We start from the raw sequence: 109,115 nt of genomic DNA on the forward strand, positions 1-109,115 counted from the left end.
GGATGATCCCGTAGGCGGCGACGTTCGCGCGGAACTGACTGTTGGACACGCCGCAGTAGAAAGCGGCCTCATCCACCGTGAGCCAATCCTTGCCGGATAGGTTTAGATCTTCAGCTGCACCCATCGCGCTCTCCTTCGTTCTCGGGGTGGCGGGTCATGGCTTCCCGACGGCGCTTCACGATATGGCCCGTCTCGCGTAGATCAATCTCGACAGCGCCGGCAGCTACCGCCTTGGCTCGCGCAGACAGCGCGATGTCGTAGTGCTCCTGTACCGTGCCGGCCTTCTGAATCCACTTGCGCGCCACGCCGATCCTGTCTGCCATGGCGTCCAACTCCTGTCGCGTGTCTGCCAGCATGTGGCACATGATCATCCTGCCGAAGGGAGCGCGCATGTTGTCCACGTAGACCGCCATCACCCTTCACCCGCCACTTCGCCTGCCGGGGCGGCTGCCCTGGCCCTGTACTTGTCGATCGCCTCGCGCAGTGACCGGCCGTTGCAGCCCTTGCCCCATATCATCTGGACAGGCAGGTAACGCTCGCGGTTGGTGACTCCGCTGTACGTGCGCTCCAGCCAATCAAGACGAGCGGAATCCTCGCTGGCCTGCTCCACAGCGGCGCGGGCGTAGGCGCGCATTGCTTCGTCGGTGTGGCTGTAGATGAGTTCGCCAGTCTCTGGGTGCAAGCCTTGGCATACGGGAGCCGGCAACTCCGGCAGCGCGGTCTTGGGGGTCATGCTTCCTCCGAGACCGGCGCCGGACCATTTGCCATCTTCTTCAAGATCGCGATGGTCTTTTCGTGGCTCTTTATCTTTTTCTCGATAAGCGACTTCACCGCATCTTGCGCATCGGGCTCAGTCAGAAACGCGTCTTTCCCGATTGAGAATGAATTGAAGAACCGATCATAGACACGAGTCTTACTGTCTTCGTATCGGGTCAACTGTTTCTTGATAATCCGGCCACCTTTCGCGGCGGCGTACTTCGTGATGTACGCAGTCACTGTCTCTTCCGTGCTCATCACCAGTCACCTCGATTGGTCAGGAACGGGATATCGTCGTCGGAAAAATCATCCATCGGCGCCGGCTGCTGAGTGGCCGGGGCAGGGCGCTGACGCTGGGGCGCGCCGCCGCGCGCACCGCTGGAGCTGGTATTGCCCTGCTGTCCGTCTCGTTTCTCGCCCAGCAGCGTCACGTCGCGCACATCCAGGGTCACGTAGGTCTTGCCGTCGTGTTCCCGCGTGCCAAGCTCGCCAGTGACGCCCAGACGGTCGCCCTTGAGGATCATCGAGGCCAGCTTCTCGCCGCGCTCGCCCCACAGCGAGCAGTCAATCCAGATCGTTTGCTTGTTGTCGCCGAAGCCCTTGTCCACTGCCAGCGCCCAGCCGGTGACGGCCTTACCAGCCTGCGTGTAGCGGGTAACAGCATCGCGGCCGATCCGGCCAATCGCGTTGAAACAGTTCATGCAGCATTCCTCAAATTGATCTTGTTCATTTCGAGCAAGTCGTCCTCGATAAACTCGGCGGCGTGCTTGCTGGTGTAGGTGCCGACAAGGAAGGAGTCGGGAAGTCGTTTGTAGGCCGAGTGGGTTGGCGTGATATACACGTCGCCGCCCATGTCCAAATGGACCTCGACGGAACTGCGCGCTTGCCTGGAACGTCGGCGCACTTCCTCGGCGATCACTTCGATGTCGTCTCGGTGCACGTTGTGATACGAAAGAGCGGTGGTTCTCATCCTGCAATCGCCTCCAGGCGCGCGGCCTTATTTTTGTTCCCGAAATTTGGTGATGGACCGACCGGAGTTAAAAGCGCTCTATTCATTGGCCACCCTCGTTCCTGTATCCGCTTGACGATTGCCCGATATGGCAATCCGTGGTCTCGGCAGTACTCCTTTAGAGTCCTTCCATCAGGAGCGCGAATGCAGTTCCGCCTGTTTCTGTTCTGCTCCTCCCTAGTCGACCAACGACAGTTCTCAGGGCAGTAGTCGCCGTCGTTATTGATCCGATCCAGCATCCCGCCTGGAGGGCGTGGGGCCATATCGTCAATAAACGCTTGGACCGAGGCTTTCCATCTATCGCAAACGTTTATTCCTCTGCCGCCGTAGTTTTTGTAAGCCCTATCTGCCGGGTTCAGGCAACGGCTAAGCATTGCGCCGCGCACATACACTAATTTCATGCGTTCACTACTCATGCCGCCTGCCGCTCCGAAAGCAGTGAAACCTCTTCGGAAACCCTGCTTTCCAGCAGACAGATGCGCTCCGCCATCTGCTGCTTTTCGGATTCGGTAACGGTTGCCGGGATAACGATGCCGCCGGCTGCCGGGTGGTAGACAACGAAGTCCAGCCATTCCAGTTCGCCAACCCACATAGCCCAGCGTGATTGCCAGCGGTACTCTGCTGGGATCTTCCGAGTACGGTTCACTTCCATCCATGCGCGATGGAGTGGGCTCTTAGCCTCGATGCCTCCAGCCTGATCGACCAATCCATCCGGAGACCATCCGACGTTCGGGATCGAGCAATGTTCCACGAAGCCGACTTGCTCCACGGCAACGCATTTATCAAATGCGTACCAGTCTCGGGCTTCCGGCTCCAACTCGTTGCCACGTTCCATTGCCGCGGATTTGAACCCTCCGGAGATAGGGCCGTATACACGCTCCCATGCCACGTCCTTAACAAGGTCAGCCAGACCTTTTGTTTCAAGGCCGCCCATGATCGTTGCAGCCTTGCTAGCGCTCCACTTCCCAGCTCGGATGGCATGCCATTCGTCAGTTCCCTGCGAAATGTCACGGTGGATGATCGGTCCAGTCATGCCTTGAACTCCTTAGCCTTGGCGGCCCACAGGGCGCGGATCTGCTTCATGGCTGGGGCAGGGATTCCCTGCTTGCCCTTTAGGTCGTCGCCGATGCGATCCAGTTCGATCTTGTCCGCAGCGCCCTTGATGGCGTCGGCCCAGTTACTGATGTCGAACGCACTGACCGAAGCGAACGCGTCGTCGTCCTCGCCGTGGCTGGTCAGGTTGAGCAGGGCGCCAGCTGTGTACCGCTTGCCGTAGCTCACGCTCGACGCGACCGCCTGGACCGCGTTCTTGTTGCCGCTGGGGTCAGCCGGCAGCTTGATCGTGGTCTGTTCCTTGTGCCCGCTGCGGTGGGTCAGGACGCCGCTGACGGCGATGCCGTCGGTGAAGTCCGTGCGAAAGGACAGTGCGAACCCGTACTCGGTCAGGATCGGCTTGATCGCCGCGTTGATGTCCTCCCACAGGGCGAACTTGTAGCGTCCGGCCGCGTCTCCACGCTCGCCGATGCTGGGCAGGCGTGACTGCATGTCGGCCAGGGCCGAAGCGAACTCTGCCTCGGCGCGCTTGGACTCGACGCGCTCGTACATCAGCATCAGGCGTTCCATCTTGTCCACGTCGGTCTGCGGATCAGCGGCTGCCCTGGCGATGACGGCAAGGAGTGTTGCGCCTTCGGCTTGGATGGCCGGCAGCTTGCGCGGGTCTTCTGCGGGTGATGCGACAACTGCGTTCATGTGACTCCTTGCCGGCATCCCGGCGTGTGTGAATAGTTGCCAGCATTGGGGAACCCGGCTGGCGCGGGTGGGGATAGATGCCGGATTGGGGAAGCCGTCCGGCGCGGCGGGGAATCAGTCAGCGACCATTCGCGCCTGTTCGGCAAACGGGTCGTATTCGCGGGCGATGCGGAATTCGTAGATGCCTTCGGGCAGCTCGAACTTCTCGTGAGGCGTCGCCGCATCCTGCTCAAGTTCAGCCGGCGCACTCAGACATGCATAGATGATCCGCATTCCATCGGCCACTGCATCGTCGTCACGTTCCATCACGTCGCCGCCAGTCAGCACGTGGTGATGTCCGCTTTCGGAGTGGCTGATGATGTAGCCATGAGCATTGCGTTCGACTGGCTTGGTTTTCAAGTTGATGGGCAATGCGTCAATCTTGATGATCGTGATTTCGCCCTGGGCGCCAATGATCTCTTTCATGTTTATTCCTTGGTAATGATTAGGTGCGGCGCGGTGGTGCGACGAACTCAGACTGCGGGTCGCCGATCCGCCAAGCCTGTGCAGCAATTGCCGTGTCGATGGGAAGGCTGTCGATGTCCGACACGCGCGGAACTCCTTCGCAGATGATTCCATTGCGTGGGCACATCGCTTTCAGAAAGCGCCCTGGCTCACGTAGGCCGGGCAACGTCAGTTCAATGAGCTGACCAATCGTCTCGTTCCCACTGTCATCGATAACCTTGGCATCTAGTACGTCCAGCATCTTCGGCCAGCCAATCAGGCTTGCGCCTACAGCCCGCTGCTCGACGTTCTCGACGCGAAGCACCTCCGATGGATCAAGATTTACTGTGTCTTCAACCCAGTTCGCCGGCACGCGTGTGCCACGAACTGCGTATAGCGAATACCCATCTCGGTAGCGGAGTGCTGGACCAACGTTCGAATGCAATCTGTTCCGCTCATCGCGAGCAATGACACTTGGCCTGCCGGTCAGTACGCAGAATTCATTGAACGGATACCACCACCCAATCGAGCGGCATACAGCAAGATGGTCATCAAGCGCGTCGTTTAGCGCCGGGCGATAGATGGCACCAACACGACGCCCCCCATCCAGCCATCCCCACAACCCGAAGTCTTGAGAACCCCAGAACCAAGTGCCCATGTAATTGATTTTCTGGCCCCTGAGCTGGCCCCAGAGCTGGTCCCTGAGCTGGTCCCTGAGCTGGTCCCTGAGCTGGTCCCTGAGCTGGTCCCCCGAGCTGGTCCCTGAGCTGGTCCCTGAGCTGGCCCCCGAGCTGGCCCCAGAGCTGGTCCCTGAGCTGGTCCCTGAGCTGGTCCCCGAGCTGGTCCCTGAGCTGGCCCCCGAGCTGGTCCCTGAGCTGGTCCCTGAGCTGGCCCCCGAGCTGGCCCCAGAGCTGGTCCCTGAGCTGGTCCCCGAGCTGGTCCCTGAGCTGGCCCCCGAGCTGGTCCCTGAGCTGGTCCCTGAGCTGGCCCCCGAGCTGGCCCCAGAGCTGGTCCCTGAGCTGGTCCCCGAGCTGGTCCCTGAGCTGGCCCCCGAGCTGGTCCCTGAGCTGGTCCCTGAGCTGGCCCCCGAGCTGGCCCCAGAGCTGGTCCCTGAGCTGGTCCCTGAGCTGGTCCCCGAGCTGGTCCCCGAGCTGGTCCCAGAGCTGGTCCCTCGACAACTTCTCCGCACTCGGGAACACGCGGCAGTACAGATCGATATACAGCTCGGCTGCGAGCGGAGAATCTACGGCGCACGAAGTAGGGCGGCTTTTTGCCGATTCGCTCATACATGCGGGTGATCGCCGCTTGCGCGGTATCGAAGTCCGTAGGCTCAGTGGACAAGCCCGCAGCCAGGTGTTCGCGGGAAGCCGCCTGGATGATGTCCTCTCGTTCCGGGGTAAGTTCAATCTTGGTCTTACTCATTACGCTCTCCCTCGCTAAACATCCCTTCCACGGCTTCCTGCCGCGCTTCGTCTAGGGGCTGGGGTGGGGTGATCGGCGGGATGCCTTGCTGCATCGCGGCTATGAATGGGTCGGAGTGGGTCATTTCGTAGCCCTCCACTTCCACGGAAAGTTGTTCGGCTGCCACTCACTCATCACGCTCTCCTTGTTCTTCCAACGGCTCCGGCTTCGGGATATCTCCGAACACGCGCTGGAACTGGGGCTCCACGTAATCGCGGAAGTAGGTGTCGGGGTCGGGGAGGGTCATGCTGCAACCTTCGAGCTGCTGCTGATGAGATCTTTGAGCGTGGTTCGCCACATCTTCCCGGCAGGCAGTCCAAGCGCTTTGGCCAGCTCAGCCATTGCTTCAAGCTTCGTGGCGCCGAAGCCCACCGGATGCTCTTGCATGTTGGTGAAGTTCACCCAATGCGCACACCAAGCGTTGCCATCGAGCTCAAGCACAACACCGATTCGGTCTGCGTACCTCTCTGCATCCGCATCGTCGCAGCCCCACTTGTTTGCCAGCGCTTCAACACGATCACGATGCGCACCGAGCGCAAGCGCCTCAACCAGAATGTTCCAGGCTCCCTCGCGGTTCCCGGGATCCATCGGCCACATGCAACGGGCGAAATCGGAATCGCGGATGTCGCAAGCCGAGTCAGGGTTCGGCTTGTAGATCAAGTCGCCGTTTTCATGCAGGTAATACCAACCTTGGATGCTCATTTCTCATTCCTTGCAATGAAGTTGTGTGGTTGCGGGGCCACGAGGCCATCGCGATGGATTTCAGCGATTCGATGCGGCACGGCGTAGCAAGCCAGGGCAGCAGTCAGCGCCCAGGCGATCTGCGTGAATCGGCGGAGGGTCACAGCAGCTCATCCTTTGGCTGCTTGATCAGGCCGATCTTCACCAGCAGTTCCTCTGCGTTGCCAGGCATGTCATCGGGGGCTACGGCCACCGTGAACTCTGTGTTGGCGATAAGCGCCACCGCTGCAGCCACTGAGAACGGCGCCTCCGTGTCCAGCGCCACGCGCTCCCCGTACTGACCACCGATGGCCGCCGCGAGGTCTTCCCAGGATTCCAGCCGGACCTGATGGCAGCACAGGGCGATGCGCAGAAGATCACCCTTCCCGAGTGTGTAGCCGCGCGCCTGATACTTCATGACCCGAAGCAGAGAGCCGAATGGGAAGCGCGTGCCGCTATGAAATTTCAGGTAGCGCTGACTGGCGTGCTTGAGAAAGTCAGGGTGGAATACGAAGGCATCGGCATCGATGTCATAGGCGCCCATGCACACAGTGAAGTCGAACGCATCGAAAACGGCGGCTGCCGACTCGAAGAAGTCGAAGTGCATCAGCTGGATAGTGTCGTCCCCGCGCTTGAAAGTGACCGCGCGATCAGTAGCAAATACACACCACAGCCTACTTTCGTAGGCCAGACGAATGGCCGCTATGAACGCCTCGCGGGTCTTGAAGTACAGGTCAACGTCATTGATCGGCTGGCCGGTGAAGACGCTGGTGAGCGCACCGCCAGCAATGAAAGCATTGGCTGGCAGGAAGTCAGCGGCCGCCTGCTTGATCTTGTTCAACTCTCCGGTATGGCTGCTCATCTCTCATTCCTTGCAATGAAGTTGTGTGGCTGTTGGTGTGTGAGTCCGTCGCGCTGAATCTCGATCACGCGGTGGGGCACGGCGTAGCAGGCGAGGGCGAGGACGGCCCAGGTCGCGATGCGCGTCGTGCTGCGGAGCTGGCGGGCGGTCATGCGACGCTCCAAAGCAGCACGCCGAACACGATGCCGACGCAGAAGAAAACAACGCCATTGGCCCAATATTCGGTTCGGGTGTATCCGCCACGGTGAGCGCTCATGCGGCCACCGCCTGGCGCAACGGTTCGGCGCCATAGGCATCGGCAAGCCGGGTCGCAGCGGTGAACATGTCGCACTTCAAGTCATCCATGCGGCATTCCACAGCCTCATAAACGAACATGCCGATCCGCGTCCTCATCGTCAGCGCGAACTTGTCGTTGTCACCGGTAGCGAGCGAGGCGGCCATGGATGCCATCTCTTCTTCCGTCAGCTCGCCCATCGCTTCGGAAAGCACAGTCGGGCAGCCCTTCAATGCCTCGATGTACGGACCGGCCATCTCTTCGTCGCGCTCGCTGGCTTCCTCGGCCTTGCCGCAGGAGTAGCAGCCGCACTGGCGGTGGTAGGTGTGGGCCATGTCAGGCCTCCACCGGCTTGCCGCTGCGGAGGACATACCAGACGTTCGGCTTGATGCCGTCCGTCCCAGCGATGCCAGCCCACACCGCAATGATGTTGTAGTCGTCGTCACGCTCAACGAGGAACAGCGCGTTGCCATCGGCGCCTGAGACCTTGCCGGCGTAGCCCGTAGCCGACGCAGCGCCCTGGTCGCCCGTAGCCGATGCAGCGCCCTGGTCGCCCGTAGCCGATGCAGCGCCCCGGGTGCCCGTAGCCGATGCAGCGCCCCGGGTGCCCGTAGCCGATGCAGCGCCCCGGGTGCCCGTAGCCGACGCAGCGCCCTGGTCGCCCGTAGCCGACGCAGCGCCCTGGTCGCCCGTAGCCGATGCAGCGCCCTGGTAGCCCGTAGCCGACGCAGCGCCCTGGTCGCCCGTAGCCGATGCAGCGCCCCGGGTGCCCGTAGCCGACGCAGCGCCCTGGTCGCCCGTAGCCGATGCAGCGCCCTGGTAGCCCGTAGCCGACGCAGCGCCCTGGTCGCCCGTAGCCGACGCAGCGCCCTGGTCGCCCGTAGCCGATGCAGCGCCCCGGGTGCCCGTAGCCGACGCAGCGCCCTGGTCGCCCGTAGCCGATGCAGCGCCCTGGTAGCCCGTAGCCGACGCAGCGCCCTGGTCGCCCGTAGCCGATGCAGCGCCCCGGGTGCCCGTAGCCGACGCAGCGCCCTGGTCGCCCGTAGCCGATGCAGCGCCCTGGTAGCCCGTAGCCGACGCAGCGCCCTGGTAGCCCGTAGCCGACGCAGCGCCCTGGTCGCCCGTAGCCGATGCAGCGCCCCGGGTGCCCGTAGCCGACGCAGCGCCCTGGTCGCCCGTAGCCGATGCAGCGCCCTGGTAGCCCGTAGCCGACGCAGCGCCCTGGTCGCCCGTAGCCGATGCAGCGCCCCGGGTGCCCGTAGCCGACGCAGCGCCCTGGTCGCCCGTAGCCGATGCAGCGCCCTGGTAGCCCGTAGCCGACGCAGCGCCCTGGTAGCCCGTAGCCGATGCAGCGCCCTGGGTGCCCGTAGCCTGCTCGCCTTCCGGCTTCGCTCGGCTGGTGGTGTATTCGATTGCGGCTTTAACCAAGCCGGGGATTCCGATCTCCAGCCCGACCTTGATCTTTGTGCTGGCTACCTTGGAGTCATCGGAGTGACGGGCGAGGGTGCCGGACTGCTCGACCAAGAAGTAGCGGGAGCCATCGCCGGGGGGGTAGTAGCCCAGCACGTCCAGCGGGTACTCGCAGGCGTGGAAGCCGGACTTGCAGGCCTCAGCCTTGTCCTCGGTGTAGGTCTGGCCTGCGACGTACTGGAAGTCGCGGCACTTCAGGTTCTTGTCGAAGCCCTTGAAGGTCTGGATGACCTCTGCAGCGTCCTTGGGCGCTTCCTTCTTCTTGCGAGTTGCCATGTTCCCCGTCCTGCAGATGGCCCGGGTGGGCCGACGGGGATAACTATAAACGTAACGTTTGCGATAAGTCAAACGAAACGTTTGCAAAATTCAATGAATCCTCCCTATCGAAACGGGGGGATTGATTGATGGGATTGGATGTGGCTGCGGTCCCAACCCATGCGGTTGGGTTGTAACGCCTGCGAAACGCCTACATCTAGGGTTCCACGCGCACGCGACATGGCCGGCCGACTTCAGATCCGCCGTAAAAGTCCGATAAATAGGAAGCTGCGTACACGCTCACCGTGTACAAGTGACGATGTTTCACGCGTATTTCTGTGTATCATTGACTGCATGATCTAGGAGGCATAAGGCCACTGATCCATGGCCGCCTAGGAACGCACCTATAGGCGGCTTTGTCGTCAATAGGGGGAGTGCATGGCAGCAGAGATGAGCGACCAGGAAGTTGTGAGCCAAATTTGGCTACACGTAGTACGAGTGGTGAACAAGCTCGTTGAAACACACGACACATACGGGTTTGGTAAGTTCTCAGAACAAATGAACCCTAGGCTTGATGTTGTTGTCAAAGCCTTCAACGTAGCCGATGCGCTTCTTAAGACTTTGACCGAAAGTGGTCAGCTTGATCCAGACGAATACCGCCAAGCGATCGACAGCCGGCAGTGCATCTATCACACGAAGCGACTGTCGCTTGCTTTAGAGTCTGACGATGAAGATGAATACAAGCGTTTGATCGACTTGCTTACAAAGCAAGCGACCATATAACGATGATGGAAGTTGAGATGGAGATGACAATGAACGCAGCAGCCCTGAACTTTGACCTGTATGCCATGACGAAGCCGAAGACGCGTCAGGATGCAATGCTTGTGGCGCGCGAAATCATCGACCAGCTCACCTTGATCGAAGAGTGCATCGATAGGGCGATTGCTGGATGTGAGGCTTCGCGCCTGGCAGATCTCGCACGCTGATCTGCCTGTTGAAGCTCAAAAAAACCCCGCTCCGGCGGGGTTTTTTGTGCCTACTACTCAGGCCAGAAGTCAGACCTGGACGGCGGCGGATCTCCCTTGATTAGGGCGCGCGTTTGAGCGTGGAAGTAGTTGTGCCCACGCCAATGGCCTTCCAGTTGAGTGTGAAGGTAGTTCACCTCCTTTTTTAGGCTCTCAAGCTTTTTGTTGGTGTCCTTGGTCACCGAGAGCAGGCGCAAAAAAGCTGCAACTACTAAGAAGCTCAGTGCATATATCTGCCATCCGGCCATGTCGCGCTCTCCCTAGTTGAATCGATCAATTCGGTTGCGAAGATAGACCTTGCCCCCAACCAAAGTCCCGTGGGGCAGGGCAAAGGCCGGGTAAAGGGCAGCGTTCGCGCTCACAACGTACACGGCATCACCGCGGTCCTGAAGCCCTTTGACCTGTTGTCCATTACCGGTGTTGATCAGGTAGATCCCGTCGCCGTCGAACGACGTCACCCCCGTGTCCACGATCAGTGACTCACCTGGCTGGATGATCGGCAGCATGGAGTCGCCACGGCCGGTGACCAGCACGAGGCGCCCGGGTGTCGGCACGAAACCCACGACCGACCGTATATAGGCCGGAGTGAAATCCATCGACTTGATGACCTCCGGGTAGTCGTCATTGATCCTTGCATCGCCCATGCCTGCTTCTCCGTCCAGCTGTCGGATGCGAACGTAGCCCGAGCCGGTCTCAGTCGCAGAGATCGGTGAGACATGATTAGGCTGGGCGATCTTTGTCTGGACATCATCTGACGCGTCCGCAGATACCTGCCCGCGCTTACGCCAGCCGTTGAACGTCTGAGTAGTGACTCCGAAGGTGCGCGCAGCATCTGCGGGGCGTATGCCGTTGCGTGCAATCCACGCCTCGACTTCATCAAAAGGGACTCTAGCCATGCAAACAGATTGTTTGCATTTCGGGTGCGCGCGTCCACAAACGTAACGTTTGACAATGAGCAAACGTTGCGTTTACAGTGGGCGCATGGACGCAATCAAACGAGCTATCGAATCTGTGGGTAACGCATCTGAGCTGGCTCGCCGGCTTGGTGTTGTGCCTATGACCATCACCCAGTGGAAGCGCCGGAAGCAGATTCCCGCCGAGCGCTGCCTGGAGGTCGAGGCCATCACGGGCATCTCCCGCCACGACCTGCGCCCCGACGTCTTCGGCCCAGCCCCCGCCAAGAAGCCCAAGCCCGCCCAGAGCGAGGCGGCCTAATGCGCCCCTCACTTCCCCAGCAGCCTGTAGTGGCACACGCCGTCGATCCATCTGATCGCGAACACCTTGCTGCACAGCCAGACGAGCGTGGTCACGTTCGCGGGCGTCGAATTTCGTAAGCAATCCATTGGGCCTGTCCTTCGGGGTAGGCCTTTCATTTGGCCCAAACACCAACCGTCAACACGAGACATGACCACTCAACACGCATTACCGCTCATTGGCCAAGTGCCTGCAATTACGCGGGTTCCGGCGCATTTGATCAGCCTGTGCCGATGCTCCGGTGATGCCGTTCTGCTGGCGATCCGTGTCGGCAAGAAGTCACAGCGCCAGGTCGCCAACGACATCGGCATGGAGCCGGCGCAGCTGTCCCGGATCATCTCGGGCAACGCGCACATGCCGGCCGACATCGCCCTGTCCTTCGCCAGCGCCGTCAAGAACTGGGGATGGCACCAATGGGTGGCCCACTCCTGCGGCATGGACTTGGTGCCGCGCACCGAATCAACGGAGGAACGCATGTTCCGCCTGGAAACCGAGAACGCCGAACTTCGACTGAGGGCTGTCGCATGACCCAGAACGAATACAACCAGACCCTGCAGCAGATGCAGCGCGAAGCAGAGCAAGCCGCCAAGGGGCTGCCGCCGCGGTCGAACGTCGTGGAGCTGTCCAAGTTCCGCGGGGACAAGTTCATCCGCAAGTACTGCACCCCGATGCCAACTGGCCCGGAGGCCGCATGAACATCGAACAGATCGAGTACGTCCAGCCGCTGCTGAGCTACGAGTTGGACCACATCCGTGACCAGATCGCATGGAGCCGTCGCCGCCGTAACGAAATGGAAGCCAAGCAGCGTGAGGCCGTGAAGCGTCGCGAGGCGCAGAAGCGGGTTGCTGAGTACGCGGCGGTGCAGGGGATGAGTGCATGAGCAAGCCCACGCCCAAGCCGCACCCCTGGCGCGTCCATTCGCCCGGATGGCTGGCCAACGACCGCAACCGCAACGAGAAGACCGTGCCGGCGCATGCCAGGCCGGTGAGGAAAGGCTGATGAACCATCTTCCTGCACGTTCAACGGATCCGGAAACCAGCTTCGAAGCTGCCGAGCACATGGTGAAGTCTGGCAAGGCTGCCCAGCAGCAGGCCACCACCGTCTCCGCCGTCACTGCCAATCCTGGCATGACCAGCCACGAGCTGGCGCGTCACTGCGTGCTTGACCGATACCAGCTGGCACGCCGTCTGCCTGAGGTGGAGTCCGCTGGCCGCGTGATCCGTGGCGAAGCGCGCAAGTGCCTGGTTACCGGGCACAGGGCCGCTACGTGGTGGCCGGCCGCCTGATATGTCCGACACCTACACCAAGCTGTTCTCATCCATCACCGAATCGACCGTGTGGGGTGAACCCTACGCGACCCGGATCGTGTGGGTGACGATGCTGGCGATGGCGGACGCATCGGGCGACGTCTATGGCGCCATCCCTGGCTTGGCGCGTCGGGCCAATGTCACTCTGGAAGAGGTCGAGACGGCACTGCAGTCCTTCATGTCGCCGGATCCGTACAGCCGGACGAAGGACGACGACGGCCGCCGAATCGTTGAGATCGCTGGCGGCTGGCGGCTGATCAATCACGCCAAGTACGGCTCTGTCCGCAACGAGGAAGAGCGCCAAGCCTACAAGCGGGAATGGGACCGGCAAAACAGGCCGAGTGGTCACAAGAGGACTGCGCAGTCCGACAACAGTCCGACACAGTCCGACAGTAGTCCGACAAAACCCGACAGTCCGACCCCATTAACACCAACACCATCACTACAAGAAGAGCAGAAGCAAGAGCGTGTGCAGCCTGCGGCCGCACCGTCGCGCTTCGCTGAGTTCTGGGCGGTCTACCCGAATCCGAAGGCCAAGAAGGTCGCGAAGGCGATTTGGGACAAACGCAAGCTCGATTCGCGATGTGACGAACTGATCGCCCATGTCCGCTTGATGGTCGAGTCAGACGACGACTGGCGCCGCGGCTATGTGCCGATGGGTTCCACCTACCTCAACCAAGACAGGTGGGAGGACGTGCCCAAGCAGCAGCCGAGAGCTGGTCCAGCTACCGGGCAGCCGCTGGGGAAGCAGATGCAGGGCGTGATGACACTTGAGGGAATGATCCGTGAACGAATGGCTGGAAATCGAAATTCTGAGGGGGTTGCAGCGACTGGCCTGCTTGTCACTGGACCGGACACCCGCAGCTGAAATGCTGCCGGGAACGGCAAATGCCTGGACCGATGCGATCACTGACGGCAAGGCATGGGATGAGGGCCTTGACGCACCTCGCTTCCGCAAAGCGTTCGTCACCCTGTCGAAGATTGTCCGTCGCTGGCCTGCGCCTGCTGAGTTCCTGGAGGCGATGCCGCCGCGCGAGCAGCTGGCGCTGACCAAGCAGACGATCAAGGCCGATCCGGTGCGTGCCGAGCGGGCAATGGCTGAGATTGCGCGGACCTTGCGGCGAGTCCCAGGAGCGGGGCAGCCGATTGGTGGCGGCAGGGCCCCAGACATGGGCGGTGACCGATGAACACCGAAACCGTCTGGCGCCTCCTGCAGGAGGGCTTCAACGCCGCCGAGATTGCTGCCGCTGCCCACGTCGATGAAGACGTAGCCCGATCCATGGCCGACGAAGCCATGGGGCGCACGCGCGGGGCAACCATCCGCCACCTGGACCGGCTGACCCTTCGGAAGGTGCAGGAGTTGGCCGCATGAAAACACTCGCCGAGCAGGCACAGCGGGACATGCAGGAGGTGGGGGCGTGAGTCGGGTCGAAGTAATCGGGAGCGCAACCCTTTACCTGGGGGATTGCCGTGAAATTCTCCCAACACTACCCAAAGTCGATGCATGCATAACAGATCCGCCGTATGGGATCGGGGAGTCGGCCGGGAAGGCAAAAACGCGAACCGGCCCGGGCGGGATAGGGGGGGGGCGCTACGTGCGTGATTACGGTGACGATGGGTGGGACGACCGCCCTATTGACGATGACTTGATCCGCGCTGTCCGCGAGGCCGGGAAGTGGGCCGTGATCTTTGGCGGGAACTATTACGCCATGCCACCGGCGCGGTGCTGGCTGGTATGGGACAAGGAAAACGGCGACAACGATTTCGCCGACTGTGAGCTGGCGTGGACGAACCTGCCAAAGGCTGTTCGCCTGAAGCGTTACCTGTGGAACGGGATGCTGCGCGCGAACAAAGAGCTGCGCGGCGACCATCCGACGCAGAAGCCAATCGGTGTCATGGAGTGGGCAATCGGGCACGTCCCCGCGCCTAACCGGCTGATCCTCGACCCCTTCATGGGCAGCGGCACCACGGGCGTCGCTTGCATGAACCTGCAGCGCTCCTTCATCGGCATCGAAAGGGAGGTCAAGTACTTTGATATTGCGTGCAGGCGGATAGACGACGCACAACGTCAGTCCCGGTTGTTTGGGGGTGTGGCATGAGGGCCGTATCCCATTTGCTCCCATGTGTGAACGCGATGGCAGTTCGCGCAGAGAAGACGCAGGTTGCCAGCGTTCGCGGCCCAGTCCTTGAATCGGTAATTCCAGGCTGCGGGCCTCCCGGTTTTTCCGGCCCTGTCGATGTGGTCTATGTCGAGAACCCGGAAGTCAGGCTCTCCGCACTTCACGCAAGCGCCGCCGAGGCTTTCGATAAGAGCCATCTTCCGCTGCCAGTTTCGCGGATGTTTGTGCGCTCGGAATCCGTTGGCATTCCAGTGGTCGCGGCGGCAGTCGTCAGAGCAATAGCGGTGCTGGCATTCCTTTCCGCATCGCTCGCACGAGGCCGTGCGCTTCCATCGCGCGGCGAGATAGCAGTCCCTCCCGCAGTATTTCGCGGTGCCGTTTTTGATGCGGTAGGGGTGCGCAAGGAACGAAGTGGCGCAATGGGCGCAGCGGACTTCAACGCGGCTCTTTTTCATGTCGCGATTATAACACGCACAAACGAACCCAAGTATTTCGACATCGCCTGCCGCCGCATCGAGGACGCGCAGCGCCAGGGGAGGTTAATTGCATGACCACCCGCGACCTCCGCAAGCCAGACCCGAACCCAGGCTACCAGCGCAGCCCGACGACGGTCCGCCGAGACCGCAGCGGACAGGAAGTAATCCAGCGTGACGGGATGCTGCTGAAGGAACTGTACGACGACTACAAGCGGGCCGGTCTGAGCTGGCCGGGGGAGAGGAAGTGACTGCCATCCGAAATGAAGTCGAGCTTCAGCGCTACGTGGCCTATCTGCGCCAGCAGGCGCTGCCCTTGGAAGTCAGCAGCGGTCCGCTGAAGAGCGGTCGTACCAGCCAGCAGAACCGCTACCTGTTCGGCGTCTGCTACCCACCGATTGCCGAGGCGATGGGCTACGACGTTGATGACGTGCACGAGTACATGCTCGGCCGGCACTTCGGCTGGGTGGATAAGCCAGTGCCCAAGACGCCGCGGAATCCAGATGGCATCGAGTCCAAGCCGTTCCGGACGACCACAACCGACGAGAACGGGAAGCGGAAGCTGCTTCCGAAGGCCGACTTCGCCAAGTTCGTGGACACCGTGCACCGCATAGCCTCCCATGCCGGCGTGTTCATCGCCGAGGCGTGGATCGAGGAAGAAGCCAACAGGAGGGCAGCATGAGCCGCCGAGGCAAAGCCCCGACCTTGGCTGAGGGCCGCCGCATCGCCGAGTGCAAGGAAGGCGTCTGCATCCCATGCCTGATCTGGAAGGAGAGCGGCAAGGCGCCGGCCAACTTCTGGCCCCAGATCGGCGGGGACTACCACCACACCAAGAGCGGCAACATCCGGCGCGGACATCGGTTCGGGTTCTGCAACTGCGGCTGGCACCACCGTGGGCTGCTGGATTTCGCGTGCACCCACGACGAGATGCGCCAGCACTATGGGCCAAGCCTGATGGACGGGTCGCGCCTGTTTCACGAGACCTACGGCTCCGATGACGAGCTGATCGCGCGCCAGGACAGTCTGATCGGGTGGAGGGATGCGGCTTGAACGAACTCATCCTCCCCTGGCCAAGCAAGGATCTATCGCCAAACGCACGGGTTCACTGGGGGCAGAAGGCCAAGGCAGCAGCAGATGCGCGTGCACTGGCAAAGCTCGCTGCATGGGCAAGCGGCTGGACGCCTGCCATCAGGTTTCCCGAGGGCAGGCTGCATCTGTGGGTCGATTTCTACCCGCCGACGAGGCGTCTCCCTGACGACGACAACATGCTGAGCCGGTGCAAGGCATATCGCGACGGAATCGCTGATGCGCTGGGAATCGATGACAAGCGGTTCGTCAGCCATCCCTACGTCAAGAGTGAGCCGAGGAAGGGCGGTCAGGTCGTCGTGCGGATCACGGGTGGGCCAGATGCAGCTTAGAAACTGGCCCAGCCCGAGCATCTACGAGCCATTGCCATGGCCGGTAGAGGTTGAGGACGGACTGATGTTCTCAGAGCACAGCCAGGCACTGGAATGCGCCAATCGAGTGCGAAGCAATGGCCACGGCTGCACGGTTTGGACTTTCCCGGGCAATCGGGGCGTGTACGTGGAGATCCGGCATGCCTCTTGAATCGATGGACCACGACCGCCTGCTGATGATGGCCCGGCTCACCCAGATGGACGCCGACGCCCATCAGCAGCGCTACAGCCACAACGCACGCGGGCATCCGGGAAAGAAGCGGGCCGCACAGCTACAGGCCGAGGCGTCAGTGCTGAGGCGAGAGATCAAGCGAAGGAAACGAGAGGGGAAGGGAAATGGCTGAGATCGACACCGCGACCGAAACGGCGCGCATGCTGCTTGAGCGGTGGGGGGCTGAATTCGCTCTGCACCGCGACTGCGAGTACCTGGGCCATGCCTCACGGAACATGCTGCAGGTGCTGATCGACCACAAGGGCGAGATGCCCGGCCGGGTCACTGGCTTCAAGCCGCTTGAGTGCGACGCGGAGGCGCTGATGGTTGAACAGCTGGTGACGGCCGTGGCCAGGTCTAACAAGCCGATGGCGATCTGCCTTCGGGCCTATTACTGCGGGAGCGGGCGCCGAAAGGTTGAGCGGTACGAGACAGCCCTGATGCTATTGGCCAATGCTGGACAACCAATGGTGAAAGTGCCGGCGTACATGGACCTGGCGCGCCGGGGACTGGACAGAATTGCCGGCATGATCACGATTGCCGCCAGAGTTCCTGAAAGGATGGCCCAGGCCGCTTGACAGGTTCGACCTGCGGGCCTAAATTTATGGCACGTTGGCAGAGTTGCCGGCGCCGAAGGCTCACCCTAACCGGTGGGCCTTTCCCGTTTCTGGCTCTGTCGCTCCCCTCGTCAGTGCCGATGCCCAGGCCGGCTCCCCTCCGGCGCTGGGCGCCCTCTTCGCCCGTCACCCAGTCCGGACCAACTCTCGCGCCAAGCCGGCAGCGGGGACGGGCAATCATCGTTTGGAGTCTCCATGACCTCTGTGGCTGTCACTGCATCGCTGTGCCGGAAGTTCGAGGGATGCAAGCTCACGGCATACCCGGATCCGGCTACTGGCGGCGCGCCGTGGACTATCGGATGGGGAGCAACCGGATCCGGCATCGGCCCTGGCGTCATCTGGACCCAGGCTCAGGCCGACAACCGGCTGGAGCAGGACGTGCAGAAGTTCGTGGACAGCGTCCGGCATATGCTGACAAAGCCCGCGAATGACAACCAGCTCGGGGCCATGGCCTCGCTTGCGTACAACATCGGGCTGTCTCGCTTCTCAGGTTCGACGTTGCTGCGCCTTTTTAACGAAGGCAAGCCGGAAGCGGCTGCCAAGCAGTTCGACGTGTGGACCATGGCCGCTGGTAAGCGCATGCAGGGCCTGGTTAACCGAAGGGCTGCAGAGCGGGCCGTGTTCGAGGCGAAGCCCTAATGGACGACCCAAGCACGGCGCCCTGGTGGGCAGCTGGCGGCGCCTTCGCGTTGTGGGCTACCCGTGAAATATGGGGCGTAGTCGCGTCTCGCAAGAAAGACAGAACCGAGACCGACGCGAACATCGACTTACTCAATGGCCTGGTGCAGCGGGTGCAATCGCTTGAGGCATCGCAGGCCGCAATGGGGACCCAGCTTGCGGAAGAGATGAAGCAGCGCATGGCGGCCCAAGAAGAGGCGCACCGGCTCCGTTTGCGTGTGATGACGCTTGAGTCTGCGATGCGCTCCATCGGCGCTGTGATCCCGCAGGAGCCGGCATGATCCGCATCCTCGCCTCAATCGTCGTCGCGCTTGCCCTCCTGCTTGGCTACGCAATGTGGGCAAAGTCTCACGCGCAGGCTGAGGCCGAGAAGGCTGTGGCGGCCCAAGACCTGGCCGAAAGCACCCTGGCAGCAGTCGAGCGCGCCAGGAAATCCGAGCAGGCCAAGGCTAAGCAGCTAGAAACCATCGCAGCGCAGTACGAACAGGACAAGGCAGATGCACAAGACAAGGCTTCGACCGTTGCTGCCGGTGTTGCTGACGGGACTTTGCAGTTGCGCATGGAGTGGGCAGGTTGCGAAACCCAACGTCTGTCCGACGCTGCCGCCAGCGCCAGCCAGTCTGATGGTGGAGCCGGCGACCGAGCAGCAAGTGCGGGCCGAATTATTCGAGCAGCCGCAGCAGCAGACGCCCAAGTCCGTGGACTCCAAGCCGTAGTGAAGGCGGATCGGCAGTGATCTTCGACTTGCGTGGCGGACATCTTGGCGATGTCATGCTTGCGATGCCGGCGATGCGTGTGGGCGATGGTGTGATCGTTGCGGAACAGCACAGAATCCCCGGCCTGGATGTGACGTGGCTCGATGCTGGCAAAGGTGTTCAGTCGCGCCATGCCCCTGGGCTGCACATGACGAAGGCATGGACCCTAGCAGTAGGCAGGGAGCCGATTAAGCATCGGCTGCTGCCTCGCGAACGGAAATTACTGCTGGTCATCGCCCCTGATGTCGATGCGAAAGAGAGGCAGTGGGACAAGTGGGGCGCACTCCGCAATGCACTGCCCGGTGCGGTGTGGATCACAGGCCGCGTAAGCAGGCGCATGTGGATGTGGGTACTCAACGCAGCGCATACCGTGATCTGCCCAGATACGGGAACTGCGCACATGGCTGATGCATTGGGGGCGCGTGTGATCGGGCTCTACGGGCGGACATTCCAGCAGTACGCCCCGACATGGGATTCGTCTCACTGCATCGCCCGAGATCGTGTTACTGACATTTGCGTCGAAGACGTACTAGAGAGGCTGCATGTCTAATCTGCTCAGTACGCCGGGGCTATGGACGGACTACGCCGGGGCAACGCCGCCGAGTTATTGGACGGGAAGCGCGTACAGCTTCGTAACGACTGAGGCTGGTGGCGCGTATCACTTCCAGCTGGCCCTGGCGGGGAGCCCAGACAGCTCAGACACGTTTGAGGCGACGGTCATATGGGATTTGCCGGATGTGTACGAGGGAACCTACGGGTGGTTCCTCAACTATGTGTCTAACGGAGCTGTCGTAGAGAGCCTGACTCTCTCGCCAGCCACTGGATCGGCAACGCTGAACATCACGGCGGTCGCCGGGTACTTCGTCCTAGCGCATTACGCGGACGGAACATTCGCGTCGGATGTCCAATACACATCGTCATTCCTGACGATCACGCCGGCTGCGGATGTGGTCGCGCCGCCCCCGACTGGTGGGCGCCACATCCCCCAGCAGAAAACGCTCTACCTGGCTGAAGGCGAGACACGGATTGTCGAGCAGAAGTGGGCAGGAGAGTGCGAAGAGCGCAATACGGACGTTGCATCTTCGGAATGGTCCGCCACGGATGGCGGGCTGCTTACCGGCGCGTCGCTTTCAGGGACGAAGGCGACCGTCATCTATTCGCCGGCAGGGCATCGCGCCGTGCTGACAAATACAGTCGTCCTGGACAATGGGGAGACCCTGAAGGCCTGGCGATGGGTCGAGGTTGAGCGTCATGGATGAGCAAGGGGCCAAGGAAGGCCCACGGCCCGGGCGACCGAGCGTCTACAGCGATGAGCTGCTGGAGCGCATCTGTGACGAGCTTTCAAAAGGGACGCCTCTAACTCAGATTTGCCGGAACCTGTCTGGTGATGGGGTCGCGCTCGCTACTCGCACCGTTCGTGACTGGTGTGGAGAGCGGGGTGAGGACGACAAGCTGACTGAGCGGGCCGCGCACGTTTCCGCCTGCATCGCGCGCGCGAGGGAATTGGGCGAAGAGGCGCTGGCCGAAGAATGCCTAGAGATCGCCGACGACTCCCGAAACGATTGGATGGAGCGAGCAGCGGAGAAGGGTGATGAGGTCGCGCTTCAGTTCAATGGAGAACACGTCCAGCGCTCGAAGCTGCGTATCGACACCCGCCTGAAGCTCCTGGCGAAGTTCAACCCGAAGCGCTGGGGTGACAAGTCTGCTGTTGAGCTGACTGGCGCCAATGGTGGGCCGGTCGCGACAGTGACGCGGATTGAGCTGGTGGACTTGAGTGGCGACGGCACAGATAGCGCTGCCGCCTAAGCTCCGTCCGGTATTCTCTGGCCGGGCTGACGTACGGGGTGCATACGGCGGGCGTGGATCTGGAAAGACCCGCAGCTTCGCAAAGATGGCCGCGGTCCGGGGCTACATGCATGGCATGCAGGGCACGTCGGGGCAGCTGCTTTGCGCTCGGCAGTTCATGAACTCACTGGCCGATTCGTCGCTGGAAGAGATCAAGCGAGCAATTGAAGATGAGCCGTTCCTCGCGGCGTACTACGAGATCGGCGAGACCTTCATTCGCAGCCGTGACCGGCGCATCTGGTTTGCGTTCGCCGGACTGGATCGGAACATCGGGTCAATCAAGTCCAAGGGCCGCATCTTGTTGTGCTGGGTCGATGAGGCCGAGCCGGTGCCGGATGAATCCTGGTCGATCCTGATCCCGACGCTCCGCGAAGAAGGCGAGAGTTGGAACGCTGAGCTTTGGGTAACGTGGAACCCAGGGCGCAAGACTGCACCGGTGGAATCGCGGTTCCGTAGTTCCACTGACGCGTTAGTGAAGGTTGTCGAGCTGAACTGGCGGGATAACCCCAAGTTCCCAGGGAAGCTGGAGCGTGAGCGGCAGCGCGACAAGGCGGATCGCCCGGACCAGTACGACCACATTTGGGAGGGCGGCTACAAAACGGCGTTGACGGGCGCTTACTACGCCGAGGCGCTACTGAAGGCAAAGCAGGACGCGCGCATTGGCAGGCTGTCTGCGGATCCTCTGATGACGCTGCGCTCCTGGTGGGACATCGGCGGCACAGGTGCCAAGGCAGACGCCTGCGCGATCTGGGTGGGGCAGTACATCGGGCATGAGGTCCGTGTGCTGGACTACTACGAGAAGCGCGGGCAACCGCTGGCGGCTCACATTGAGTGGCTGCGGGATAACGGATACAGCAAGGCCATGTGCGTTCTGCCGCATGACGGGGCTGCGCACGACAAGGTCTACCAGGTGAGCTACGAAAGCTCGTTGAGGGCGGCTGGTTTCGATGTACGGGTCATTCCGAACATGGGTGCGGGCGCTGCGAGCAGGCGAGTGGAAGCAGCCCGGCGCCTGTTTCCGTCGATCTGGTTCAACGAGGACAAGACATCGGGTGGGCGCGATGCGCTCGGCTGGTATCACGCAAAGACTGACGAGAAGCGCGGCATTGACCTTGGGCCGGAACACGACTGGGCGAGCCATGGCGCTGACGCCTTCGGGTTGATGGCTATTGATCACACCGACTGGTCGCCCGCGCCAGCCGTGACATTCGACGTGTCCGACTTCGCGTCGGAGTACGCATAAGGATCAAGGATGGATGACAGCAATGCTGCCAAGGATGGCGGCAACCTAGACATGCAACTGATGCGCGAACGGTACGAGTCCGCGACGGATGCCGAGGGCGACAATCGAGACAAGGCGCTATCTGACCTGCGGTTTGTGTCCGTGCCTGGCGAGGCGTGGGACGAGCATCAGCGCAAGCAACGCCGTGGTCGCCCGTGCTACGAGATGCCGATCCTGCGCAGCCATTGGCGCCAGGTCGTCAACGATCAGAAGAAGGCGCGGCCGGGCATCAAGGTTCGGGCGCAGCGTGACGCCGAGGCCAAGGACGCAGACCTGCGCGCTGGGCTGATCCGCAATATCGAGGCCATCTCGAACGCTGAGAACGCATACGACGGCGCATTCGAGCTACTGACCGCTGGCGGGTTCGGCGCCTGGCGCGTCAAGACTGAATACAGCGATGACGACGCATGGGAGCTTGATCTACAGATTTCCCCCATCGCTGACGCCATCGCTACCGTCTGGCTGGATCCTTCCCACAAGGACCCGACTGGCGCGGATGCCGAGTGGTGCTTTGTCGAAGAGTTTGTGTCGAAGGAAGAGTTCAAGCGTCGCTGGCCCAATGCGCGCGAGCTGGATTTCGAGTCAGCCGGCAGCCAAGGATGCGCGGGATGGTTTGCAAACGACGGCATCCGCATCGCCGAGTATTACCGCGTCGAGCGCTACAAGCGCCAGATTTGCCTGTTGACTGACGGCCGCAGCGTCGATTACGACGAAGTGAAAGACGCGCTGGATGAGATGGCTCAGAGCGGCATCACGATCCAGACAGATGCGTCCGGCAAGCCAATGATCAGGCAGGCCGAAGGCAAGCGCGTCGTGATGTCCATCGTGTCCGGCGTCGATGAGCTTGAAGGGCCGTATGAGACGGTATTCACTCGCATCCCGATCATTACGGTCTATGCAAACCGCAAGCTGATCGAGGGCAAGTGGCACTGGTGCGGCATGGTCCGTTTCAGTCGAGACCCGCAGAAGCTGGTGAACTACAACTTCACCACGGCTCAGGAGCTGCTGGCAAAGCAGCCCAAGGCGCCGTATCTAGTTACGCCGAAGATGCTGGAAGGTGCTGGCGTCAAAAAGATGTGGGACAAGTCCAACGCGATGGACGCGCCCTACTTGCCGTACACGCCAGACCCGGCTGCCCCCAATAGTGCTCCAACGCGGCAGCCCGGGCCTGAGATGCCCGCCGCGTTCACTGCGATGTCGCAGATGGCCGTGGACATGCTCAAGGCATCGGACGGCATCTATGACGCAAGCGTGGGCGCGCGATCCAACGAGACCAGCGGAAGGGCGATCCTGGCGCGGCAGCAGGAAGGCGATACCGCGACGTTCGACTATCAGGATGCACTCAATAAGGGGATTCAGGCGACCGGCCGGATTCTCGGTGATGCGTTGCCGAAGGTGTACGACACGCCGCGCCAGGTCCGCATCATGGGGCGAGACGGCAGCGATCAGTTCGTGCAGCTTTATGAAGAGGTGCGTGATCAGCAGACAGGCCGAGTGATCAAGGTCAATGACTTGTCAAAGGGCAAGTACGACTACGCCGTTACGACTGGGCCGAGCTATGACACGCAGCGCATGGAGTTTGTCGATGCGCTTGTGCAGCTTGGGCAGGGGAATCCGATGGTGGCCCAGTCCGTGCCTGATCTGATCGTGGGATCCATGGACTTCCCGAAGGCCGACGAAGCGGCCGAGCGGCTCAAGCTGCTGCTGCCGGCGCCGGTGCAACAGGCATTGGCCCAGAAAGACCAATCCCCAGCTGTCGTGCAGCTTCAGAGCCAAATGCAGCAGATGCAGCAGCAGGCCCAGCAGCAGCTGTCCGAGCTTCAGCAGCAGCTGCAGCAGGCGCAGGCCAAGGCAAGTAGCAAGGTGGCGGAAGAGCTGAAGGTTGCCATTGCCCAAGAGCAGCTGCGCATCGACTGGTACGAAGCTGAAACGGCACGGCTTGCGGTGTTCCAGAAAGATGCGGCGGCCGCCGCCCAGGTAAATCGTGATGCGGCGGCGCTGCTGGACCAGCAGATCCAGGCCGAGGCGGGGCGGCAGCACGACATCGGGATGGCTCACCTGGCGCAGCAACAAGTGCAGGACAACAGCGGCGAAGGCCAGGCCGAAACCGTTTAACCGCACCGGACGGTATCCGGGCTATTCGTCAAGGATGACGCGCAATGAGTGATTTGGAGAACGCCCAGACGGGCGCAGAGGTCGTGCCTGCTGAAAACACCGAAGCGGTGGAGCGGCAGCAGGTAGAAGGTTCGGAAGCGACCGCCGAGCAGGTTGAGCAACCCCAGGCGCAAGAGCAGCCCCGAGATGAAAAGGGCCGCTATGTGCCTCAGGAGCGGCTCAACGAAGTAACGAAGGCAAGGCGTACCGCCGAGCGGGAACGGGATGCGTACAGGGCTGAGCTGGAGCAAGTCCGCCAGCAGCGCCCAGTGCCTCCGCCGCAAGCCGATGCGCCACCTGCGCTGGAATCATTCGACTTTGACATGCAGAAGTGGCAGCAGGCCACGGCGAAGTATTACGCCGACGCAGCAGCCAAGGGCATGGACAGTCGATACCGCGAGGAAGAGCAGCAGCGAAGCAGGCAGGAATCCGTCAAACAGTTCGAGCGCAAGGCCAAGGAATTCATGGCCTCAGCCCCGGACTATGAGGATCGGGTTCAGGAGCTGGACGGAGCTATCCAGTTCGCCCCGGAAGTGATCGACGTGATCGCAACAAGCGACCACGGTCCGGCGCTGGCTTATCACCTTGCGACCCATCTTGATGAGGCAGACCGCATCTCGCGGTTGAGTCCGCATCTCGCCGCACTCCAGCTCGGTCGCCTCGAAGCGCAGATCAGCGCGCCGAAACAAAAACCCGTCACGCAAGCCCCTCCGCCGACGCCTTCATTGTCGGGTGGAAGTGCCGCGCCCCGAGGGATTCGGGAAGGCATGACCTACGAGCAATACAAGGCCGCACGGATGGGCGGCAAGTAACCAATCTCACCTAACTGCAAGGACGCAGACAAATGGCAAACACTCTCATCACTCCGGACATCATCGCGAAAGAGGCGCTGATGCAGCTGGAAAACAACCTCGTCATGGGCAAGCTGGTCCATCGTGAGTACCGCTCCGAGTTCAAGGGCGGCCAGGGCGATTCGATCAGTATCCGTAAGCCGGTCAAGTTCGTCGCATCCGATGGCGCCACCCGCGTCAATCAGGACGTTCAGGAGGCAAAGACCACATTCACCATCGACAAGCGCAAGCACGTCTCGTGGAAGTTCAGCACCGAAGATCTGACCCTGAGTGTCGAGCAGTATTCGGAGCGCTACATCCGCCCCGCGATGATCGCCCTGTCGAATCAGGTCGATTCGGACCTGACCGCGCTGTACAAGGGCATTTTCCAGAACGTAGGCACCGCTGGAACCGCGCCCAGTACCTTCATCAACTTCGGTGAAGCGTCCATGCGCCTGGATAACTCGGCCGTCCCGACCGAAGACCGGCGACTGGTCCTGAACCCGCGTGCCCATCTGTATGCGGCCGACCTGTTGAAGGGTTTGTACAACCCCGAACTGGTCAAGGGCGCGGTGCGTGGCATCTCCGTTGGCCCGCTGGCCGGCTTTGAGACGTACATGGACCAGAACGTTAAGAAGCACACTGCGGGAACATGGTCCGCCGCTGGCGGTGCGGTGAATGGTGCAAGTCAGAACGTCACCTATGCCAATGCCGTCAACACCTACGGCAGCACTTCGCAGACGCTGGTGGTCGATGGCCTGAGTACCAATACTGTGCTGGCTGGTGACAAGTTCACCATTGCGGGCGTGTATGCGGTCAATCCGGTGAGCAAGGAGACGCTGGACTTCCTTCAGGAGTTCGTCGTTCTGACCGACGCTACCGTAGCCACTGGCGCAGCTTCGCTGACCATCTCTCCGGCCATCATCATTGACGGCGCGTTCCAGACCGTCAGCGCTGCACCGGCAGATAACGCGGTCATCACGGTCTCGGCCTCGTATGCCGCCAATCTGGCATTCCACAAGAATGCCTTTGGCTTGGTCACCGTGCCACTGGCCCTGCCGGATGGTGCTGCGTTCAAGGCTCGGGAGTCGGCCAACGGCTATTCGGTTCGTGTCGTGAAGGACTACGACATTGACTCCGATGATGACGTGATCCGCCTGGACATCATGTATGGCGTGAAGACGTTGTACCCGGAGCTGGCCTGCGTGCTGAAGGGCTGATGCACAAGGAGGCCGGGGAAGCTCGGCCTCCTTCTCTTTAGAGGGGTCACGGATGACCATTACCGCAACTAGCCTTGTCAGGCGCTCCCTGCGGCTGATCGGCGCGCTGGATGCCAGCGAGAGCCCGACAGCAGAGGACATGACAGACGCAATTGACACGCTGCAGGCGTTGTTTGCAGAACTGCGTGGCTCGGACATCATGATCCCCGATTACGCAGTGGATGGCCCGGATGACGAGCTGAGCATCGACCTGGCGGATCGTGAGGCCATCGCGGCCCAACTAGCATTGCGCTTGGCGCCCGAGTATGGGCTGAGCTTGTCTGCTGAGGCTGCAGCTGCTGCGCGTGAGTCATGGACGCGCTTCATGCATCGCTACTTCCAGGCTGGAAAGACTGACTTCAGCGAGCTACCGATTGCCGCTGGGCGGTGCCGCTGATGCCCGCCAGCCAATTCCCCATCGTTGACGGCTTTTACAGCGTCGCGCCGTGGTCGGCTGAGGATACGGTCAACTGGCTTCCGGTCCCGGCTGAAAGCGCGGGCGCACGGACACAGTTCAAGCTGCGCACGCCGCCAGGACTGAAGCTGTTTGCAACGATTGATAGTGGCCCGATCCGTGGATGGGTGAACGTCAATGGCACGGCCTATGTCGTGAGCAATCGGTCGCTGTACAAGATGGCATCGGACGGCACGGCTACGAAGCTGGGCACGGTTCCAGGGACCGGGCTGGTGTCGATGACTTATGGCCTGGCCGACACCGGCTATCAAGTCGTCGTGGTCAATGGAACGGTTGGCTACCTGTACGACTCGGGGGCCAAGACGTTCAAGCGCATTTCGGACTCGGCGTTTCCGGGCGGGTCGGTGATCGACTACATCAACGGCTATTTCATAGGGATTGAGCCGTCCAAGCGCTACTTCTTCATCTCCACCGCTGGCGATGCTGCGACGTATGACAGCACCGACCGATTCCAGGCCGAAGGCGCACCAGATCGTTTGGTGACGCTGAAGGTGTTCAACAACGAGGTGTGGCTATTCGGCCAGCGCACTATCGAAGTGTGGGGCGCAACTGGCGATAGCACTGCCAAGTTCGCCAGGCAGAACAACACGGTGCTTGACGTTGGCTGCGCATCGGCCAATGGCGTGGCGAAGGTCGATAACGGCATCTTCTGGCTGGGGGATGACGGATCGATCTACCGGAACAACGGCTATGGCCAGCAGCGCATCTCCAATGACGGCATTGAACAGGCCATCTCCGGGTGTGCATGGTCTAGCGCGGTAGCATTCTCATGGTCCAGCAAGGGCCATAAGGTCGTCTACTGGTCATTTCCCGATGGGCAGACCTTCGGCTATGACTGCTGGACGCAGAAGTGGCATCGCCGGCAGACCTTCGGGCTTGAACGCTGGCGTATTCAAAACTCGCTCTACTGGAACGGCCAGTGGCTTGTGGGCGACATCACCAGCGGCAACATCTACACGCTGGATTGGGACACCTACAGCGAGAACGGCAAGCCGCTGATCAGTTCGCGCACGAGCGGCGTGATCCAGGCCGATGGCGACTACCTCACCGTTGATGGGGTCGAGCTGTACTTCGACACCGGCCACGCCGGATCCACTGTTGCCCAGTGGCTGGCTACGGAATCCGGCGATTGGCTGGTCACCGAAGACGGTGATTACCTGCTGGTGAGTGGCAGTGACACGGCTGAGGCCACGGTGCAGCTGTCCTACTCGGACGACTGGGGCCGCAACTTCACCAACATCCGGTACGCCGACCTAGGCGCCATCGGCGAATACAGAAAGCGCGTGCGCTTCCACAGGATGGGCCGAACGCGCGGCCGGATCTATCGCATCCAAGTGTCCAGCCCCTGCCAGCACGACTTGCTTGGCGGCACGATCAACATTACGAGGTGAGTCATGGCTGATGCCATTGCAATCAGCGCGCTGACCAGTGTCAGCGGCCTGGACGGGACTGAATACTTTCCGGTGGTCAAGGATTCGGTGACGCAGAAGGCGACGCCCGCGCAGATCGTGGAGCTTTTCACTGTTCCCGCGCTCTACAAGACGATCACGGCTGCGGCAGCTACCACGCGCACCGCATCCAATGACGATGCCTGGAAGTACATCCGCTTCACCGCGACCCTGGCGAAGACCTACGATTTCCTGGAAACAGCGTCGCTGACGGCTGGCTATGAGTGGGAGGTCAAGAACGCTTCGACCAACTCAACCCTGACCATCGCCAGCAGCGACAGCAGCGTGACCATCAACAGGCCGGACGGAAAAGCCGCCATCGTGCCGATTGGTGGGCACATCTGGGTCAAGGTGATCAGCACCACCCAGATCGACATTTACGGCGACCTACAGGACAGCGTCGCATGAGTGGCGATCTAGCCCAGCTCACCAGCCTGGAATCGGTCCTGGCACTTCAGGACCGGATGCTGTCGCTCCCGCAGATCGAATGCCCGCTTCAGCACTACTACGCATGGGGCCAGTACGGGCGCGAGATGCGGATGCAGGCCGGCGATTTGATCGTGGGAAAGGCTCATCGCTATTCCACCCTGAACATCCTGCTGGAAGGCCAGATCGGCATCGGTATGCCGGGCCAGGAGCCTGCCCTGATGCAGGCCCCGTGTGTGTTTGTGTCTGAGCCTGAGTGTAAGAAAGTGATGATCGCCGTCACCGACGTGCGCTTCATGACGGTGCACCCGACCAAGCTGACTGACCCGGCTGAGATCGAAGCCAAATTCATCATCAACGAGCATCTGACGCCGGGAGTGTAGGCATGACCTTTATCGCAGTTGGTATTGGCGCGGCCGTTGCAGTCGGCAGTGCCGCATACGCCGGGCAGCAGCAGAAGAAAGCGCAATCGCAGGCCTTGGCCGCGCAGGAGAACGCCTACGGGCAACAGCAGTCACTCCTGTCGCCGTACAGCGACGCAGGCAAGACCGCGCTTACCCAGTTGGCCGCACTCAACGCCGGTAACTACTCCGGGGTTTGAAAGTAGCCCCGACTATCAGTTCGCCAAGCGAGAGATGGCCGATGCAGTGAACACGCGTGCAGCTGCGAACGGCCAGCTCTACAGCGGCGCCACCAGCGTGGACATGGCCCGCAAGATCAGTGGACTGGCCTCGCAGAACCTGGGCAACTACCGCAGCAGCTTGATGAGTCTTGCAGGACAGGGCCAGTCGGCTGCCGGCGCATCGGCGGGCTATGCAGGCCAGATGGGGCAGGCGCAGGCCAACTCGGCACTCGCTCGTGGTGAAACCAACGCGCAGATGGCCGGCGCAGTCGGCGGCGCGCTGTCCAATCTCGGCGGGGCGCTGTCTACGAAGTTCGCTCCTGCGTCCACCACAACTGGGACGGGCACCAATTTCGGCCAATTCGCCCCGAACCAGACGGGCAACTGGTCTGGCGCCAGCTCCAGCCTGCTTCCATCGCAGAACTATTACGGCTTCAGGAGCTACTTCTGATGGCAACCAATCTCATGGACCTGTACAAGTTCACGCAGGATCAGGGCGCGCTAGGCCAGCAGCAGGCTCGTGACAGCGCGGTGCGCGGCCTTGCCCCCAAGATCATCCAGGGCGACCCGCAGGCGTACGCACAGGCCGCTGCGATTGATCCCCAAGCTGCCGACCAGTACCAGAGTGCCGGTGACAACCAACTGCGCAAGCTGCAGGGCTACATCACCTACATGGACAAGGTGCGCGCGACGGGAAATCCGGCAGCGATCAATGCAGGCCTGCGCGCTGGTGGCCCGTTGATCAGCCAGCTCAGCGGAAAGCCTGCCCCTACCGAGTGGACGCCCGACATGGACGCCGGGTGGGAGGAAATGAAGGCCAGGGTGGCGACGCTGGGCAACCGCGGCGCGGTAAAGGACGAGTCCTACACACTATCCCCGGGCTCCAAGCGATTCGACGCATCCGGCAACGTGCTGGCTGAAGTCCCGATGGCGCCTGGCAATGCCCAGTTCGTGAAAGTGCCGGACGGGAATGGCGGGTTCCGCCAGATGATCTTCGATCCGCGCACGCAATCGTTGAGTGAGCCGAGTTATAGCGGGACGCCGGGCGTACAGCAGGGTGGGGGCGGGCAGCCCTATACGCTGGGCAGTGACCTATCGCCCGAGCAGATCGCTGCCGCCCAGGCTGACGCTCAATCAGGCGCAACGGGCGACTCCTATGTCCAGCTCCCGTCACGCGAGGCTGGCGGCATGGGGTATACGGCCCCGAAGCCGGACGCCAGTCAGACGATCACTCCCTACCAGCAGGCGCTGCTAGCGGGGAAGGCGAGGGACGACGCGCGCGCCGATGCTCAGTTCGCCTATCAGCAGCGAAAGGATGCGGAGAAAGCTTCTTCGGCGACCGAGAAGCCGATGCCTATCGGGGCTCAAAAATTGGCCTTCGACCTTCAGGGCGCTGTAGACGGTGCCAATAACATCGTGTCAGACATGCAGACCCATCTGGATGCGCTGAATGACGGGACGCTCGATCTTTCGCCAGCTTCGGTATTCGCGGCCAAAGCAAGGAATGCATCGGGGTTCACCGACGATAAGTCCCGTGCATACGCAGCTTGGGATTCCGACCGCCAGCGCCTGATCAATGACTCCTTGCGGTTGAACAAGGGTGTTCAGACCGAAGGCGACGCAGCGCGTGCCATCAAGGAATTGCAGGCGGCGTCTGACACAGCGTCCGCGAAAGCGGCGTTCACCAAGCTGGTCAACATCAACAAGCGCGCTGCCCAGCAGCAGCAAACGAAACTGAGTCACCTGTACTCGCAATATGGGTTGGATGCGAATGGCGACCGGGCCGGCGGGGCCGTTTCAACACAGCCCCAGCGCACTCCAGTCCGAACCGGCACATTGAACGGGCGCAAAGTCGTCCAGTACAGCGACGGGACTAGCGACTATGCCGATTGATCAATCCCAGCTTGCTAACGTCAAATGGGATGACGAGCCGGCCATGACGACAGCCGGTTCAATGCCTCAAGGCCTTATTGAGCCTGGAAACATTGATCTCTCGAAGCGTCCCGTCGTCAAGAATGCGGATGGCACGATCTCTACGGTCCGTAGCATCTCAGCAAACTTTGATGGTAGAGAAGTCCTCATTCCAACCGTGAGTGACGACGGCCGGGTCATGAGCAATGACGAGGCTATTGATGTCTACCGGAGAACCGGGCGGAATCTCGGAGCCTTCGACAGCCCAGAAAACGCAACGGCCTATGCGCAGGCCCTGCATGACCAACAGGCTGGCATGTACGGTGAGCAGAAGCCGCTCGAAATCGACATTGTTGGCGGGATGCCCGAGAGCCAGGCCGAAAAACCAATCGACCTATCCCAGGTCGTTTGGGACGATGCGCCAGCTCCTGCGGCCAACGATTCCGCTTTTGCCAAGATGATCAGCGGGGATAGATCGCCAACGCCCCTGACGGCCGGCGAGGGGCTTGGGGCAGGCTTGCGTTCCGTGATCCAGGCGGGCGGTGGGCTGATCGGCGCGATTGGCGGCGATGCAGTGAATCACTACCTCATTCCTGGCGATCAGCCGAGTTACCGGGAGGCCGCTTCCGCTTTGGCGGACCGGCTTGACCTACCGAGGCCCCGAACGGCCACCGAGCGTGTTCTTGGCGACGTGGGCGAGGCGCTGACTGGCACGGGCCTGACGATGGGCATCGGCAGTGGCATTGGTGCGCTATCCAGCCTTGGCCGTGCCGGCGCCGTCCCCGCGACAAACCGTCTGGCTGATTTGCTGACTGCGCAGCCGGTGCAGCAGGCCATTGCTTCTGCAACTGGCGCCGCCGCGTCCGGGACAACGCGCGAAGCTGGTGGAGGCCAGGGTGCACAGCTCCTGGCTGGGCTGGCTGGCGGCCTTGGTCCTAGCGCGGCGACCGCTACGGGCGCAGCAGCGCTTAGGGGCGCCGTGCGCGGAACCTCAGGGCAGGGCATGCGAAACACGCTATCCGACTTCGCGACGCTTGGGGCAACGCCGTCCACTGGGCAGGCTTCAGGTCGAGGCTGGGTTCAGGGCTTGGAAGGACTTCTTTCCAAGGGTCCAACCAGTAGCGGCGTCATGGGTCGGTTCGCCCAGCGGCAGTCTGAGCAGATAGGACAGGGTTTGAACGGAACTGCCAACAGCCTTGCCCGAAATGCCAGTGGTGAGCGTGCAGGCCGCGCTATCCAGCGCGGGATCCATGGCCCAGATGGGTTCACTGAAGGCTACAAGGCAACACAATCTGAGTTGTTTAACAAACTGGATGATCTTATCCCGGCTCATACCGGAATTCTGACGAGCAACACTAGGAAGGCAATTGCTGAATTGAATGCCCCAATCCCTGGGGCTCCTAACACCTCAAAGTTCTTCCAGAATTCGAAGGTCTCAGGTATCGGAAGCGCACTAGAAAAAGATCTAGCCATCCCGACTGATGCCCAAATGTCGATGGAGGATGCCTTAGCGCGCCTGGACCGTGTATATGCATCGCGGGACGCAGCGACTCAAGATGCGGGCCGCTTCTCTGCTTTTGCCAATGACCAAGCCAATGCCGCCAATCGCTATTACCCGGTTGAAGGGGCGCCGCGCGTTCCAGGCCGCTATACGCCAGCCGCACAGCAGGCAAATGAAGGTGTAGTGGCGGCCGGCGAAGCAACGGATATAGCTCGTGGGCGGGTGGCTCAGGCTCGCGAGATCGAAGAAACTCTAGGAGATCTTCAGGCTGCCGCAGATGCGGCCAACGGACGGCTTCCCTACGAGGCAATCAAGAAATTGAGGACGCTTGTTGGTCAACAGCTTGATGATGCCGGAATAATGAGCGACTTCCCACGGTCCAAGTTCAAGGCCCTGTATGGGGCATTGTCAAAGGATCTTGAAGGGGCGGCAATGGATGCAGGCCCAGCAGCCACACGGGCATTCCGGAGAGCGAACAATTACACCCGCGCTGGCATGGACAGGGTGGAGCAGCTTTCTCGCGTGATAGACAAGAATGGTGGGCCGGAGCAGGTTTTTCAGGCCGCCATGTCCGGCACCCGAGACGGAGGAACGACACTTAGAGCTGTCATGCAGTCTCTGCCTCAGGATGGGCAGAAGGCAGTCACGGCGGCGGTAATAAAGCGCATGGGTATGGCTACGCCGGGCGCGCAAGATGCTGCTGGCGATGTGTTCAGCGCAGGCACATTCCTAACTAACTGGAACCGCGTAAGCCCCGAAGCCAAGCGCGCACTGTTTGACCGCTACGGTTCGGGCTTCAGCCAGTCAATGGACCGAATCGCAAAGGTGGCTGACAACATCAAAACGGGGTCCAAGGTATATGCCAACCCTTCAGGGAGTGCGGATAAGAACGCCGCCTATGCGTATTGGTCAGTGCTACTGACTGCGCTTGGCACGGGTCACTTGAAAACTGCGGCGGGGATTGCAGCTAGTGGGGCTATGGCGAATGGAGCCGCTCGCGTACTAACAAGTCCGCGCGCAGTTAAGTGGCTCGCTGACTCCACGAAACTCCCACTAGGAGCTTTCATTTCAAACCTGCGAGATATGGGTGTCGCTGCCAATAGGGCAGGTGACGCCGACATGCAGGAGTTGCATTCGCTACTCGAACAGGCCGTAAATGATCAGGCCAATGGCGCCCAGGAACAGAATAGGTAGTCCAATAAAGGCGGCCGGGACCCAGATGTCATCCCACCAATTGGACGCCACTTCTTTCTCATGCTCGCGCTGCATCCAATCCTTCGGCCTACCGCCAAGGTTTGAAAGGTCGTAGTCGGGCTTCTGGGATTTCTTCGGATCGGCCATAGGCCGGCAATGTATCAAAAAGCGAAAGCCCCGGCGCTGGCAGGCGAACCGGGGCTTTCTTGTATCCACCCGTGGGACCAGCACGAGGGAACCGTGACCAAGAATACACCCAAGACACAGGTCGGATTGACAGGAAACATGACCAGAAAAGGGGCTGACCGCGTCGGTCTTGTGCTGGCCCTGGCGGCTTTGATATTCGCAGCTTGCGCGGGCGCCGCACTGATCGCTGCAACGCTTCAGTAACACCACGGCAAGAACACCCTCAATACCCCGCTCATGCGGGGTTTTTTCGTTTCAGGAGCCCCCATGAGCGGAACTCGCTTTTACGACCCCGCGCCGGTCATGTTCGGTGCCGATGGCACTGAGATTGCCAACGGCGGCCTTCTCTACTTCTACGAGCTGGGCACCACCACCGAGAAAGCCACCTATAGCGACAGCGACCTGACCACGGCCAACACCAACCCGGTCGTGCTGGATTCGGCGGGCCGGGCTGAGGTGAACATTTGGCTGGATGGCACCTACACGGTGAAGTTCACCGATGCGGATGGGAACGCCGTCTGGACGCGCACAGTCGGCGCGGATGAGAGCGACAGTGACGACATTCCGACGCTGGTGTCCGGCCAGTTCCTGACCAACGACGGAACCTCGCTCAAGTGGTCAGACATCACCCAGGTGCCAGACCCGACTGACCTGACCGACTACGTTCTGAAGTCGGACGGCACCCAGGCCTACTGGGCTGAGAGTGATTCAACCGATGCGGATGTGGATTATTCGTCCACGACCATCCGTGTCGGCGGCATGTTGATCCTGATGGGCAGCAGCTCAATCGGCACCGGTGCCAATGTCCCTACCAAGAACATCGACTTCCCGCTGACCTTCGACTCGGCACCCAAGGTCTATGTGACGATGACACAGAACGGGGTCAACTCGACTGGCTATAGCGCGATTCCAAGCGTGAGTGCCGTGACGGCGACGTATTTCACGATCACCGCTGATTCCAATCGGGGCGTTTCGATTGCCAACGCCCTGACGTTTGACTACCTCGCCATCGGCCCCTACACAGCGGAGTAATTGGTGGCGATCATCCAACCTAGCGGCACCGCGCCAATTGCCGGTGGAACCCCGGCATCGCCGCAATATCAGGCGTTCTTCCGCACGATTGTTGCGGCGGTCAAGGCGCTGCAGGACTCGACCGGCAGCAGTTCTGATCTGTCCAATATCACGATCTCTGGCGGGAATTCTGTTTCCGTCAGTGGGTCGCTGTCCGATGGCGCAGTGACAATCAAGCTGTCCGGCGACATCAGCAGCCCCGGCTACACCTGGTACTACGGCACCGATGCAACTGGCGCGAAGGGTTGGTACAGCCTCTATAACGCCTTCGATGCCGGGACGGGTCTGGTCAAGCTGCTGGATGGCGTGGCGATCTTGGGCGAGCTGGACAGCACGGATGACCTGCCGGCCACGGGCGTGTCGGGCACAGGCTACCTGATCGACAGCAGCTACTACGCATGGACCGATGACAGCGAGTGGGACCTGCTGGACGTGACCGGCGTAGTCGGCTATCGGCTCGATGATCTGGACGACACCGGCACGGGCGCGGCGCTGGTCAAGATCACTCGCGACGCCTATGGCCGCGTGGAGGGCACTGAGGCGGCGACAACGGATGACCTGACGGAAGGAACTAGCCGTCTCTACTTCACTTCAGCCCGGGTCTATACGGCGGTCAAGGCACAGCTGGTTGCCGGCGACAACGTAACGCTGACCGTAGACGACGCGGCGCGCACGATCACCATCGCCGCGACTAGTAGCGGGACCATCGCCGCTTTCAATGTCCTCGGCGTTCTTGACTCGACCGGCGATCTGCCGGCGACGGCGACCACGGGCGACGCCTATGTAATCGACGGCAATATCTGGGTCTATTCGTCGGACGGGGTTTGGGAAGATGCTGGCGCTTTCGTTGGGCCGCAGGGTGAAACGGGCGCCACTGGCGCTACCGGCGAGACAGGGGCCACTGGTCCGCAAGGTGAGACTGGACCCCAAGGCGAGCAAGGCGCCCAGGGTGAACAAGGGCCTCAGGGCGAGCAGGGCATCCAAGGAGAGGCTGGCCCCCAGGGTGAAGCGGGGCTGCAGGGCGAGCAAGGAGAAAAGGGCGATACCGGCGACACCGGCCCCGCAGGTGCTGATGGCCTCGGCGTCCCCGCTGGCGGTGCCGCTGGACAGGTGCTGACCAAAGTCTCCGCTACCGACAACGACACCGAATGGTCAGACCCGGCCGGCGGAGGCGCTTGGGGCGAGATCACCGGCACGCTTGCTGATCAAACCGACCTGCAAGCCGCCTTGGATGAAAAGGCCAGCACGTCTGACCTCGCAACGGTGGCAACCTCGGGCAGCTACAACGACCTTGCCGACACGCCGACACTAGGCACGGCTGCTGCCACTGATTCCAGCGAATACGCCACCGCAGCACAGGGCGCGCTCGCTGATACGGCGCTGCAGTCCATTGTGGCCGGAGATAACGTCACGGTAGACGCGACCGATCCACTGAATCCGATTGTCAACGCGACGGGCGTGACCTTCTCCGTCACCCTTGGCGAAGCCATCGCATCTGGTGCGCTGGCCTATATCGCAAGCGATAGTCTGGCCTACAAAGCCGACGACGCCAGCTCCGACACTGCAGCCGCGTTCTTCATCATCACGGGCGGTGCATCAGGCGCAGGCACAACGGCGACGAATACCGGCGTTCTGACGACCACAGGACTGACCGCAGGGACGACATACGTCCTCGGCACAAGCGGTGCGATTGTGACCCTTGCCAGTGCCAGCTCGGCAAGTGGATCACTCCTGCAAATCGTCGGCGCCGCGATCTCGACAGCCGAGCTGGCGATCTCGATCCAGCCCGCAATTTTGAGGGGATGAAATGACGACTTATGCAGGCACTTGGCTGCCTATTGCGACAACTCAGGCCACGGCATGGGATGCGATTTCGGCTATTGGTGCAGCCTTCGATGCTGTCGGATTCGGATTGACAAGCGACACCGGGCAGATCACGAGCGCGGCGAGCATCACCATTCCTACGACTGCGTCGGCGCTCGCGGCCCCGACCGCTCTTGGCTACCAGATGAGGCGGCTCGTATCGTCCCATGGGTTTGGGACGATCTATGTCCGGCTAGATTTCTTCGTATACCCGTCAACCTCAAACACTGCTTCGACTTATCGGCTGTTGCTCCGATATACCATTGGCACTGGAACTAACGGGGCTGGCGTTCTTTCTGGAACCTATACTCCGTCATATACGAACTACTTCAATTACCTTTACATGGCGGCCAGCTCGATATCGCTGACCGCAACTCGCCCGTTCTACGTTTCTAGTGACGGGGAGAATTACGTCTCGTTCTGCAACGATCCTGTGCTGTCAAGCGGAGCATCGGGTGATGCGCAGTCGTTCGTTGTTGAGCGGACAAGAGATCCGGGAACTGGCACATACACGTCTGCCGGGTTCGAGATAATCAGCCCGGGTAATTATGCAGTTGCGGCAGCAGCTTCCGATAGCGGGTACTACTGTGGGGCAGCAATTTCGGTTGCCAACTCGACGGTTCTTATGATCACTGACATTCCGGCTCAGTGCCCAGGATACAACCTCCGTAGTACCAGTGCCGCGACAGTGTACGCTTACCCGATTTCGTCCTTCTACCCGGACCCCTACGGCCCGATAACGGGCGCAGTCGCCGTCATGAGTTCCGTCGCTACGCCCGGGCTCACGATTACCACCAACATGTACGGAAGCGATGTTACGTACATCATTGCAGCATCGTGTCGCGGGTCGATTCTTGGGGGCGGATACTACACCAGCACCTTTGCAAAAATTGCCTTCAGGTACGATTAGATGGCGACGACGGTCAATAACAAATCTTCTGGGTTTCCGTGGTTTTTCTACGCAGCGGTTTCGTTCGCTACACCTGCGCCTTCGGCGATGCGTGGAGCCTTGACCGCAAACTACTACGGCGTATCAATCGGCGGCGGGGCGACAGCCGAGACTGAAGCCGAGTTCGTCATCCTCAACGAAGACGAAGTGTCGCTGACGGAGGTGGCGTGATGGCTTCTCCGCTCAAGACCCGCAAGGGTGTCCTTTCATCTTCTGGATCAGGCGATGCTGGCAAGGTGCCATTGCTTGGAAGCGATGGCACCCTAGATGCTTCATTCCTAGGCGGCTTCGGACTTGCCGAGAGCGGCTCGACGACGGCGGTGAGCGGCGGCGGGCACACGGCGACGACGTCGGTCACGTATACGGGCACGTACAGCAATCCGCCCTTCGTCATCGTCATGCCCCTTGTCAGTGAGGCGGTCTCGGGCGGCGGGTTCCTGCCGGCGTATTCGTTTCCCTCGCAGACAAGTACAGGCTTCACAATCAAGTTCGACATCAACGAAGGCAGCTCGTCGGTCGGAGCTATTGTGGACATTCCGTTCCGATGGATTGCCCTGTCGGAATAGTCCTACCCCGAGCCGCGCCGGCCGCTGATAGGACCATGTTGTGGGTTCGCGCAAAATGGTATCGCCCTCCCGGCAGCACGCCTGCGCACCGGCAACGGATGCCGCTCATGCACTGAAGCAGGCGCCCCCTTGAGCAAGGAGCTAGCTGGGCCGGGAGGGCATCTCCCCACCTGAGACGCCGCCCCGGTAGCCTGCCGCCATGACCCTACCCAAAGGCTTCCGCTGGGAATACCGCTGGCAGTACAGCAAGGTCGAGGACGGGCTGTTCCTGGACAGCCAAGTCGTGGCGATGCTGCTGGACAAGGTTGGAGGCGGGTGGTTTGCCCGGCTTGATTGCCAGAAGGGGATTGACGACCCGCTGGTGACGCGCCCATGCGCGAGCTTTGATTCTGGCAAGGCGGGCTGTGAGGCCTGGGTCATTCGGCACGAGGCCAGGCTGCGTGCCGAGGTCGCCGAGAAGATCGCCAGCAGGCCGAAGCCGACGTGGTCTACAAAGGGGTAACCCGCGCCTGACTAATAAAGTCCAGCAGCGTCCTGTCGTCCCAAACGTTCATCGCCAGATTGGCGATTTGGCAGACCAACCTCACGTTTTCCAGGCTGTAGCCCTTCGAGTCGTCCAGTCTGTCCATGCTGGGAGCAAGAGGCGAGCGGCCTGCGGCGTGTCGATCAAGCGCAAATGGGACATTGGTCACCTCACAGGCTCGAGCTGACCGATTTAGCAGGGTCCAAATATCTTCGTCGGAGATCGTGCACGAGAGCCCCTTGCGAGCAGCGTTCTTTCTTGCTGAGCACAGCATCCGCTTGAGGTACACCATTAGCGGATCAGCGCGGCGCAGCTTCAATTCCGCCCTTTGGCTCTCTGCACGTTCCTTACGTCGCCACCACGCCGCCATTCCGGGCCCGACGTGTCGCCTGGCATAGGAGGGGTCTAGCCATTTGTCATCGCCGGTCTCCCGGTAAAGAAACTGGACAGCTGTCTCGTTTTCTGCCGCCATCTTCCACCTTCTATGTCTAATTTGGTCGCAACTCAGTCACACCATCAGCCAAGAGCATTGATGCATATAGCCTGACAATCCCCCTCCTAAGGGGAAGGCCAGTGGTTCGAATCCACTCGGGGTCACCAGTGCGTCACGTGCCGGTTCGTGGCAGTCGCGCTACATTTCTTGTCAGTGCAGAAGCGCTGCTGCATTCAGGTTGATTGGAACACGCTGTTGTCAGTCATCTAGCAAGGAGAGGCGCTCCATGAAATCGAAATCTGCATCCATTGTTTTTTGCGTCATGGCATTGGGCCTGGCATCGCCGGTCTTCGCCCAGCAGTACGACGACCGTCAGGATGGCCAGGGCCAGCAGGATCGCGGGCGCGACGGCGATCACCGCGACTCACAGCATGGCGATGACCGTCGTGGCGACAACCGTGGCGGTGATCGGGTCAGTGACAACCGCGGCGGCGATGACCGACGAGGTGATGATCGCGGTGGTCCCAGGCAGTGGAACCGGGGAGATCACTACGACGGCAATCGTCAGTTTGTCGATGACTGGCGCGGCCGCGGATTGCGTGAGCCGCCACGGGGCCATCGCTGGGTCCGTGACGAGCATGGCGACTACATCCTGGTCGCGTTGGCCAGTGGCCTGATCACCGACCTGCTGCTCAACGCACACGGACGTTGAGGTTGCATAGGCTGCACCTGAAAAGCCCCGCCCAGGCGGGGCTTTTTCGTGGCCCTGGTCGCAGGCCTATCGAGCACCGGGCCAAGACCCTTTCCGGCGTTTGCAACGGGTGGTGCGCGGCACCGGGTGGTCGCGGGTGTGCCTGTGTCGAAGTTGCTCGTGAAACGATCAAATGCCTGGTTTCACAGCGCTTGACAGCGCTTCACGCATGGGTTTCATTAGCCGCCCATGACGCACCTGCCCACCACCGCCAGCCACCTTGCCGCATCCCTTGCGGCGCTCGGCACGCGTGTGACCGGCACCACGACCATTACCACCACCACCCGGGGTTTCCGGGTGTGGATGGCCGTGCCAGCGTAAGTTTTCCGCTACCACCGCCCCGCACCCGGATCAGGATGCGGGAGCCCCACATCCTGATGCGCGCGAGGCCTCTTTCAACCCTGAGGTCCCCATGTCGTCGCCTGCCGCACCTGTCGCCAACTCCCCAACGCTGAAAACCGTCGCGCACAAGTTCGGCGGCACTTCCGTGGCCGATGCCACCCGTTACCGCCACGTGGCCGATCTGCTGCTGGCGCGCGACGAGGACGAGCAGATCACCGTGGTCTCGGCGATGAAGGGCGTCACTGATGCATTGATCGACCTGGCGACGCGGTCGGCCGACAACCAGGCCGACTGGCGCGAACGCTGGCACGAGCTGCGTGCGCGGCATCGTGGCGCCGCCGTGTCGCTGCTGGGCGAGGATTCCGGCCCGACCGTGGAATGGCTGGACGGCCAGTTCGACACGCTGGCCGAAGTGATGCAGGCGCTCGCGGTGATCGGTGGATTGCCTGCCGAAGTGCTGGAGCGCGTGCAGGGCCTGGGCGAGGTGTATTCGGCGCGCCTGCTTGGCGACCACCTGCGTAGCCGCGGTGAAGATTGCGCGGTGCTGGACGCGCGCGACGTGCTGGTGGTGGACCGCAACGACCTGGGCGTAGACGTGGACTGGGAGGTCAGCGCGCAGCGCCTGGCCGAGTGGCGCGCGGCCAATCCCGCCAAACGCGTGGTGGTGACCGGCTTCGTTGCCCGCGACCGCGCCAACCGCATCACCACCCTGGGCCGCAACGGCAGCGACTACACCGGCGCGATCTTCGCCGCCTTGTTCAACGCGGTGGAACTGCACATCTGGACCGACGTGGACGGCGTGCTGTCGGCCGATCCGCGGGTGGTGCCCGAAGCGGTCCAGCTGGAATCGCTGAGCTACGACGAAGCCTGCGAACTGGCTTACTTCGGCGCCAAGGTCGTGCATCCGCAGACCATGTCGCCGGCGATCGAACGCGGCTTGCCGATCATCATCCGCAACACCTTCCAGCCCGAGCATCCGGGCACGCGCATCACTGCGCGCAAGGATGCGGCCGGCCCGGTCAAGGGCCTGACCCTGTCGCCCGACCTGGCCGTGGTGAACCTGGAAGGCACCGGCCTGATCGGTGTGCCGGGCACGGCCGAGCGCGTGTTCTCCGCGCTGCGCGAAGCACGCGTGTCGGTGGTGATGATTTCGCAGGGTTCGTCGGAACACTCGATCTGCTGCGTGGTGAAGTCCATCGACGCCACGCGTGCACGGACCGCGCTGCTGACCGCGTTCGCGCATGAACTGTCCATCGCCCAGATCCAGCGCGTGCAGCTCACCGATGGCGTCAGCGTGCTGGCCGCGGTCGGTGACGGCATGGCCGGCATGCCGGGCGTGGCCGCGCGCCTGTTCGAATCGCTGGGCCGCGCCCGGGTCAACATCCTGGCCATCGCGCAGGGTTCGTCGGAGCGCAACATCTCGGTGGCCATTTCCAGCAGCGACGCGACCAAGGCACTGCGCGCCGCGCATGCCGGTTTCTGGCTGTCGCCGCAGACCTTCGCGGTCGGCGTGATCGGCCCGGGCAATGTCGGTCGCGCGCTGCTGGAACAGCTGGCTGCCGCGCAGCCGCAGTTGCTGGGCAAGGCCAACGTCGACCTGCGCCTGCGCGCGGTCGCATCGAGCAAGCGCATGCTGCTGGCCGATCGCAGTATCGAAGGCGACTGGAAGGTACCGTTCGAGCAATCCAGCCAGGCGCTGGACCTGGATCAGTTCACCGATCACCTGCTGGCCTCGCACCTGCCGCATACCGTGATCGTCGACTGCTCGGCCAGCCCGGCCGTGGCGGATCGTTACGCGCAGTGGCTGGCCGCTGGCATCCATGTGGTCACGCCGAACAAGCAGGCTGGCGCCGGTCCGCTGGCGCGCTATCAGGCCATCACCGAAGCGGCGGCCGCCAGCGGCGCGCGCTTCCGCTACGAAGCGACCGTGGGCGCCGGCCTGCCGGTGATCACCACGTTGCGCGATATCGTCGACACCGGCGATGTGGTCAACAGCATCGAAGGCATCTTCTCCGGCACCCTGGCCTGGCTGTTCAACAAATTCGACGGCAGCGTGCCGTTCTCCGAGTTGGTGGCGCAGGCGCGCAGCATGGGCTACACCGAACCCGACCCGCGCGATGACCTGTCCGGCACCGATGTCGCCCGCAAGCTGGTAATCCTGGCCCGCGATGCCGGCCGCGCGATGTCGCTGGAAGACGTGCAGGTGGAAAGCCTGGTGCCCGAATCCCTGCGCCAGGCCAGCGTCGAGGATTTCATGGCGCGCCTGGGCGAGGTCGATGCCGCGTTCGCCAAGCGCCTGGCCGATGCCAAGGCGTCCGGCAACGTGCTGCGCTACGTGGCCCGCCTGCACGAAGGCGGCGCCAGCGTCGGCCTGGTGGAACTGCCGGCCAACCATGCGTTCGCCAACCTGCGCCTGACCGACAACATCGTGCAGTTCAATACGCGCCGCTACAGCGACAACCCGATGATCGTGCAGGGGCCTGGTGCAGGTCCGGAAGTCACCGCGGCGGGTGTGTTCGCCGACGTGCTGCGCGTGGCGGCCGGGCAGGGGGCGCGCCTGTGAGGCTGGAAGCACGTGCATTTTCGCCGGCTTCGGTCGGCAACGTCGGCGTGGGTTTTGACATCCTGGGCCACGTGATCGAGGGCCCGGGCGACACCGTCACCGTACGTCGCATCGATGAGCCCACCGTGCGCATCGCCGCGATCCGTGGCGCCACGGTCGACCTGCCGTTGGATGCGCCGTCCAACACGGCCGGCGCCGCGCTGATCGCGATGCGTGAAGCACTGGCGCTGCCATTCGGATTCGAGATGGAGATCGACAAGGGCATTCCGCTGGGCTCGGGCATGGGCGGGTCGGCGGCCTCGTGCGTGGCCGCGCTAGTGGCGGCCAACGCGGTGCTGGATGCGCCGCTGAGTCGCGAGGCGCTGTATCCGTTTTCGCTGGTCGGCGAGGCGGTCGCCAGTGGCGGCAAGCACGGCGACAACCTCGGTCCGATGCTGCTCGGTGGGCTGGTCCTGGCCACGGCCGAACACCTGGTCAGCGTGCCCGTGCCCGAAGGCTGGCACAGCTTACTGGTGCATCCCGAGGCGATCCTGGAAACCCGTCGCGCGCGCGCCGCACTGCAGGGTGCGTACGCGCTGAAAGACTTCGTGCATCAGAGTGCCAACCTGGCGCTGGTGCTGGCCGGCTGCCATGCCGGTGACGCTGCGCTGGTGCGGGCCGGGTTGAAAGACGTGCTGGTCGAGCCGCGTCGTTCGCCGTTGATCGTCGGCTTCGATGCGGCCAAGGCCGCGATGCTGGAGGGCGGCGCGATGGGCGCCAGCATTTCCGGCGCGGGGCCAAGCATTTTCGGTTGGTTCGAGGAGCGTGCTTCGGCAGAAGCCGCTGCATCGGCGGTGCAGGCGGCATTCGCCGCGGCCGGCTTCGAATCGCAGGCCTGGGTATCGCGGATCGGTGCGCCGGGCGCGCAGCTGCTGTGATGCCGGCTTCTGCCCTTGTAGAGCGGAGCTTGTATCAATCCCCTTTTGGGGACTCCGCTGCCCTTCATCCAGATCGCGGGGACGTCCCCAGCGGAGCGCGCTCCGCTCTACGATTGCCTTTTGTTCCCATCGTCGCCAGAAGCCCCAGCGGAGCAAGCTCCGCGCGATGGGCGGTGCGCGCGATTGATTGACCTCGGAATCCATCCATGAACTTCATCTCCACCCGTAACGCTTCCCCCGCTGCCAACCTGAGCGATGCCATCGCCGCCGGCCTGGCGCCCGATGGCGGCCTGTACGTGCCGCAAGCCATGCCGGCCGCACGCGACCTGCAGCCCGGCGACACGCTCGCGCAGACCGCGACCACGCTGCTGCAGCCGTTCTTCGCCGGCGATGGGCTGGAAGGGCAGCTCGCCGCGATCTGCGAAACCGCCTTCGATTTCCCCGCGCCACTGCTGCCGCTGGCCACGCCCGGCGACCACGTGCTGGAGCTGTTCCATGGCCCCACCGCGGCGTTCAAGGATTTCGGCGCGCGTTTCCTGGCGCAGTGCCTGATCCGCCTGCGCGGCGCCGATGCAAAGCCGCTGACGATCCTGGTCGCGACCTCCGGCGATACCGGCGCGGCCGTGGCCGCAGCCTTCCACCAGCAGCCGGGCCTGCGCGTGGTGGTGCTGTATCCGGACGGCCGCGTGTCGCCGCGCCAGGCGCACCAGCTTGGCTGCTTCGGCGACAACATCACCGCGCTGCGCGTGGCAGGATCGTTCGATGACTGCCAGGCGCTGGTCAAGCGCGCGCTCAACGATGCCGCATTGCAGGCGCGTGCACCGCTGAGTTCGGCCAACAGCATCAGCCTCGGCCGCCTGCTGCCGCAGATGAGCTATTACGCGCACGCTGCGCTGCGTCACCGCGCCGAGACCGGCAACGCACTGAATTTCGTCATCCCCACCGGCAACCTGGGCAATGCGATGGCCGCGATCATCGCCCGCGCGCTGGGCGTGCCGCTGGGCCGGATCGTGCTGGCGACCAATGCCAACCGCGTGCTGCCGGATTACTTCGCCGGCAACGACTACGCGCCCCAGCCCAGCGTGGCGACCATCGCCAATGCGATGGACGTGGGTGCGCCGAGCAACTTCGAACGCCTGCGCTGGCTGTACCAGGGTGACGACGCCGCGCTGCGGGCGGCGTTCACCTCGGCCAGCGTGGACGACGATGCGATCCGCCTGCTGATTGCACGCCGGTATCGCCACTTCGGCGAGGTGTTCTGCCCGCACACGGCCACCGCACTCAAGGTGCTGGAAGACCTGCGCAACGAGGGCGCTGCCGGCGACTGGGCGGTGGCGGCCACCGCGCACCCGGCCAAGTTCGAAAGTGTGGTCGAGCCGCTGGTCGGTGCCGTAGCCGTGCCGCCCGCGTTGAACGACCTGCTGCAACGCCCGGCCCATGCCGAACCGATCCCCCCGGAGTACGACGCACTGGTCGGCCACATCGTCGGCTGAGTGGTCCGAGGCAGGCGCTTCGCGGAGTACGCAGGCGCCTTGGCAGGCGGGAAACGGGGTCTGCTCTATCATCGCGACCTGCGCGAGTCCCGCGCTTTTGCCATGACCTCGCCGTGCCCTTGAAGAATCGCCTGACTGCCGGATTCCGGCCTTATCTGCTCGCGCTGCTTCTCCTGCTGCAGCTGGGCGTCGTGGCCGTGGCCCAGACCCCCGCACCTGCGCCCGGTTCGGATGCGGCCATCGATGCGATCGAAGGGGCGCTGGACAAGCTGCAGGACCAGAAAGACGCCGCCGAGACGCCCGATGTCCTGCGCACGCTGGGCGACCAGGTGGCCGATCAGCAGCGCCAGGCCGATGCCCAGGCTGTCGCACTGCAGCCGCAGCTGGACCAGATCGACGAACGCCTGAAACAGCTGGGCGAAGTGACCCCCGGCAGCAAGGAGCCGGCGGATATCGCTGCCGAGCGCAAACAGCTGCAATCCAGTCATGACCGCCTGGACGGTGCGATCAAGCGCGCCAGGCTGCTATCGGTGGAAGCGCAGCAGCTGGCCGCGGAGATCGAAAAGATGCGCGCCCAACGGCAGGCCGAGCAATTGTTCGCGCGCGTCGAGTCGCCGCTGTCGGTGACGCTGTGGAAGCAGATGGGCCAGGCGCTGCCGGACGACCTGCAGCGTGCGCGTGCGTTGGGCGATGACCTTCGGCACAGCGTCGGCGATGCGGTCGCAACCCACGGCCGCGCGGCGCCGCTGGCCGGTGCGATCATCGCCATCCTGATCCTGTTGCCCGGCGCGCTGGGACTGCGCTGGTTTGGCCAGCGCTACGTGATCCAGCGCGCCCCCGGCAGTCGGTTGCGGCGGTCGGCGCTGGCGGTGTGGATCCTGACGGTGGGCACGATCATGCCGACGCTGGCGGCGTGGGTGCTGGTCGAATCGTTGCGTGGCATCGACGCGATTCCCGCCGACCTCAGCGCGCTTGCGGACGGGGTCGTGCGGGTGACGTTCTTCGCGGCCTTCGTCGGAGCAGTCAGCGTGGCGCTGCTGTTGCCCAGGCAGCCGTCCTGGCGCCTGCTGCCGTTCGACGATGCCACCGCGGTCAAGCTCGGTCGCTATGCCTGGCTGACCTCGATCGTGGTCTGGTTGAGCGGCCTGCTGACCGAGATCAACCGCACCGCGCGCACGACCACGGTGACCACCGTGGTGGTGGATGGCGTGATCGCGCTGGTGTTCGTGGCACTGGTCATCGCCATACTGGTCAGCCTGTTGCGTATCCATCGCGGCCCGGTTGAAAGTGAGCTGGCAGAAGGAGGGCGTGCAGCGGCATCCGTGCCGGTCGAGGCGCCGCTCCGTTCCGGTGTGGTGGTGCTGATCTCGCTGCTGGCACAGCTCGTGGTGGCTGCAGCACTGGTGGGCGCGCTGCTGGGCTATGTGAACTTCGCGCGTTTCGCCACCAGCCAGATCATCTGGGCGGTGGTGGTCTGCGGTGCCGGTGGCGCATTGATGATGTTCGTCGACGACGTGTCGCAGTGGCTGTTCAAGCCGGACAGTCGCTTCGGCAGGGCGACCAATGCCGCGCTGGGCCTGCGTGCCAGCCACATGGAACAGGCCGCGGTGCTGCTGTCGGCGGTGCTGCGCCTGTGGCTGGCGGTGGTGGTGATCGGTGCGCTGCTGATGCCTTACGGGGCCAACCTCTCGGGCGTCACCGGCTGGATCGACCAGGCGAGGCAGGCCTGGAAGATCGCAGGCGTGCCGGTGGAGCCGGTCGGCGTCTTCAAGGCGATCGTGGTGGTGGTCATCGGGATGAGCCTGGTCAAGGCCTCCCAGCGCTGGCTGACCAAGACCTACCTGCCGCGCACCGAGCTGGACATCAGCACCCGGGCCTCGATCGCGGCGGTGATGCGTTACCTGGGCATCCTGGTGGTCGGCCTGTGGGCGCTGGTGCCGCTGGGATTCGACCTGGCCAAGCTGGCACTGGTGGCCAGTGCACTGTCCGTGGGCATCGGCTTCGGCCTGCAGGCGATCACCCAGAATTTCATCTCGGGCCTGATCCTGATGGCCGAGCGCCCGGTCAAGATTGGCGACTGGGTCCGCATCGGCGATGCCGAGGGCGATATCCGCCGCATCAACGTGCGCTCCACCGAAATCCAGGTCAGCGACAAATCGACCCTGATCGTTCCGAACTCGGAACTGATCACCAAGACCATCCGCAACATGACCATGGCCAGCCCGCTGGGCCGGGTGCAGTTGCAGTTCCATGTGCCACTGGGAACCGACGTGGCACGGGTGCGCGAACTGCTGCTGGCGCTGTACGCCGCGCATGAAGGCGTGCTGACCGATCCGGCGCCGTCGGTCTACATCGACTCGATCGCCAACGGCATGGTGGCGATCAACAGCTACGCCTACGTGCAGAGCCCGCGCCTGGTCTATGCCACGCGCAGCGAGCTGTTCTTCCGCCTGCTCACGGCGCTGGATGACCAGCACATCGCGCTGGCCACGCCGCAGGACGTACGCATCATCGGTGCCGTGGCCGACAGGCCGGGGCCAGCTTCCGACGACACGCCTGGGCTACATCGGGACGTCGACCCGGCATGAGCCGGGCCGATGCCTGAAGGCGCGGCTCAGTTGTTCAGCAGGGTCAGTCCCAGGATCGTGCCCAGCACCGCACCCAGCATCACGTAGCTGCCATTGCTTTCGCGGGTGCCGTAGCGATAACGGTTGTAATAGCCGTCTTCATAGCCGCGGCGGAAGCCTTCGCGGAAGTAGTGGTTGTAGGTGCCCTGGCTGACGTAATAGCCGTAATAACCATAGTTGGCGTCCTGGTAGGCGTACGGCGTGTCGTAGCTGAAACCCCAGCCGTCCTGGCGGTCGGCGCGGCCGGCTTCGAAGCCTTCGTTGTAGCCATAGTTCACCGCCTGGCGCAGCAGGTCGGCGCCATAGCGGTTGGTTTCGTAGAACACGCCGCCCCAGCCATAGCGATAGCTCGCCGGCGTGGAGTAGTAGGGGTCGCGGTTGTAGTCGTAGCCGCGTGCCTGCCAGCGTGCCTGCTGCGCATAGAAGCGGCGGTAGTAATCCTGTTGGTAGCGGTACTGGGCGTGGCGGCGCTGGCGCTCCAGGTCGCGCGTGCGCTGTTCGGCCAGACGACGGCGTTCGTCCTGACTGCGACGATATTGATCGGCACGCTGGCGTTCGTCGCGGATGCGTCGCTCCTGCTGGTCGCGGCTCAGGCGCTGCAGTTGTTCGTTGCGGCGGTCGTCGCGATCGTTACGGTCGGCAGTGGGGCGACGCGGGGTATCGCGCGGCACGGGATCGCCCATGCCCGGAGGCAGCGGTCCTTCGTTGCGCGATGGCGCGCGGCGGTCCTGGCCCGGTTGCTGGGAAGCATTGCGCTGTTCCAGGCGCTGGCGCTGGGCATCGTTGTCACGGCGCAGCTGCAATTCGCGCAGGCGCTGCTGGTCAGCGCGATCGTCGTCCTGCCTGCGTTGCTGCTGCCCGGCCAGTTGCTGTTGGCGCTGGGCCTGCTCGCGGCCTGCATCGCGCTGCTGCTGATCGCGACGCTGTTGCAGGATCTGGTTGCGTTGGTCGGCCTGGCGGCGCTGCTCCTGTTCGGCTGTCTGCTGGCGTTGCGCCTGTTGCTGTTGATTGCGCTCGCGCAGCTGGCGCAACTGGTCCCCGCGTTGCTGTTCGCGCTGGTCGGCTTGCTGGCGTTGCTGTTCCGCGCGCTGCTGGGCTTGGGCACGCTGATCGTTCTGGCGCTCCTGCTGTTGCTGGCGCTGTTGCTGCTGCGCGCGCATGGCATCGGCACGCTGGTTGTTGCGCTGCTCGGCCTGCTGGCGTTGCTGGTCTGCGCGTTGTTGCGCCTGCGCTTTCTGTTCGTTCTGGCGGTCCTGTTGCTGGGCGCGGTTGTCGTTCTGCTTCTGGCGCGCCTGTTCGGCGCGCTCGCGCATCATCGCGCCGCGTCCTTCGGGTTTGTCCTGTGCCTGCAGTGATGCGACGCTGCCGAGCAGCAGCACGCCGGCGAGGGTAGTGGTGAGCGCGCGGGGCGCCAATGAGCGGAGCGGGTGCATCGTCGTCGTCCTGGTCGACCATCGACCCCTGTTGAATGTGTCCATTTATTGCAGGTTTGCATGAATGCCGCATGAGAAAAAATCGCACGGGCAGGCGGTATTCCGGGGTTCCAGCGTCGGAAACGGTTACAACGCACAAGGCCAGCTAAATGCGCGGTGGGAACGGCGAAGGCGGCCGCGGTGTAGGCTGCAGCCGCACCCAGGAATGCCCCCATGCACGCTGCCATCCTCCGTCTTCCCGAAGCCCAGCGCGCCGCGCTGGAAGCCGCTTACGCAACGCCGCCGCGGGCGTACCACAATTTCCAGCACGTGCTGGAAGTGCTGCGCCACTACGACACCGTGGCCGACGGACCGGGCTGGTACCAGCCGCGCGAGGTGCAGCTGGCCGTGCTCTACCACGATGCGATCTACGAAGCCGGGCGGGGCGACAACGAAGCGCGTTCGGCACGGCTGGCGCAGGAACAGATCGCACACTGGTCGCCGGAGATGGGCATCGACGCGGCGCGCGTGGTGCAGTTGATCGAACTGACCGCCCGCCATGGCAGCCTGGCGCCGGCCGATGTCGATGCCGAAGCGGCGTTGTTCCTCGATTGCGACATGGCGATCCTGGCCGCCTCACCCGAGGCCTTTGATGCCTACGACCGTGGCATCGCGCAGGAATACGGAGCGGTGGTGCCGGGCTGGATCTTCCGGCGCAAGCGGCGGGAGTTCCTCAAGGGGCTGCTGGCACGCGAGCGGATCTACCTGAGCGATTTCTTCCATGCACGGCTGGATGCGGCGGCGCGGGCGAACCTGCGACGGGTCACGCGCGGCGGGCTGCCGTCCTGACCCTTTGCGGCGGTGAACGCGCGGCGCCCGTCGCTGTGCAAATGCGTATTCCGGGTGCTGGTGATCGTGGGCCCGTATCGGTTTTCCTTGTCGCTGCAAGGCTTGCGGCGGATGGGCTGAACGCTGTCATCCAGGTTAAGCGGATGCGTCACCGGGCTTGAACACTGGCATGGCCAAGATACGCCCACGTCCGCTCCCGCCGGGGCTGAAGTTGAACTTCCTTCCGGCCCGTGCGGACGACCAATCCGGCCTTGAAACGCTTGCGTTACCGGCCTTGCAGCCAGGCCGTCGCGCCCTTCGCGGCGCGGCGGCCGCTCGCAAAACATGCGGTCAGCAGATAGCCCCCGGTCGGGGCTTCCCAGTCCAGCATCTCGCCGGCACAGAACACGCCCGGCAACACGTCCAGCATCAGCGATACGTCCAATGCCTCCAGGCGGATGCCACCGGCGCTGCTGATGGTTTCGGCGACGGGGCGTGCGCGCTGCAGGGTCAGCGGCAGGCGATGAATTGCATTGGCCAGCTGCGCAGGATCGTTGCGTGCGGCGGTCTCGGTGACTTCGAACACCAGCGCCGCCTTGGCGCCTTCGATGCCTGCGGCGCGGCGCAGGTGCTCGCCGACCGAGCGGCCCTTGCGCGGGCGTGACAGGTCGGTCAGCAAGCGGTCCAGGTCGCGGCCGGGTGCCAGATCGAGTTCCAGCCGCGCGCTGCCGTCGCGTTCGATGGCCTCGCGCAGGTCCGGGGCGATGGCGTAGATCACGCTGCCTTCGATCCCGGATTCGGTCAGCACGCATTCGCCCTGCTGGGCGTGCGCGTTGCCTTGACGCATCGCGCCAGTGCGCGATCACCGGTTTGAGCGGCGCACCGGCGTGTTTGGCCATGTGTGCGCTGAAGGCGATGTCGAAGCCGCAGTTGGCTGGTTTCAGCGGCGCGACCTCCGCGCCGCGCGCGGCCAGCCACGGCTGCCAGGCGCCATCGGATCCGAGCTGCGGCCAGCTTGCGCCACCCAGGGCAAGCACGGTTGCATCGGCATTGATGTTGACCGGGCCTTCGGGCGTGTCGAAGTGCAATGCGCCTGCATCGTCCCAGCCGGTCCAGCGGTGCTGCACATGGAAGCGCACGCCTTGTTCCTTGAGCCTGCGCACCCAGCCGCGCAGCAGCGGCGCGGCTTTCAGGTCGGTCGGGAACACCCGGCCTGAGCTGCCGACGAAGGTCTCCACGCCCAGGCCCGCGGCCCACACGCGCAGTGCCTCGGCATCGAAATCGTCCAGCCAGGCGCCGACTTCGGCGGCGCGTTCGCGGTAGCGCGCATCGAAGGCCGGACGCGTTTCGGAGTGGGTCAGGTTCATGCCGCCCTTGCCGGCGATCAGGAACTTGCGCCCGACCGAGCCTTTGGCCTCGTATAGATCGACGGACAGGCCGGCGGCGATGGCGGTTTCAGCGGCCATCAGGCCAGCGGGGCCGCCACCGATGATGGCCAGGGTGTGGGTGTGTTGGGGTGCTGCGGACATCTCGCCATTATGAAGCCCCCGTGCGCATGACCGATGGCAGACCCCGCCGCGGCGGCATGCCGCTATCGTACGAGGCTGTCTTTTCCAAGAAATCGGGGAAACCTTGATGCGTGTGATGCCGATCCTTGCCGGGACGCTGCTCTCGGCCGGCCTGCTGGGTGCCGCGCCCGACGTGCAGGCGCTGAGCGTCGAACCGCCACCGGCGCAGTTGCAGGATTTCGACGCCTACGTCGACCAGGCACGCGAGACCTTCGATGTGCCGGGCATCGCCGTGGCCATCGTCAAGGACGGGCAGGTCGTGCTGGAGCGCGGCTACGGCGTGCGCGAACTCGGCAAGCCGGAGAAGGTGGATGCGAAAACGCTGTTCGCCATCGCGTCCAACACCAAGGCGTTCACCTCGGCCTCGATCGCGATGCTGGCCGACGAGGGCAAGCTGAGCCTGGACGACCGCGTGATCGACCACCTGCCGTGGTTCCGCATGTCCGATGCGAACATCACCCACGAGATGCGCATCCGCGACCTGCTGGCCCATCGCAGCGGCCTGTCGCTGGGCGCCGGTGACCTGCTGTACTGGCCCACGACCACCTATACCAACAAGGAGGTGGCCGAGCGCTTGAAGGACGTGCCGATCAAGGGCGGTTTCCGCTACCAGTACGCCTACGACAACATCCTGTTCGGCGTGGCCCAGCTGGTGGTCGAACAGGCCTCGGGCATGCCGTACAAGCAGTTCCTGCAGCAGCGTTTCTTCAAGCCGCTGGGCATGGACGACACGGTCTACAACAGCGATGACCTGAAAGCCGGCGACGACGTGGCGACCGGCCACGCCAAGGCCGATTTCAAGGATCTGCAGCCCGCACCGCGCATGACCTGGTCGAACGTCGGCGGCGCCGGCGGCATCTATTCCAGCGTCCACGACCTGTCCAAGTGGGTGATCGCCCAGCTCAACGGCGGCGTGATCTCCGGTGAGGGCGAGGGCGCCAAGCGCTTGTTCAGCGCCAAGCGCCAGGCCGACATGTGGACGATGCTCACGCCGATTCCGGTCAATGAACCTTCGGTGCCGGAGCTGGCCGCGACCAAGCCCAATTACTTCGGCTACGGCGAAGGCTGGATGCTGTCCGATTACCGCGGCCGCAAGCTGGTCTGGCATACGGGCGGCTGGCCGGGGATGGTCTCGCGCATCACCCTGGTGCCGCAGGAAAAGCTCGGCATCATCGTGCTGACCAACCAGGAAGTGGGCGCGGCTTTCAACGCCGTGACCCTGCGCGCGCTGGATGCGTACCTGGACGCGCCCAAGACCGACTGGAATGCGGCCTACGCCAAGGCCGTGGCCAAGTCGCAGGGCGATGCGGACGAAGGCTGGAAGAAGCACCAGGCTGCGCGCGATGCCAAGTCCAAACCGTCGCTGCCGCTGGCCAAGTATGCGCAGACCTACCGCGACGCCTGGTACGGCGACATCGTCGTTGCCCAAGAGAACGGCAAGCTGGTGATCCGCTTCTCCAAGACCCCGCAGCTGGTCGGTGACCTGACCCCGTGGCAGCACGACACCTTCGTGGTGCGCTGGCGCGAGCGCTGGCTCAACGCCGATGCGTTCCTGAGCTTCGACCTGGATGCCGACGGCAAGATCACCGGCGCCGGCATCAAGCCGATCTCGCCGCTGACCGATTTCAGCTTCGACTTCCAGGATCTGGTGCTCAAGCCGGTGGAAGCCGACTGAAACGCCCTACGGCGCGTGGAGGACCTTTCCGGCCGTCGGGGAAGGGGCCTGCGTTCCGGCACCACGCGCCGCCGCGATCTGAAGCAAAAACATCCTGACCTGGTCGGCGTATGCCGCCTCGGTCAGCAAGCGCCGGATCTCTTCCGGCGCTTGGCCGAGCAGCGGGATCCGCAGGAACGGATGCTCAAGAAAGCAGCTGCTCACCGTCGACAGGACACGGCGGAGCGATGCCAGCATGTCGTCCCCGCGATGGGACGCGTGCGCCAGGGCGATCGGCTTGTGGACGATCTCCTGCCTGGACACCAGCCAGTCGATCAAGTTCTTCAGGCCGCCAGGAATCGCGCGCACGTATTCCGGGCTGGAGATGACCACGGCGTCGGACCAGGTGATCTGTGCGGCGATCTCGAGGATCGCCGGGGGTGTCATCGACCCCTCGGCATCAGGCGAGAACACGGGCAGCGCATCAACCCGGTCGAACACACGGATGTCGAACCCGGCAGGGGCGATCTCCTGCATGGCGAGCAGCAGCGCGGTGTTCGTCGACTGCCTGCGGGGACTGCCCGAGATGGCGAGGAGTTTCATCTGGCGTTCCGTGTGACGCGGGGCATCACGCGATGCCTCAAGGTGCCTTGACGTCCAGCAGCTCCACGTCGAACACCAGCGAGGCGCCCGGCGGGATCACGCCACCGGCGCCGGCATCGCCGTAGCCCATGTCGGCCGGAATCAGCAGGGTGCGCTTGCCGCCGACCTTCATGCCGGCCACGCCCTGGTCCCAGCCCTTGATGACGGTGCCGCCGCCGAGCGGGAAGCTGAAGGGTTCGCCACGGTCGACCGAGCTGTCGAATTTCTCGCCGTGCTTGTCGGGCTTGGTGTCGTCGTAGATCCAGCCGGTGTAGTGCACGGTGACATTGCTGCCGGCAGTGGCCACGGCGCCGGTGCCGGGCGTGGTGTCGTTGACCTGCAGCGTGGCGACGCTGCCGTGCAGTTCGACCGGCGGCTTGGCCGGGGTGCAGGCCGCCAGCGCAAGCGCCAGTGCGAAGGGAGTCCACAGGCGCATCGCGCGCTCCTTGTTCGAGGTTGGAAGCGCGACACGGTAGCAGGCCGCTATCCTGTGCACATGGCCAAGCTCCTGCTCAATCTGCGCAATGTTCCCGACGACGAAGCCGACGAGGTCCGTGCGTGGCTGGTGCGCGAACGCATCGCCTTCTACGAAACCACGCCGAGCAGCTGGGGGATTTCCCACGGGGGCCTCTGGCTGGAAGACGACGCCGAACTGCCGCGCGCCAAGGCGTTGATGGCCGATTACCAGCAGGCCCGCGGCGAGCAGGCCCGCGCGGCGGCCGAACAGGCACGCCGCGACGGACAAGCCGACACCTTTGCCGATCAGCTGCGCCGACGACCGCTGTATGTGGTCGGCGTGCTGCTGGTGATCCTGGTGATCGTGGTGGTGACCCTGGCGCTGCCGTGGTGGCTGCTGGGCTGAGCGGGCTTTGTAGGAGCGCCCGAATCTTCGCCACTCCCGCCGCCAGGCCGCGTCCGGATTGGATTCGGCCGTCGTCCTCCGGACTGCGCGACTGAAGGCCCGGGGGGCGCCGCGCTGACCAGGGCGACGGCCTCCGATATGGGCGAGCAGCTAAAATGCGCGCCATGGTCCTGAATATCGCCGCTTACCACTTCGTCGCCATCGACGATCCCCGCGCCCTGGCCGACGCGCTCCATGCGCGTGCCGAGGCGGCTGGCCTGCTGGGCACGCTGCTGGTCGCGCCGGAGGGGCTGAACCTGTTCCTGGCCGGCGTGCCGGCCGCGCTGCGTGGCTTCCTGGACCAGGTCCGGACCGATCCACGCTTTGCCACGCTGCTGGTCAAGGAAAGTTTCAGCGAGACGCTGCCGTTCGCCCGGCTCAAGGCCAAGGTCAAGCCGGAGATCATTACCTTCCGCCACGACGGCACCGCGCCGGTCGGGCGCGAACGGGCACCGGCGGTGTCGCCGCAGGCCCTGGCCCGCTGGCTGGACCAGGGCCATGACGACGCGGGCAAGCCGGTCGTCCTGCTGGACACCCGCAACGAAGAGGAGTTCGGCCACGGCAGCTTCGCCGGTGCGCTGACCCTGCCGATCACCGACTTCACCGAGCTGCCCGACGCGCTGGCCCCGCACCGCGAGGCGCTGGCCGAAGCGACGGTGGTGAGCTTCTGCACCGGCGGCGTGCGTTGCGAGAAAGCCGCGCTGTGGATGCACGACACCGGCATGACCAACGTGCTGCAGCTGGAAGGCGGGATCCTGGGTTATTTCGAGCAGGTCGGCGGCCGTCATTACGATGGCGCGTGCTTCGTGTTCGACCAACGCGTGGCGCTCAAGCCCGACCTGTCACCGGTCGCGTCCGCGGACTGACGCGAAACCCGCGCGCTAGTTGGCGCGAAGCACGCGGTCGCGGCCTTCGCGCTTGGCCCGCAGCAATGCATGGTCGGCACGGCGGATCGCATCCTCCAGGCTTTCCTGGATGCGCACCTGGCACACGCCGGCACTGAAGGTGATCGGTCGTGGCGCCGGGACGGTCCGGACCGCTTCACACAGATCCTGAACTAGCTGCACCGCGGTCTGCTCGTTGGCGCCCGGCATCAACACCACGAATTCCTCGCCACCCAGGCGTCCGACGATGTCCTGGCGGCGACCGTGCCGACGCATCATGTCGGCGACCGAAGCCAGCGCGACATCACCGGCGGCATGGCCGAAGTCGTCGTTGATGCGCTTGAAGTGGTCCAGGTCCAGGTAGGCCAGCGCCAGCGGCTTGCGTGCCGCCCGGGTCAGGGTGAACACCTCGCGGGCGCTGCGGAACCAGCCTTCGCGGTTGAGCAGGCCGGTCAGCATGTCCAGCTCGACGCGCAGTTCCAGCTGGTTGCGCAGTTCGAACAGCTCCAGCGCGATCTGCAGCCGCTGGCGCCGCATGAACAGCCCCGCACAGACGCCCAGCACCACCGCGCCCAGCGAGGTCGTCCAGATTCCCGGCGGTGCCTGCTGCCAGGCCAGTAACCCGGCCAGCGGCAGGGTCAGCGCCGCGGCGATCAGCGCCGCGTCGCAGAGACGAACGCTCAGCGACAGCACCTGCACCGCCGCCAGCATCAGCACGACATGGACGAGGCTCATGCGTGCGGGCTCGACCTGCACGCTGAGGACCGTGCCGATGCTGATCGCGGCGAGGCCGATGATCGCCAGCAGGGTCGGAATATCCCCGTTGAACCAGCGGCGGCGAATGGCCACGCCCAGGCTCACCGTCAGCGCCGACAGCGCCAGTCGATAGGGCAGGCTCGTGATCGCCAGGTGCAGGTCCTGGGTCAGGTCGCGCAGGCCGCCGATCAGGAACAGCAGCGGCATGGACAGGAACAGGATCGCCACGTAGCGATGCGACTGCTCGCGTTGCTGCGCAATCAGCGCCCGACGCTGTTCCGGTGCCAGGTCATCGACCCGGCCGTTGAGCCAACCCATTCCATGTCGCCCCTGATTCGACATGTGCACGATATCCAAAAATAACTGTGACGTGGTGCAAATCAGGGGCCGGTTATCATCGGCCTGGCCCCCCTTGTCGGTAACCGACGATGCTGACCGTCCACCATCTGAACAACTCGCGCTCGCAGCGGGTGCTGTGGCTGCTCGAAGAACTGGGCCTGGACTACACGGTGGTGAACTACCAGCGCGATCCCCGGACGCTGCTGGCTCCGCCGGAATTGAAGAAGATCCATCCACTGGGCAAGTCGCCGCTGGTCGAGGATGACGGCCGCCTGCTGGCCGAATCCGGCGCGATCATCGAATACCTGGTCGACACCTACGATGCGGCCCGCAGCCTGGCGCCCACGCCCGGCACCGATGCCCACCTGCGCTACCGCTACTGGCTGCATTACGCCGAGGGGTCGCTGATGCCGCCGCTGCTGGTCACGCTGGTGTTCAACCGCATCCGCAGCGCGCCGATGCCGTTCTTCGCCAGGCCCATCGCCCGTGGCATCGCCGACAAGGCGCTGGCCGGTTTCGCGCGGCCGCAGGTGAAGCTGCACCTGGACTACCTGGAAGCCGAACTGGGCCGCAGCCAGTGGTTTGCCGGACAGGATTTTTCAGTGCCGCCGACATCCAGATGAGCTTCCCGCTGGAAGCGGCGCAGGCGCGGTTCGGCTTCGACGGCCATCCGCTGCTGGCCCGGTTCATCGAACGCATCCACGCCCGACCGGCCTACCAGCGCGCGCTGGCCAAGGGTGGCCCGTACGACCTGCTGAGCTGAATACAGCGTCGCACTGGCAGGGGTGGAAGCACGCGTCGATCGCCCGCATCTTTGGGCCATGAGTACATCGATCCCGACGATTCCCTATTCCGTGCTGGACCTGGCGCCCGTGTGCGAAGGCAGCACCCCGGCCCAGGCCTTCGCCAACACGCTGGACCTGGCGCGCAACGCCGAACGCTTCGGCTATCACCGCTACTGGCTGGCCGAGCACCACAACATGCCGGGCATCGCCAGCGCCGCCACCGCGGTCCTGATCGGGCACGTGGCCGGTGGCACTTCGACCATCCGGGTCGGCTCGGGCGGGGTGATGCTGCCCAACCACGCGCCGCTGCAGGTGGCCGAACAGTTCGGCACGCTGGCCTCGCTGTACCCGAACCGCATCGACCTGGGGCTGGGCCGCGCGCCCGGGACCGACCAGCCCACTGCGCGCGCACTGCGCCGCTATTTCGACGGGGCCGACCAGTTCCCGGCCGACGTGACCGAGCTGCTGCGCTATTTCGCCCCGGCCCAGCCGGGTCAGCTGGTTCAGGCCGTGCCGGGTGCGGGCATCGACGTGCCGGTATGGCTGCTGGGCTCCAGCCTGTTCAGCGCGACCCTGGCCGCGCAGCTGGGGCTGCCGTTCGCGTTTGCCTCGCATTTCGCGCCCGATGCGATGGACCAGGCGTTGGCGGTGTATCACCGCGACTTCCGCGCCTCGCGCCATCTGCAGCAGCCGTACGCGATCCTGGCCCTGAACGTGATCGCCGCCGACACGGACGAGGAGGCCAAGCGCCTGTTCACCACCGCCCAGCAGAGTTTCGTCAACCTGCGCCGTGGCCGTCCGGGCCTGATCCCGGCGCCGATCGATGACATCGAGGACTTCTGGCAGCCGCATGAAAAGCTCGGCGTGCAGAACGCGCTGGCCTGCAGCGTGGTGGGTTCGCCGGCCACCGTACGCGCCGGCATCGCGGCCTTCATCGACCGCCATCGCCCGGACGAGATCATGATCGCGGCCAACATCTACGACCACGCCGCGCGGGTGAAGTCCTACCGCATTGCTTCCGAGGTGATGGCTTCGGCGCAGGCGGCCTGAACCGATCGCGGGACCGACGGGGCGCGAAGCGGTTAACCTAACGCCATCACGCAGTCGGTCTCATGTCATGTCGATCACCTCCAAGCAGCGCCGCGATGCGCGCAAACGCCGCGAAGAACGGGCCCGCAACCAGGCCGAAGCGGCCGCCGGCCCGGCGTCCCCGATCGAACCGCATGCCGAACTCCGTGACGCCCAGAAGCAGCTGCTGGCCGGCATCGTCCGCCGCGATGGCCAATGGGTGCTGGGCATGAACGGCCGCATCGCCGGTGAATCGGACAGCGCGGCCAACGTGCTGGCCCTGATCCTGCGCGCGGCCGAGCTGCACGACCGCGCCGGCACCAACGTGCGCCTGGTCTATTCCGACGACCTCAAGCACGCCGCCCAGGCCGAGGCGGCCGCGCAGGGCATGACCTTCGAGCAGTTCCAGCAACAGTTCACCGCCAGGCTGCAGGACGGCGAGCGCGCCGAGTCGCACTGAGGTGACGGTCCCGGCCATGGCCGGCCCGCGCGTGGTCGTGCGTCGCCTGTGCCGCAGCGATGCCGCCGCGCTGCTGGTCGCGCATCGTGCCAGCACGGCGCTGCATCATCCCTGGGTGTCGCCCTGCCTGGAGCAGGCGGGCTTCGATGCCTGGTTCGCCAGGACCCTGGGCCAGGACTACGTCAGCCTGATCGCGTTTGAAGCTGTCGGCCATCGGGTCGCAGGTGTTTTCAACTGCAGCCAGATCAGCCGCGGCAACCTGCAGAGCGCCTACCTCGGTTATTACGCCTGCGCGCCCTTTGCCGGCACCGGCCTGATGGGCGAAGCGATGCCGCAGGTGCTGGCGCATCTGTTCGACGTCGTCGGCCTGCATCGCATCGAAGCCAATATCCAGCCCGACAACCAGCGCTCCATTGCCCTGGCGCGCGGTGCCGGCTTCCGCCTGGAAGGCTATTCACCGCGCTATCTGAAGATCGACGGCCACTGGCGCGACCACGAACGCTGGGCGCTGCTGGCCGACGAGGTGGGCGTCAGCGCTCCGCCGTGATGCCGTCTGCCGCGGGCACCTGCCAGCCGCAGGTCTTGCCTTCGTTCTGCTGCTTGAGCCAGGCCTGCAGCGGCTGGAAATATTCCAGCATCGGGGCTGCGTCCATCCGGTCGCTGCCGGTGAGCGATTTCAGCGTGTCCTGCCACGGCTGGCTGCTGCCCTTGCCCAGCATTGCCCAGAACTTCTGCCCGGCGACCTTGTTGCCGTAGAAGCTGCACTGGTTGAGCGGGCCGGTGTAGCCGGAGGCATCGCACAGCGCCTTGTAGAACTGGAACTGCAGGATGTCGGCCATGAAATAGCGCATGTACGGCGTGTTGGCCGGCACGTGGTACTTGGCGGCGGCGTCGAAGTATTCCTCGCCACGCGGCGTGGCCGGCGCCACGCCCTGGTACTGCGCCTTGAGCTGCCACCACGCGGCGTTGTAGTGATCGGGCTTGATCGAACCATCGAACACGCCCCAGCGCCAGCGGTCGATCATCAGGCCGAACGGCAGGAACGCGACCTTGGCCAGGGCCATGCGCATCTGTGCGTTGACCAGGGCTTCCTCGCTTTCTGCCTGTGCCTTCACCAGGCCGATCGACGCCAGGTACTTGGGTGTCATCGCCAGCACGATGGTGTCGCCGATGGCCTCGTGGAAGCCGTCGTTGGCTCCGCCCTGGAACACCGGCGGCTGGCTGTTGTAGGCCAGGTCGTAATACAGGTGGCCCAGCTCGTGATAGACCGTGGTGAAGCTTTCCTCGTCCGGCTTGATGCACATCTTGGTGCGCACGTCGCCGGCCATGTCCAGGTCCCAGGCGCTGGCGTGGCAGACCACGTCGCGGTCGCGCGGCTTGATGAACTGCGCTTTCTGCCAGTAGCTTTTGGGCAGCGGTGGCATGCCGAGCGAGGTATAGAAATCCTGTGCGCGCGCGGCCATCGCCTTGGCGCTGGCAAGGTCCGCGGCGTGGCGCAGGTCGGCAACGCGGGCGATGGCCTCGTCATACGCGCGGCGGCTCATGCGCGCGCGTTCGTCATCATCTGGCGCGTGGCCCAGGGCCTGCAGCTGCGCGGCGTAGTTGGCATCGCGCGCGCCTTCGAACGGGTCGTCCAGGTCCAGCCCGGCGTCCTTGAGCGTCTTCTCGAACTGGCCGTCGTCCTGCGCCTGCAGCGCGCCGGTGATGTCCAGTCCGCCGGCCTGCGGATACGGTTGCAGGATGTCCCACAGGTTGCTCCAGTCCTGCTGCCACATGTTGCCGAGCAGGTGTGCCGGCAGCAGACCGCCATCGACCTGGCCGCGCATCCCGTAACGCGCTTCCAGCTTGCTGCGGGTGTAGCAGTGCAGCTGTTCGTACAGCGGCTTGACCTGGCCCCACAGGCGGTCGGTTTCGGCGCCGATCTCGCCCGGCGCCATGTCGTAGCCGCTGCGCCACAGCTCGCCGGCATCGGCAAAGCCCATGTCGTGCGCGCCTTCATTCGCCAGCTGGACGAACTGGGTGTAGCTGTCGCGCATCGGTGGCGCAATCGAATGCCAGCCCTGCCAGGCATCGAGCTGGGTGTCGTAGTCGCGGCTGTGTGCGAGCACCTCTTCCAGTGCGCCCAGCTGGCGGCAATTGCGGGCCTGCCCTTCGCCGGTGCAATAGCGGCCGTTGCCATACGTGCCTTCCAGCTGCGCGGCGATCCGGGTCAGTTCGGCCAGCTTGGTCGGGTCCTGCGGCGCCGGCATGGCGGTCATCAGCTTGAGCAGGCCGATCGCACGCGCGGTCTGTGGCGGCATCTGCTTGCCTTCGAAGCGGCGCGACTGGGTGATCCAGGCGTTGAGCTGGGTCAGGGCGCGTTCGTTGGCCTTGGCCGCCACGCGCTGGCTGTCATCGTTGATGTAGGTGGACGAGAGCCATTGCGCGGAGTTCACTTCCGGCGATTGTTCGCGCAGCTGCGCGTTGACCCGTTCGATGAAGGCCTCGGGCGTTTCGTCCTTCGGTGCCTGGGCCACGCCGTCCCTGGGCGTGTCGTCATCGGAGCCGCAACCGGATAGGGCAAAAAATGAGAGGCCCGCGGCGATGGCGAACACAAGATGACGTGGCTTCACGAGCGCTTCCCTGGCGATAGGCAGCCCGCAGGCTAGAGAAGCCGCCGTCGCCTCGCAAGGGTCGCGGGCCCGCATGGGGTTTGAACTTTGGGCGCATGGATAGCGACGCAGCCGCGAGCTGCGCTTCATCCCGCATGCCTTTCGCGCGACAACGCACCGGAGCGCGGGCGGGGCGGACGCTTCCGCCGAAGCGCGTTGTTCCTACGCCGGCAACGCAGCCCGGATGCGCTCGCGCAGGCGCTGGGCACGACGGCGGATCTTGCGCCTGGCCAGTGCGTTGAACCAGCGCGACAGCGGCACGATTTCCTTGCCGGACACGACCGACTTGGCGTCCACGCAGACCAGGCGTACGCCTTCGCCGTGCGGCAGCACCAGCAGGTTGCCTGCGTTGAGGTCGAACAGCGGGATGCGATGACGCAGCAGCCATTGCTCGAATGCGGTGACCGCCGCGCACAGCACCTCGGCCGGATACTGCGGGTGGTCGAACAGCAGCGCGTACAGGCTGGGCGCGGGTGCGCCATCGGCCAGGGTCACGCGTTCGCAGCACAGCGCCTGGCCATACACCGTGCGGAAGATGCCGAGCACCGTCGCCAGGTGGGCCTGCAGGTCCTCGGGCGGAAGCCTTGCGGACAGCTGCATCCAGGCCCGCAGCTCTGCATGGTTTTCATCGCGCTGGGGTTTGCGCACCGCCCGCCATCGCTGCACGCGCTGGCGCAGGCCCACGCGTGTGCGCTGGCTGGTGGGCAGCATGAATTTCAGGCATTGCCGGGTATCACGACGATCGACCACGCACACGCGATTGGCGCCGCGGCCAATCACGGTCATGTGGTTCCAGTCGTCGCCAGGCCGTGGGCCGGGAGTGTTGCTCATGCGCGTCCCCTCACGCGGTGTGCTGCCGGAAATGCGACAGCGTCAGTGCGGCAGGCCGCGTTCGGCCAGCCAGCTGCGCGCATCGTCCGCATCCTGGGCCATCCAGGCTTCGGTGGAGCCCATCCGGAACGAATAACCCCAGGCATCCATGTCGGCCATCAGCCGGGCGCGGCCCACGCCGGGCAGCTCGTCGGCCAGCACCACCTGCAGGTAGCAGGTGGCGTCTTCCTCGATGTCCGAATCGGTGGCATCGGTGTGGACCAGGGCGCGTTTTTCCGGCGTCAGCACGATCAGGTGGCAGGCTTCGTGCAGCATCGAATGCACCGGCGTATCGCTGCGCACATAGACGTTGTGGGCGATGACGCCGGCTTCCGGATCACCCCAGAAGCTGCCGGGAATCGGCACGCCATCGGGGACGCGATGCAGCGCCAGGTCAAAGCGCGCCAGTAGCGCCTCCATCACGCCGAAGTCCATATCGCGCACGCACAGCACGGTCTGCGCTGCGGCATCGCTGCCGGGCAGCGGCGGAGTGAATTCGACGAGGGACGAGGTGGTCTGCGTGGACATGGCGTGCGGGACTGCGATGACGGTCAGGTGCCGGCGCGGGCGTGGCGCCCGCGCCGGAGGGATCAGGCTTTGCCGTCGGGCAGGGCCACGGAGATGTCCAGCACGTCGTGGTCGCCTTCCTTGAGCAGGTCAACCTTCACCGCGTCCACGTCGATGTTGACGTACTTCTTGATCACTTCCAGCAGCTCGCGCTGCAGCAGTGGCAGGTAGTCCGGCGCGCCGCGCTGGTTGCGTTCCTGCGCGATGATGATCTGCAGGCGGTTCTTGGCGGTCTCGGCGGTGTTCTTCTTGGCCTTGAGGAAATCGAACATACCCATGCTCAACCTCCGAATAGCTTGCTGAAGAAGCCTTTCTTTTCAAGCGAGGTGAAGCGCATCGGACGGTCTTCGCCCAGCAGGCGCGCCACGGCGTCATCGTAGGCCTGGCCGGCCGGCGACTCCAGGTCAAGAATCACCGGTTCGCCCTTGTTGGAGGCGTTGAGCACGTCGCCGGACTCGGGAATCACACCAAGCGTCTTCAGGCCAAGGACTTCCTCGACGTCCTTGATGGAGAGCATCTCGCCGGTTTCCACGCGGCCCGGGTTGTAGCGGGTCAGCAGCAGGTTCGGGACCAGCGTCTTGCCTTCTTCGGCGCGGCGGGTCTTGGAGTCCAGCAGGCCCAGGATGCGGTCGGAGTCGCGCACCGAGGACACTTCCGGGTTGACCACCACGACCGCCTTGTCGGCGTAGTACATGGCCAGGAACGCGCCCTTCTCGATACCGGCCGGGGAGTCGCAGACGACGAAGTCGAAGCCATCGGCGTCCAGGTCCTTGAGGACCTTCTCCACGCCTTCCTTGGTCAGCGCGTCCTTGTCGCGGGTCTGCGAGGCGGCCAGCACGAACAGCGTGTCGAAGCGCTTGTCCTTGATCAGTGCCTGCTTCAGCGTGGCTTCGCCCTGGGTGACGTTGATGAAGTCGTACACCACGCGGCGCTCGCAGCCCATGATCAGGTCGAGGTTGCGCAGGCCGACGTCGAAGTCGATGACGGCGACTTTCTTGCCGCGACGTGCCAGGCCGCAGGCAATGCTGGCGCTGGTGGTGGTCTTGCCTACGCCGCCCTTGCCGGACGTGACGACGATGATCTCAGCCAATGGTGTTCTCCGAAAAAAGGGTCCGATGGATTGCGGTGTTGCGTCGCGATGCGGTCGGGGGCCTGCATCGCGGGTGCCACGCAGGTCAGTCCTGCGCGGCGATGTTCAATTGCCCGTCTTCAAGCCAGACCTGGACCGCCTTGCCGTGCAGCGCACGCGGCACATCGTCCAGCACCTTGTAATGCCCTGCCACGGCGACCAGCTCGGCATGGAAGGCGCTGCAGAAGATCCGCGCGTCCTCGTTGCCCTGGGCGCCAGCCAATGCACGTCCACGCAGCGGGCCGTAGATGTGGATGGAGCCGTCCGAGATGACTTCCGCACCGGCGCCGACCGAGGTCAGTACGGTCAGGTCGCGCTGCTCGGCATACAACTGCTGGCCCGAGCGCACGGTGGCCTTCTGGATCATGCCGGGCTGGACGTTGGTTTTTGGTTGTGCCGGTTCCGGTGCGGCGGCCACCGGTGGTGGTGCGGCCGGCACGGGCGCCGGTTCGCTGCGTTCGTACTGGGCACGGAACTTGGCCAGCAGTGGCAGGCCGAGCTGCTCGGACAGGGTTTCGATCTCCGAGGTGCCGTAGGCCAGCGCCACCGGCAGCACGCCGGCATCGCGCAGGCCTTCCAGCAGGGCGCGGGCGCTGGCTACATCGGGGGTATGCACCAGGCCGCCGAAGTCGATGATGACCGCGGCCCGGCCAAACAGCTTGGGTGCGCGCTCGACGCGCTCGCGCATCTCGCGGACCAGCGCTTCGACATCCAGGGTGCGGACACGCAGGTTGGCGACGCCGACCTGGCCGATCTTGAGTTCGCCGGCCTGTTCGTAGCTGGGGACAGGGGAAGGTGTGCTCATGTGCCGGTCGGCCTCTGGATGCCGGCCGGCGTGTAATGGCGTGTGCGCGTCCACGGGGTTTCCGGCAGCTCGCCGCGGTAGGTTTCCAGCACCCACGGGTAGCTGCACAGTTCCTTCATCAGCATGCTGGCGCGGACCTGCACGCCGGGCATGACGTGTTGGCCGATTTCGCGGAAGCCGAAGCTGCCATGGAACAACAGCGCCGGGTCGGCGCCATGGTCCAGGAACACCTCGCAGGCCAGCTGCGGGTAGCGCAGTTCGGCGTAGCTCTGCACATCGGCATAGAACGCACGACCCACGCCGCCGCCGCGGCGGCGACTGGCCACCACGATGCGGTCGATATAGAAGAATTCGGGGTAACGCTCCTGGAACCAGGCGTAGTTGCTGCTGTCATGGCCCACGCCGGAGCCGAAACCGACCAGGAAGCCGGCCAGGTTGCCGTCGCGCTCGGCGACGCGGAAATATTCGGCACGCTCAAAGAAATCGTGCACGCGGGCGCTGTCCAGCGGCAGGATCGCCAGGCCAGCGTTGTTGTTCAGGGCCAGGACGGAATCCAGCTCGTGCTCACGCACGTCGCGGATGACGATCGACATCGGGTTTGCTCCATAAAACTGCGCCCCTACAACGTTGGGGCCTGCCCGATTATCGCATGGGCAGCCCCGCCTGCGGGCGCCCATGCCGCCCGGTGTCGACAACGCGGGCATGACTTCAGGCTCAGGTCGCGCCGCCGCGGTGGGCCGTAAGATGCGCCATGTTCGGACGAATCGCCCATACCCGCCTGCTGCGTGCCGCTGGGCTCTATACGTGGGCGCTGGTGGGCATTCCCATCGTCCTGAACGTGTGGTTCCTGCCGCCGTCGCGCGGCGCCGAGGGGGCCGGCCTGAACGTGCCGATGTCGTTGGGCGCCTACCTGGCGTTCGGCATCTGCTACTGGCTGGCCACGCGCACCCTGCACGAACGCCCGCCGCAGCACCCGAGCCTGGGCAGCGTGGCGTTGCTGCTGGTGATGATCTCCTCGGCGGTGGCGGTGGGCTTCTACACCCAGACCGGATTGGGTGCGCTGTTGCTGGTGGTGGTGGCCGGGGTGCTGCCGTGGATGCTGGAACTGCGCTGGGCGGTGCTGTGGCTGATGTTCGCCCATGTGCCGCTGGTGCCCTCGTTCATGGCGCGCGATGACTTCAACCTGTGGGAGTCGGTGTTCCAGTCGTCCTTCTACGTGGGATTTGCCGCGTTCGTGCTGGTCACCGCCTACGTCGCCCGCCAGCAGGCGCAGGCGCGCGAGGAGCAGCGCCGGCTGAACGCGGAACTGCGCGCCACCCGCGTGCTGCTGACCGAAAGCGCCCGGGTCAACGAGCGCACCCGCATTTCCCGCGAATTGCACGATCTGCTGGGCCATCACCTGACCGCGTTGAGCCTGAATCTGGAAGTGGCCGGGCATGTCACCGAAGGCCGCGCCCAGGAGCACGTCCGCCAGGCCCACACCCTGGCACGCCTGCTGCTGACTGACGTGCGCGAGGCGGTCAGCCAGCTGCGCGAATCGGGCTCCATCGACCTGGCCGCGGCCCTGCGGCCGCTGGCCGAACACGTGCCGTCGCTGGATATCCACCTGGACCTGCACGAACCGCTGACCCTGGAAGACCCCGGGCGCGCCCACGTGCTGCTGCGCTGCGCCCAGGAAATCATCACCAATGCCGTGCGCCATGCCGGTGCCCGCAACCTCTGGATCAGCTGCCGCCGCGAAGGCGCCGACCTGCTGATGGAGGCCCGCGACGACGGCCGTGGCGTGGGCGAGCTGGTCGCCGGCAACGGCCTGCGCGGCATGCGTGAACGCCTGCGCCAATATGGCGGGCAGATGCAGCTGGAAGCGGGCGAAGACAGTGGTTTCCGCCTGAACCTGCGGTTGCCCGCCGCCAGTGATGATCCCTTGCTGTCCAGTTCGGCGACGCCGGCTGCCGTCACACCTTCTCCTGGAGAAACCGCATGATCCGCGTCTGCCTGGTCGACGACCAGAACCTTGTCCGACAGGGCATCCGCTCGCTACTGGCGCTGGATGATGGCATCGAGGTGGTGGGCGAGGCCGCCGACGGCCGTCAGGCCGTGGAGCTGGTCCCGCAGCTCAGGCCCGACGTGGTGCTGATGGACATGCGCATGCCGGTGATGTCCGGCCTGGAAGCGCTGCAGGCCCTGGCCAAAGCCGACCAGCTGCCACCGAGCATCATCCTGACCACCTTCGACGATGACCAGCTGGTGCTGGCCGGGCTGAAGGCTGGCGCCAAGGGCTACCTGCTGAAGGACGTGTCGCTGGAGCAGCTGGTGGGCGCGATCCGCACCGTGGCCGGCGGTGGTTCGCTGGTCCAGCCGGCGGTGACCCAGCGCCTGCTGTCGGGCCTGGAGCACATGCGCAACGAATTCGTCAGCCTGGATCGCCCCGATCCACTGACCGATCGCGAGACCGAGATCCTGCGGCTGATGGCGTCGGGCTTCTCCAACAAGGAAATCGCCAATTCGCTCGGCGTGGCCGAAGGCACCATCAAGAACCACGTGTCCAACATCCTGTCCAAGCTCGGCGTGCGTGATCGCACCCGGGCCGTACTCAAGGCCTTCGAGCTGCAGCTGGTCTGAAGGCAGGATGCCCGGCCCGTCGCAGCGCGGCGGGCGTTCGGGTGCGCGAGGCAATGCTTTGCAAGCTGCGCCCCTTCACCCTGTCCAGACTTGGCGTGCGTGACCGCGCCCGGGTGGTGCGCAAGGCCTTCGAGCTGCAGCTGGCCTGATGACGCGCGTCGGGCGCTGAGGGCAGTGGAACCGCATTGGTCTGTTAAGACTTCGTTTGATGGGGTGGAAGGCAGCACTTCATGCGCAGTTTTCGGCTGACCTCGCTGATGCAAGCCTGCTACGATTGGGAACTTGCTCATCCTTAACCTTGGCCTATCACCGGCCCCCGGAGACCGCTGAATGACCCGTTTGCTCGAGTTCCTGATCGCCCTGGCGCTGGTATTGGCGCTGTTTCTGATCATCGGCGTGGTCCTGCCGTCGCATCGGCACCTCGAAGGAAGCGTGGAAAGCAACCGCAAGATGACCATCGTGTACGACACGGTGAGCAACGTGCGTCGCCTGAAGGACTGGAGCGTGATGCTGCCAGGTGATCCGGCGTTGCTGACCTATTCCGGCGGTGCCGACGGCAATACCGGCAAGGGCGCCAAGGTCGACTTCACCTCGCCCGTGGTCACTGCCTGGAAGAAGGGCAGCTGGGAAATCACCGACGCCCAGGCGCCGGGGACTTCCGGCAACACCGGCAAGGTGGTCTATGCCATCACTGATGACGCCCCGGGCGGCAACAAGGTCAGCGAGATCACGCTGGCCCCGACCGGCAAGGGCGGCCGCAACGTGCGTGTCACCCAGAGCTATGACGTGGACTATGGCTGGAACATCTACGGCCGTTTCCTGGGCATGTACGTCAAGAGCCAGATCGGCGACGGCATGGACGCGAGCCTGGCCAAGCTGGGCACCAACCTGGCCACCATCCCGAACTTCGACTACCGCGTGGAAGGCAGCAAGCTGACCGACCTGAAGATTTCCGACGTGCCGTCGGAAAACCTGCTGGTCGTCGGCGCCGGCAGCATCGCGCGCAGCAATGACGCGATCAAGAAGTCCATCCTCGCAAACCAGGAGTGGATCAAGCGGGTGATGGAGTCCAACGACCTGGAGCCGGCCGGCCCGTTCCGCATCGTCACCACCGAGCTGGCGTCGCAGACCTACACCTTCGATCTGGTCCAGCCGGTCCGCAAGAAGGGCACCGGTCCCAAGACCGAAGTAGCGAAGTCCGACGACAAGGGCGAGGACAAGGCTGACGCGACTGCCGCCGCCGAACCAGCACCGGAAGCGGCGCCGGCCACCGACGCGGCCGAGCTGCAGGTCAAGGTGGCAGGCACCCCGGTGACCTACCTGCATACCGAAGCCCACAAGGCTGCCACGGCCAAGTACACCGGTTACATGTCCGAGCTGGACGTGGCCCGCAACGGCCTGCGCGCCTGGGCGCTGACCAATGGTCATGCCATGAACGACCGTCCGTACGAATCCTGGAACAGCGGCGTGGACAAGTCGTTCACCGACGAAAGCTCCACCTACGACATCTTCTGGGCGATCAAGTACTGATCGGCCGCGCCCACCACAGGGCGAGCAGCTGATGCATCCGCGCCGCGCCTTCGCATCCCGAAGGCGCGGCGTTTTTCTTTCCGGACCCGTGCACATGCGTGCCGAGGCAATGCGGGGTTGGACCTGATGATCGAAAGACGCCACGACATCGTTTCCCCCTTGGCCGCCATTGGCGCGGTGCTGTGCGCTGCGTCGATTGGGCTGGCCGCTTACGCGGCGCATGGCGTGAGCGATCCCAAGGCGCAGGCTTCGCTGCAGAGCGCCTGCCTGTACGCCTTCGGCCACGGCATCGCGCTGACGGCGCTAGCCCCGCGCGCGCGCCAGGCGCTGGCGCAGTGGGCGCTGCGGCTGTTGCTGGTCGGGACGCTGTTGTTCTCTGGCAGCATCGCGTTGCACGTGCTGGCCGGCATCGTCAGTGGCGTGGCGCCGGCCGGTGGCGTTGCGATGATCCTGGCCTGGCTGTTGTGGGCCGTCAGCGCGCTACGTCGCTAGGAGGCGCACAGCATGCCCAGGCACGCACGTGGATTCGATACCCAGGCTGCCTGGGACCACCTGGCCCGGCGTGACCGCAAGCTGGGGACGTGGATGAAGCGCATCGGTGTGATCGAGCCCGAGCCGCGCTGGCGCAAGACCTTCGATCCGGTCGATGCGCTGGCCCGCGCGATCCTGTTCCAGCAGCTCTCGGGCAAAGCGGCCTCGACGATCGTGGGACGCGTGGAAACCGCCATCGGCAGCACGCGACTGCACTTCGACACGTTGGGCCGGGTGGACGATGCGACGCTGCGCAGTTGCGGAGTGTCCGGGAACAAGACGCTGGCGCTGCGCGACCTGGCCGCGCGCGAGCAGCGCGGCGAGATCCCCTCGCTGCGGCAGATGGCCACCCTGCACCACGACGAGATTGTCGCGGCACTCACCCCGGTCCGCGGCATCGGGCGCTGGACGGTGGAGATGATGCTGATGTTCCGCCTGGGCAGGCCGGACATCCTGCCCATCGACGACCTGGGCATCCGCAAGGGTGCCGGGCTGGTGGACAGACTGGAAGCCATGCCCGCGCCGAAGGAACTGGCGGCACGCGGCGAGCGCTGGGGGCCGTTCCGCACCTACGCCAGCCTGTACCTGTGGCGCATCGCCGACTTCGACAGCCAGGCTGTCGCGCCGACCAACCGTTCGCAGGACTGACGCGCCGGCGTCAGTTGACCGGTTTGGGGCGCCGTTCGGAGAACTCGGTTTCCACCAGTTCCAGCCATGCGTCCACGCGGTAGTCCTCTTCCGGGGCGATCTTCATCAGGCCATTGAGCACCTGCTTGGCCTCGGCCAGCTCGCCCAGCTGGTAGTGCGCCTTGGCCAGTGCCCAGTGCGCTTCGGGCCGGCGTGGTTCCAGCGTGACCCATTCGGTCGCGGCGAATTTGGCGGCCTTGCTCTGGCCCGAGGCCAGCAGGTCTTCCAGTTCGATTTCCTTGAGGTCACCGCGGCGGCTGCTGCGGCTTTCGCGCATGACCCCGACAACGTTGACGACCAGGATCACGAAGCAGATCGACATGACCAGGATCCCGGCGCTGATGAAGACCAGCAGCCAGGTGATGCCCTGGAGCGCATCGAGAAGGGAGTGTGTGGATTCCAAAAAAGCGCCTCTTGCGGGACTGCGGGCGCGGTGGAGCGCACGACGGGGCGCAGATGGTACGCCTGCCGGGCGCCGGTGGATGAAGATCGGGAGGTCTTGCGCCGTTCAGCTGTGCCGGATGGGCGTCGTGCCTGGGGCCGCATGCCGCCAGTGCCAGGGCTCGTAGACGATCCCGTGCGGGTTATCGCGCGGGTAGCTCATGTGGAAATCGAACCGGCCGGCGTTGCCCGTGAGCCAGGCAAATGCCCTGGTGGTTTCGAACGATTCCTCGGCCGGTGGTTCGCCGGGGGTGCCGATGTCCAGTGCGTTGCCGCCGTGGTGTTCGCTGTAGCCCGGCGCGGCGTTGACGGTGAGGATCTGCTCCACGGTCTGTCCGCGGGCCAGTTTCCGTTCGAAGATGCCCAGCTGGTAAGCGTGGCTGCGATAGCCGGAGACGGCGTCGAGCGTGATGTGGGCGGCGGCGGCGGCGGCGTGCATGGCCTGCCAGGCCCGTCCGGCCGCATCGGTCAGCCACAAGGCGCGGCGATAGCGGTCGAAGCCGGCCAAGGTGAGCGCGGCGGGTTCGGCGACGAGCTCCAGTCCGGTGTGTCGCGCGTAATCGTCCGCATCCAGGCCCAGCACGTTCAATCGTCGACGCAGTCCGCGCAGGGGCAGGGTTCCGGCCAGGTCCGCATCGATGGGAGCAGTCCGGGTTTCAGCGTCTTCCAGCCGGTCCAGTGCTTCGTCGATGCCGTGGCTGCGGCTCCAGCCAGGCAGCAGGCCAACCAGGCCTTCGGGAACCACGGCAGCCAGATAGCGACCATCGTCCTTGCGGCGCAGCACGCGGCTGGCGCGTGCGAGCACGCGGGCATCGTGATTGCTGCGCGCACGCAATAACGAGGCGGGCCACAGCTCGATATGGTCTGTATTGAGCAGCGTGTTGGCGACGGGCAGCGTGGGGCGGACAGGCATGGCCGGCACTTTATCGGGGGTGCGCGTGCGCGGCCAGTTCACGCAGCTGGCGCAACAGGCCATTGGGGTCGTGCACGTCCAGCAGCAGGCCATGGCCGGCGGTGCTGGGCAGCCACAGCACCAGGCGGCTGTCGGCGGTGGCGACGAAGGCCTTGCGCCGCTCGCGCAACCGGTACCAGCCGCTGCGGAAGCCGGGCAGGGCGTAGCCGCGAACCTTGAGCAGCGGGCGCAACTCGGTGTGTTCGGCCAGGTCGACTACGCGGGCCTGGTCCAGCTGCAACTGGGCGATCGCCACCTGGGTGCGGAAGAAGGTCGAACGCACCTCGATGCCCTGCGCGTCCACCCGCAGCGACTGCCGACGCAGGCAGAAGGCCAGCGCCGCCCACAGCAGCAGGGTCAGCGCCGCGACCGAGGCCAGTGTCAGCGCGGCCGTCGATGCCAGGCTGTCACCGACCAATGGCTGCGCATCGTGGCTCAGCGGCGCCAGCCCCAGTGACAGTGCACTGATCATCAGTGGCAGGCCCACCACCAGCACGAACAGCCACAGCCGCGCGCTGCCTGGCGTCGGCGTCAGCGCGACAACGGTCTGGCCCATGACGTGAGGATGGCGTGTGTTGTTCATTGCGGCATGCCCAAGCCGAAAAGCGGTACCGCCACGTGCAGGACGAGATCGGCACAGAAGTGGCCGAGCATGGCCATCTCCAATCCCCGTTTCCAGTACAGCCAACCAAATGCCAGCCCGGCGATACCGTTCAGTAGCAGCGTTCGTGTAACCACGCTGGCATCCAGGCCCCAGAGGTGCGCGGCCGCGGGCAGGTGGCCGGCACCGAACAGCAGCGCGGCGATCATCGCGGCAATCCAGTACGTCCCGGTTGTGGGAGGGACGCGACGCACGCGCGCCACGGCCCACACCAGCAGCGTCATTAGGAATAGCCGGAGTTGCAGTTCTTCGGCGATGCCGCCGTACAGCGATGCGAGCAATCCGTTCAATGCCGAAACATGCGCGCTGGCTGCCACTGGCGGATTGAGCATCGGTGGGAGCAGGGGATCGAGTAGCACTGACAGGGTGAGGACTACCAATCCGGTCGCGCCGCCCAGGAGCGCGCTTCGGCCCGGTCGCAGTCGTGACCAATCGGGCCGCGCACGACCGATAAGCCAGGCCTGCAGGACCGGGCTTCCCAGGTCGACGCGATGACCCATGCGCAGCCCAAGCCAGGCGAGCAGCCCCAGCAGCACCAGCGCCTGCATGGACTGGATCGCCACCAGGGCGGCAAAGGGAATGGGGAGCTGCGCGAAGCGTCCGGGCATCAGCTGGGCGAGGTAGGGCATGAGCGCTGCGGCTGACACTGCAGCCAGCACGCCCCAGACCGCGGCGACTCTGAAATCGCCCAGCGCGGAGGTCGGGTGCGGCGATGCAAGTGGGGTGGGGACTGGGTCCATCATCATGTGCTCCGGATTCCAGGGTCGGGCAGAATCGGACTCATTGCGGACGCTTGAAGACCAGCATCACCGACAGGGTCGGTGCCGGCACGATCACGTTGACCAGCTCCCAGCCCAGGTTGCCGTGCTTGGTGAGTTCTTCCTGGATCAGTTCGGTCTTCAGTCCGCCCATCAGGCTGGGTTTCACTTCCACGGTCTGGTAGCTCCAGCGACGATCGGTACTCATGACGCGTCCTCCTGTGCTTCGGGTGATTGGGGTCTCGGCAGCCTTCCCGCCTTGCGCAGGGCGTCGCGCAGCAGGTATTCGATCTGCGCGTTGAGCGAGCGCAGGTCGTCGTCCGCCCATTTCTGGGCGGCGCCGAGGACCTCGGCACTGATGCGCAGCGGATAGGCCTTTTTCTCTGCCATGCGGTCGGTGGCTTGCCTGCTTTGGTGGGGGGAGGTCCGCACCTGAAGGTGCATGACGGGTGACGCGCGACGCTTGGTTGAATGGCCCGCACAAGGAGGTGCGGGCTTTTGCGAAGGGGAGCGCGACTAGTAAAGGCTGCCGGCGTTGACGATCGGCTGGGTGCCGCGATCGCCGCACAACACCACCAGCAGGTTGCTGACCATGGCGGCGCGACGCTCTTCGTCCAGCTTGACCGTGCCGTTCTTCTCCAGCTCGCTCAGGGCCATTTCGACCATGCCCACCGCGCCGGCGACGATCCGCGTGCGCGCGGCGATGACGGCATTGGCCTGCTGGCGCTGGAGCATGGCCTGGGCGATTTCCGGTGCGTAGGCCAGGTGGCTGATGCGCGCTTCGATCACGTCCACGCCGGCCTGGGTCAGGCGCTCGTCCAGGTGGCGCTTGAGCTGCTCGCTGATTTCGGCCGGATGGCTGCGCAGCGAGATCTGGTCTTCCTCGTGCTGGTCGTACGGATGGCTGGTGGCCATGGCGCGCAGTGCGGCCTCGGACTGGATGTGGACGAAGCTCTCGTAGTCGTCCACGTTGTAGACCGCCTCGGAGGCATCGTTGACCTGCCAGACGATGACCGCGGCGATCTCGATCGGGCTGCCGTCCAGTTCGTTGACCTTGAGCCGGCCGCTTTCGAAATTGCGCACCCGCAGGGACACCTTTTTCTTGGTGTAAAAGGGGTTGTTCCAGCGTAGACCGTTGGACTTGTCGGTACCTACGTACTTGCCGAACAGGCTCAGCACCGCGGCCTGGTTGGGTTGCACCGTGTACAGGCCGATCACGCAGAAAAACACCGCGACCGCCAGCGCGATGCCGGCCACCACGCGTAGCAGCGAGCTCACACCGCTGTCCGGATCCGCGCCCAGGCCGCTGATGAACAGCCACACTGCCACGGCCGACACGGCGATCAGGAACAACAGGAAGGGAATGCCGGGCAGGGAACGGACGGGTTGCTCTTTCATGGCGGTGTCCTCAATGGTTGGAATGAACGATATCAAATTGATATCAGTCTGCAAACGGCATTGCAGCACGGCCATCCGGGCCAGGGGCACTCGCTAGAATGGCCGCCCCCTTTCAGCCCGGAAACACCGCCATGACCACGCTCGGCACGCCGCGCTCGCCCCATGCCACCCGCGTCCTGCTGCTGGGTTCGGGAGAACTGGGCAAGGAAGTGGCCATCGAGCTGCAGCGTTTCGGGGTGGAAGTCATCGCCGCCGACCGCTATGCCGACGCGCCGGCCATGCAGGTCGCGCACCGCAGCCATGTGCTGGACATGCTCGACCCGGCCGCGCTGCGCGCGCTGATCGCCGCCGAGCAACCGCACCTGGTGGTGCCGGAAATCGAGGCGATCCACACCGAAACCCTGGTCGCGCTGGAGGCCGACGGCCTGGCCGTGATCCCGACGGCCCGCGCCGCGCGCCTGACCATGGACCGCGAAGGCATCCGCCGCCTGGCCGCCGAGACGCTGGGCCTGCCGACCTCGCCGTATCGCTTCGTCGATACGGAAGGCGAATACCGCGATGCGGTGGCCGCGATCGGCCTGCCGTGCGTGGTCAAGCCGGTGATGTCGTCCTCGGGCAAGGGCCAGAGCACGTTGCGCGCGGAAGCCGACATCGGCCCGGCCTGGGATTACGCCCAGACCGGCGGCCGTGCCGGTGCGGGGCGCTGCATCGTGGAAGGTTTCATCGACTTCGATTACGAGATCACCCTGCTGACCGTTCGCCACGCTGGCGGCACCAGCTTCTGCGATCCCATCGGCCACTGGCAGAAGGACGGCGATTACCGCGAAAGCTGGCAGCCGCAACCGATGACGCCGGCTGCGCTGGCGCGTGCGCAGCAGATTTCCAAGGCGGTCACCGACGACCTGGGCGGGCGCGGCCTGTTCGGCGTCGAGCTGTTCGTGAAGGGCGACCAGGTGTGGTTTTCCGAAGTCTCGCCACGCCCGCACGACACCGGGCTGGTCACCCTGGTGTCGCAGGAGCTGAGCGAGTTCGCCCTGCATGCGCGCGCGATCCTGGGCTTGCCGGTCGGTGCCGGCGATGGCGAGGTGGTGAAGCAGGCTGGCCCATCGGCGTCATGCGCGATGCTGGCCCAGGGTCATGGCGTGCCGGTGTTCGCCAACGTCGAAGCCGCACTCGTTGCGCCGGACACCGCGCTGCGCCTGTTCGGCAAGCCGCGCGTGGAAGGCCAGCGCCGCGTCGGCGTCACCCTGGCCCGCGGCAGTGACGTCGACGACGCACGTGCCAAGGCGCGCGACGCCGCCGCGGCGATCCAGATCAGCCTGGAATAGATGGCAGGCGTCCGCCTGTCTGTAGGGCGAAGCTTGCGCCGTCGGGGCCTTTCTTACGAGCCGAACGAAAGGCAACGTGTCGCCCGGGTAAGGCCTTAGGCCGCACCCGGGGCGGCATGTCCGCTAGATCCCTTCGGATGCGCTTCGCTTATCCTGGCTACAACCGATTCCACGTCAGAACCGCAGGTCTGCCCAGACCAGGTGATGGTCGCTGCCATCGGCGATCTTCGCGTGTGGATCGGTCGAGGCTGGCCAGAAGATGCCGCCACCCAGGTATTCGAATCCACTGGACGGCAACACGTAGTCCAGTCGCATCGCGCCGGCCTTCGGGCCGAAGTCGCCGGTCACTTGTTCGGGTGAACCTTTGCGCTTGAGGCCTTTGGCGGCATAGGCGCGCGCGGTTTCGGCACCGCCGGCGCTGGTCGGGGCGGGGTGGCGCAGCACGCGCGGGTGCTCCATCAGCTCGACGATGGCGTCGTGGTGGCCGTCGCCATCGATGGGGTCGTTGTTGAGATCGCCGGCGATCACGAATTTCCCGTCCGCTGCCAGTCCGCCGCAGTGGCCGGCGTCATCGCACAGCCAGGACGCGTCGCTGGCGTTGTCCAGGTAGTGCTGCCACAGGCGGATTTCCTGCGCGTTGCGATTGCCGTTGCGGTCTTCCGGGCCATCGAAGACCGGCGGCGTGGGATGCGACACCAGGAAATGCACGGTGCCACCTGGCGCCTGCACCGGCACGTCCCAATGCGACTTGGACGACAGCCGCAGCTGCGACCAGGCGGTATCCGAGTACCACGGCTTGCCGGTGCGCGGATCGATCGGGTTCCGTGCGCCGGGCACGGTCGACCACTTCAGCAGGCGAAAAGTACGCACCGCGCGCTCATCGATGGGGTACTTCGACAGCACCAGCATCCCGTACTGGCCCGGGTGCAGGCCGTAGCCCCAGGCGTCGTTGCCGCCCTCGCGCGCGCCGCCGCCGATGCGGCCGTTGTTGTCCAGGTCCAGGCCGCTGGGCACGCCGGTGTTGACCGCGGCCAGGTAGCGGTACGGATAGTGCAACGCTTCACCGCCGCCGGGCTGTGGGGTTTCCAGGTATCGATGCTGGAACAGGTCCGCGGCGCGATGGGCGTCGTCGTAGTCGAATTCGTTGAGCAGGATCAGGTCCGGGCGGACGTCCTGCAACACCGCGGCGATCTTGCGTGCGTGCGCGCTATCGCCTTCCAGCTCGGCGATCAGGCCGCCGGCCTGGTCCGAATAAAGCGAGGTGTTGTAGGTCGCCACGCGCAAGGGTGCGGTGGCGCTGGGCGCAGGCGAGGTACTGCAGGAGGAAAGGGTGGAGGTGGCCATCAGGCACAGCAGGGCAAGGGCGTATCGCATGACGCGATTCTAGGCTGCGCCGATGACAGCGCAGCAACGCACCTATTCCACGACGTCCTCGATGGGCGACCAGCGACGCCCGTCGAAGGCTTCAAGCGGCGCGAACCGGCGCTTGTAGTCCATCTTGCGATGGCCGTTGATCCAGTAACCCAGGTACAGGGACTGGCGCTGGTCGCGCCTGGCCCATTCCAGTTGGCGCAGGATCGCCAGCGTGCCCAGGCTGCGCGCGCCCATGTCCGGTTCGAAGAAGGTGTAGACCGCCGAAAGGGCATTGGGCACCACGTCGGTGACGGCGACCGCGATCAGGCGACCGTCTTCGCGCAGTTCCAGGAAGCGGCTCTCCGACCAGCGCCCGATCAGGAACTGCTCGAATTCGTTGGCGCCGTGGTCGTCCATGCCGCCGCCGATGTGGCGGCTGGTCAGGTAGCGCTGGTACAGCGCCAGGTGTTCCTCACTGCGTTGTGCAGGGGCCACGCGTGCCTCGACGTGGGCATTGCGCGCTGCGCAGCGGCGCTGGCTGCGATCAGGTTTGAAGCGGTTCACCGGCAGGCGCACCGGCACGCAGGCGCGACAGCCCTGGCAGTGCGGCCGGTACACCAGGTCGCCGGAACGCCGGAAGCCCCACGACAACGCGGTCGGGTAGAACATAGGCAGGCGCGGATCGCGCGGATCCAGCACCAGGTCGCGCGCGCTGCGCTCAGGCCAGTAGCCGCAGGGATGTTCGCCGGTGTGGAACAGGCGGACGTCCTCGCGGATCGGTAGCGCATCGGTGCCCATTCAGCGCGTCCTGCATGCCGGGCAGGAGGCTGGCCACCCGCTGGGCACGGGCGGCGCGTCGAAGTGCGGGCAAGGAAGGCGAAAGGTCATGGCCCAGCATACTGCGGGCCTGCGGTCTTGCAGCGTGAGACGCCGGAGGTGTCAGGTTTCGGCAGCGATGGCATCGAGGGCGAGGCCAGCTGCCACCGTGCATCGGGTGGTGACGCGATGGACATGCGATGACGCGATTCCTTGACGCCGCTAACCGATGACTTAACGACGCCAGTGGGCTGGTCAACCGCAGGCGCCGCACGGCGTTTTCCCCTGCAGTGGCAAGCAGCCACGGACCTGAAGGAACATCGCACATGATGCGCAAGACCCTGATCGCTTTCTCCATCGTCGCTGCGCTGGGCGCGGGCACGGCCTTCGCCGCCACCCAGGACACGACCACGACCACCACGCCGCCGACCAAGCGTCTGGACGTCAATGGCGACGGCAAGATCGACAGGCAGGAAGCTGCCGCTTCGCCAGCACTGGCCGAGCAGTTCGATACCCTGGACAAGAACAAGGATGGCGTTCTGTCACGTGACGAATTGCCGCGTGGGCCGCACGGCTGGCGCCAGCGTGGCCCGGGCGATCGCGGGCACGACCGCATGGCCAGGCTGGACACCAACAAGGACGGCCGTATCAGTGCCGAGGAAGCCAAGGCCGATCCGAAGTTCGCCGAGCATTTCGCTCAGATGGACCTCAACAAGGATGGCTTCGTCGACAAGGCTGATCGCGAACTGGGCATGAAGCAGCGCCGCGATGCGTGGTTCGCCAAGGCCGATACCAACAAGGACGGCCAGCTGAGCAAGGCCGAGTTCGATGCGGCCAAGCCGGACCGTCCGATGCGCGGCCCGGGTCGGGGCGATGACCATGGCCGCGGCCACATGCCACCGCCGCAGGACGACGCGTCGGCCAAGAGCTGACCTGACCTGTCCTGTCGCTGTTGAAATAGAAAGCCCGCGCCGGAAACGGTGCGGGCTTTCTGTATTCCGGGCAGTGCGGTCAGATCGCCGGGCTGCTGCTCAGCATGCAACTTCGGTGTTGGTCTCCGGTGTCGTGGGGTAAGTCGATGTGATGGAAAGCTTCTGATACTGCCCTGACGTTACAGGCGTTGCAGGATGAAAGGTGCCACTACAAGCAGCAGGGCTACATCGGTCACCAACGTGGCGGCCTTGCCAAACATCAGGTAATACATGCGTTGGCGCTTGCGGGCATTGATCGGGTCGCGTGCAGTGTCACGTTCAAGCAGCGGAATCATCACGCGCCGTAAGGGCACCAGGGTTTCGTAGGTCAGAAGTCCAATTCCAATGAATATCGCCATGATCAAAGGCCATGCACTCGTGGTGAAGCGTGCTGTCGCAGCAAAGGCTGCGATGCAGCCCAGGCTAACAACGATGTAGCGCTTGTAGCTTGCCGAGACCCGTTTCCGCTCATCCGCGCTTTGGGTGAATCGAAACAGGATTCCACGCGTCAGCAGTGCCATGATGCCGGCACTGATGAGTCCGAAGATGAGCGACCCGGCTCCGGCAATGAGGCTGCCAACGGCTGTTTTTGCGAGGAATCCCCCGCCGATTGATCCCGCGACGGCGACCTCGAGTCCGGCGGCTGCTGCGGGTTTGGCTGCCACGCCCAACACCCCGACCAAGGCGGCTGCGAACCCCGCCGATGGCGCCGAGCCGCGGGCGAATTCGCCGAAGCGCGCCAGCAGTTCGCCGCGCACCGTTTCACGCGCGCGCGACAGGCGCTTGCGCACGGCGGCGTCCGACAGTCCCAACAGCAGGGCCACCTGTTGCGAACTCTGGCCTTCGCGGTAGTACAGCAGCAGCGCTTCGCGGCTGTCTTCGGGCAGCGCGGCGATGATGTCGGCGGCCACGGTTTCCTGTTCGGTGATGAGCAATCGCTCGGCCGGTTGCGGGGCGGGATCGGCGGCGATGGCGATGGCCAGTTCCGCATCCTCGCCGGTCATGGCGGCATGACGACGTGCGCGCAAGTGATCGCGGGCCAGGTTGCGGGTGATCTGGCGTAGCCAGGGCAGGAAGCTGTCGTGGTTCTTCAGCCGGTCCAGTCGCTGCCAGGCACGCAGGAAGGCGTCCTGGGCGATGTCCTCGCTGGCGGCGACATCGCGGGTGATCGCCAACGCAATCGCGGTGACCGTGTTCTGGCAGCCGCTGACGATCCGGCCATAGGCGGCGGTGTCGCCACGGCGTGCGGCGGGCAGTTCCTGATGCAGCATCGCGTCGAGGGTCAGGGCGTGCATTGCGGCGATTCCTTGCGGGGTCTGCCTTCCATGACGTGCCTCGACGGCGGATGTGACCGGGTGATCAGCGTTGCGGTGCAGCCGGGGGCAGGGTGGGAATCCGGATGCGTTCTTCGTCGTCCCTCAGCCCGGACTCCGGCGGCGCAGCTTGCTGCTGCGCAGGCGTGGCAGCTGGCGCCTGGGCCGCGTCGCGCAGGCTGCGATGGCGCAGGAAGGTGAAGGCCGCGGCCGCCACGATCAGTGCCAGCAGCACCAGGCGGATGCGCGTGGCCCAGCGGCGCTTGTTGCCGGATGCGTCATCCGGTTCGTCGAATTCCAGCAGGCGCGACTGGCCCGGCCGGGTGCTGCCCAGCAGGCCCTGTTCGCGCAGGATCTCGCGCGCCCTGGGCTGGTCGTCGGCATGGCGCACCCAGACCGTGGGCTGTTTCACCTTGGCCACAGGTTCGGAATAGCTGAACTGGCTGCCGCGCTTTCCCTGGTAGGAGCGGCCGTTGCTGATGTAGGTGTCGATACCGTTCTTTTCGAGCAGCTCGGCCACGCCCTCGACGGTTTCCACGCGTTGGCTGGTGAAGATCTGACGCATGAGGTGATTACTCTTTGGCTGGCACGAGCGCCGCATCGCTGGCGGTGGGCACGACGCGGATCAAGCCCTCCTGCGCGGTGCTTGCGACCAGTCGGCCGGCGCGATCAAAGATCAGTCCGCGGGCCATGCCGCGCGAATTCTGTGCGGTGGGGCTGTCGATGGCGTACAGCAGCCAGTCGTCGGCGCGGAAGGGGCGATGGAACCAGATCGCATGATCCAGCGAGGCCATCTGCACGTTCGGCTGGTAGTAGCTGATGCCGTGCGGGAAATTGGCGGTGCCCAGCAGTTGGTAGTCCGACGCATAGGCCAGCAGCGTGCGGTGCAGCTCGGGTGAGTCGCCGACTTTCTGGGTCAGGCGGAACCAGAACTGCTGCTGCGGCGGCAGGCGCTGCGGCTCCAGTTCGCTGCGCGTCTGCACGTGGCGGAACTCGAAGGGCCCCAGCCGGTTGAGCCAGCGCTGCACCTTGGGGGGCAGGGTTGCCATGACCTCGGGCGGGACCGGCGGCTGTTCGACGATGTCCTCCGGCGCAGGCACGTTGGGCATCTGCGGCTGGTGTTCGACCCCGGTTTCGTCGCCCTGGAAGGACGCGGCACAGAAGAAGATCACCTTGCCGTGCTGGATCGCGGTGACCCGGCGCACCGAGAAGCTGCCGCCGTCGCGGGTGCGGTCCACGTCGTAGACGATCGGCGCTTCCACGTCGCCAGCGCGCAGGAAGTAGGCATGCAGCGAGTGTGCCCGGCGCTGGGTGGCTGGATCGACCGTGGCCTGCGCGGCAGAAAGCGCCTGGCCCAGCACCTGGCCGCCGAAGACGTATTTGGTGCCGATGTCCCGGCTCTGGCCGCGGAACAGGTTCTCTTCCAGCCGCTCCAGGGCGAGCAGTTCGATCAGTTCGGCGACGACGGGTTCGGCAGGCACGGGCGGGCGATGACGGCAGCGGGCAGGGTGCCGAGTATAGCGACGACCGCCCCCGGACCCGGGCCGTCGGGCGGCTGCATTGCATGATGGTGCAGGCTTTGCGCTACCATGCGGCCCTGCTTTTTCGATCAGGAATCAGGTGGCCCGCGCCTCGCGCCGGCCGAGCGTGCGACATGAGCACTACCACCGTCCAACGCTGACGCACGACATGGCCACCTGCAAGGGCGCCCATGTGGCGCCTTTTGTGTTTCTGAACGACCGCCTCCAGATTCTTTTGCCGCACGGCGCTTCCTGCGACCGTTCCGGCCCAGCCGACCTCCAAGACCCATGATCACGATCACGCTCCCCGACGGCAGCCGCCGCGAATTCGAAGCTCCCGTTTCCGTCCTGCAGGTCGCCCAGTCGATCGGCGCGGGCCTGGCCAAGGCCACCGTCGCCGGTGCCGTCGACGGCGTGCTGGTCGACGCCAGCGATGTCATCGACCATGACGTGTCGCTGCGCATCATCACGCCCAAGGACGAGGAGGGCGTGGAGATCATCCGTCACTCCTGCGCCCACCTGGTTGGCCATGCGGTCAAGCAGCTGTACCCGGACGTGAAGATGGTGATCGGCCCGGTCATTGCCGAGGGCTTCTATTACGACATCCAGTCCGACCGCCCGTTCACGCCTGAGGACATGGATGCCATCCAGGCGCGCATGCAGGAGCTGATCGCACAGGACTACGACGTCATCAAGAAAGTGACGCCGCGCGCGGAAGTCATCGACACCTTCAAGGCCCGCGGCGAGGACTACAAGCTGCGCCTGATCGAGGACATGTCCGACGACATCCAGGCGATGGGCCTGTACTACCACCAGGAATATGTGGACATGTGCCGCGGCCCGCACGTGCCGAACACACGCTTCCTCAAGGCGTTCAAGCTGACGCGCATCTCCGGTGCTTACTGGCGCGGTGACGCCAAGAACGAGCAGCTGCAGCGCATCTACGGCACGGCCTGGGCCGACAAGAAGCAGCTCGACGCCTACATCCTGCGCATGGAAGAAGCCGACAAGCGCGACCATCGCAAGATCGGCAAGCAGCAGGGCCTGTTCCACCTGCAGGAAGAGGCCCCGGGCCTGGTGTTCTGGCACCCGAAGGGCTGGGCGATCTGGCAGGTGGTCGAGCAGTACATGCGCCGCGTCTATCGCGAGACTGGCTATGGCGAGGTGCGTTGCCCGCAGATCCTGGACGTGTCGCTGTGGAAGCAGTCCGGCCACTGGGACAACTACAAGGACAACATGTTCTTCACCGAGTCGGAGAAGCGCACCTACGCGGTCAAGCCGATGAACTGCCCGGGCCACATCCAGATCTTCAAGCAGGGCCTGCACAGCTACCGCGACCTGCCGATCCGCTACGGCGAGTTCGGCTCGTGCCACCGCAACGAGGCCTCCGGCGCGCTGCACGGCATCCTGCGCGTGCGCGGTTTCACCCAGGACGACGGCCATGTGTTCTGCACCGAGGGCCAGATCGAGGGCGAGGTCCGTGACTTCCACGAGCAGGCGCTGAAGGTTTACGCCGATTTCGGCTTCGACGAGATCCAGATCAAGATCGCGTTGCGCCCGGAAAACCGCCTCGGCGACGACGCCACCTGGGACAAGGCCGAGGACGCGCTGCGTTCGGCGTTGCGCGCCTCGGGTGTGGAATGGCAGGAGCTGCCGGGCGAGGGTGCCTTCTACGGCCCGAAGATCGAATACCACCTCAAGGACGCCATCGGCCGTACCTGGCAGCTGGGCACGATGCAGGTCGATTTCATGATGCCGGGCCGCCTGGGCGCCGAGTACGTGGATGAAAACAGCCAGAAAAAGCACCCGGTCATGCTGCACCGGGCCATCGTTGGCTCGATGGAGCGGTTCATCGGCATCCTGATCGAGCACCACGCTGGCGCCTATCCGGCCTGGCTGGCCCCGGTCCAGGCGGTGGTCGCCAACATCACCGATGCCCAGGCCGATTACGTCGAGGAAGTGCAGAAAACCCTTGCGAATCAAGGCTTCCGCGTGGTTTCGGATTTGCGCAACGAGAAAATCGGCTATAAGATCCGCGAGCACGCGATGCAGCGGGTGCCCTACCTGCTGGTGATTGGCGACCGTGAGAAGGAAAATGGCGCTGTCGCCGTGCGTACACGCTCGGGCGAAGATTTGGGCACAATGAGCATCCAGGCTTTCGCCGAGCGCCTACGCGCTGAGCAAGCGGCCTGATCACGGAACCGGCACCGGAGGGGTGCCGGCCCATTCCATAACGGAGACTGCAACATCAGCACCCCTGACAACAAGCAAAACCGCAAGAACCAGGAAATCCGCGTCCCGCGCGTGCGCGTGATCGGCAGTGGCGGCGAAATGATCGGCGTGCTTTCGCGCGACGAAGCGCTGGCCATGGCCGAGGAAGAAGGCCTGGACCTGGTCGAGATCCAGCCGCAGGCTGATCCGCCGGTATGCAAGATCATGGACTTCGGCAAGTTCAAGTTCGAAGCCCAGAAAAAGGCCAACGAGGCCAAGAAGAAGACCAAGCAGGTCGAGATCAAGGAACTCAAGTTCCGCCCGGTCACCGACGAAGGCGACTACCAGATCAAGCTGCGCAACATGCGCCGTTTCCTGGAAGAGGGCGACAAGGTCAAGGTCAACATCCGTTTCCGTGGCCGCGAGATGAGCCACCAGGAACTGGGTCGCGAGATGGCCACGCGCATCGAGACCGATCTGGGCGAAGACATCGTGATCGAATCGCGTCCGCGCCTGGAAGGGCGGCAGATGGTCATGATGATCGCGCCCAAGAAGAAGCAGTAAGCCTGTCCTGGCGCGCCTTGCGGCGCGCAGCTGGGTCGCGCGAGCCGGGCAATGCCCGGCTTCGTGCTGTCTGGGTGGATTGGCAGGGCCAGAAGCAAAGCTGCTGATTTGCAAGGAAAACCCGACGCATGTATCATGCGCGGCCCGGTGTCATGCCGGGACGGCCGCAAGGCCACATGGAACCCGTCTTGGTCTTTTGGGATCAACGACTTACAAGCCGGTTGGGGCAGGACGGAAAGCGTGGCGACAGCCACCGCCCACACCAGTTATCGAAACTCCACAAGGATCTAGCAATGCCCAAGATCAAGACCCACCGGGCGGCGGCGAAGCGTTTTCGCAAGACCGCATCCGGCAAGTTCAAGGCTGGCCACGCAAACCGTAGCCATATCCTCACGAAGAAGTCGACCAAGCGGAAGCGCGGCCTTCGCGCAACCAACATCATTCGTGCCGAAGATTCCGGCCGTCTGAACCGCATGCTGCCCTACCTCTGAGGATATAGACCATGGCACGAGTCAAGCGTGGCGTGACCGCACGTCGCCGTCACAAGAAAGTTCTGAGCCGTGCGAAGGGTTATTACAACGCCCGTCGCAAGGTATTCCGCGTTGCCAAGCAGGCCGTCATCAAGGCTGGCCAGTACGCGTACATCGGTCGTAAGCAGAAGAAGCGTAATTTCCGCTCGCTGTGGATCACCCGTATCAACGCTGCTGCCCGTCTGAACGGCCTGAGCTACAGCCGCTTCATGAACGGCCTGCTGAAGGCGAACATCACCCTGGACCGCAAGGTGCTGGCTGATATCGCCGTGCACGATGCCGCTGGCTTTACGGCGCTTGCCGAAAAGGCGAAGAGCGCACTCGCGGCATAAGTGTGGATCCATCGGAGTCGTCGCCTTCGGGTGGCACTCCGACGGAAACAGCATTGAATGCATGGGGAAGGGCGCGAGTCCTTCCCCATTTTGTTTTCTGCGGCCGGCAGAACTTCTTGTGCTTGGCGGACGCAGCGCGACTCCACGGATCCAAGGACCGATGAGCGAAATCGAATCCCTTACCGCACAGGCGCTGGCCGATATTGCTGCCGCTAGTGCTCCCGATACGGTCGAAGCCTTGCGCGTGTCGCTGCTGGGCAAGAGTGGGCAGGTCACCGCGCAGCTCAAGCAGCTGGGCAGCCTGCCGGGTGACCAGCGCAAGGCAGCTGGCGAATCGATCAACCGCGCACGCGATGTGATTTCGCAGGCGCTGGTCGAGCGCAAAAGCCTGCTGGAAGACGCTGCGCTGGACGCGCGTCTGGCCGGCGAATCGATCGATGTGACGCTGCCGGGCCGCAATGGCCAGCGCGGCGGGCTGCATCCGATCTCGCGCACGCTGGAGCGCATCGCCGACATCTTCGGCCAGTTGGGCTACGAGCTGTCCGACGGCCCGGAGATCGAAGACGACTGGCATAACTTCGAGGCGCTGAATTTCCCGCCGCACCATCCGGCGCGTGCGATGCACGACACCTTCTATTTCGGCGATGGCCGCCTGCTGCGCACGCATACCTCCGGTGTGCAGGTGCGCTACATGGGCGAGCACGCGCCGCCGCTGCGCATGATCGCCGCAGGCAAGGTCTATCGCAGCGACAGCGACCAGACCCATTCGCCGATGTTCCACCAGGTCGAAGGCCTGCTGGTCGACGAGCATTCCACCTTCGCCGATCTGAAGGGCACGCTGGCCGAGTTCGTGCGCGCGTTCTTCGAGCGCGATTTCGAGATGCGCTTCCGTCCCAGCTATTTCCCGTTCGTCGAACCCGGCGCGGAAGTGGATATCGCCTGGCAGCAGCCCGACGGCAGCACGCGCTGGCTGGAAGTGCTGGGCTGCGGCATGGTCCATCCGAACGTGCTGCGCAGCGTGGGCATCGACCCGGAGCGCTACACCGGCTTCGCCTTCGGCATGGGCGTGGAGCGCTTTGCGATGCTGCGTTACGGCGTGAGCGACCTACGTGCGTTCTTCGAGAACGACGTGCGCTTCCTGCGCCAGTTCGCCTGATCTTTCGATTCCCGCTTTGATGGCTGCGCCGGCCAGTTCGGCGCGCCCCATGGACCAACGACACCATGAAATTCTCTGAAAACTGGCTGCGCAGTCACGTCCCCACCAGTGCTTCGCGCGATGAGCTGTCGGCGACGCTGACCGCGATCGGCCTGGAAGTCGAAGATGTCACCGTGCTGGGCGAAGGCCTGGACAAGGTGATCGTGGCGCGCATCGTCGAATGCGCCAAGCATCCGGAGGCTGACCGACTGCAGGTCTGCCAGGTTGATGCCGGCAACGGCGAGCGCCTGCAGATCGTGTGCGGCGCGCCCAACGCGCGCCCAGGCCTGGTTGCGCCGCTGGCGATGGTCGGTGCCAACGTCGGCGGCATTGCGATCAAGGCGGCCAAGCTGCGTGGCGTGGAGTCCAACGGCATGTTGTGTTCGGCCAAGGAGCTGGGCGTGGATGCCGATGCATCCGGCCTGTTGGAGCTGCCCGATGACGCGCCGGTCGGCACGCCCATCGCCGATTATCTGGGCCTGCCCGACGCCAGCATCGAGATCAAGCTCACGCCCAACCGTGCCGATTGCTTCAGCGTGCGCGGTATCGCGTTCGATGTGGCGGCGGCCTGCGGTAGCGAAGTGGTGCCGTTCGACGTCACGCCGATTCCTGCGCAGCATGACCGCACCCTGGAAGTGAAGCTCGACGCTGGCGCCGATGCGCCGCGCTACTGCGGTCGGATCATCGAAGGTGTGGACGCGACCGCCAAGACGCCGGTCTGGCTGGCCGAGCGCCTGCGCCGCAGCGGTGTGCGGCCGGTGTCGCTGCTGGTGGACATCACCCAGTACGTGATGCTGGAACTGGGCCAGCCGATGCATGCGTTCGATCGCGACCTGTTGAAAGGCCCGGTCGGCGTACGCAAGGGTCGCGCCGGCGAATCCGTGCAGTTGCTCGATGGTCGCGCCGCTGCCTTGGATGAGGGCTTCCTGGTCATCACCGATGGCGATCGTCCGGTCGCGCTGGCCGGCATCATGGGCGGGCAGGACACCAAGGTGACCGATGCCACCCGCAACATCTTCTTGGAGTCGGCGTTCTTCGCACCGTCGGCGATCATCGGTCGTGGACGTCGACTGGGCCTGCACACCGATGCCTCGCACCGCTATGAGCGCGGCGTCGATCCGGCGCTGGCGTCGCAGGCGATCGAAGTCGCCACGCGCCTGGTGATCGAGCTGGCCGGGGGTAGCCCTGGTCCCGTGGTCGAGGCCGCTTTGGCCGAGCACCTGTCCACGCCTGCGCCGATCAACCTGCGCCGTGCCCGTGTATCGCGCGTGCTGGGCCTGGACATCGCCGATGCCGACATCGAGCGGATCCTGCGCGCGCTGGGCATGGAGGTGTCGGCCGCGGCCGAAGGCTGGTTGGTCACCGCGCCGAGCCGCCGTTTCGATATCGCCATCGAAGAAGACCTGATCGAAGAGTTGGCCCGCATCCACGGCTACGACCGCATTCCGGCGACGCTCCCCGGTGGTGCCACGCGCATCGCCGCAGGGACCGAGACCCTTGTCGACGCGGGCACCGTGCGTCGCCAGCTAGCCGCGCGCGAGCTGCTGGAAACGGTCAATTTCGCCTTCGTCGATGCCCAGTTGCTGGAGCGCTGGGGTCTGACCGAGGGCGCGGTGCCGCTGGCCAATCCACTGAGCAGCGAGCTGGGCGTCATGCGCACTGGCCTGCTGCCTGGGCTGGTGGCCACCTTGCAGCGCAATGCCGCGCGTCAGGCGGGTCGCATTCGCCTGTTCGAGTTGGGCAATGTTTTCGCCGCGCCCGCAGGGCAGGGCGAGGCACCAGTGGAAACGCTGCGCGTGTCTGCTGCGGTCAGTGGTGATGCATCCGTCGAGCAATGGGGCCTGCCAGCGCGTCCGGTCGATTTCCACGACCTGAAGGGCGACCTGCAGAGCCTGGCGGCCGCCTCGGGCGCACAACTGGAATTCCGCCCATCGACGCGTGGCTACGGCCATCCCGGGCGTTCGGCCGACGTGTTTCGTGATGGCCAGTGCATTGGCTGGATCGGCCAGCTGCACCCGCGCCTGCAAAAGGCGCTGGACCTGGATGTGCCGGTGATCGGCTTCGAGGTTGATCTGCCGGCATTGGTCGAGCGCGCACTGCCCAGGGCCGGTGAGCTGTCGCGCTTCCCCTCGATGCGCCGTGACCTGGCTTTCACCCTGGCCGAGTCGGTGCCGTTTGCCGCGATCGAACAGACCATCCGCGCGGCCGCAGGGCCGCTCCTGCGGCAGGTGCTGTTGTTCGACCGCTATGTCGGCGCGGGGGTCGAAACGGGTCAAAAGAGCCTGGCTATGGGCTTGATTTTGCAGGACAACACGCGCACATTGAATGATCGCGATGTGGACACTGTTGTCGCCGGAACGGTCGACGCGCTGGCGCGCGAACACGGCGCCCGCATTCGCGGTTGAGGCATAGGGAAGAAGCTCGATGGCATTGACCAAAGCGGAAATGGCCGAACGTCTGTTCGACGAGGTCGGTCTGAACAAGCGCGAAGCCAAGGAATTCGTCGACGCGTATTTCGACGTGCTTCGCGATGCCCTGGAACAGGGGCGCCAGGTCAAGCTGTCCGGTTTCGGTAATTTCGACCTGCGGCGCAAGAACCAGCGCCCGGGCCGCAACCCCAAGACCGGCGAGGAGATCCCGATCTCCGCCCGCACGGTCGTCACCTTCCGGCCCGGCCAGAAGTTGAAGGAGCGCGTCGAGGCTTACGCCGGAGGCAACCCGAATGCTTGACCCAGGCAGTAATCGCGAACTTCCGCCGATCCCGGCCAAGCGCTACTTCACCATTGGCGAGGTCAGCGAGCTGTGCGATGTGAAGCCGCACGTGCTGCGCTATTGGGAAACCGAGTTCCCCAGCCTGGAGCCGGTCAAGCGCCGCGGCAACCGTCGTTATTACCAGCGCCACGACGTACTGATGGTCCGCCAGATCCGCGGCCTGCTCTATGAGCAGGGCTACACCATTGGTGGTGCGCGCCTGCGCCTGGAGGGTGAAGGCGCCAAGCAGGAGTCGACCCTGAGCAACCAGATCGTCCGCCAGGTCCGCGTGGAACTGGAAGAGGTACTGCAGCTGTTGCGGCGCTGATTTCGAGCGCTATTTTCAGTAGGCACCAACGAGTGAAGTCACAAGGCTGCCAGCCGAGCGACGAATCCGGTATGATGCGCGGCCCGCTGCACAGCGGGATTCTTTGCGAAGTCGGGGCGTAGCGCAGCCTGGTAGCGCATCTGCCTGGGGGGCAGAGGGTCGTCGGTTCAAATCCGGCCGTCCCGACCAATCGCACACATTTCCAACGAACAACGCCCGGCTTGCCGGGCGTTGTTCGTTGTGTTGCATGAAAACGATCCAGGCGTCCGGCTTGCAGACTGTCCAGCGCACATGAATGCCTTTTGAACTTGCTGACCGAGACGTAACCATGCGTCGGAAACAAGAAGTGGCTACAGGTCACATATTGATGTCCTGATCAACGCGCACCCGGCGTTATCAAGGTGGTGCAAAGCAGCATGGCCCATAGCTTTCAGCCGGAGAACGGTTTCAGTTCACAAGGCTGTCCAAGCGGTTCATGTGTGACGAGCATCGCTTTTACTGGTTTGCGGCACGATGTGCAGGGTGTCGCATCGCTATGCCATAGTCCGTCGCCAGCCGTATTCACATTCGGCGGGCGGACTTGAAGTGTTCCGCCGGCGTTTCTGCAAGACCTCAATGCTTGACCGTCGATCTGTGCTTTCACAAGGCAGGCCGGCACCCGCGGGCTTCCCCCAACCCAAAGGTAGAACTCTATCTCCATGGCTCGACACCATCATTCCCTCCGAAGTTCCGTCCTGTTACTGGCGCTAGCGTGCTTGGTACTGGTGACCGGCTGCAGTTCCACACGCAACATGGCGGCATCGCTTCCTGCGCCCGACCCGTTGGGCGAGGTCAAGGAGACGCCCGAGTACCGGATCGGTGCAGGCGACCTGATCCAGATCCAGGTCTTCCAGATCGAGGATCTTGAGCGCCAGGTGCGCGTCGACAACGAGGGCATGATCTCCCTGCCGCTGATTGGCAATCTCAAGGCAGCCGGGCTCACCCGCACCGAGCTTGAGAACGAAATCACCCGCGGCTACGGCAGCAAGTTCCTGCAGGACCCGCAGGTCTCGGTGCTGATCCAGGAATTCACCAGCCAGCGCATCACGGTGTCCGGCGCGGTCTCCAAGCCCGGCAACTATCCGCTGGAAGGCGCAACGCAGCTCACGCTGCAGCAGGCATTGGCCGAGGCGCAGGGCGTCAGCGATCTGGCCAGCCGCAGGAACGTGGTGGTCTTCCGCAACATCGGCGGCCAGAAAATGATCGCCCGCTTTGACTTGACCGATATTGAAACGGGCTCAGCGCCCGATCCCGACATCTACGGAGGCGACATCGTTGTGGTTTATCGCTCTGACGCGCGCCTGCTCCTGAAAACGGTGTTGGAGCTGACTCCCTTCGTCATGGTCTTCAGGGCTTACCGATGAGTACGGTCGATCACCGCCCAGGGCACATGCACGCGAAGCTGCCGGATGTCACCCTGCTCGAATACTGGAGCGCCATTGTTTCAAGGCGCTGGATGATCGCAGGCGTGACGGTCCTGGTCGTTATCATCGTGCTGGTTGGCACGCTGCTGATGACGCCGCAGTTCCAGGCCACCACCACGTTGCAGATCAATCGCGACGCGATGAACGTGGTCAACATCGAAAACCTGATGCCGACCGAGTCGCCGATGGATCGCGACTTCTACGAAACCCAGTATGAGCTGCTGCGCAGTCGCACCTTGGCGCAGGAAGTCATCCGCAGCACGCACCTGGCCGAACATCCTGCCTACAAGGAACTGGCGGAAAAAGTGGCCAGCCAGGCTGCTGAAGGTGCGGAGGGCGACAAGGCCACCGTGCGCAAGCGGCAGCAGGATGCAGTGGAGCGTGCGCTGACGGCCGATGTCCTGGATGGCCTGGAGATCGAGCCGGTGCGTAATTCGCGTCTGGCCAAGGTGCATTTCAGTTCACCTGATCCGGGCTTGTCGGCGCGCGTGGCCAACGCCTATGCCAGTACGTTCATCTCGGACAACCTGAAGCGCCAGCTCGATGCATCGACGTTTGCGGTGAAGTATCTGTCCGAACGCCTGGAGCAGCTGCGCGGCAAGGTTGAAGAATCCGAGCGTGCGCTGGTGGATTACTCCGGCGACCAGCAGATCGTGTCCGTGGGCGACAACGCGCCTTCGCTGCCCGCGCAGAACCTGACCGAACTCAATGGCCTGCTGGCCTCTGCGCAGAATGCCAAGATCCAGGCGGAAGCTGCATGGAATGAAGCACGGGTCGGAACGGGGCTCAACCTGCCGCAGGTGGTGTCCAATCCCATGATCCAGAGCCTGCGTGAAGCCCAGGCGGAGATGCAGAACGAGTACAACCAGAAGCTGGCGACCTACAAGCCTGACTATCCGGAAATGATGCGATTGAAGAGTCGGATCGATGCGAGCAATCGCCAGATTCAGCAGGAAATCGGCGTCATCCGCGCGTCATTGAAGTCGCAATACGATACGGCTGCGCAACAGGAACTGCTGACCGAGCAGCGCATCACAGGTTTGAAGCACGACCAGTTGGATCTCGAAGAGCGAAGCATTCGTTACAACATGCTCAAGCGCGACGTGGACACGAACCGCCAGCTGTACGACGCGTTGCTCCAGCGCTTCAAGGAAATTGGTGTGGCCGGTAATGTGGGCGCCAACAACGTGTCGGTGATCGATACGGCTGAAGTACCCGGTTCGCCTTATTCGCCACGCCTCCCCATCAATCTGGCGTTGGGTGCGGTCTTCGGCTTCTTCATCGGGCTGGTGCTGGCACTGATGCTGCATCTGATCGGATCGGTACGGCGCTCGCATCGGGCGTGATGGGCGGATTCCCGCCTGCTCAAGGGACTGGGCCTGGAATGGCGAACGTGCGCTGCTGCACAGATCAGTAGTTTTTTTCGTGAGATTGTTGCGTCGCAACAGGGGCCTTGTTCTGCAGTGGTTCGGGCAGGGAATGGTTGGATGCACGACAGTCTTTGATGTCACAACGGTGCCGCGCTCGACCATGGGGCCAATGCTGAGGAGAGCATTGCAGCGGTCGAGTGACGGACGATTTCCAGGCCCGTCCTGGCAAGGCGATCCCCCGCGTCTTGCGTAGCCGGGTTTGAATCGGAGAATGCCATGCTCCTGGCTGATCTAAGTGGCGGTGCGTCAACCACCTCATCGCCGCGATTGCTTTCAAAATATTCCGCAGCAGCCGATGTGGTGCTGCGCGTGTCCGATATTGCGGTCGTCATCGCTGCGGCGATGGTGGCGTACTGGCTTCGGTTTGATACCTGGTTACCGGCGTCCGGTTATCGCGGCGTCATTGGTACGACATTGCTGTACGCGGTGATCTGCTTTACGGCGTTCCCGCTCTATCGCAGCTGGCGCGGGCGTGGCCTATTGCGCGAATGCATCGTGCTGGGGATGGCGTGGAGCGGCGTATTCGCGTTGTTCGCCGTGCATGCACTCATCGTCCAGACGGGGCAGTTCGTGTCGCGCGCCTGGCTGGGTACCTGGTACCTGGGCGGATTCGCGGCACTGGTGGTGTCGCGTACGTTTCTGCGCAACGCGCTGAACATGCTGCGCAGCACCGGACTGGACGTCCAGCGCGTGGTGGTGATCGGCCTGCGTACGCCGGTCTTCAAGCTGCAGAAATATCTGTCCCGCAACAGCTGGGTCGGGCTGCAGATGGTCGGCTATTTCCAGAGCCGCTACGACATGGTGCCCAGTGCTGCATCCAGCCAGCTTCCGTGCCTAGGTATTTCCGCGCCGGAGGAACTGGAGCGCTACCTGCAGGAAAACGTGATCGAGCAGGTGTGGATTTCCATGCCACTGGGTGATCGCGATCGGATCAAGGCGCTACTGCAGGTGCTGGACCGCTTCCCGATCACCGTCAAGCTGGTTCCCGACCTGTTCGATTTCGGCATGCTCAACCAGCAGGGTGAGCAGATTGGCAATGTGCCGGTCATCAATCTGCGACAGGGCGGCGTGGATCGCGACAACTACTTCGTCGTTGCCAAGGCCTTGCAGGACAAGATCGTGGCGATTGCGGCGCTGCTGGTGTTGTGGCCACTCCTGCTGGTCATCGCGGCCGGCGTGAAGTTGGGTTCGCCGGGGCCGGTGTTCTTCAGGCAGAAGCGTCATGGCCTGGGTGGACGTGAGTTCTACATGCTCAAGTTCCGTTCGATGTACGTGCATCAGGAAGGGCGTGCCGATGTGAAACAGGCCACGCGTGGCGATGCACGCATCACGCGGTTCGGTGGTTTCCTGAGGCGCACGAGCATGGATGAGCTGCCCCAGATCTTCAACGTGCTGGGCGGCAGCATGTCCATCGTCGGGCCGCGTCCGCACGCTGCGCAACACAACAGCCATTACGAAAAGCTGATCAATCACTACATGCAGCGCCACTACGTCAAGCCAGGCATCACCGGTTGGGCGCAGGTCAACGGGTTTCGCGGTGAGACGCCGGAGCTGCGGACGATGAAGAAGCGCGTGCAGTACGACCTGGACTACATCCGTCGCTGGTCGCTGTGGCTGGACTGCAAGATCATCGTGCTGACCGCATTCCGCGTGCTCGGCCAGAAGACAGCGTACTGACGCATGGCTGCTGTTCCACATGACGTGCATGGACCCGGTGTCGAGGCACGGGCCGACCATCGCCTGCGGGATCTCCTGATCGAACTGCTGCTGCTGTTCTCCGTGGGCTACAACTTCCTGTTGGCCATCGTCAACGCGCAGCTGTTCACGGTGACGCCGGCGATGACCTACGCGGCGGAACTGCTGATCTATGCAGGCTGTTTTGGTATCGGCATCTGGACGCTCCAGCGCGAGAAGATCGCAGCGGTGCTGGTCGGCATCGGCCTGATCGCGGTGGTGATGCTGTTCCGCTACGTGCTGGAGTGGCGCGTGGATGCGAAATTCATCCGCGATGCCATCATCCCGTTCGCCTTCCTGGTCCTGGGGGCGGCGTATGGCGGCTCGCTGCCGCGGCTGTTCCTGCGGATGAGCGTCATCGTGGCACTGGTGGCTGCCGTAGAACTGACCCTGCCGGACGTGTACGGCAATGTGGTCAATCCCAAGAGCTACTACGTCAATACCCGTGGCGTGGACGAGGGCGGCTTCTGGAACCAGGACAGCAACCTGTTCGTCAGTGCCACGCGCCCCGGTGAGCGCAACTTCCTCGCCGGCAGCAACCTGCCGCGTGCTTCGTCGATCTTCGTCGAGCCCGTCACCACCGGCAATTACCTGATCTTCTTCTGCGCGATCCTGCTGACGTTCTGGCGCTCGTTCAGTCCGAAGAAGATTGCCTTCTCCATAGGACTGTTGCTCTTCCTGATCGTGGCATCGGATGGGCGACTCGCGGCGGGCACCAGTGTGCTGATGCTGATGGGCGCGCCCTTCCTGCGGCGGCTTGACCAACGCCTGTCGTTCCTGATCATGCCGCTGGTGATCGTGGCTGCCGCTGCGCTGATCTGGGTCACGCGGGTGGATGCCTATGAAGATACGACGCTGGGGCGCGTCTTCCTGACCATCAATGCGCTGCGGAACATGACGGCGGAAGCGTGGCTGGGCCTGGATTTTGATGCGCCGTACAGATATTTCGACAGTGGCATTGCCTACTTCATTGCCTCGCAGTCGATCATGGTTGTCGGCGCATTTCTGTTGGCGTTCTCCTTTGGCCTGGAAATGCCGACCGAGGATGGCCAGGCCTTCAAGAATTTCTTCATGCTGGCCTTTGCGACGGGCCTGCTGGTATCCAACAGCCTGTTCTCGGTGAAGTCCGCGGCGTTGTGGTGGTTCGTCCTGGGCGCGATGTGGCAGTTGCCTAAAGGCTTCTGGCTGTCGCAGCCTGGCGTGGGCGGTCATCCTGCCGGGCAGCTTGCTGAGGCGCGTGACAGGCCACTGGCCGGTACGTCTTGATCGCGACTGCAAGCCTTGGCCGCGCGACGCCTGAGGGTGAGCGCCGGGGCAACGTCGATACTCCGAACTTGGCTGTCGTTTCATCGGTGCCGCCGTCGCTTGCATGCTGGGCTGGCGAATCGAGTGGATTGCGGATGCCTTTCGGCGTGCCCAGCGATGGGCCTTTGAAGGCCGGCCCGTGTTGCTTCCTGGATGTTTCTCGTCGCAAGGTGTTTGTATGAAAGTGGTGCATGTCGTGCGCCAGTTCCACCCTTCCGTGGGTGGCATGGAGGAAGTCGTGCTCAACGTGGCGCGTCATCACCAGGCTGCCGGGATCGATGAGGTGGAAGTGGTGACGGTCGACCGGGTGTTTTCGCAACCGGAACTGCGGCTGGAACCTTCAGCGCGGCATGGGAGCCTGCCGGTCCGGCGCCTGCCCTGGCGTGGCTCGTCGCGCTATCCACTGACTTCTGGCGTGTTGCAGGCCATTGCCAGTGCGGATGTGGTGCATGTGCATGGCATCGATTTTTTCTACGACTACCTGGCCGCGACTGCAGCAGTGCATCGCAAGCCGATGATCGTATCCACCCATGGCGGGTTTTTTCATACGGCCTATGCCTCGCGGCTGAAACGCCTGTGGTTCAACACGCTGACCCGTGCTTCGGCGCTGGCTTACAAGCGCGTGGTGGCGACCAGCGAAAATGATGGCGACCTGTTTTCTAAGGTGGTTTCGAAGCAGCGATTGCGGGTGATCGAGAACGGCGTGGACGTCACAAAGTTCGCCGGCCGTGGCAGCCAGGCCAACGGCCGGACCTTGATCTATTTCGGTCGCTGGTCGGTCAACAAGGGCTTGCTGGAAACGCTTGATCTTTTCGCCGGGTTGCGTCAGCGCAATGTCGAATGGAAGCTGGTGATTGCAGGTCGCGAGTACGACCTCACTCGTGAGGATCTTGCCCGGGAGATTGCCACGCGCGATCTCGAAGACCACGTCGAGATTGTCGTATCTCCATCCGAGTCCGAGCTCGCGGCGCTGCTTGGCAAGGCCCAGTATTTCGTCTGCCTGTCCCGGCATGAGGGCTTCGGGATCGCGCCGGTCGAAGCGATGAGTGCGGGGTTGCTCCCGGTTCTCAGCAATATTCCACCGTTTGCGCGTCTGCACCGTGAGTCTGGCCTTGGCGTGATCGTCGATCCGAAGCATGCCGATGCTGCTGCCGAGGCCGCCGAGCGCCTGGCCGACGTGTCCCAGGCTGACTTTTCGGCGCGACGCGACCAGGCCATGGCCTATGTGGAGCGCTACGACTGGAAACACGTGGTGGGCCGCTATGTCGCTGAGTACCAGGCCGCGCTTGGCAAGGACCACGCATGAAGTCCACTACCGGCAAGGCGCATGCGGCGGGGTTGGGCGCGCGCCCAGTGCTGACGGTGCTGGAGCAGGTCAATCGTCCCACGCCCACGACCAATCCCTATCTGGTCCAGTTGTTCAGGGCGCTAGAACCGATGGTCCACATCCGTTACTGGTCGTTGCGCACGGCGCTGCTGGCCCGCTACGACGTGGTCCATCTGCATTGGCCCGAATACATGATGCGGCATCCTTCAGGCATCGGACGTGCATTGCGCAGATGCGCGGTCGCGGCGCTGCTATTGCGGTGGACCGTGCTGCGTACGCCCGTCGTCAGGACGTTGCACAATCTCCAGCCACACGAAGGTGGCGGGCGCGTCGAGCATCTGCTCCTGAAGTGGATGGACCGGCTGGTCACGCGCTGGATCAGGATCAATGCGACCACCGATCTGCGTGCACCGGGGACTGATACCGCGCTGCACGGCCACTATCGCGACTGGTACGCCGCAATCGACAAGCCCGATATGGTTGAAGGTCGCCTGCTGCACTTCGGTTTGATCCGTCCTTACAAGGGTGTCGAGGTGCTGTTCGATGCGATGGCCGGGGTGCGGGAGCCAGGCTGCACGCTGCGGATCGTCGGCAGTCCGGCCAATGCGGCGATGCGCACACTGGTCGAACAGGCCTGTGGCGGGGACGCGCGGATCAGTGCGCTGTTGCAGTACGTGGATGACCCGACCTTGGCGCATGAGATATCAGAAGCGGAGTTGGTGGTGCTGCCGTATCGCGAAATGCACAACTCCGGAACGCTGTTGTTGAGCCTCTCACTATCGCGCCCGGCGCTGGTGCCACAGACCCCCAACAACGCCGCGGTTGCAGCAGAGGTGGGCGATGGCTGGGTGTACATGTACGAAGGCGAGCTGACGGCCGACGTGATACAAGCCGCGCTGCAGCGTGTCCGTACGATGCCCGATCGGCGCGAACCCGACCTGTCGCGACGCGACTGGGCACGTGCCGGCGAACAGCATTACCGCAGCTATGCCGCCGCGATCATGCAACGACGCGGGCATCGGCATGCGTCTGCTTCTGCGCAACGCTCGGCGTCCCTAACGGGACGGAGCCAGTGAGGGCATGTCGGTGACCACCTCACCCGCCAACCCACCGGGTTCAACATCAGGTCTTGGTTCACGTGCCGCGGCCGGCGCCGCCAAGACCATGGCCGGGCAGGGTGCCCGCATGGTCGTCCAGTTCGGCGGCATCATCCTGCTGGCACGCCTGCTGAGTCCGGAGGATTACGGCCTGATGGCCATGGTCACCGCGCTGGTGGGCATCTGCGAAATCCTGCGCGACTTCGGCCTGTCCTCTGCCGCAATCCAGGCCAAGTCGCTCTCGCGCGAACAGCGCGACAACCTGTTCTGGCTCAACAGTGGCATCGGGCTGGTCCTGGGCTTGATCGTCTTCGCCGGTGCGGGGTTGATTGCCGATTTCTATCATGAGCCGCGCCTGGTGGCAGTGGCGCAGGTGATGTCGGTGACCTTCCTGTTGAGTGGCATGAACACGCAGTACCGTGCGCACCTGAGTCGCGAACTGCAGTTCGGTCGATTGGCGATGAGTGATGTCGGCGGGCAAAGCCTGGGATTGATTGCCGGCGTGTGCGCGGCGCTGGCTGGACTGGGTTACTGGGCCCTGGTGATCCAGCAGGTGGTCGGGTCCGTGGTCGGATTGGTGGTATCGGCGATTGGATCGCGTTGGCTGCCGGGTCGGCCGCATCGCGGCGTGCCGATGCGTAGTTTCCTGACCTTCGGCACCAATCTGATGGCCGCGCAGGTGCTGGGCTACGTCAGCCAGAATATCGGCCAGGTTGTCATCGGATATCGCACCGGCGCCGAAGCACTGGGCCTCTACAACCGCGCATTCCAGTTGCTGATGATGCCGCTGAACCAGATCAATGCGCCGGCGACGACCGTGGCGCTTCCGGTGTTGTCCAAGTTGCAGGATGAGCCGGAGCGCTATGCGGCCTTCCTGCTGCGTGGCCAGACGGTCATGGTGCACATCGTGGTGGCGATCTTCGCGTTTGCCTGCGCACAGGCTTCGCCATTGATCGTGCTGTTCCTGGGTGAGCAGTGGCGTGCGGCCGTGGTGATCTTCCAGGTGCTGACCGTCGGTGGCATTTTCCAGGTGGTTGCCTATGCGGCCTATTGGGTGTTCCTGTCGATGGGACTGGCACGTGCGCAGCTGATGTACTCGGTTGTCGCACGCGTGTTGATCATCGCCTGCATCTTCGTTGGTGCCCATTGGGGCGCGCTGGGTGTGGCGGTGGGCTATAGCATCGGGCTTGCCTTGATCTGGCCGCTGTCCACCATCTGGGTGTCGCGCGTCGGCAATGCGCCTGGGATGGCGATGTTCAACAACGGGCTGCGCGCCATCATCGGATACGGGATCTGTGCGCTTGTTTCATGGCTGGCCGCCCGGCAGTGGGGTCATACGCCGGTCATGGAGCTGGTCGTCGGCGTGCCGGCAATTTTCACTGCATTTGGCTTGATCTGCTTGGTCTGGCCTGCGTTCCGTCGCGATGTGTGGACGATTCTCCACAGCAAGCAACTGTTGAGGCGTCGTGCGTAAAGGGCGTGTCCATCCGACCCATGACGCGGATTCCGGACCGAATTTGAACCTGCATGCATATCGGTGCGCGCGGTCACGCTCTTGGGGCGGAGAAACACTCACTCTTGAGGCGCGGCGTGAGGCCTTCCGGGCACCGCCGTTGCCGCTGACGTGTCGCACGAAGCGACCCACTTCTCGGTTGTACCGCGTGTTGTCGAGCGGGTCAGCTAGTTCCGTCATGGCGGTGGCAGCATTGAGTGCTTGGTCTCGCCATGTCCATCCCCCGACTCGACCCTGACGAGGACATCCCCATGTCGGTTTCTGAATCCCCCGCAGTCGCCGAACCATTGCTTCGACCTGTTCCACCCATGCAGGACCCCGCGACGCGCAGCGCACAGCGCTACCTGGTCCTGTCCGCGCATGACTACCGCACGCCGCGCCGCGCCAATATCCATTTCATCACCGATGAGCTGGCCAAGCGGGGTACGACGCGCTTCTTCTCGCTGCGCTACAGCCGGCTTTCGCGGCTCAAGCACGACATGCGCCTGCCACTGGACGAAACGGCCAACACCATCGTCAAGCACAAGGGTGTCGAGTGCTATCTGTGGCGCACGCTGGTCCATCCGTTCAATACCCGTCGCCGCTGGTTGCGTCCGGTCGAGAATGCGATGTTCCGCATGTATTCGCAGAATCCACCGGCGATCCTCGAACAGTGGATTCGCGAATCAGATGTGATCGTGCTGGAAAGCGGCACGGCCGTGGCCTTCATTCGCCTGGCCAAGCGCCTGAATCCGAAGGCACGACTGGTCTACCGCGCTTCCGATGGATTGAGCACGATCGAGGTCGCGGAGTTCATCGCACGCGAGTTCGATGAGGTCTGTGGCACGTTGGATGCCATCGCGCTGGTGTCGCCGGTCATGGCCGACGAAATCAATAGCCAGCACAACGTCTATCACGTGGGGCATGGCGTGGATCCCGGGCTTGATGAGATGGGCGATCCGTCGCCCTATCCGGCCGAAGGCATCCACGCGGTGTCGGTCGGCTCGATGTTGTTCGATCCGGAATTCATCGCGCAGGCCAGTCATGCATTCCCGGAGGTGACCTTCCACGTGATTGGTTCCGGACGTGGTGGCATGCCTGGCTACGGCTCCAACGTGGTGGTCTACGGCGAGATGAAGCATGCCGAGGTGGTGCGCTACATCAAGCATGCGCGTTTCGGCATCGCACCGTATTCGTCCGAACAGGTGCCTGCGTATCTGGCCGACAGCTCGATGAAACTGCTGCAGTACGATTTCTTCGGATTGCCGGCGGTTTGCCCCTATGCGGTCGTCGGGACCTATGCCTCGCGCTTCGGCTATACGCCGGGCGATGCCGATTCGATCCGTGGTGCGATCCAGCAGGCGCTGGAGGCCCCGCACATCCGGTATCGCGAATGCCTGGATTGGCCGCAGACGACCGATCGCCTGTTGGAGCCGGAGCGTTATCCGGAAACCCACCTGGAACAGTAGTGGCGCCACCGGCTGCGGCGGTGCCGTTCTTATTCTTTTTTCACCGATTGCCTTGGGGGAGGCAGCAAAAACAGGAGTGTGTTGTATGGCGTTGATCGAAGGCCTTGTGGAGCGCCAGGAGCGAAAATCGCTTTTCTGGTGGAAGCCAAAGGATGGGTCCGTCAACGTAGGCGATCACCTGTCCAAGGTGCTGGTGTCGGCGATCCTGTCGCTGCGTGATACCAACCTGTTGCGCAAGCGCCGGGGAACGCCGCGACTGCTCTGCATCGGTTCGGTCATGCATTTCGCCGAGGGCGACGAGGTGATCTGGGGGACGGGCATCAATGGCAAGATTCCCGAGAGCACACATCGATTCACCTCGCTCGATGTCCGGGCCGTGCGCGGTCCGAAGACGCGAACCTTCCTACAGAACCGGGGCATCGTCGTGCCGGAGGTCTATGGAGATCCCGCACTGTTGATGCCGCGCCTGTTCGACGCGGCGCTGTTGCAGGGAGGCAATGCCAGGAAGCCGTTCGTCGTGGTGCCGCATTTCAACGAGTCCCTCGACAAGTACAAGGGGTACGAAGAGGTGCTGGTTTCTCCCAGGATCGAGCCGGCGGCGTTCGTGCGGCAGTTGCTCGAGGCCGAATACGTCGTCAGCAGTTCGCTGCATGGCGTGATCCTGGCCGAAGCCTATGGGATTCCCGCGGTCTATCTGGACTGGGGCAATGGAGAGGACCGTTTCAAGTACGACGATTACTATGCGGGCACGGGACGCATGCAGTGGCGCTCTGGAAATTCCGTGGAGGAATGCCTGGATATTGGTGGCAATGGTCGCTTCGACCTGGCATCCATCCAGGATGGGCTGATGGGCACTTTCCCTTACGATCTCTGGTAATGCCGATGTCGCTGGTTTCAGCCGAAGAGGCGGGCGTTGCCTCGCAGGATGAGGTGCTCTGGCTGGGGGGATACCCGATCCTCAGGACGCGCCTGGCGCCGTTTGTCGCGACTCTGCTGGCGTGCCTGGAGCCGGGCGGGGGGCGCCGACGCGTCTTCTTCGCCAATACGAATTTCGTGGTCGAATGCCGCGGACTGCGGGAGCCGCTGCAGGACCCATCGGTCACCATCGTCAACGATGGCATTGGCCTGGATCTGGCGGCGATGATGATCCATCGCCAGCGATTCTTCGAAAACCTCAACGGGACTGACCTGATCCCGAGCCTGTGCAGGCATAGTTCGCGTCCGCTGCGTTTCTTCCTGTTGGGCGGCAAGCCGGGGATTGGCGATGCGGCAGCGGCGACGTTGCGGGATTCGCTGGGGCAGGAGGTGGTGGGCGTCTGCGATGGTTACGGGCAGATGCGCGCTGAGGCTGGCCGGCTGGTGGAGACGATCAATGCCGCACGTCCCGATGTGCTGCTGGTGGCCCTGGGCAATCCGATCCAGGAGCGCTGGCTCCTGGAGCACAGCGATCAGCTGGAAGCGCCGCTGGCCTTCGGCGTCGGCGCGTTGCTGGACTTCCTGTCGGGTAACGCGCGGCGCGCGCCGGGTTGGGTGCAGCGCATCCACATGGAGTGGGCGTTCCGCCTGATGTTGGAACCGCGCCGGCTGCTGAAGCGTTATTCGGTGGATCTTTTCACGTTCTTCGGTGTCTGCATCCGGGCGCGGCATATCACTGGCGCTTGAATCGATCGGGCGTGGCAGCGATGCTGGCGCATGCCTGATACGAAGACTGTTTCCGCTGATGCGCTGATCCAGCGCCTGCAGTTGGCGCCGCACCCGGAAGGGGGACACTTCCGTCGCATCCATGAAGCCGCATTGCAGGTGCAGTGTGGGAATCGCGTGCGTGCGGCTTCGACTGCGATCGACTTCCTGCTGAAGGAAGGGCAGTGCAGCCAGTGGCATCGCGTGGATGCCGATGAGCTCTGGTTCTGGCGCGCCGGCGACGCGTTGTGCCTGCAGGTCTTCGATCCGCAGGCAGATGCGGTGCAGTCGTTCTCGCTTGGCGACACGCTGGCCGTGCAGGACGCGGGGGGCGTCGATATGGTCGCCTTCCATGCGGTGCCGGCCGGTTGCTGGCAGCGAGCGTGGACGGCGGCGCCCTGGAGCCTGGTCAACTGCGTGGTCACGCCCGGATTCGAGTGGGAAGGTTTCGCCCTGATCGAAACCGTGCCGGAGATTGCCGCGCGGTTGCGCGCGCTGGATGCGCTTTAACCGGACATGTGTGCGGTCGGCCTGGCGGCCACCGATGGCGGGGAATCGCCGCTACATTGGCGTCCTCTTCCACTAGCGTAGGACGCAGTGATGTCATCGAGATGGATCTGGATGCGGTGTGCGATGGCAGGCATGATCGCGATGGCCCTCCTGCCAGCGTTGGCTGGCGCGCAGGAGCAGGTCGCGCCGCAGCCTTCAACAACACAGGTCGAGCCAGCGATCACCGACCTGGCACCGATGATGGTTTCCGGCATACAGCCAGGGCCCGGTTTGTGGAAGGTGAGCCGCGATGGCCACGTGCTGTGGGTATTGGGCACGCTTGCACCCCTGCCGAAGAAGATGGAATGGCGCTCGCAGGATGTGGAACAGGCCATCGCCCAGTCGCAGGAACTGCTGCTGCCGCCAACGCTGTCGCTCGACACCGGGCGCGGCATGTTCCGCAGCCTGTTCCTGATCCCGGCGTTGCTGAAGGCGCGCAAGAACCCGGATGGCAAGACCTTGCAGGACGTGGTGCCGGCCGATCAGTACGCCCGCTGGAGCGTGCTGAAGGCGCGTTACATCGGCAGTGACAAGGGCATCGAGCAGTGGCGGCCGATCTTCGCTGCGACCGAGCTCTACATGGCGGCGATGAAGCGCTCCGGCCTGACGATGGGCAACCCGGTGCGCGGGCAGGTGGAGAAGCTCGCCAAACGCGGCAACCTGACGATCACCGATGCCACCAGTACGGCGCGCCTGGATGATCCGAAGGCGGCCATCAAGGAGTTCCAGCGCACCGGCCTGGAAGACCAGACCTGCTTCGTGCGCACGCTGGAGGTGATCGATCGCGAGATCGATACCATGCGCGACCAGGCCAATGCCTGGGCGGTGGGCGACGTGGATGCGCTGCGGAACAGTCCGCAGACCAGCCAGTACGCGGCCTGCCAGACGGCGATCAGTGAGAGTGCGATCGCGCGCAAGTTCGGGGTTGGCAACCTGCGCCAGCAGTCGCTGCAGCTGTGGCTGCAGAAGGCCGAGACGGCGCTGTCCAGGAATGCCAGCACCGTGGGCCTGCTGCCGATCGGTCTGGTGCTGGGGCGCGACAACCTGATGGATCAGCTGAAGGCGCGCGGTTACACCGTCGAGGCGCCGGGCGAATACTGACAGGCCAATGCGCAGGCAGGCCGCGATCGAAGCGGCCTGCAGGAGAAACTCAACCGGCTGCCGTCAATGGAGCCGAACCAGTCGCCAGCTGCGGCCAGCGTGCCAGCACTGCCTTGCGGATACCGGCGGCATCCAGGCCGGCTTCGGCCAGCAGCTGTTCGCGGCTGGCGTGGTGCTGGAAGGCATCGGGCAGGCCCAGGTGCAGGATCGGCAGGGTGATGGCTTCGGCGTTGAGCAGTTCGGCCACGCCAGCACCCGCACCGCCGGCGACCACGTTGTCTTCCAGCGTCACCAGGCCGATGTGGCTGCGTGCCAGTTCCAGCACCAGCTCTCGGTCCAGCGGTTTGACGAAACGCATGTTGACCACGGTCAGGCCGAGTTCGCGCGCGACCTGCTCGGCGGCCGGCAAGGTCGCGCCGAACGCCAGCAATGCGACCTGCTGGCCGCGCTGGCGCAGCTGCGCCTTGCCGATCGGCAGCGTCTCCAGTGATGTGTCGATCGCCACGCCAGGGCCGGTGCCACGCGGATAACGTACCGCCGCCGGACCCGCGTGGCGGAAGCCGGTGGACAGCATCTGCCGGCATTCGTTCTCGTCGGCCGGCGCCATCACCACCATGTTCGGTACGCAGCGCAGGAAGCTCAGGTCCAGGTTGCCCGCATGGGTTGCGCCATCGGGCCCGACCACGCCGCCGCGATCGATCGCGAACAGCACGTCCAGGTCCTGGATCGCCACGTCATGGACCAACTGGTCGTAGGCGCGTTGCAGGAAGGTCGAATAGATCGCCACGACCGGCTTGGCGCCGTCGCAGGCCATGCCCGCGGCCAGCGTCACTGCGTGCTGTTCGGCAATGGCCACGTCGAAGTAGCGCTTCGGGAATTCCCTGGAAAAACGCACCAAGCCCGAGCCTTCGCGCATCGCCGGGGTGATGCCCAGCAGCAGCGGATCGGCGGCGGCCATGTCGCACAGCCAGTCGCTGAAGACATCGGTGTAGGTCGGCTTCTTGATCGCGGGCACGACCTTGGCCGGCAGGCCCTTGCTGGGATCGAACGGCCCGACCGCGTGGTAGCCGATCTGGTCGCCTTCGGCCCGCTCGTAGCCCTTGCCCTTGGTGGTGATCACATGCAGCAGCTGCGGGCCCTTGAGGCCCTTGATCGTCTTCAGTGCGCCGACCAGGGCCGGCACGTCGTGGCCGTCGATCGGTCCGGTGTAGTGGAAGCCCATCTGCTCGAACAGCGTGGACGGCACGAACATGCCCTTCCAGTGTTCTTCCCAGCGGCGCATGAAGCGCGCCGGCGGCTTGTGCTTGTCACCCAGCAGCTTCTTGCCGCCCTCGCGCAATGCATTGAGCGTGCGTGATGAACTCATGCGGCCCAGCAGTTGGGTCAGTGCGCCGACGTTTTCGGAAATCGACATCTGGTTGTCGTTGAGCACGACCAGGATGTCGGGCTCGGACTCCATGCCGCCGGCGTGGTTGAGCGCTTCGAAGGCCATGCCCGCGGTCATCGCGCCGTCACCGATCACCGCCACCGAGCGGCGGCCGTTGCCCAGTTGTGCATTGGCGATGGCCATGCCCAGCGCGGCCGAAATTGAGGTGGACGAATGGCCGACGCCGAAGGTGTCGTATTCGGACTCCTCGCGCTTGGGGAACGGCGCCACGCCATCGGCCTGCTTGACCGTGTGGATCTGGTCGCGGCGGCCGGTGAGGATCTTGTGCGGATAGGTCTGGTGGCCCACGTCCCAGACCAGGCGGTCGTTGGGCGTGTCGTAGAGGTAGTGCAGGGCGACGGTGAGTTCGATCACGCCCAGGCCGGCAGCGAAATGCCCACCGCTGCGGCCGACCGATTCGATCAGGTAGGCGCGCAGCTCATCGGCGATGGGCGTCAGCTCGACCTCGTCGAAGCGGCGCAGGTCGGCCGGTGTTTCAATCCTTGAAAGACGAGGGTAGCGGGTGGAGTCGATCATCGTGGCTGTCGGCAATGCAGCTGCGTATTTTCCTCCCCGGAAGAGGGAGGGGCAAGCAAGGAGGTTCAGTCTGGGATCACCCGGGGTCGGGGTGGCGTGAAACCCGCCGTGAGATCCATGCCACGTGCCCCTGTGGAGCCGAGCTTGTGGCAATCCACGCTTTAGAGCAGCGGAGCAAGCTCCGCTCCACGCGTGGTAGTCGAAAGGGGCTTACGCCGACAGGCGTGAACGCTTGGGCAGATGGGTCTTCAGGAACGCCATCTGGTCGGCCAGGATGTTGCGGTTGGACAGGATCAGGTGCTCGATCCAGCTGGGCCGGTACGGTACGGCGAGCAGCGGCATGCTGGCCTGCTGCGGGGTGCGGTTGGATTTGCGTGAGTTGCAGTGGAAACAGGCCGAAACCACGTTCTCCCAGATGTCGCGGCCGCCCTTGGACACCGGCAGCACGTGGTCGCGGGTCAGCAGCTGGCGCGAGAACTGCTGGCCGCAGTACAGGCACAGGTGGTCATCGCGGGCGAACAGCGCCTGGTTGGTCAGCGATGGCGTCGGGGAAAGGCCCGCAGCGCGTGCATGGCCGCGTGAGGCGACGATGGGGTGCAGGTCGATGAAGCTCTGCTGGCCGGTCATGCGGTTGGTGCCGCCGCGCACGGTCAGGCAGGGATCGCCCAATGTCCAGGCCACGGCATCGCGCGCGTACAGGCAGGTTGCGTCTTGCCAGTTGATCCAGTCCAGCACGCGGCCATGGGCATCGAGCGACAGCACGCGGACGCTGGCAGGGCGGATCAGTGGGGAAAGCGGGGAGAGGATCGAGGCGGACGAGTGCACATCATCCGGCGTCACACTGCCGAGCAGTGCTGGGGTTCCGGAGTCATCCGTATGAAGCTGAGCGGTGTCTGCTTCCATCGGGGAAACAGGTTATACCTGATGAATGACGAATTGTGTACTTCGTTCCTACGGGAATGGCCGTCGCGGGCGTCGAAGCGCTCGGCATCCATCACATCGTACGAGTGACCCATGGGGGCGAAGCGGCATGGACTGTTCCTACGGGCTACCCATCGCCAGTGAGGTAGCCCGGGTAAGGCCACAGGCCTCACCCGGGGCATGACGTTGTGGAGTCACCCCCGAATGCGCTTCGCTTATCCGGGCTACGGGAACGCCCAGCGCAGGCATCAGGCGTCGAAGCGCTCGGCGTTCATCGCCATCAGTGGCTCGGCGCCGGACTGGATCGCGGCCGCGTGACTCAGGGTGCGCGGCAGGATGCGGGCGAAATAGAAACGCGCGGTTTCCAGCTTGGCCTGCTTGAACGCGGCATCCTGGTTTGACCCCTGCGCGGCCACGACGCTGCGCGCCCACCAGTAGGCCAGCACCACATAGCCGGAATAGAACAGGTAGTCGGTGCTGGCCGCGCCCAGTTCTTCCGGGTTGCTGGCGGCACGCTGCAACACGGCCTTGGTCAGCGTGCCCCATTCGGTGGCTTTTTCGCGCAATGGTGCGATGAACTCGGCCGCCGCGGCATCGTCGGCGTGTTCGCTGGCGAACTGCTCGATCAGGCCCAGGAACAGCTTCAGGCCGGCCGCGCCGCTGGCCGCAGTCTTGCGGCCGATCAGGTCCAGCGACTGGATGCCGGTGGTGCCTTCATAGAGCGTGGTGATGCGGGCGTCGCGCGCCAGTTGTTCCATGCCGTGTTCGTGGATGTAGCCGTGGCCACCAAAGCATTGCAGCGCGTTGTAGGTGTTCTCGATGCTCCATTCGGTCTGGCAGGCCTTGGAGATCGGGGTGAGGAAGCTCACCAGGGTTTCGGCCTGTTCGCGCTCGGCGGCATCCGGCGCGTGATGGGCGACGTCGACCAGGGTGCCGGCATGCAGGGCGAGCAGGCGCGCGCCTTCGGTCAGCGATTTGATCGACAGCAGCATGCGCCGCACGTCCGGGTGGACGATGATCGGATCGGCCGGCTTGTCGGGGAACTTGGCGCCGGACAGGGAACGGGTCTGCAGGCGTTCGCGTGAGTAGGCGAGTGCGTTCTGATAGGCGCGGTCGGACAGGCCGATGCCCTGCAGGCCAACACCCAGGCGCGCGGTGTTCATCATCGTAAACATCGCCTGGAGGCCCTTGTGCGGCTGGCCGACCAGATAGCCTTCGGCTTCATCGAAGTTCATCACGCAGGTGACCGAACCCTTGATGCCCATCTTGTGTTCGATCGAACCGCAGCGCACGGCATTGCGCTCGC

The 109,115-nt window shown here is 64.1% G+C and carries 127 protein-coding genes, 1 tRNA gene and 2 pseudogenes (1 of these 130 running past the window's edge); 85 read left to right on the top strand and 45 right to left on the bottom strand.

Annotation, left to right across the window (positions count from 1 at the left end):
* Positions 1-110 precede the first annotated feature (110 nt).
* The 14 genes from O8I58_RS18305 to O8I58_RS18370 form a co-directional block, all read right to left on the bottom strand.
* Positions 111-413, bottom strand: a complete 303-nt coding sequence (locus tag O8I58_RS18305) for a DUF4031 domain-containing protein (protein ID WP_298319279.1) — start codon at positions 411-413, stop codon at positions 111-113.
* A complete protein-coding gene (locus O8I58_RS18310) occupies positions 413-733 on the bottom strand; it encodes a hypothetical protein (RefSeq protein ID WP_298319282.1) in 321 nt (106 codons plus the stop codon). The genes O8I58_RS18305 and O8I58_RS18310 overlap by 1 nt, the downstream gene beginning before the upstream one ends.
* Entirely contained in the window at positions 730-1,014 is a 285-nt protein-coding gene (locus O8I58_RS18315; protein WP_298319284.1) for a hypothetical protein, read from the bottom strand. The genes O8I58_RS18310 and O8I58_RS18315 overlap by 4 nt, the downstream gene beginning before the upstream one ends.
* Positions 1,014-1,457 carry a single-stranded DNA-binding protein gene (gene ssb / locus O8I58_RS18320; protein WP_298319285.1) on the bottom strand — a complete coding sequence of 148 codons (444 nt, stop codon included), beginning with the start codon at positions 1,455-1,457 and terminating at the stop codon, positions 1,014-1,016. Before ssb ends, O8I58_RS18315 begins: the two co-directional genes overlap by 1 nt.
* The gene (locus O8I58_RS18325; protein ID WP_298319287.1) at positions 1,454-1,726 is read right to left on the bottom strand and encodes a hypothetical protein; all 273 of its coding nucleotides are present in this window, start codon (positions 1,724-1,726) and stop codon (positions 1,454-1,456) included. Before O8I58_RS18325 ends, ssb begins: the two co-directional genes overlap by 4 nt.
* 451 nt (positions 1,727-2,177) lie before the next feature.
* On the bottom strand, positions 2,178-2,798 hold the full coding sequence (locus tag O8I58_RS18330) for a YqaJ viral recombinase family protein (RefSeq protein ID WP_298319289.1): 621 nt from the start codon (positions 2,796-2,798) through the stop codon (positions 2,178-2,180).
* Positions 2,795-3,514 (bottom strand): ERF family protein, encoded by a 720-nt coding sequence (locus tag O8I58_RS18335; protein WP_298319291.1) that lies wholly within the window; start codon positions 3,512-3,514, stop codon positions 2,795-2,797. The genes O8I58_RS18330 and O8I58_RS18335 overlap by 4 nt, the downstream gene beginning before the upstream one ends.
* Before the next feature lie 114 nt (positions 3,515-3,628).
* A complete protein-coding gene (locus tag O8I58_RS18340) occupies positions 3,629-3,979 on the bottom strand; it encodes a DUF8820 family protein (RefSeq protein WP_298319293.1) in 351 nt (116 codons plus the stop codon).
* A gap of 19 nt (positions 3,980-3,998) precedes the next feature.
* A complete protein-coding gene (locus O8I58_RS18345) occupies positions 3,999-4,655 on the bottom strand; it encodes a DUF6745 domain-containing protein (protein ID WP_298319295.1) in 657 nt (218 codons plus the stop codon).
* Between the two features lie 1,046 nt (positions 4,656-5,701).
* Positions 5,702-6,160, bottom strand: coding sequence for a hypothetical protein (locus tag O8I58_RS18350; protein ID WP_298319297.1), 459 nt, complete (start codon positions 6,158-6,160; stop codon positions 5,702-5,704).
* Between the two features lie 139 nt (positions 6,161-6,299).
* A complete protein-coding gene (locus O8I58_RS18355; protein ID WP_298319299.1) occupies positions 6,300-7,040 on the bottom strand; it encodes a Gabija anti-defense Gad2 family protein in 741 nt (246 codons plus the stop codon).
* A complete protein-coding gene (locus O8I58_RS18360) occupies positions 7,037-7,192 on the bottom strand; it encodes a hypothetical protein (RefSeq protein ID WP_298319301.1) in 156 nt (51 codons plus the stop codon). The genes O8I58_RS18355 and O8I58_RS18360 overlap by 4 nt, the downstream gene beginning before the upstream one ends.
* Before the next feature lie 100 nt (positions 7,193-7,292).
* Positions 7,293-7,649 (bottom strand): hypothetical protein, encoded by a 357-nt coding sequence (locus O8I58_RS18365; RefSeq protein WP_298319303.1) that lies wholly within the window; start codon positions 7,647-7,649, stop codon positions 7,293-7,295.
* 1 nt (position 7,650) lies between these two features.
* Entirely contained in the window at positions 7,651-9,060 is a 1,410-nt protein-coding gene (locus O8I58_RS18370; RefSeq protein ID WP_298319305.1) for a beta strand repeat-containing protein, read from the bottom strand.
* 429 nt (positions 9,061-9,489) lie between these two features.
* Here O8I58_RS18370 and O8I58_RS18375 point away from each other — a divergent pair, with 429 nt between their 5' ends.
* Together O8I58_RS18375 and O8I58_RS18380 are read left to right on the top strand one after the other, a co-directional pair.
* Entirely contained in the window at positions 9,490-9,822 is a 333-nt protein-coding gene (locus O8I58_RS18375) for a hypothetical protein (protein WP_298319308.1), read from the top strand.
* 29 nt (positions 9,823-9,851) lie between these two features.
* Positions 9,852-10,025: a hypothetical protein gene (locus O8I58_RS18380; RefSeq protein WP_298319310.1), complete on the top strand. Its 174-nt coding sequence runs from the start codon at positions 9,852-9,854 to the stop codon at positions 10,023-10,025.
* A gap of 53 nt (positions 10,026-10,078) precedes the next feature.
* Here O8I58_RS18380 and O8I58_RS18385 read toward each other — a convergent pair whose 3' ends face one another.
* Both O8I58_RS18385 and O8I58_RS18390 read right to left on the bottom strand, forming a co-directional pair.
* Complete coding sequence (locus O8I58_RS18385; protein ID WP_298319312.1) at positions 10,079-10,312, bottom strand: DUF948 domain-containing protein; 234 nt, start codon at positions 10,310-10,312, stop codon at positions 10,079-10,081.
* 12 nt (positions 10,313-10,324) lie between these two features.
* The gene (locus O8I58_RS18390) at positions 10,325-10,960 is read right to left on the bottom strand and encodes a S24 family peptidase (protein WP_298319314.1); all 636 of its coding nucleotides are present in this window, start codon (positions 10,958-10,960) and stop codon (positions 10,325-10,327) included.
* A gap of 85 nt (positions 10,961-11,045) precedes the next feature.
* Between O8I58_RS18390 and O8I58_RS18395 the strand changes: the two genes are divergently transcribed.
* From O8I58_RS18395 to O8I58_RS18565, 35 genes are all read left to right on the top strand, one after another.
* Complete coding sequence (locus O8I58_RS18395) at positions 11,046-11,279, top strand: transcriptional regulator (RefSeq protein WP_298319316.1); 234 nt, start codon at positions 11,046-11,048, stop codon at positions 11,277-11,279.
* A gap of 189 nt (positions 11,280-11,468) precedes the next feature.
* Positions 11,469-11,846 (top strand): helix-turn-helix domain-containing protein, encoded by a 378-nt coding sequence (locus O8I58_RS18400; protein WP_298319318.1) that lies wholly within the window; start codon positions 11,469-11,471, stop codon positions 11,844-11,846.
* Positions 11,843-12,013 carry a hypothetical protein gene (locus O8I58_RS18405; protein ID WP_298319320.1) on the top strand — a complete coding sequence of 57 codons (171 nt, stop codon included), beginning with the start codon at positions 11,843-11,845 and terminating at the stop codon, positions 12,011-12,013. Before O8I58_RS18400 ends, O8I58_RS18405 begins: the two co-directional genes overlap by 4 nt.
* Positions 12,010-12,198, top strand: coding sequence for a hypothetical protein (locus O8I58_RS18410; protein ID WP_298319322.1), 189 nt, complete (start codon positions 12,010-12,012; stop codon positions 12,196-12,198). Before O8I58_RS18405 ends, O8I58_RS18410 begins: the two co-directional genes overlap by 4 nt.
* The gene (locus O8I58_RS18415; protein ID WP_298319324.1) at positions 12,195-12,317 is read left to right on the top strand and encodes a hypothetical protein; all 123 of its coding nucleotides are present in this window, start codon (positions 12,195-12,197) and stop codon (positions 12,315-12,317) included. Before O8I58_RS18410 ends, O8I58_RS18415 begins: the two co-directional genes overlap by 4 nt.
* Positions 12,317-12,604: a winged helix-turn-helix domain-containing protein gene (locus tag O8I58_RS18420; RefSeq protein WP_298319327.1), complete on the top strand. Its 288-nt coding sequence runs from the start codon at positions 12,317-12,319 to the stop codon at positions 12,602-12,604. The genes O8I58_RS18415 and O8I58_RS18420 overlap by 1 nt, the downstream gene beginning before the upstream one ends.
* A 1-nt stretch (position 12,605) precedes the next feature.
* Positions 12,606-13,493 (top strand): hypothetical protein, encoded by an 888-nt coding sequence (locus O8I58_RS18425; protein WP_298319329.1) that lies wholly within the window; start codon positions 12,606-12,608, stop codon positions 13,491-13,493.
* Positions 13,411-13,812 (top strand): hypothetical protein, encoded by a 402-nt coding sequence (locus tag O8I58_RS18430; protein WP_298319331.1) that lies wholly within the window; start codon positions 13,411-13,413, stop codon positions 13,810-13,812. The genes O8I58_RS18425 and O8I58_RS18430 overlap by 83 nt, the downstream gene beginning before the upstream one ends.
* On the top strand, positions 13,809-13,997 hold the full coding sequence (locus O8I58_RS18435; protein ID WP_298319333.1) for a hypothetical protein: 189 nt from the start codon (positions 13,809-13,811) through the stop codon (positions 13,995-13,997). The genes O8I58_RS18430 and O8I58_RS18435 overlap by 4 nt, the downstream gene beginning before the upstream one ends.
* Positions 13,998-14,271: 274 nt before the next feature.
* Positions 14,272-14,724 carry a DNA methyltransferase gene (locus tag O8I58_RS18440; protein WP_298319335.1) on the top strand — a complete coding sequence of 151 codons (453 nt, stop codon included), beginning with the start codon at positions 14,272-14,274 and terminating at the stop codon, positions 14,722-14,724.
* Between the two features lie 35 nt (positions 14,725-14,759).
* Positions 14,760-15,296 (top strand): hypothetical protein, encoded by a 537-nt coding sequence (locus tag O8I58_RS18445; protein ID WP_298319337.1) that lies wholly within the window; start codon positions 14,760-14,762, stop codon positions 15,294-15,296.
* The gene (locus O8I58_RS18450) at positions 15,293-15,469 is read left to right on the top strand and encodes a hypothetical protein (RefSeq protein WP_298319339.1); all 177 of its coding nucleotides are present in this window, start codon (positions 15,293-15,295) and stop codon (positions 15,467-15,469) included. The genes O8I58_RS18445 and O8I58_RS18450 overlap by 4 nt, the downstream gene beginning before the upstream one ends.
* Positions 15,466-15,900, top strand: a complete 435-nt coding sequence (locus tag O8I58_RS18455) for a hypothetical protein (RefSeq protein WP_298319341.1) — start codon at positions 15,466-15,468, stop codon at positions 15,898-15,900. Before O8I58_RS18450 ends, O8I58_RS18455 begins: the two co-directional genes overlap by 4 nt.
* Entirely contained in the window at positions 15,897-16,268 is a 372-nt protein-coding gene (locus tag O8I58_RS18460; protein ID WP_298319342.1) for a Ref family recombination enhancement nuclease, read from the top strand. Before O8I58_RS18455 ends, O8I58_RS18460 begins: the two co-directional genes overlap by 4 nt.
* Complete coding sequence (locus tag O8I58_RS18465) at positions 16,265-16,636, top strand: RusA family crossover junction endodeoxyribonuclease (protein ID WP_298319344.1); 372 nt, start codon at positions 16,265-16,267, stop codon at positions 16,634-16,636. The genes O8I58_RS18460 and O8I58_RS18465 overlap by 4 nt, the downstream gene beginning before the upstream one ends.
* 179 nt (positions 16,637-16,815) lie before the next feature.
* A complete protein-coding gene (locus tag O8I58_RS18470; RefSeq protein WP_298319346.1) occupies positions 16,816-17,019 on the top strand; it encodes a hypothetical protein in 204 nt (67 codons plus the stop codon).
* Entirely contained in the window at positions 17,012-17,464 is a 453-nt protein-coding gene (locus O8I58_RS18475; RefSeq protein WP_298319348.1) for a hypothetical protein, read from the top strand. Before O8I58_RS18470 ends, O8I58_RS18475 begins: the two co-directional genes overlap by 8 nt.
* 234 nt (positions 17,465-17,698) lie before the next feature.
* A complete protein-coding gene (locus O8I58_RS18480; protein WP_298319352.1) occupies positions 17,699-18,142 on the top strand; it encodes a lysozyme in 444 nt (147 codons plus the stop codon).
* A complete protein-coding gene (locus O8I58_RS18485; protein WP_298319354.1) occupies positions 18,142-18,462 on the top strand; it encodes a hypothetical protein in 321 nt (106 codons plus the stop codon). The genes O8I58_RS18480 and O8I58_RS18485 overlap by 1 nt, the downstream gene beginning before the upstream one ends.
* A complete protein-coding gene (locus O8I58_RS18490) occupies positions 18,459-18,917 on the top strand; it encodes a hypothetical protein (protein ID WP_298319357.1) in 459 nt (152 codons plus the stop codon). The genes O8I58_RS18485 and O8I58_RS18490 overlap by 4 nt, the downstream gene beginning before the upstream one ends.
* Positions 18,914-19,486 carry a glycosyltransferase family 9 protein gene (locus O8I58_RS18495; protein ID WP_298319359.1) on the top strand — a complete coding sequence of 191 codons (573 nt, stop codon included), beginning with the start codon at positions 18,914-18,916 and terminating at the stop codon, positions 19,484-19,486. The genes O8I58_RS18490 and O8I58_RS18495 overlap by 4 nt, the downstream gene beginning before the upstream one ends.
* Entirely contained in the window at positions 19,479-20,195 is a 717-nt protein-coding gene (locus tag O8I58_RS18500; RefSeq protein ID WP_298319361.1) for a hypothetical protein, read from the top strand. Before O8I58_RS18495 ends, O8I58_RS18500 begins: the two co-directional genes overlap by 8 nt.
* On the top strand, positions 20,188-20,742 hold the full coding sequence (locus O8I58_RS18505) for a terminase small subunit-like protein (protein WP_298319363.1): 555 nt from the start codon (positions 20,188-20,190) through the stop codon (positions 20,740-20,742). The genes O8I58_RS18500 and O8I58_RS18505 overlap by 8 nt, the downstream gene beginning before the upstream one ends.
* Positions 20,743-20,827: 85 nt before the next feature.
* Positions 20,828-22,024: a phage terminase large subunit gene (locus O8I58_RS18510; protein WP_298319365.1), complete on the top strand. Its 1,197-nt coding sequence runs from the start codon at positions 20,828-20,830 to the stop codon at positions 22,022-22,024.
* A gap of 9 nt (positions 22,025-22,033) precedes the next feature.
* The gene (locus O8I58_RS18515) at positions 22,034-24,178 is read left to right on the top strand and encodes a portal protein (RefSeq protein WP_298319367.1); all 2,145 of its coding nucleotides are present in this window, start codon (positions 22,034-22,036) and stop codon (positions 24,176-24,178) included.
* A 44-nt stretch (positions 24,179-24,222) separates the two neighbouring features.
* Complete coding sequence (locus O8I58_RS18520) at positions 24,223-25,029, top strand: hypothetical protein (protein WP_298319369.1); 807 nt, start codon at positions 24,223-24,225, stop codon at positions 25,027-25,029.
* 32 nt (positions 25,030-25,061) lie between these two features.
* Positions 25,062-26,267, top strand: a complete 1,206-nt coding sequence (locus O8I58_RS18525) for a P22 phage major capsid protein family protein (protein ID WP_298319370.1) — start codon at positions 25,062-25,064, stop codon at positions 26,265-26,267.
* Positions 26,268-26,319: 52 nt separating this feature from the next.
* Positions 26,320-26,703 carry a packaged DNA stabilization gp4 family protein gene (locus O8I58_RS18530; RefSeq protein ID WP_298319372.1) on the top strand — a complete coding sequence of 128 codons (384 nt, stop codon included), beginning with the start codon at positions 26,320-26,322 and terminating at the stop codon, positions 26,701-26,703.
* The gene (locus O8I58_RS18535; RefSeq protein WP_298319374.1) at positions 26,703-28,172 is read left to right on the top strand and encodes a packaged DNA stabilization protein; all 1,470 of its coding nucleotides are present in this window, start codon (positions 26,703-26,705) and stop codon (positions 28,170-28,172) included. The genes O8I58_RS18530 and O8I58_RS18535 overlap by 1 nt, the downstream gene beginning before the upstream one ends.
* Positions 28,173-28,175: 3 nt before the next feature.
* Positions 28,176-28,637, top strand: coding sequence for a hypothetical protein (locus tag O8I58_RS18540; RefSeq protein ID WP_298319375.1), 462 nt, complete (start codon positions 28,176-28,178; stop codon positions 28,635-28,637).
* On the top strand, positions 28,634-29,038 hold the full coding sequence (locus O8I58_RS18545; protein WP_298319376.1) for a hypothetical protein: 405 nt from the start codon (positions 28,634-28,636) through the stop codon (positions 29,036-29,038). Before O8I58_RS18540 ends, O8I58_RS18545 begins: the two co-directional genes overlap by 4 nt.
* Before the next feature lie 2 nt (positions 29,039-29,040).
* On the top strand, positions 29,041-29,256 hold the full coding sequence (locus O8I58_RS18550; protein WP_298319377.1) for a hypothetical protein: 216 nt from the start codon (positions 29,041-29,043) through the stop codon (positions 29,254-29,256).
* A gap of 46 nt (positions 29,257-29,302) precedes the next feature.
* Positions 29,303-29,728: a hypothetical protein gene (locus tag O8I58_RS18555; protein ID WP_298319379.1), complete on the top strand. Its 426-nt coding sequence runs from the start codon at positions 29,303-29,305 to the stop codon at positions 29,726-29,728.
* A complete protein-coding gene (locus O8I58_RS18560; protein WP_298319380.1) occupies positions 29,728-31,170 on the top strand; it encodes a hypothetical protein in 1,443 nt (480 codons plus the stop codon). The genes O8I58_RS18555 and O8I58_RS18560 overlap by 1 nt, the downstream gene beginning before the upstream one ends.
* Positions 31,160-33,883: a hypothetical protein gene (locus tag O8I58_RS18565; RefSeq protein ID WP_298319381.1), complete on the top strand. Its 2,724-nt coding sequence runs from the start codon at positions 31,160-31,162 to the stop codon at positions 33,881-33,883. Before O8I58_RS18560 ends, O8I58_RS18565 begins: the two co-directional genes overlap by 11 nt.
* Here the strand turns inward: O8I58_RS18565 and O8I58_RS18570 are convergent.
* Positions 33,827-34,279 carry a hypothetical protein gene (locus O8I58_RS18570; protein ID WP_298319382.1) on the bottom strand — a complete coding sequence of 151 codons (453 nt, stop codon included), beginning with the start codon at positions 34,277-34,279 and terminating at the stop codon, positions 33,827-33,829. The two genes, O8I58_RS18565 and O8I58_RS18570, sit on opposite strands and share 57 nt — an antisense overlap.
* Positions 34,280-34,336: 57 nt before the next feature.
* Between O8I58_RS18570 and O8I58_RS18575 the strand changes: the two genes are divergently transcribed.
* From O8I58_RS18575 to O8I58_RS18600, 6 genes are all read left to right on the top strand, one after another.
* Entirely contained in the window at positions 34,337-35,101 is a 765-nt protein-coding gene (locus tag O8I58_RS18575) for an H-type lectin domain-containing protein (RefSeq protein ID WP_298319383.1), read from the top strand.
* A gap of 3 nt (positions 35,102-35,104) precedes the next feature.
* Positions 35,105-36,946, top strand: coding sequence for a collagen-like domain-containing protein (locus O8I58_RS18580; protein WP_298319384.1), 1,842 nt, complete (start codon positions 35,105-35,107; stop codon positions 36,944-36,946).
* A 1-nt stretch (position 36,947) separates the two neighbouring features.
* Positions 36,948-37,913: a hypothetical protein gene (locus tag O8I58_RS18585; protein ID WP_298319386.1), complete on the top strand. Its 966-nt coding sequence runs from the start codon at positions 36,948-36,950 to the stop codon at positions 37,911-37,913.
* On the top strand, positions 37,914-38,123 hold the full coding sequence (locus O8I58_RS18590) for a hypothetical protein (protein WP_298319388.1): 210 nt from the start codon (positions 37,914-37,916) through the stop codon (positions 38,121-38,123).
* Positions 38,123-38,518, top strand: coding sequence for a hypothetical protein (locus tag O8I58_RS18595; protein WP_298319389.1), 396 nt, complete (start codon positions 38,123-38,125; stop codon positions 38,516-38,518). Before O8I58_RS18590 ends, O8I58_RS18595 begins: the two co-directional genes overlap by 1 nt.
* Before the next feature lie 199 nt (positions 38,519-38,717).
* Positions 38,718-39,020, top strand: a complete 303-nt coding sequence (locus O8I58_RS18600; RefSeq protein WP_298319391.1) for a hypothetical protein — start codon at positions 38,718-38,720, stop codon at positions 39,018-39,020.
* Here the strand turns inward: O8I58_RS18600 and O8I58_RS18605 are convergent.
* Positions 39,007-39,513 carry a hypothetical protein gene (locus O8I58_RS18605; protein WP_298319392.1) on the bottom strand — a complete coding sequence of 169 codons (507 nt, stop codon included), beginning with the start codon at positions 39,511-39,513 and terminating at the stop codon, positions 39,007-39,009. The genes O8I58_RS18600 and O8I58_RS18605 overlap by 14 nt on opposite strands.
* A gap of 247 nt (positions 39,514-39,760) precedes the next feature.
* Here O8I58_RS18605 and O8I58_RS18610 point away from each other — a divergent pair, with 247 nt between their 5' ends.
* The 5 genes from O8I58_RS18610 (at position 39,761) to O8I58_RS18630 (ending at position 48,128) form a co-directional block, all read left to right on the top strand.
* Entirely contained in the window at positions 39,761-40,186 is a 426-nt protein-coding gene (locus O8I58_RS18610; RefSeq protein WP_298319393.1) for an RcnB family protein, read from the top strand.
* A gap of 451 nt (positions 40,187-40,637) precedes the next feature.
* Complete coding sequence (gene thrA / locus O8I58_RS18615) at positions 40,638-43,130, top strand: bifunctional aspartate kinase/homoserine dehydrogenase I (protein WP_298319395.1); 2,493 nt, start codon at positions 40,638-40,640, stop codon at positions 43,128-43,130.
* Positions 43,127-44,047, top strand: coding sequence for a homoserine kinase (locus O8I58_RS18620; RefSeq protein ID WP_298319397.1), 921 nt, complete (start codon positions 43,127-43,129; stop codon positions 44,045-44,047). The genes thrA and O8I58_RS18620 overlap by 4 nt, the downstream gene beginning before the upstream one ends.
* A gap of 206 nt (positions 44,048-44,253) precedes the next feature.
* On the top strand, positions 44,254-45,540 hold the full coding sequence (thrC, locus tag O8I58_RS18625; protein WP_298319399.1) for a threonine synthase: 1,287 nt from the start codon (positions 44,254-44,256) through the stop codon (positions 45,538-45,540).
* A gap of 113 nt (positions 45,541-45,653) precedes the next feature.
* Positions 45,654-48,128 carry a DUF3772 domain-containing protein gene (locus tag O8I58_RS18630; RefSeq protein ID WP_298319402.1) on the top strand — a complete coding sequence of 825 codons (2,475 nt, stop codon included), beginning with the start codon at positions 45,654-45,656 and terminating at the stop codon, positions 48,126-48,128.
* 26 nt (positions 48,129-48,154) lie between these two features.
* Here O8I58_RS18630 and O8I58_RS18635 read toward each other — a convergent pair whose 3' ends face one another.
* Entirely contained in the window at positions 48,155-48,838 is a 684-nt protein-coding gene (locus tag O8I58_RS18635) for a hypothetical protein (RefSeq protein ID WP_298319404.1), read from the bottom strand.
* Here O8I58_RS18635 and O8I58_RS18640 point away from each other — a divergent pair.
* Both O8I58_RS18640 and O8I58_RS18645 read left to right on the top strand, forming a co-directional pair.
* The gene (locus O8I58_RS18640; protein WP_298319406.1) at positions 48,770-49,522 is read left to right on the top strand and encodes a hypothetical protein; all 753 of its coding nucleotides are present in this window, start codon (positions 48,770-48,772) and stop codon (positions 49,520-49,522) included. The genes O8I58_RS18635 and O8I58_RS18640 overlap by 69 nt on opposite strands.
* A 291-nt stretch (positions 49,523-49,813) precedes the next feature.
* Positions 49,814-50,428 (top strand): HD domain-containing protein, encoded by a 615-nt coding sequence (locus O8I58_RS18645; RefSeq protein ID WP_298319408.1) that lies wholly within the window; start codon positions 49,814-49,816, stop codon positions 50,426-50,428.
* Positions 50,429-50,693: 265 nt separating this feature from the next.
* On the opposite strand, the pseudogene O8I58_RS18650 reads toward O8I58_RS18645, so the two are convergent.
* Positions 50,694-51,936, bottom strand: a pseudogene (locus O8I58_RS18650) (TIGR03862 family flavoprotein).
* Between the two features lie 106 nt (positions 51,937-52,042).
* On the opposite strand from O8I58_RS18650, the gene O8I58_RS18655 reads away from it, so the two are divergent.
* Positions 52,043-53,650, top strand: coding sequence for a serine hydrolase (locus tag O8I58_RS18655; protein ID WP_298319409.1), 1,608 nt, complete (start codon positions 52,043-52,045; stop codon positions 53,648-53,650).
* A gap of 6 nt (positions 53,651-53,656) precedes the next feature.
* Here O8I58_RS18655 and O8I58_RS18660 read toward each other — a convergent pair whose 3' ends face one another.
* Together O8I58_RS18660 and O8I58_RS18665 are read right to left on the bottom strand one after the other, a co-directional pair.
* Complete coding sequence (locus O8I58_RS18660) at positions 53,657-54,232, bottom strand: NADPH-dependent FMN reductase (RefSeq protein WP_298319411.1); 576 nt, start codon at positions 54,230-54,232, stop codon at positions 53,657-53,659.
* 37 nt (positions 54,233-54,269) lie between these two features.
* Positions 54,270-54,707: an FKBP-type peptidyl-prolyl cis-trans isomerase gene (locus O8I58_RS18665; RefSeq protein WP_298319413.1), complete on the bottom strand. Its 438-nt coding sequence runs from the start codon at positions 54,705-54,707 to the stop codon at positions 54,270-54,272.
* Between the two features lie 60 nt (positions 54,708-54,767).
* On the opposite strand from O8I58_RS18665, the gene O8I58_RS18670 reads away from it, so the two are divergent.
* The gene (locus O8I58_RS18670) at positions 54,768-55,133 is read left to right on the top strand and encodes a DUF6164 family protein (protein ID WP_298319415.1); all 366 of its coding nucleotides are present in this window, start codon (positions 54,768-54,770) and stop codon (positions 55,131-55,133) included.
* A 164-nt stretch (positions 55,134-55,297) separates the two neighbouring features.
* Complete coding sequence (locus O8I58_RS18675; RefSeq protein ID WP_298323190.1) at positions 55,298-56,038, top strand: sulfurtransferase; 741 nt, start codon at positions 55,298-55,300, stop codon at positions 56,036-56,038.
* Positions 56,039-56,053: 15 nt separating this feature from the next.
* Here O8I58_RS18675 and O8I58_RS18680 read toward each other — a convergent pair whose 3' ends face one another.
* The gene (locus O8I58_RS18680; protein ID WP_298319417.1) at positions 56,054-57,154 is read right to left on the bottom strand and encodes a GGDEF domain-containing protein; all 1,101 of its coding nucleotides are present in this window, start codon (positions 57,152-57,154) and stop codon (positions 56,054-56,056) included.
* A gap of 86 nt (positions 57,155-57,240) precedes the next feature.
* On the opposite strand from O8I58_RS18680, the pseudogene O8I58_RS18685 reads away from it, so the two are divergent.
* The 4 genes and pseudogenes from O8I58_RS18685 to O8I58_RS18700 all read left to right on the top strand — a co-directional run bounded on the left by O8I58_RS18685 (position 57,241) and on the right by O8I58_RS18700 (position 60,011).
* Positions 57,241-57,914: pseudogene (locus O8I58_RS18685) on the top strand (glutathione S-transferase).
* A 58-nt stretch (positions 57,915-57,972) separates the two neighbouring features.
* On the top strand, positions 57,973-58,986 hold the full coding sequence (locus O8I58_RS18690) for an LLM class flavin-dependent oxidoreductase (RefSeq protein WP_298319419.1): 1,014 nt from the start codon (positions 57,973-57,975) through the stop codon (positions 58,984-58,986).
* A 67-nt stretch (positions 58,987-59,053) separates the two neighbouring features.
* A complete protein-coding gene (locus O8I58_RS18695; protein WP_298319421.1) occupies positions 59,054-59,464 on the top strand; it encodes a hypothetical protein in 411 nt (136 codons plus the stop codon).
* A 16-nt stretch (positions 59,465-59,480) separates the two neighbouring features.
* On the top strand, positions 59,481-60,011 hold the full coding sequence (locus O8I58_RS18700; RefSeq protein ID WP_298319423.1) for a GNAT family N-acetyltransferase: 531 nt from the start codon (positions 59,481-59,483) through the stop codon (positions 60,009-60,011).
* Here the strand turns inward: O8I58_RS18700 and O8I58_RS18705 are convergent.
* The 7 genes from O8I58_RS18705 to O8I58_RS18735 all read right to left on the bottom strand — a co-directional run bounded on the left by O8I58_RS18705 (position 59,995) and on the right by O8I58_RS18735 (position 66,079).
* Positions 59,995-61,980 carry a M2 family metallopeptidase gene (locus O8I58_RS18705; protein WP_298323192.1) on the bottom strand — a complete coding sequence of 662 codons (1,986 nt, stop codon included), beginning with the start codon at positions 61,978-61,980 and terminating at the stop codon, positions 59,995-59,997. The two genes, O8I58_RS18700 and O8I58_RS18705, sit on opposite strands and share 17 nt — an antisense overlap.
* Before the next feature lie 297 nt (positions 61,981-62,277).
* The gene (locus O8I58_RS18710) at positions 62,278-62,946 is read right to left on the bottom strand and encodes a YrbL family protein (protein ID WP_298319425.1); all 669 of its coding nucleotides are present in this window, start codon (positions 62,944-62,946) and stop codon (positions 62,278-62,280) included.
* Positions 62,947-62,988: 42 nt separating this feature from the next.
* A complete protein-coding gene (locus tag O8I58_RS18715; protein WP_298323195.1) occupies positions 62,989-63,420 on the bottom strand; it encodes a hypothetical protein in 432 nt (143 codons plus the stop codon).
* A gap of 155 nt (positions 63,421-63,575) precedes the next feature.
* Positions 63,576-63,830: a cell division topological specificity factor MinE gene (minE, locus tag O8I58_RS18720; RefSeq protein WP_298319427.1), complete on the bottom strand. Its 255-nt coding sequence runs from the start codon at positions 63,828-63,830 to the stop codon at positions 63,576-63,578.
* Positions 63,831-63,832: 2 nt separating this feature from the next.
* Complete coding sequence (gene minD / locus O8I58_RS18725) at positions 63,833-64,642, bottom strand: septum site-determining protein MinD (protein WP_298319428.1); 810 nt, start codon at positions 64,640-64,642, stop codon at positions 63,833-63,835.
* 85 nt (positions 64,643-64,727) lie between these two features.
* Positions 64,728-65,486, bottom strand: a complete 759-nt coding sequence (gene minC / locus O8I58_RS18730) for a septum site-determining protein MinC (RefSeq protein ID WP_298319430.1) — start codon at positions 65,484-65,486, stop codon at positions 64,728-64,730.
* Entirely contained in the window at positions 65,483-66,079 is a 597-nt protein-coding gene (locus O8I58_RS18735; protein ID WP_298319432.1) for a GNAT family N-acetyltransferase, read from the bottom strand. The genes minC and O8I58_RS18735 overlap by 4 nt, the downstream gene beginning before the upstream one ends.
* Positions 66,080-66,237: 158 nt before the next feature.
* Here O8I58_RS18735 and O8I58_RS18740 point away from each other — a divergent pair, with 158 nt between their 5' ends.
* From O8I58_RS18740 to O8I58_RS18760, 5 genes are all read left to right on the top strand, one after another.
* Positions 66,238-67,470 (top strand): sensor histidine kinase, encoded by a 1,233-nt coding sequence (locus tag O8I58_RS18740; RefSeq protein WP_298319434.1) that lies wholly within the window; start codon positions 66,238-66,240, stop codon positions 67,468-67,470.
* Positions 67,467-68,108 (top strand): response regulator, encoded by a 642-nt coding sequence (locus tag O8I58_RS18745; protein WP_298319436.1) that lies wholly within the window; start codon positions 67,467-67,469, stop codon positions 68,106-68,108. Before O8I58_RS18740 ends, O8I58_RS18745 begins: the two co-directional genes overlap by 4 nt.
* Positions 68,109-68,438: 330 nt before the next feature.
* Positions 68,439-69,638 carry a polyketide cyclase gene (locus O8I58_RS18750; protein ID WP_298319438.1) on the top strand — a complete coding sequence of 400 codons (1,200 nt, stop codon included), beginning with the start codon at positions 68,439-68,441 and terminating at the stop codon, positions 69,636-69,638.
* Between the two features lie 126 nt (positions 69,639-69,764).
* Positions 69,765-70,130 (top strand): DUF423 domain-containing protein, encoded by a 366-nt coding sequence (locus O8I58_RS18755; RefSeq protein WP_298319440.1) that lies wholly within the window; start codon positions 69,765-69,767, stop codon positions 70,128-70,130.
* A 12-nt stretch (positions 70,131-70,142) separates the two neighbouring features.
* Positions 70,143-70,817, top strand: coding sequence for a DNA-3-methyladenine glycosylase family protein (locus O8I58_RS18760; RefSeq protein ID WP_298319442.1), 675 nt, complete (start codon positions 70,143-70,145; stop codon positions 70,815-70,817).
* Positions 70,818-70,827: 10 nt separating this feature from the next.
* Here O8I58_RS18760 and O8I58_RS18765 read toward each other — a convergent pair whose 3' ends face one another.
* From O8I58_RS18765 to O8I58_RS18795, 7 genes are all read right to left on the bottom strand, one after another.
* On the bottom strand, positions 70,828-71,259 hold the full coding sequence (locus O8I58_RS18765; protein ID WP_298319443.1) for a tetratricopeptide repeat protein: 432 nt from the start codon (positions 71,257-71,259) through the stop codon (positions 70,828-70,830).
* Positions 71,260-71,364: 105 nt separating this feature from the next.
* Complete coding sequence (locus O8I58_RS18770; protein WP_298319445.1) at positions 71,365-72,210, bottom strand: M15 family metallopeptidase; 846 nt, start codon at positions 72,208-72,210, stop codon at positions 71,365-71,367.
* Positions 72,211-72,220: 10 nt separating this feature from the next.
* The gene (locus tag O8I58_RS18775) at positions 72,221-72,832 is read right to left on the bottom strand and encodes a hypothetical protein (RefSeq protein WP_298319447.1); all 612 of its coding nucleotides are present in this window, start codon (positions 72,830-72,832) and stop codon (positions 72,221-72,223) included.
* Positions 72,829-73,539: a CPBP family intramembrane glutamic endopeptidase gene (locus O8I58_RS18780; protein ID WP_298319450.1), complete on the bottom strand. Its 711-nt coding sequence runs from the start codon at positions 73,537-73,539 to the stop codon at positions 72,829-72,831. Before O8I58_RS18780 ends, O8I58_RS18775 begins: the two co-directional genes overlap by 4 nt.
* 151 nt (positions 73,540-73,690) lie before the next feature.
* The gene (locus O8I58_RS18785) at positions 73,691-73,876 is read right to left on the bottom strand and encodes a DUF4177 domain-containing protein (protein ID WP_298319452.1); all 186 of its coding nucleotides are present in this window, start codon (positions 73,874-73,876) and stop codon (positions 73,691-73,693) included.
* Positions 73,873-74,058, bottom strand: a complete 186-nt coding sequence (locus O8I58_RS18790; protein WP_298319455.1) for a type II toxin-antitoxin system antitoxin — start codon at positions 74,056-74,058, stop codon at positions 73,873-73,875. Before O8I58_RS18790 ends, O8I58_RS18785 begins: the two co-directional genes overlap by 4 nt.
* Positions 74,059-74,184: 126 nt before the next feature.
* Positions 74,185-75,066 (bottom strand): SPFH domain-containing protein, encoded by an 882-nt coding sequence (locus O8I58_RS18795; RefSeq protein ID WP_298319457.1) that lies wholly within the window; start codon positions 75,064-75,066, stop codon positions 74,185-74,187.
* 131 nt (positions 75,067-75,197) lie between these two features.
* Between O8I58_RS18795 and purT the strand changes: the two genes are divergently transcribed.
* Positions 75,198-76,394 carry a formate-dependent phosphoribosylglycinamide formyltransferase gene (purT, locus tag O8I58_RS18800; RefSeq protein ID WP_298319458.1) on the top strand — a complete coding sequence of 399 codons (1,197 nt, stop codon included), beginning with the start codon at positions 75,198-75,200 and terminating at the stop codon, positions 76,392-76,394.
* 174 nt (positions 76,395-76,568) lie between these two features.
* Here the strand turns inward: purT and O8I58_RS18805 are convergent, their stop codons facing one another.
* Together O8I58_RS18805 and O8I58_RS18810 are read right to left on the bottom strand one after the other, a co-directional pair.
* Positions 76,569-77,768, bottom strand: coding sequence for an endonuclease/exonuclease/phosphatase family protein (locus O8I58_RS18805; protein WP_298319460.1), 1,200 nt, complete (start codon positions 77,766-77,768; stop codon positions 76,569-76,571).
* Between the two features lie 42 nt (positions 77,769-77,810).
* On the bottom strand, positions 77,811-78,545 hold the full coding sequence (locus tag O8I58_RS18810; RefSeq protein ID WP_298319462.1) for an arginyltransferase: 735 nt from the start codon (positions 78,543-78,545) through the stop codon (positions 77,811-77,813).
* A 344-nt stretch (positions 78,546-78,889) separates the two neighbouring features.
* Here O8I58_RS18810 and O8I58_RS18815 point away from each other — a divergent pair, with 344 nt between their 5' ends.
* Positions 78,890-79,495: an EF-hand domain-containing protein gene (locus O8I58_RS18815; protein WP_298319464.1), complete on the top strand. Its 606-nt coding sequence runs from the start codon at positions 78,890-78,892 to the stop codon at positions 79,493-79,495.
* A gap of 179 nt (positions 79,496-79,674) precedes the next feature.
* On the opposite strand, the gene O8I58_RS18820 is transcribed toward O8I58_RS18815, so the two are convergent.
* The 3 genes from O8I58_RS18820 to tesB all read right to left on the bottom strand — a co-directional run bounded on the left by O8I58_RS18820 (position 79,675) and on the right by tesB (position 82,328).
* On the bottom strand, positions 79,675-80,829 hold the full coding sequence (locus tag O8I58_RS18820; protein ID WP_298319466.1) for an RNA polymerase sigma factor: 1,155 nt from the start codon (positions 80,827-80,829) through the stop codon (positions 79,675-79,677).
* A gap of 64 nt (positions 80,830-80,893) precedes the next feature.
* Positions 80,894-81,412 carry a putative signal transducing protein gene (locus tag O8I58_RS18825; RefSeq protein WP_298319468.1) on the bottom strand — a complete coding sequence of 173 codons (519 nt, stop codon included), beginning with the start codon at positions 81,410-81,412 and terminating at the stop codon, positions 80,894-80,896.
* Between the two features lie 7 nt (positions 81,413-81,419).
* A complete protein-coding gene (gene tesB / locus O8I58_RS18830) occupies positions 81,420-82,328 on the bottom strand; it encodes an acyl-CoA thioesterase II (protein WP_298319470.1) in 909 nt (302 codons plus the stop codon).
* Positions 82,329-82,655: 327 nt separating this feature from the next.
* On the opposite strand from tesB, the gene thrS reads away from it, so the two are divergent.
* From thrS to O8I58_RS18935, 21 genes are all read left to right on the top strand, one after another.
* A complete protein-coding gene (gene thrS, locus O8I58_RS18835) occupies positions 82,656-84,560 on the top strand; it encodes a threonine--tRNA ligase (RefSeq protein ID WP_298319472.1) in 1,905 nt (634 codons plus the stop codon).
* A 54-nt stretch (positions 84,561-84,614) separates the two neighbouring features.
* Positions 84,615-85,142, top strand: coding sequence for a translation initiation factor IF-3 (gene infC, locus O8I58_RS18840; protein ID WP_298323198.1), 528 nt, complete (start codon positions 84,615-84,617; stop codon positions 85,140-85,142).
* A 293-nt stretch (positions 85,143-85,435) separates the two neighbouring features.
* Positions 85,436-85,633, top strand: a complete 198-nt coding sequence (rpmI, locus tag O8I58_RS18845) for a 50S ribosomal protein L35 (RefSeq protein ID WP_093136305.1) — start codon at positions 85,436-85,438, stop codon at positions 85,631-85,633.
* 11 nt (positions 85,634-85,644) lie between these two features.
* Positions 85,645-86,004, top strand: a complete 360-nt coding sequence (rplT, locus tag O8I58_RS18850; RefSeq protein WP_298319476.1) for a 50S ribosomal protein L20 — start codon at positions 85,645-85,647, stop codon at positions 86,002-86,004.
* Between the two features lie 160 nt (positions 86,005-86,164).
* Positions 86,165-87,160 carry a phenylalanine--tRNA ligase subunit alpha gene (pheS, locus tag O8I58_RS18855; protein ID WP_298319478.1) on the top strand — a complete coding sequence of 332 codons (996 nt, stop codon included), beginning with the start codon at positions 86,165-86,167 and terminating at the stop codon, positions 87,158-87,160.
* Positions 87,161-87,225: 65 nt separating this feature from the next.
* The gene (pheT, locus tag O8I58_RS18860) at positions 87,226-89,604 is read left to right on the top strand and encodes a phenylalanine--tRNA ligase subunit beta (RefSeq protein WP_298319480.1); all 2,379 of its coding nucleotides are present in this window, start codon (positions 87,226-87,228) and stop codon (positions 89,602-89,604) included.
* 19 nt (positions 89,605-89,623) lie between these two features.
* Positions 89,624-89,929 carry an integration host factor subunit alpha gene (locus O8I58_RS18865; RefSeq protein ID WP_093136318.1) on the top strand — a complete coding sequence of 102 codons (306 nt, stop codon included), beginning with the start codon at positions 89,624-89,626 and terminating at the stop codon, positions 89,927-89,929.
* Positions 89,922-90,278 carry a MerR family transcriptional regulator gene (locus O8I58_RS18870; RefSeq protein ID WP_298319483.1) on the top strand — a complete coding sequence of 119 codons (357 nt, stop codon included), beginning with the start codon at positions 89,922-89,924 and terminating at the stop codon, positions 90,276-90,278. The genes O8I58_RS18865 and O8I58_RS18870 overlap by 8 nt, the downstream gene beginning before the upstream one ends.
* 112 nt (positions 90,279-90,390) lie before the next feature.
* Positions 90,391-90,467 (top strand) — tRNA-Pro (locus tag O8I58_RS18875).
* Positions 90,468-90,976: 509 nt separating this feature from the next.
* Positions 90,977-91,681, top strand: coding sequence for a polysaccharide biosynthesis/export family protein (locus O8I58_RS18880; protein WP_298319485.1), 705 nt, complete (start codon positions 90,977-90,979; stop codon positions 91,679-91,681).
* Positions 91,678-93,087: a GumC family protein gene (locus tag O8I58_RS18885; RefSeq protein WP_298319487.1), complete on the top strand. Its 1,410-nt coding sequence runs from the start codon at positions 91,678-91,680 to the stop codon at positions 93,085-93,087. Before O8I58_RS18880 ends, O8I58_RS18885 begins: the two co-directional genes overlap by 4 nt.
* Before the next feature lie 300 nt (positions 93,088-93,387).
* Positions 93,388-94,848 (top strand): undecaprenyl-phosphate glucose phosphotransferase, encoded by a 1,461-nt coding sequence (locus O8I58_RS18890; RefSeq protein WP_298319489.1) that lies wholly within the window; start codon positions 93,388-93,390, stop codon positions 94,846-94,848.
* Between the two features lie 3 nt (positions 94,849-94,851).
* The gene (locus tag O8I58_RS18895) at positions 94,852-96,171 is read left to right on the top strand and encodes a polysaccharide biosynthesis protein GumE (RefSeq protein ID WP_298319491.1); all 1,320 of its coding nucleotides are present in this window, start codon (positions 94,852-94,854) and stop codon (positions 96,169-96,171) included.
* A gap of 217 nt (positions 96,172-96,388) precedes the next feature.
* A complete protein-coding gene (locus O8I58_RS18900) occupies positions 96,389-97,516 on the top strand; it encodes a glycosyltransferase family 4 protein (protein ID WP_298323202.1) in 1,128 nt (375 codons plus the stop codon).
* Positions 97,513-98,613, top strand: coding sequence for a glycosyltransferase (locus O8I58_RS18905; protein ID WP_298319493.1), 1,101 nt, complete (start codon positions 97,513-97,515; stop codon positions 98,611-98,613). Before O8I58_RS18900 ends, O8I58_RS18905 begins: the two co-directional genes overlap by 4 nt.
* Before the next feature lie 4 nt (positions 98,614-98,617).
* Positions 98,618-100,108, top strand: a complete 1,491-nt coding sequence (locus O8I58_RS18910) for a lipopolysaccharide biosynthesis protein (protein WP_298319495.1) — start codon at positions 98,618-98,620, stop codon at positions 100,106-100,108.
* Between the two features lie 290 nt (positions 100,109-100,398).
* A complete protein-coding gene (locus tag O8I58_RS18915; RefSeq protein WP_298319498.1) occupies positions 100,399-101,595 on the top strand; it encodes a GumK N-terminal domain-containing glycosyltransferase in 1,197 nt (398 codons plus the stop codon).
* Between the two features lie 85 nt (positions 101,596-101,680).
* Positions 101,681-102,472, top strand: a complete 792-nt coding sequence (locus O8I58_RS18920) for a polysaccharide pyruvyl transferase family protein (protein WP_298319500.1) — start codon at positions 101,681-101,683, stop codon at positions 102,470-102,472.
* A gap of 5 nt (positions 102,473-102,477) precedes the next feature.
* Positions 102,478-103,257, top strand: a complete 780-nt coding sequence (locus O8I58_RS18925) for a WecB/TagA/CpsF family glycosyltransferase (RefSeq protein ID WP_298319502.1) — start codon at positions 102,478-102,480, stop codon at positions 103,255-103,257.
* A 30-nt stretch (positions 103,258-103,287) separates the two neighbouring features.
* Complete coding sequence (locus O8I58_RS18930; protein ID WP_298319504.1) at positions 103,288-103,785, top strand: cupin domain-containing protein; 498 nt, start codon at positions 103,288-103,290, stop codon at positions 103,783-103,785.
* A 123-nt stretch (positions 103,786-103,908) separates the two neighbouring features.
* The gene (locus tag O8I58_RS18935) at positions 103,909-104,925 is read left to right on the top strand and encodes a TraB/GumN family protein (RefSeq protein ID WP_298319506.1); all 1,017 of its coding nucleotides are present in this window, start codon (positions 103,909-103,911) and stop codon (positions 104,923-104,925) included.
* A 49-nt stretch (positions 104,926-104,974) separates the two neighbouring features.
* Here O8I58_RS18935 and dxs read toward each other — a convergent pair whose 3' ends face one another.
* The 3 genes from dxs to O8I58_RS18950 form a co-directional block, all read right to left on the bottom strand.
* Positions 104,975-106,888 (bottom strand): 1-deoxy-D-xylulose-5-phosphate synthase, encoded by a 1,914-nt coding sequence (gene dxs / locus O8I58_RS18940; RefSeq protein ID WP_298319509.1) that lies wholly within the window; start codon positions 106,886-106,888, stop codon positions 104,975-104,977.
* Between the two features lie 210 nt (positions 106,889-107,098).
* On the bottom strand, positions 107,099-107,713 hold the full coding sequence (locus O8I58_RS18945; protein ID WP_345781317.1) for an HNH endonuclease: 615 nt from the start codon (positions 107,711-107,713) through the stop codon (positions 107,099-107,101).
* Between the two features lie 344 nt (positions 107,714-108,057).
* Positions 108,058-109,115: the 3' portion of an acyl-CoA dehydrogenase C-terminal domain-containing protein gene (locus O8I58_RS18950; protein ID WP_298319514.1), read on the bottom strand. 733 nt of this gene lie beyond the right edge of the window; 1,058 of the gene's 1,791 nt are visible here — the last part of the coding sequence; its start codon lies off the right edge, out of view — the gene reads right to left on this strand; its stop codon occupies positions 108,058-108,060.

The organism is Pseudoxanthomonas sp. (assembly GCF_027498035.1).
Taxonomy (GTDB): domain Bacteria; phylum Pseudomonadota; class Gammaproteobacteria; order Xanthomonadales; family Xanthomonadaceae; genus Pseudoxanthomonas_A.

Coding starts and splice junctions, on each gene's coding strand:
- O8I58_RS18305 (WP_298319279.1), bottom strand. CDS start 413: ATGGCGGTCTACGTGGACAACATGCGCGCTCCCTTCGGCAGGATGATC.
- O8I58_RS18310 (WP_298319282.1), bottom strand. CDS start 733: ATGACCCCCAAGACCGCGCTGCCGGAGTTGCCGGCTCCCGTATGCCAA.
- O8I58_RS18315 (WP_298319284.1), bottom strand. CDS start 1,014: ATGAGCACGGAAGAGACAGTGACTGCGTACATCACGAAGTACGCCGCC.
- ssb (WP_298319285.1), bottom strand. CDS start 1,457: ATGAACTGTTTCAACGCGATTGGCCGGATCGGCCGCGATGCTGTTACC.
- O8I58_RS18325 (WP_298319287.1), bottom strand. CDS start 1,726: ATGAGAACCACCGCTCTTTCGTATCACAACGTGCACCGAGACGACATC.
- O8I58_RS18330 (WP_298319289.1), bottom strand. CDS start 2,798: ATGACTGGACCGATCATCCACCGTGACATTTCGCAGGGAACTGACGAA.
- O8I58_RS18335 (WP_298319291.1), bottom strand. CDS start 3,514: ATGAACGCAGTTGTCGCATCACCCGCAGAAGACCCGCGCAAGCTGCCG.
- O8I58_RS18340 (WP_298319293.1), bottom strand. CDS start 3,979: ATGAAAGAGATCATTGGCGCCCAGGGCGAAATCACGATCATCAAGATT.
- O8I58_RS18345 (WP_298319295.1), bottom strand. CDS start 4,655: ATGGGCACTTGGTTCTGGGGTTCTCAAGACTTCGGGTTGTGGGGATGG.
- O8I58_RS18350 (WP_298319297.1), bottom strand. CDS start 6,160: ATGAGCATCCAAGGTTGGTATTACCTGCATGAAAACGGCGACTTGATC.
- O8I58_RS18355 (WP_298319299.1), bottom strand. CDS start 7,040: ATGAGCAGCCATACCGGAGAGTTGAACAAGATCAAGCAGGCGGCCGCT.
- O8I58_RS18360 (WP_298319301.1), bottom strand. CDS start 7,192: ATGACCGCCCGCCAGCTCCGCAGCACGACGCGCATCGCGACCTGGGCC.
- O8I58_RS18365 (WP_298319303.1), bottom strand. CDS start 7,649: ATGGCCCACACCTACCACCGCCAGTGCGGCTGCTACTCCTGCGGCAAG.
- O8I58_RS18370 (WP_298319305.1), bottom strand. CDS start 9,060: ATGGCAACTCGCAAGAAGAAGGAAGCGCCCAAGGACGCTGCAGAGGTC.
- O8I58_RS18375 (WP_298319308.1), top strand. CDS start 9,490: ATGAGCGACCAGGAAGTTGTGAGCCAAATTTGGCTACACGTAGTACGA.
- O8I58_RS18380 (WP_298319310.1), top strand. CDS start 9,852: ATGAACGCAGCAGCCCTGAACTTTGACCTGTATGCCATGACGAAGCCG.
- O8I58_RS18385 (WP_298319312.1), bottom strand. CDS start 10,312: ATGGCCGGATGGCAGATATATGCACTGAGCTTCTTAGTAGTTGCAGCT.
- O8I58_RS18390 (WP_298319314.1), bottom strand. CDS start 10,960: ATGGCTAGAGTCCCTTTTGATGAAGTCGAGGCGTGGATTGCACGCAAC.
- O8I58_RS18395 (WP_298319316.1), top strand. CDS start 11,046: ATGGACGCAATCAAACGAGCTATCGAATCTGTGGGTAACGCATCTGAG.
- O8I58_RS18400 (WP_298319318.1), top strand. CDS start 11,469: ATGACCACTCAACACGCATTACCGCTCATTGGCCAAGTGCCTGCAATT.
- O8I58_RS18405 (WP_298319320.1), top strand. CDS start 11,843: ATGACCCAGAACGAATACAACCAGACCCTGCAGCAGATGCAGCGCGAA.
- O8I58_RS18410 (WP_298319322.1), top strand. CDS start 12,010: ATGAACATCGAACAGATCGAGTACGTCCAGCCGCTGCTGAGCTACGAG.
- O8I58_RS18415 (WP_298319324.1), top strand. CDS start 12,195: ATGAGCAAGCCCACGCCCAAGCCGCACCCCTGGCGCGTCCATTCGCCC.
- O8I58_RS18420 (WP_298319327.1), top strand. CDS start 12,317: ATGAACCATCTTCCTGCACGTTCAACGGATCCGGAAACCAGCTTCGAA.
- O8I58_RS18425 (WP_298319329.1), top strand. CDS start 12,606: ATGTCCGACACCTACACCAAGCTGTTCTCATCCATCACCGAATCGACC.
- O8I58_RS18435 (WP_298319333.1), top strand. CDS start 13,809: ATGAACACCGAAACCGTCTGGCGCCTCCTGCAGGAGGGCTTCAACGCC.
- O8I58_RS18445 (WP_298319337.1), top strand. CDS start 14,760: ATGGCAGTTCGCGCAGAGAAGACGCAGGTTGCCAGCGTTCGCGGCCCA.
- O8I58_RS18450 (WP_298319339.1), top strand. CDS start 15,293: ATGACCACCCGCGACCTCCGCAAGCCAGACCCGAACCCAGGCTACCAG.
- O8I58_RS18460 (WP_298319342.1), top strand. CDS start 15,897: ATGAGCCGCCGAGGCAAAGCCCCGACCTTGGCTGAGGGCCGCCGCATC.
- O8I58_RS18470 (WP_298319346.1), top strand. CDS start 16,816: ATGCCTCTTGAATCGATGGACCACGACCGCCTGCTGATGATGGCCCGG.
- O8I58_RS18475 (WP_298319348.1), top strand. CDS start 17,012: ATGGCTGAGATCGACACCGCGACCGAAACGGCGCGCATGCTGCTTGAG.
- O8I58_RS18480 (WP_298319352.1), top strand. CDS start 17,699: ATGACCTCTGTGGCTGTCACTGCATCGCTGTGCCGGAAGTTCGAGGGA.
- O8I58_RS18485 (WP_298319354.1), top strand. CDS start 18,142: ATGGACGACCCAAGCACGGCGCCCTGGTGGGCAGCTGGCGGCGCCTTC.
- O8I58_RS18490 (WP_298319357.1), top strand. CDS start 18,459: ATGATCCGCATCCTCGCCTCAATCGTCGTCGCGCTTGCCCTCCTGCTT.
- O8I58_RS18500 (WP_298319361.1), top strand. CDS start 19,479: ATGTCTAATCTGCTCAGTACGCCGGGGCTATGGACGGACTACGCCGGG.
- O8I58_RS18505 (WP_298319363.1), top strand. CDS start 20,188: ATGGATGAGCAAGGGGCCAAGGAAGGCCCACGGCCCGGGCGACCGAGC.
- O8I58_RS18510 (WP_298319365.1), top strand. CDS start 20,828: ATGGCCGCGGTCCGGGGCTACATGCATGGCATGCAGGGCACGTCGGGG.
- O8I58_RS18515 (WP_298319367.1), top strand. CDS start 22,034: ATGGATGACAGCAATGCTGCCAAGGATGGCGGCAACCTAGACATGCAA.
- O8I58_RS18520 (WP_298319369.1), top strand. CDS start 24,223: ATGAGTGATTTGGAGAACGCCCAGACGGGCGCAGAGGTCGTGCCTGCT.
- O8I58_RS18525 (WP_298319370.1), top strand. CDS start 25,062: ATGGCAAACACTCTCATCACTCCGGACATCATCGCGAAAGAGGCGCTG.
- O8I58_RS18530 (WP_298319372.1), top strand. CDS start 26,320: ATGACCATTACCGCAACTAGCCTTGTCAGGCGCTCCCTGCGGCTGATC.
- O8I58_RS18535 (WP_298319374.1), top strand. CDS start 26,703: ATGCCCGCCAGCCAATTCCCCATCGTTGACGGCTTTTACAGCGTCGCG.
- O8I58_RS18540 (WP_298319375.1), top strand. CDS start 28,176: ATGGCTGATGCCATTGCAATCAGCGCGCTGACCAGTGTCAGCGGCCTG.
- O8I58_RS18545 (WP_298319376.1), top strand. CDS start 28,634: ATGAGTGGCGATCTAGCCCAGCTCACCAGCCTGGAATCGGTCCTGGCA.
- O8I58_RS18550 (WP_298319377.1), top strand. CDS start 29,041: ATGACCTTTATCGCAGTTGGTATTGGCGCGGCCGTTGCAGTCGGCAGT.
- O8I58_RS18560 (WP_298319380.1), top strand. CDS start 29,728: ATGGCAACCAATCTCATGGACCTGTACAAGTTCACGCAGGATCAGGGC.
- O8I58_RS18565 (WP_298319381.1), top strand. CDS start 31,160: ATGCCGATTGATCAATCCCAGCTTGCTAACGTCAAATGGGATGACGAG.
- O8I58_RS18575 (WP_298319383.1), top strand. CDS start 34,337: ATGAGCGGAACTCGCTTTTACGACCCCGCGCCGGTCATGTTCGGTGCC.
- O8I58_RS18585 (WP_298319386.1), top strand. CDS start 36,948: ATGACGACTTATGCAGGCACTTGGCTGCCTATTGCGACAACTCAGGCC.
- O8I58_RS18590 (WP_298319388.1), top strand. CDS start 37,914: ATGGCGACGACGGTCAATAACAAATCTTCTGGGTTTCCGTGGTTTTTC.
- O8I58_RS18595 (WP_298319389.1), top strand. CDS start 38,123: ATGGCTTCTCCGCTCAAGACCCGCAAGGGTGTCCTTTCATCTTCTGGA.
- O8I58_RS18600 (WP_298319391.1), top strand. CDS start 38,718: ATGACCCTACCCAAAGGCTTCCGCTGGGAATACCGCTGGCAGTACAGC.
- O8I58_RS18605 (WP_298319392.1), bottom strand. CDS start 39,513: ATGGCGGCAGAAAACGAGACAGCTGTCCAGTTTCTTTACCGGGAGACC.
- O8I58_RS18610 (WP_298319393.1), top strand. CDS start 39,761: ATGAAATCGAAATCTGCATCCATTGTTTTTTGCGTCATGGCATTGGGC.
- thrA (WP_298319395.1), top strand. CDS start 40,638: ATGTCGTCGCCTGCCGCACCTGTCGCCAACTCCCCAACGCTGAAAACC.
- thrC (WP_298319399.1), top strand. CDS start 44,254: ATGAACTTCATCTCCACCCGTAACGCTTCCCCCGCTGCCAACCTGAGC.
- O8I58_RS18645 (WP_298319408.1), top strand. CDS start 49,814: ATGCACGCTGCCATCCTCCGTCTTCCCGAAGCCCAGCGCGCCGCGCTG.
- O8I58_RS18655 (WP_298319409.1), top strand. CDS start 52,043: ATGCGTGTGATGCCGATCCTTGCCGGGACGCTGCTCTCGGCCGGCCTG.
- O8I58_RS18660 (WP_298319411.1), bottom strand. CDS start 54,232: ATGAAACTCCTCGCCATCTCGGGCAGTCCCCGCAGGCAGTCGACGAAC.
- O8I58_RS18665 (WP_298319413.1), bottom strand. CDS start 54,707: ATGCGCCTGTGGACTCCCTTCGCACTGGCGCTTGCGCTGGCGGCCTGC.
- O8I58_RS18670 (WP_298319415.1), top strand. CDS start 54,768: ATGGCCAAGCTCCTGCTCAATCTGCGCAATGTTCCCGACGACGAAGCC.
- O8I58_RS18675 (WP_298323190.1), top strand. CDS start 55,298: ATGGTCCTGAATATCGCCGCTTACCACTTCGTCGCCATCGACGATCCC.
- O8I58_RS18680 (WP_298319417.1), bottom strand. CDS start 57,154: ATGTCGAATCAGGGGCGACATGGAATGGGTTGGCTCAACGGCCGGGTC.
- O8I58_RS18690 (WP_298319419.1), top strand. CDS start 57,973: ATGAGTACATCGATCCCGACGATTCCCTATTCCGTGCTGGACCTGGCG.
- O8I58_RS18695 (WP_298319421.1), top strand. CDS start 59,054: ATGTCGATCACCTCCAAGCAGCGCCGCGATGCGCGCAAACGCCGCGAA.
- O8I58_RS18700 (WP_298319423.1), top strand. CDS start 59,481: ATGGCCGGCCCGCGCGTGGTCGTGCGTCGCCTGTGCCGCAGCGATGCC.
- O8I58_RS18710 (WP_298319425.1), bottom strand. CDS start 62,946: ATGAGCAACACTCCCGGCCCACGGCCTGGCGACGACTGGAACCACATG.
- O8I58_RS18715 (WP_298323195.1), bottom strand. CDS start 63,420: ATGGACTTCGGCGTGATGGAGGCGCTACTGGCGCGCTTTGACCTGGCG.
- minE (WP_298319427.1), bottom strand. CDS start 63,830: ATGGGTATGTTCGATTTCCTCAAGGCCAAGAAGAACACCGCCGAGACC.
- minC (WP_298319430.1), bottom strand. CDS start 65,486: ATGAGCACACCTTCCCCTGTCCCCAGCTACGAACAGGCCGGCGAACTC.
- O8I58_RS18735 (WP_298319432.1), bottom strand. CDS start 66,079: ATGTCGATCGTCATCCGCGACGTGCGTGAGCACGAGCTGGATTCCGTC.
- O8I58_RS18740 (WP_298319434.1), top strand. CDS start 66,238: ATGTTCGGACGAATCGCCCATACCCGCCTGCTGCGTGCCGCTGGGCTC.
- O8I58_RS18745 (WP_298319436.1), top strand. CDS start 67,467: ATGATCCGCGTCTGCCTGGTCGACGACCAGAACCTTGTCCGACAGGGC.
- O8I58_RS18750 (WP_298319438.1), top strand. CDS start 68,439: ATGACCCGTTTGCTCGAGTTCCTGATCGCCCTGGCGCTGGTATTGGCG.
- O8I58_RS18755 (WP_298319440.1), top strand. CDS start 69,765: ATGATCGAAAGACGCCACGACATCGTTTCCCCCTTGGCCGCCATTGGC.
- O8I58_RS18760 (WP_298319442.1), top strand. CDS start 70,143: ATGCCCAGGCACGCACGTGGATTCGATACCCAGGCTGCCTGGGACCAC.
- O8I58_RS18770 (WP_298319445.1), bottom strand. CDS start 72,210: ATGCCTGTCCGCCCCACGCTGCCCGTCGCCAACACGCTGCTCAATACA.
- O8I58_RS18775 (WP_298319447.1), bottom strand. CDS start 72,832: ATGAACAACACACGCCATCCTCACGTCATGGGCCAGACCGTTGTCGCG.
- O8I58_RS18780 (WP_298319450.1), bottom strand. CDS start 73,539: ATGCCCTACCTCGCCCAGCTGATGCCCGGACGCTTCGCGCAGCTCCCC.
- O8I58_RS18785 (WP_298319452.1), bottom strand. CDS start 73,876: ATGAGTACCGATCGTCGCTGGAGCTACCAGACCGTGGAAGTGAAACCC.
- O8I58_RS18790 (WP_298319455.1), bottom strand. CDS start 74,058: ATGGCAGAGAAAAAGGCCTATCCGCTGCGCATCAGTGCCGAGGTCCTC.
- O8I58_RS18795 (WP_298319457.1), bottom strand. CDS start 75,066: ATGAAAGAGCAACCCGTCCGTTCCCTGCCCGGCATTCCCTTCCTGTTG.
- purT (WP_298319458.1), top strand. CDS start 75,198: ATGACCACGCTCGGCACGCCGCGCTCGCCCCATGCCACCCGCGTCCTG.
- O8I58_RS18805 (WP_298319460.1), bottom strand. CDS start 77,768: ATGCGATACGCCCTTGCCCTGCTGTGCCTGATGGCCACCTCCACCCTT.
- O8I58_RS18810 (WP_298319462.1), bottom strand. CDS start 78,545: ATGGGCACCGATGCGCTACCGATCCGCGAGGACGTCCGCCTGTTCCAC.
- O8I58_RS18815 (WP_298319464.1), top strand. CDS start 78,890: ATGATGCGCAAGACCCTGATCGCTTTCTCCATCGTCGCTGCGCTGGGC.
- O8I58_RS18820 (WP_298319466.1), bottom strand. CDS start 80,829: ATGCACGCCCTGACCCTCGACGCGATGCTGCATCAGGAACTGCCCGCC.
- O8I58_RS18825 (WP_298319468.1), bottom strand. CDS start 81,412: ATGCGTCAGATCTTCACCAGCCAACGCGTGGAAACCGTCGAGGGCGTG.
- thrS (WP_298319472.1), top strand. CDS start 82,656: ATGATCACGATCACGCTCCCCGACGGCAGCCGCCGCGAATTCGAAGCT.
- rpmI (WP_093136305.1), top strand. CDS start 85,436: ATGCCCAAGATCAAGACCCACCGGGCGGCGGCGAAGCGTTTTCGCAAG.
- rplT (WP_298319476.1), top strand. CDS start 85,645: ATGGCACGAGTCAAGCGTGGCGTGACCGCACGTCGCCGTCACAAGAAA.
- pheS (WP_298319478.1), top strand. CDS start 86,165: ATGAGCGAAATCGAATCCCTTACCGCACAGGCGCTGGCCGATATTGCT.
- pheT (WP_298319480.1), top strand. CDS start 87,226: ATGAAATTCTCTGAAAACTGGCTGCGCAGTCACGTCCCCACCAGTGCT.
- O8I58_RS18865 (WP_093136318.1), top strand. CDS start 89,624: ATGGCATTGACCAAAGCGGAAATGGCCGAACGTCTGTTCGACGAGGTC.
- O8I58_RS18870 (WP_298319483.1), top strand. CDS start 89,922: ATGCTTGACCCAGGCAGTAATCGCGAACTTCCGCCGATCCCGGCCAAG.
- O8I58_RS18880 (WP_298319485.1), top strand. CDS start 90,977: ATGGCTCGACACCATCATTCCCTCCGAAGTTCCGTCCTGTTACTGGCG.
- O8I58_RS18885 (WP_298319487.1), top strand. CDS start 91,678: ATGAGTACGGTCGATCACCGCCCAGGGCACATGCACGCGAAGCTGCCG.
- O8I58_RS18890 (WP_298319489.1), top strand. CDS start 93,388: ATGCTCCTGGCTGATCTAAGTGGCGGTGCGTCAACCACCTCATCGCCG.
- O8I58_RS18895 (WP_298319491.1), top strand. CDS start 94,852: ATGGCTGCTGTTCCACATGACGTGCATGGACCCGGTGTCGAGGCACGG.
- O8I58_RS18900 (WP_298323202.1), top strand. CDS start 96,389: ATGAAAGTGGTGCATGTCGTGCGCCAGTTCCACCCTTCCGTGGGTGGC.
- O8I58_RS18905 (WP_298319493.1), top strand. CDS start 97,513: ATGAAGTCCACTACCGGCAAGGCGCATGCGGCGGGGTTGGGCGCGCGC.
- O8I58_RS18910 (WP_298319495.1), top strand. CDS start 98,618: ATGTCGGTGACCACCTCACCCGCCAACCCACCGGGTTCAACATCAGGT.
- O8I58_RS18915 (WP_298319498.1), top strand. CDS start 100,399: ATGTCGGTTTCTGAATCCCCCGCAGTCGCCGAACCATTGCTTCGACCT.
- O8I58_RS18920 (WP_298319500.1), top strand. CDS start 101,681: ATGGCGTTGATCGAAGGCCTTGTGGAGCGCCAGGAGCGAAAATCGCTT.
- O8I58_RS18925 (WP_298319502.1), top strand. CDS start 102,478: ATGTCGCTGGTTTCAGCCGAAGAGGCGGGCGTTGCCTCGCAGGATGAG.
- O8I58_RS18930 (WP_298319504.1), top strand. CDS start 103,288: ATGCCTGATACGAAGACTGTTTCCGCTGATGCGCTGATCCAGCGCCTG.
- O8I58_RS18935 (WP_298319506.1), top strand. CDS start 103,909: ATGGCAGGCATGATCGCGATGGCCCTCCTGCCAGCGTTGGCTGGCGCG.
- dxs (WP_298319509.1), bottom strand. CDS start 106,888: ATGATCGACTCCACCCGCTACCCTCGTCTTTCAAGGATTGAAACACCG.